This is a genomic window from Hydrogenophaga sp. YM1 (assembly GCF_016903055.1).
GTDB classification, from domain to species: domain Bacteria; phylum Pseudomonadota; class Gammaproteobacteria; order Burkholderiales; family Burkholderiaceae_C; genus Hydrogenophaga; species Hydrogenophaga borbori.
Window position 1 is genome coordinate 1158416 of sequence record NZ_CP070223.1, and the last position, 110078, is coordinate 1268493.

A 110078-nucleotide genomic window follows, 5' to 3' on the forward strand; every position below is an offset into this window, starting at 1 on the left:
AGGGCCTTGGTGCTCGCGTAGGTGGCGGGCACGTCGCCGGGCTGCATGGGCAGCAGCCGCTTGCTGGCCTCGCGGCCGGTGGCGCGCTCGATGCAGGCGATGAATTCCATCAGCTGCACCGGGTCGTGGTTGCCGATGTTGAACACGCGGTGCGGCGCGCCACCCTCGGTCTCGGGCGTGGCGGGCTTGTCGAGCACGCGCAGCAGGCCCTCGACGATGTCGTCGATCCAGGTGAAGTCGCGCTTCATGTCGCCGTGGTTGAAGACGTCGATGGTGCGGCCTTCGAGCACGGCCTTGGTGAAGGAGAAGTAGGCCATGTCGGGCCGGCCCCAGGGCCCGTACACCGTGAAGAAGCGCAGGCCGGTGGCGGGCAGCCGGTAGAGGTGGCTGTAGGTGTGCGCCATCAGCTCGTTGGCCTTCTTGGTGGCGGCGTACAGACTCACGGGGTGGTCGACCGGGTCGCTTTCCTCGAACGGCATCTTGGTGTTGCCGCCGTAGACGCTGGAGCTGGAGGCGTAGACCAGGTGGCCCAGGCCCTGCGCGCGGCAGCCTTCGAGCACGTGGCCGAAGCCGGTGAGGTTGCTCTCCAGGTAGGCGTGCGGATTCGTGATGGAGTAGCGCACGCCGGCCTGCGCGGCGAGGTGCACCACGGCGTCGAAGCGCTGGCGCGCGAACAGCGCCTCCATGCCGGCGCGGTCGGCCAGGTCCAGGCGCTCGAAGCGGAACGGGGCGTGCGGGCGCAGCCGCTCCAGCCGGGCCTGCTTGAGCGCCGGGTCGTAGTAGTCGTTCAGGTTGTCGATGCCGGTGACGGTGTCGCCGCGCGCGAGCAGCCGCAGCGCGGTGTGCATGCCGATGAAGCCGGCGGCGCCGGTGAGCAGGATGTGCATGGCCGGATGTTAGCGGGGCCGCAAGACGCGGCGCTGCCAGCCCGTGGGGCGCGCGGCGCGGCGGGGGTGTTCTTTCAGTCGGCCCAGATCACCGGCTTGCCGGTGACCTCCCACTTCTCGTAGTGGCGGGCGTACACGTCCTCGATGCGGTTGCGCTTGACCTTGAAGGTCGGCGTGATCATGTCGTTGTCCACCGTCCAGGGGGTGGACACCACCACCAGGCATTGCATCTGCTCGTGCGGGTCCAGGGTGGCGTTGATGGCCGCCCGGTGCTCGGCCAGTGAGCGCTCCAGCGCGGCGCGCTCGTCGGCGTTCCTCGTCTTCGCGGCGGCCTCGGGGCTGAGCATGCAGATGCCCAGGGGCTGTCCCAGGTTGGCGCCCGTCACCACGCAGGCCTCCACCGCCTCGTGCATCACCAGTTTGTCCTCGATGGGCGCGGGCGCCACGTACTTGCCCTTGCCCGTCTTGAACAGGTCCTTCACGCGGCCGGTGATGCTCAGCAGGCCGGCGGCGTCGATGCTGCCCTTGTCGCCTGTCCGCAGCCAGCCGTCCTCGGTGAAGGCCTCGCGGCTCTTCTCGGGTTCCTTGTAGTAGCCCTGCATCAGCGCCTGGCTGCGCATCTGGATTTCGCCGGTCTGCGGGTCCAGGCGCTGTTCCACGCCGGGGTAGGGGGGACCCACCGTGCCACGCTGGTTCTTGCCCGGCTCGGTGATGTGCGAGAGCGCGAGGTTCTCGGTCATGCCGTAGCCCTCGTTGATGGGGATGCCCAGCTGGGCGTACCACTGCAGCAGCGCGGGCGGCATGGGCGCGGCCCCGCCGGCGGCGAACTGGCACTGGTCCAGGCCCAGGGCCTTCTGGATCTTGCGGCGCACGATGCCACCCAGCAAGGGGATGCGCAGCAGCCGCTCCAGCTTGGCCGGCGGCATCTTGGCATGGATGCCCTGCTGGAACTTGACCCACAGGCGCGGGACCGAGAAGAACACCGTGGGCCGCGCGCGCTGCAGGTCGGCCGCGAAGGTGTCCAGCGATTCGGCGAAGAACACGTGCATGCCCGTGCGCAGCCAGCCGTGCTCGACCAGCATGCGCTCCACCACGTGGGCCAGCGGCAGGTAGCTCAGCATGCGGTCCTTGGCCGTGAGCGGGATGCGCTGCAGGCCGCGGTCGATGGCCCAGGCGAAGTTGCCGAAGCTGTGCATCACGCCCTTGGGCAGGCCGGTGGTGCCCGAGGTGTAGATCAGCGTGGCGAGATCGTCCTCGGCCCGCACGGGCTGGCCCTGGAGCGGCTCGGTGCGCGCGCAGATGGCGTCCCAGCCGTCGTAGTCCTGGATCGCGTCCACCGGCGACAGCGGGTAGCTGATGCAGGGCAGGCCGGCGGGCACGCCGGGCTTCATGCCGTCCCAGCCGTCGAGCTTGCCCACGAACAGGGCCTTGGACTCGCTGTGCGTGAGGATCTGGCGGATGGTCTCGGGCGCGAGCGTGGGGTACAGCGGCACCGATACGTGGCCGGCCATCCAGATCGCCAGGTCGCTCATCATCCACCAGGCGCAGTTCTTGGACAGGATGGCGACCTTGCTGCCGGGTTCCCAGCCCTGGGCCTGCAGGTGGGCGGCCATGCGGCGCACCTGGTCGGCCACCTGGGCCCAGGTGAAATCGTGCACCACGCCGCCGCCCATGGGCTGCGTGAGGGCCACGCGCGTGGGCGCCTTGGCCTCCCAGTCGTACAGGCGTTGCAGGGCCAGCAGCGCGGGCGCGATCTTCTCGCTCATGGACGGGTCTCCTTGATGTCTGAAACCCGGCCAGCCTAGCGATCGGTGCGTGATTTCCTCAGTGGGTTTTCCCCGTGTCCCCCTGGATTGGAGAGCTCACTCCAGCCGCAGGCTCAGCGGCGACAGCGGCGCGTCGAAGGCACCGTGCCAGGTCTGGCCCGGTGCCACGGGCCAGGCGTCGGTCCAGGTGCCGGTGGTGACGATGTCGCCCGCACGCAGCGCCGGCGCGCCGGGGCAGGCGCGCTGCGCCTGCACGAAATGCCACAGGGCCTGCACGGGGCCGTCGAGCACGGCCGCGCCCGTGCCCCGGTCCAGCGCCTGGCCGTCGCGCGCCAGCACCACGCCCGCGCCGGCCAGGGCGGCGTTCAGGCCGGCGGCGTCGGCCGCGATCTCGCGCACCGGCATCCGCCGGCCCACCAGCAGGCGCGCGTGCAGGCCGCCGTCGGCCACGGTGTCGGGGGCCTCGAACTTCCAGCCCGCCAGGTGCGACTGCACGATCTCGAAGCCCGGCGCAACCCAGTCCAGGGCGTCGAAAAGATCGCCGATGGAGGCCTCGGCGGCGGGCGCCGAGCGAAAGCCGAACACCGCCTCGGGCTCGATGCGCGGCTCGCAGGTGTGCGACAGGTCGAGCCGGCCCTCGCCGTCGCAGAACACCACGGTGCTGTCGTACACGCTGCCCCAGATGGGCGCGTAGACGTTGTAGACCGGCCAGATGCCGCGGTTGGTGAAGCCCACCTTGTAGCCCAGGGGGCGCTCGCCGCGTGCCACGCGCAGCGCGCGCACGGCCAGGGCGTCGGCGTAGGCGGTGTCCAGGCCGTAGCCGGGGCGGGTGCTCAGGCGCGCGGCCCAGGGCCGGCCGGTGTCGAAGTGGTGCAGCAGGGTGTCGGGGGTCATCCGGGGCATTGTGGTGGGCGCGCGGCTATGCTGCCATCCCATGAACGACACCCCCCTCGAACTCGAGCTGCTCGAAGGCCGCTCGGGCGCGCCCGACGCGCCCACCGCCGCCAGCCTCATCGTGCTGCACGGCCTCGGTGCCGATGGCAACGACTTCGTGCCGGTGGCGCAGATGCTGGACCTGTCGGCCGTCGGTCCGGTGCGCTTCGTCTTCCCCAGCGCACCGGTGCGGCCCGTCACGCTGAACGGCGGCTACGCCATGCGCGCCTGGTACGACATCTATCCGCCGCCGGCCGACCCCGGCCTGCCGCGCCGCGAGGACGAGGCCGGCCTGCGCGCCTCCCAGGCGCAGGTGCAGGCGCTCATCGACCGCGAGATCGGCAAGGGCGTGCCGGCCTCGCGCATCGTGCTGATGGGGTTCTCGCAGGGCTGCGCCATGGCGCTGCTCACCGGCCTGCGCGCGCCGCAGCGCCTGGCCGGGCTGGTGGCGCTCTCGGGCTACCTGCCGCTGCCCGATCGCACGGCGGCCGAGCGCAGCCCGGCCCACGCCGGCCTGCCCATCTTCATGGCGCACGGCGATGCGGACGAGATCGTGGCGCCCGCGCGCGGCGAGGCCTCGCGCGACGCCCTGCTGGCGCTGGGCTACCCGGTGCAATGGCACAGCTACCCCATGGGCCACAGCGTGTGCCCCGAGGAGGTGGGCGACCTCAACCGCTGGTTGCTTCAGGTCCTGGCCTGAGACGGCGCGAGCCGCCGCCACAGCGCGCCGGCGGCGTCCACCACCGGTCGGCCGTAGAGGATCAGCGCCAGCGCCGCGCCGATCAGGGGCAGGGCCACGAACACCCAGCCCGTGAGCCGCTCGCCGCCGAAGCCCACGCCCACCGCCAGGGCCACCACCGGGTTCACGAAGGAGTAGCTGCCCGCCAGCGCGGCGCTGGTGTTCTTCAGCAGCCACAGGTAGGCGTTGAGCGTGACCATGGTGCCCATCACCACCAGGTAGAGCCAGGCCAGGGCCGAGGCCAGCGACACCTGCGCCCATTGGAAGCCGCGCGCGCCGGGCTCGAACAGCAGCGCGGCCAGCGTGCACAGCAGACCGCCCAGCAGCCACTGCGCGGCCGAGGCCATGGCCGGCGGCGGCAGCGCGAGCTTGCGCGAGGCATAGGAGCCCAGGCTCCAGGCCAGTGGCGCACCGAAGGCGCACAGCGTGCCCAGCAGGGTGGTGGAGAAGTCGCCCTCCAGCGCCAGCAACGCGGCGCCCGCCGCGCCCAGCACCAGGCCCAGCCAGCTGGTCAGCGGCACGCGCTCGCCGCCCCAGCGCGTCCACAGCGCCAGCCACATGGGCATGGTGGTCACCACCGTGGCCATCAGGCCGGAGCCGATCCCGGCCTGCTGGGCCAGCACCACCAGGGCCATGGCGGCGAAGGCCATCAGCCCGCCGATGAGCGCGCTGGCGCGCCACTGCGCCGCCGTGGGCCAGGCCAGCCCCTGCCAGCGCGCGATGGCCAGCATGGCCAGACCGGCCGCGATGAAGCGGGCCCCGTTCATGAGCACCGGCGGCAGCGTCTGCATGGCCACCGCCAGCGCGAAATAGGTGGTGCCCCAGACGAGGTAGACGATCAGCAGCGCCAGGGCAAGGCGCCAGGAGGCGTTGTTCGCCCCGAATCGGTTGAAAATGGACGGCATGCGGCCACCTGTGTCGTAAGATTTCCGGCGATTGGCCGAGGGTCCGTATTTTTATCAGAACTGGGCGCGCATGCAAGCAAATATTCAGCTCGACGACATCGACGCCGGAATTCTTACGGCGCTGAGCGCTGACAGCCGCCGTTCCTATGCCGACGTGGCGGCCGAGGTGGGCCTGTCCACGGCGGCCGTGCACGAGCGGGTGAAGAAGATGGTCGAGCGCGGCGTGATCGAGCGCTTTTCGCTGCGCGTAGACCCGGAGCGCGTGGGACTGCACTTCACCGCCTTCGTCGCCATCCGCAACGACGGCGGCGTGCACTGCCGCGAGATCGCGCCGCGCCTGCGCGAGCTGCCCGAGGTGTTGGAGCTGCACAGCGTGGCGGGCGAGTACGACTTCATGGCCAAGCTGCGTACCACGCACGCGCGTGCGCTGGAAGACGTGCTCTACGCCATCAAGGCCATCCCGGGCGTGGCGCGCACCACCAGCACGGTGGTGCTGAGCACCGAGTTCGAAGAACGGCCGCTGCGCTGGCCCGGCGCGGCCTGAGGCGCGTCCCTGTCCAGGTCTTGTTGGGTAGCGGGTGTCAGGGCCGGGCCCCTGACGCACGCCGCTCTCCCGCGGCCCTCGCGGCCTTGTGGACAATGCCGGCTGGCCGCGATACCCCCACCCAGCCCCGCCCGACATGAACTTCGCCACCCAAGACCCCCGCGCCCTGCTGCGCCACCTGTACGACGCCGCTGTGCGCCGCGCGCTGCCGCTGCACAACACCGCCGCCTTCCTGCCGCCGCCGCCCAAGGGCCGCACGGTGGTCATCGGCGCGGGCAAGGCCGGCGGCGCCATGGCCCAGGCGGTGGAGGCGTTGTGGCCGGCCGAGGCGCCGCTGTCGGGCCTGGTGGTCACGCGCTACCACCACACGCCGCCGCGCCCCGAGGGGCTGCGCGAGCGCATCGAGGTGGTGGAGGCCTCGCACCCCGTGCCAGACACCGCCGGCCTGACGGCCGCGCAGCGCATCCTGCAACTCGTGCAAGGTCTCACGGCCGACGACCTGGTGCTGTGCCTCATCTCGGGCGGCGGCTCGGCCCTGCTCACGCTGCCCTGCGAAGGCCTTACCTTGCAGGACAAGCAGCGCATCAACCGTGAGCTGCTGGACAGCGGCGCGCACATCGGCGAAATGAACACCGTGCGCAAGCACCTCTCGCGCATCAAGGGCGGGCGGCTGGCGGCGGCCTGCGCGCCCGCGCAGGTGGTCACGCTCACCATCAGCGACGTGCCCGGCGACGACGTGAGCGTGATCGCCAGTGGCCCCACCGTGGCCGACGCCAGCACCTGCGCCGACGCGCTCGCCATCCTGGACCGCTACCGCATCGCCGTGCCGGCGCCCGTGCGCGCCGCGCTCGAATCGGGCGCGCTGGAAACGCCCAAGCCCGGCGATGCGCGCCTGGCTGGCCACGACACGCGCCTGATCGCCACGCCGCAGCAAAGCCTGGAGGCCGCGGCCGAGGCCGCGCGCGCGCTGGGGCTGGCCGCGCACATCCTCAGCGACGAGATCGAAGGCGAATCGCGCGAGGTGGGCAAGGTGCACGCGGCGCTGGCGCGCTCGGTGGCCCTGGGCCGCAGCGCGTTCCAGGCGCCCTGCGTGCTGCTCAGCGGTGGCGAGACCACGGTCACCGTGCGCCCGCGCGCCGAGGGCCAACCCAGAGGGCGCGGCGGGCGCGCGGGCGAGTTCTGCCTGGGCCTGGCCCAGGCCCTGGGCGGTCAGGCGAACGTGTGGGCCATCGCGGCCGACACCGACGGCATCGACGGCATCGAGGACAACGCGGGAGCGCTGGTCACGCCCGACACCCTGGCGCGCGCGGCGGCCCAAGGCCTGAAGGTGGGCCAGCACCTGGAGCGCAACGACGCCTACGGCTTCTTCGAGCCGCTGGGTGACCTGGTGATCACCGGGCCCACGCACACCAACGTGAACGATTTCCGGGCGCTGCTGGTGCTGCCGGCGGGCCAACACGCCTAGGGCGTGGCGCGGGCGAAGCGGACCAGCGTGGCGCCGGGCCGCGCGTGCAGCAGCGTGGGCATCACCAGCACGCAATCGTCGTATGGCGTGATGACCGGCAGCGCCGCGTTCCACCCGATCAGGGTGCCCGCCTTGGCGATCCGGTCGCCGCTTTTCCAGGGCTGTGTGAACGCCGGCACGGCGTGGGGCGCCACGGTCACGGCGTCGGTGACCACCAGCAATGGGCCGCTGCCATGGGCATGGGGCTGGCGCCAGTCGGCTGGTATGTCCGGCGCGTCCACCACGCCACTCAGATCGAGAAAGCGCGCCAGCGCGTCGCGGGCGACGGCCACCGATGCCCGCGCGCCGTGGTAGCCGCATTCCACCAGCAAGGCGAAGGCATCCGGCGCGTCGGCCCTGCCGAAGCGGCCATGGTCGCGCAGACGAACGCCCGCCTTGTGACCGGGATCGGCCACCCGCAGGGCGCCCAGTCCCAGGGCGGCCGCCTGGCTGGCGTGGTGCGCCAGCGGCCCGGTGAGTGCGAGCGGCGGGCCCGGTTCGTGCATGGAGTGCAGATCCAGCAGCCAATCGCTGGCCTCCACATGGGGTTGCAGTTCCAGCACCCGCCGGTGCTCGGACGCCAGCTCGGTGCCGTCGCGGCGCCAGGGCATGTCCCCCCACAGGCGGTTCATGTCGGTGTGCACGCAGCGCGAAACATGGGGCCTTTGCGGGTTGAAGCGCGCGAAGGCTTCCAGGTTGGCCAGTACCACGGTGAGCGTTCCGCGGCGCGGCCTCAAACCGCTGGCCAGCAGATCGCGCACCGCCCAGGCACCGCACAGCTCGTTACCGTGGACGAGCGCGCTCACCATCACGCGGCGACCGGGTTCGCTGGCCGTCCACTGCCACACGCCGGGCGTGCCGGTGTTGCCGGCCAGCCAGGGGCCCATGTCGGGCGGAGAAATCTCGAACGGCGGCGGCATCACACGCGGATGCCGGCGTGGTCGACGATGCGGCGGTACTTGGCGATTTCGGCCGCCTGGAAGTCGGCCAATACCGCGCTGGCCGGGGCAATGGTCGCCCCCGAAGCCGTCAGCTTTTCCACCAGGGAGGGCACCTTGAGCGACTCGGTCAGGGCGCCGCGCAGCCGCTGCGCGACGGGCGCCGGCAGGCCCGCGGGCCCCCACAGGCCGAACCAGGTGCCGATGTCCACATGGCGCAGGCTGGGCGTCTCGGCCAGCGCGGGAATGTCGGGCGCCACGGGCGAACGCTCGCGCTCGGTCACGCCCAGCGGCACCACCTTGCCCGCCTTGATCTGGGGCAGGCCGCTGGACAGCACGTACACGCCCAGCTCCACCTGGCCGCCGATCAGATCGGTCGTCAGCGGACCCACGCCGCGGTAAGGGATGTGAACGATGAACAGCCCGGCGGCCTGCTTGACCATTTCGCCCGCCAGGTTGAGGGCGGTGCCGACACCCGCGGAGCCGTAGCTGAACTTGCCCGGGTTCTGCTTCACGCGTTCGATGAAGCCGGCGATGTTGGGCATGCCGGCGCTGGGGCTGGCCACCAGCACCATGGGCTGCGAGGCGACCATGCCCACCGGCGTGAACTGCTTGACGGGGTCGTAGCGCAGCGCGGGATTGATCAACCCGGCGATGGCCATCTCGTTGTTGCTGCCCAGCAGCAGGGTGTGCCCGTCCGCCGTGGCCTGCGCCACCCGCTGGGCGCCCAATGCGCCACCGGCCCCGCCCACGTTTTCGACCACGACCGGCTGCCCCAGCGAGCGGGCCAGCTGTTCTGCCAGCACGCGCGCCGTGAGGTCGGTGCTGCCGCCTGGTGGGTAGCCCACCACCAGGGTGATCGGGCGGTTCGGGTAGTGGTTGCTCTGGGCCAACGCCGGCGCGCACCCGAGGGTGGCGGCGGCGCCCGTGAGAAGCAGAACCTCACGGCGGCGGATCAGTGGGGACTTCATCGGCGCTCCTGGTTGGCTGCGATGGCGCAGCGGTGAAGCGGACTCTAGGTGGCTCGCCGGTGGACAAGGTGCCGGATCGGCACCGATGCGTGCCGACTAGCGATTGCTGTGCTCCCAGGCCGCTTCGATCAGGTCCGATTGCCGGGCGCGGTGCCGGTACAGGCGGACCTCGAAGTGGATCTGGTCCCCACGGCCGCCCAGCACCTTCAGCAGTCCGGCGCGCACCGCGGACGCGGCCAGCGAATGGGGCAGCCAGGCCATGCCCAGGCCCTTGATGGCCAACTCCAGCACCGCGTCGGCGGAGTCGCACACGATGGTGGGTGGCGATTGCTGCCCGCTGCGGGTGGCCTCCAGGTGGTCCTCCAGCAGGCGGCCCAGGGTGAGGCTGGGCGCGTAGCCGATCCAGGTGGCATCGAACAGGTCGTGGCGCGGGCGACCTGAGGCGTCGACGCGCGCCACCGGCAGCAGGCGGTCCGTGGCCAGGGTGATGTGGCGAAAGCGCTGCCCCGTGAGGCCGTAGGACAGCGCCGGGTGTTCGTAGCAGATCAGCAGATCGACCTCGCCGCGCTCGAAGGTGGCGCAGATCTCTTCCATGGCTTGCGTGCGCAGTTGCACCCGGGCGCCGCGGATGGTGCCCCGCAGCCGGCCCAGCCAGTCGGCCACCAGGGTGCGCGCCAATGTGCGGCCGGTGCCCACGCGCAGCAGGCCGGTCCCTTGCCCGTCGGCGCGGTCGCGCGCGCCCCATTGCGTGCGCAGCTGCCGCAGGCCAGCGAGCAGCGGCGCGCTTTGCGTGAGCAGGGCCTGTCCCTCGGGGGTCAGGCGAACGGGGGCCCGCGTGCTGGCCACCAGGGGCACGCCCGCCCAGTCTTCCAGCGCGCGGATGCGCCGCCCGAACGCCGGGTGGGTGACGTGGCGGGCCTCGGCCGCCTTCACGAAGCTCGCGCAGCGTTCCAGCGCGGCCAGATCTTCGATGAGCTTGATGTCCATGCAAGCGCGGCCGGCCGGGCCGTGGCCGGTGCCGACCGGCTATTTGTTCTTCATCTTGCCCTTGGGCATCACCGCCGTGACGGGCGGGGTGGGGCGGGGGGACAGCGAGGCCCCGGCCGAGGCTTCCTGCGGCGGGCTGGTGTCCTTCTTCGGCTTCTTGACCATCTTGTTGCTGCGCTGTTCGCCTTTGGGCATGGTGGCCTCCTGGTGCTCGTGATGCGAGGGCGCCAATGTAACCCGGCGAACCCGCCCGCCAACGCCCGGCGGTGGCGTCGCCGGGCGCCCTGGCTTCAAGCGGGCATGAGCGCCGGCGCCGCGGCGAGGTACTCGGTGGCCCGCCGTTTGGCGCGGATGTCGTCGTAGACGCGCTGCGCCTGCGCGGGTGTCATGCCCAGGGCGCTGGCCAGCTCGTCGGCCGTGTGCCCATGCTCCAGCGCCCACAGCGCCAGGTCCATCTGTTCGTAGGGCAGGGCGAAGTAGAACTCGTCCTGGCCCTGCGGCAGGGTGTAGGTGTCGGTGGTGGGCACGGCGGCGCAGATCGCCTCGGGCAGGCCGAGGTGGCGCGCCATGGCGTAGACCTGGGTCTTGTAGAGGTGGGCAATGGGCTTGAGGTCGGCGGAGCCGTCGCCGTTCTTCACGAAGAAGCCCTGGTCGTATTCCAGCCGGTTGGGCGTGCCCACCACGGCGTAGTTCAGGCGGTCGGCGTGGAAGTACTCCATGGTCTTGCGCACGCGCTGCTTGAAGTTGGTGGCCGCCACGATCTGCAGGTACTCGCGCGGGGGCAGGCGCACGCTCTGCTGCTGGCCGTCGGGCGACTGCACCACCAGCTTGAAGAAGTTGATGCCGCCCTCCAGGCCGCCCGCGAGCACGATCTTGTTCTTCCAGCCCTCGCCGTAGGCCGGCACCACGCGGCGGATGGCCTCGTCGCGCTGCTGGTAGCAGCCCAGGGCCTCCAGCGCGGGCGCGATGTCGTGCACCTGGTACCGAATGCCCAGGTGCTCGGCCAGCAAGCGGCCGCGCTCGCTGCTGAAGCCGCTGGAGTCGCGCTCGGGCAGCAACAGGCCAAAGACCTTGTCCGCGCCCACGGCGCGCACGCTCAGCGCGGCGCAGACCGAGCTGTCGATGCCGCCACTGATGGCCACCACCAGGCCGCGGCGGCGCAGCTTCTGCGTCAGCACGCGTGGAATCCATTCGCCGATGCGCGCGAGTTCGGCCGCGCAGTCGAGTTGCAGGCTGTGCGGGCCCAGCGGTGCGGCGCTCATGCCGCGGTTTCCTGCTTGCTGCGCACGAAGGCCTCGATCGCGTTCAGCGAATCGAGGTTCTCCGGCACCATTTCCTCGTCGCCGATCGTGATGCCATAGGTCGCCTCCAGGTGCGCCACGAGTTCGAGGAAGCCCGTGGAGTCGAGCACCTGGTGCTCCAGGAAGGACTCGTCGTCGCCCGGCGAGACGGCGCCCGCGCCCAGCAGCAGGTTCTCTTCGATGTAGCGCCGGACCTCGGCTTTGATGGTGCTCATGGTGGTGTGCTCGTTGGGGAGTCAAGGAAAAGGGCTCAGGCCAGGTCGCGCCGGCGCAGCTTGCCGGACTCGGTCTGGGGCAGCTGGTCGACGAAGGCCACGGCCTTGGGCGCCATCCAGCTCTCCAGGCGGGCCTGGCAGTGGCGGATGACCTCGCGCTCGCTCAGCGTGGCGCCGGGTTGCAGCCGCACGTGGGCCTTCACGGCCAGGCCCAGGCGTTCGTCGGGCATGGGGGCGACGGCGGCCTCCAGCACGCCGGGCAGCTCGCAGATGGCGTGCTCCACTTCCAGCGGGTAGACCTTCTCGCCGCGCGACTTGAACATGTCGTCGGTGCGGCCCACGCAGTAGAGCCAGCCGTGCGCGTCGCAGCGGAAGACGTCGCCGGTGTGCAGGGTGTGTTCGCCGGGGCGTGGGCCCGGGGTGATGCGGCCGGTCTGGCCGGGCGGCGCGTTCCAGTAGCCGGGGCTCACGTGCGGGCCGCTCACCACCAGCTCGCCGGTGGCGCCGAGGCCGCCGTTGGGCAGGCGCTGGCCATGCTCGTCGATCAGCCAGTGGGCCTGGAAGGGCAGGCCGCGGCCCACGCTGTCGGGACGGATGTCCACCTCGTCGTGCGGCAGGTAGCTCGCGCGCATGCACTCGGTCAGCCCATACATGAGCAGCAGGCGCGCCCGGGGCAGGCGCTGGCGCAGCTGCGCGGTGTGCGCGGCCGGCAGGGCGGCGGCGGCGTTGGTGATGAGGCGCAGGGCGGACAGGTCGTGCGCGCCCAGGTCCAGCGCCAGCAGGCTGGCCCACAGCATGGGCACGCCAGGGAAAACGCTCACGCGCTCGGCCGCGAGGCGCTGCAGCAGCCTGGCGGGAAAGGCGGCGCTGTTTTCCAGCACCAGCGTGGCGCCCAGCCCCAGTCCCATCACCACGTGGTACAGGCCGTAGCTGAAGCTGGGCGGCAGCGCCAGGCCGATGACGTCGTCGGGCCGCAGCTGCAGGTAGGTTTGCACCGCGCGCCAGGCCGCGAGCATGTTGGCGTGGCTGAGCATCACGCCCTTGGGCTGCCCGGTGGTGCCGGAGGTGTAGATCAGGGTGGCCAGCTCGCCAGGGCTGGTGGGGCCGGCGAGGGGCGCGGGGATGGGGGCGGGCCGGGGCCAGGGCTGGGTGGCCGTGGCCGCGGGTACCGGGCCATGGGCCCACACCAGCGTGCCGGGCGCCTGCGCGAGCGCGGCGGTCCACACGGTGGCCAGCGTGGCCTGCGTGAGCAGGGCGCGCGCGCCGGTGTCGGCCAGCACGTGGGCGAGCTTGGCCGCCTTGGTCTGCGGGCCCAGCGGCACCGCCACCGCGCCCAGGCGCCACACCGCGTGCAGGGCGGCCACGTACTCGGCGCCGCTGTCCAGCAGCAGCACCACGCGATCACCGCGCCGCACGCCCTCCATCTGCAAGGCCTCGGCGATGCCCTGGGCCATGGCCGCGAGTTCGCCGTAGCTCAGGCGCCGCTCGCCCACCACCACGGCGGTCTTGCCCGGCTGTTCGCGGCCGCGCGCCTCGAAGGCGCTGTGCACAAACGGGCCCATGCTCATGACGGCTCCATCGCCGGTGCCTCGGCGCGCACGAACTGCCGGTGCAGCAGTTGGGTGGACAGCACACCCACGAAGGCCATGTTGTCGGCGAAGCCGATGGCGCGGCCGGCCGCGCACTTGGCGCTGAGCCGCGCGACGGCGGGGGCGTCGAACAGCCCGGCCTCGCGCAGGCTGTCCTCGCTCAGCAGCTCGCGCACCCAGGGCAGGGGCTGGCCGTTGTCGAAGAAGCTGGCGCTGTCGGGCGAGCGGTAGGGCTGCTTGGTGCGTTGGCCGATGGCGGGTGGCAGCTCGCGCGCGAAGGCCTGGCGCAGCAGCAGCTTCTCGCGCAGGCCGCGCATTTTCAGGCGCGGCGGCAGGGCGGCGGCGAAGGCGATCACGCGCGGGTCCAGGAAGGGGTAGCGGCCTTCGATGGACGCCGCCATGGCCATGCGGTCGCCCTGCGCGGCCAGCAGGTAGCCGCTCATGAGCGTGTGCGCCTCGGTGTACTGGTCGCGCGCCAGCGGCTGCCAGCGGGCGAAGGCCTCGGGCACGCGCGCGCGCCATTGCGCGGCGGGCTCGTGCGCGGCGAGCCTGTGCTGCCACTCGGGCGTGAAGAAGGCCCAGGCGCGGCGCGTGCTGGCCAGGCGCGTTTGGTGGGCGAAGCCGGGGTCGCCGTCGGGCACGCGGCTGTCGGTGAAGAAGCGCTGCGCGAGGACGTTGTTGGCGCCGCCGGGCGAGCGCGCCATCCAGGGGTAGAGCCGCTCCACCGCGCGCGCGCGCCGCGCCGAGCCGGGCAGTCGCGCAACGAAGCGGCGGATCTTGGCTTCCTTGAACAGGTCGTAGCCGCCGAACACCTCGTCCGCGCCTTCGCCGGTGAGCACCACCTTGTAGCCGGCCGCGCGCACGCTGTCGGCCAGGCGCAGCATGGGGGCGGGGGCGGTGCGCACCAGCGGGGTCTCGGCGTGCCACACGCTGCGCGCGAAAGCGGCGGCGATGTCCGCCCGGCCGCAGCCGATGGCGCTGTGCCGCGTGTCCAGGTGGCGCACCATCAGGCGCTGGTGCTCGCTCTCGTCGTACTCGGCCTCGTCGAAGGTGAGCGAGAAGCAACGCAGCGGCGTGTCGGTGTGGCGGCGGATGATGGTGGTGAGGATGGACGAGTCCAGCCCGCCGCTGAGGTAGGCGCCCACGGGCACGTCGGCGCGCAGCTGCAGTCGCACGGCGTCCACCAGCAGGGCGTGCAGCTGGTCGGCCAGCGCGTCCTCGTCCACGGGGGCGAAGGGGTCGCTGTCGGGGAAGTCCCAGTCCCACCAGCGGCTGAGGCGCTCACCGGCCGCGTCCACCACCAGGCGGTGGCCCGGCGGCAGGCAGTGGATGCCTTCGAATGCCGTGTGCGGCGCCAGTGGCGCCCACCAGCCCAGGCTGGCGGCCAGGCCGGCCGGGTCGAGCGCGCGCGGCACGGCGGGCAGGGCGAACAGGGCCTTGGCCTCGGAGGCGAAGGCCAGGCGTTCGCCCATCCGTGTCCAGAACAGCGGGCGGATGCCCACGCCGTCGCGCGCCAGCAGCAGGCGCTGGCGCGCCGCGTCCCACAGGCCGAGGGCGAACTGGCCGTTCAGGCGCGACAGGAAGCCATCGCCCCAGGCCTGGTAGGCCTGCAGCAGCACCTCGGTGTCGGAGTCGGTGCGGAAGTGCCGGCCCAAGGCGCGCAGCTCGGCGCGCAGTTCGATGTAGTTGAAGATTTCGCCGTTGAAGACCAGTTGCACCCGGCCGTCCGCGCTGGCCATGGGCTGGGCGCCGCCGTCAAGATCGATGATGGCCAGGCGCGCGTGCGCCAGACCGATCGGCCCGTCGTGCCACACGCCCTGGCCGTCGGGGCCGCGGTGGTGCAGGGCGCGCGCCATGGCGGCGAGTTCCTCGCGCCGGGGCGGCTGGCGGGGGCTGAAGAGACCGGCGATGCCGCACATGCTCAGACCTCGCTCGGCAAGGGGCGCTCAGGCTTCCTAGAAGCCATCGGCGTCGTCGCGCAGGTCGGTCAGGCGCCAGGGCGCGCGGGCCAGCCGGGCGGCCAGTTCGGGATCGCGCGACTGCACGCCGCAGGGGCGGCCCCCGTCGTCCTGGGACGGCAGGAAGCCGGCGCGCGCGGCCACGCGCCGCGAGGCCTCGTCCTGCAGCAGCAGGCGCACGCAGGTGCAGCGCTGCGCGGCGGCCTCGCGGATGGCCTCGTGCAGCAGCACCAGCAGGGTGTCGTCGCCGTCGTGGTGCCAATCGACCAGGTGCAGCTCGGGCCGGCCGCGGTCGTCGGTCTCCATCGACCAGGCGATGAGGCCGGCCACGGCGTCGCCGCGCCGCGCCACGCGCAGGCTCAGGGGCCGGCGCGGGTTGTCGAGCAGGCGGCGCTGCAGGTAGGCGCCGCCGTGGCGCAGGTGCACGCCGGCGGCCCCGCGCGCCACCGGCGCGCTGAGCGCGGGGTCGAGCCGCGGGGTGTTCTCCAGCGTGAAGCCGCGCGGGCGGTGGCGGCGCAGCGCCAGGCGCCGCAGGGCCAGGCCGGCGTTGGCCAGGCGCATGGCCAGTGGCGTGGCGGCCAGCGCGGGCCAGCGGCGCTGAACGAAGGGCTGCAGGTCCAGCGGGTGGGTGAAGGTCAGGCGCGGCGGCAGCGGCTCGAAGAGGCGGCGCACGATGCCGGCCGAGTTCTGGTTGGCGCCCACCGCGAGCGTGAAGCCGTGGCGCGCGAGCATGGCCTGGTTGAGCCAGATGCCCAGGCCCGACTCCTGCGCCTGCGGCCGCACCAGCAGGTCCATCACCTGTGCGCCGGCGAGTGCCTGGCCGTCCAGTTCGATGGGCAGGTCTTCCACGCCGATGGTGGCCAGGACCCGGCCGTGGGCGTGCAGGCACCACAGCTCGCCGAAGCCCGCACCCTCGCGCCCGAGGCGGTAGCGCCAGCGCAGGTAGGCGTCGTCGTCCCATTCGTGGCCGGGCAGCAGGTGCTCGCGGCGCAGGGCGATGAGCTCGGGCAGGTCGTCCAGCGTGGCCGGGCGCAAGCCCTCGCGCAGCGCGGCTTCGTCCAGGCCCAGGCTGCGCGCCACCAGGCGGCCGAGCTTGTCGTGCGCCGGCACGCGCGGCGCCGGTGCCGGCGCCACGGGGCGGCTCGGTTCAGTCGCCCGCACGCAGCGCTCCCTGCTCGCGCAGGAAGTCCAGCACGTGGCCGATGCGCGTCATCTCGCGCGAAACCTCGGCCGTGAGCTCGATGCCGAAGCGCTCGTCGAGTTCGGCGATCAGCATCAGCGCGCCCATGGAGTCCCAGTCTTCGATGGACTCGCGTTCCACGTCCGGGTGCAGGCTCTCGGGCGGCACGTTGAAGCACTCGGCCAGCATGGCCAGGGCCTCGGTCTGGGTGATGGTGGGGCGGGTGCTGGGCGTCATGCGGAGCGGTTGGGGTGGATCACAGGCCTTCGCCGTCGTCGTGCAGCAGCAGGGTGCGGTGATCGGCCCGCACCAGGGCGGCGCCCCAGGACAGGCCCACGCCGTAGCCCAGCAGCATCCACAGCCGGTGCTGCCCGGGCGGCGGCGGCGCGATCCGGCGCGTGAGCGCCACCGCCACCGACGGGCCGCCGCAGTTGCCGCTGTCCTCGATCGACATCGGCACGCGCTCGTCCGGCAGGCCGCTCTTCTTCATCAGGTGTTTCATGATGAAGCGGTTGGACTGGTGGAAGACGAAGGCGTCGACGTCGGCCACCGCCTTGCCGGCGAAGGTCAGGGTGTCGGCGATCAGCGCGGGCACGCGCTTGATGGTGAAGTTGAAGATGGCCGCGCCGTCCATTTCCAGGAAGCGGTGGCGCGGGTCGGCCGGCTCGCGGTCGCGGAAGGCGCCGCCGCGCAGGATCAGGCCTTCGGCGCCGCTGCCGTCGGTGTGCAGCACGAACTGGCCGCCAGCGGCCGGGTCGTCGTCGAGTTCCAGCGCGGTGGCCGAGCCGGCGTCGCTGAACAGCAGCACGGTGGCCTGGTCCTCGGGGCTGACGAAGCGGCTGGGCGTTTCGCCGTGCAGCATGAGCACGCGCCGGTGGCCGCCGCCGCGCAGCATGGCGGCCGCCAGGTACAGGCCATAGGGGTAGCCCGAGCAGCCCAGACCGACGTCGAAGGCGGCGCAGCTGTCGGGCAGGCCCAGCCGCTGCTGCAACAGGCAACTGGTGGAGGGCAGGAAGTGGTCGGGCGTCTGGGTGACGAAGATCAGCGCGCTCACGGTGTCGGGCGCCCAGCCCAGGCGCTCCATCAGCCGCGTGGCGGCGCGAAAACACAGATCGGCCGAGGTGAGGCCGGGCGTGACCACGCGGCGCTCGCGCACGCCGGCCATGGCCACCACCTTGCGCACGTCCTCGGGGGCGAAGCCCAGGGCCGGGTCGAGGTTGTCCACCACCGTCGGCGGCAGGCAGGTGCTCACGCCGGCCAGGCGAAAGCCGCCGATGTTCGATTGGCTCAACCGGGGTCCCTCTTGAAATCTGGAAGAACGGGCGATCTCAGCGCGAGGGCTGGACGTCTTTTGGCTTACCCTGGTCAGTATAAGGAGGGGCCGATGCGTGCCCCCACATTGGGCGACGGGCATAAGTCACACAAGTGGGGGGCGCGCGGGGAACCGGGCCGGTTCGTGGCCCTGGCGGCGACGACGGGCGGCCGTGCGCACCGGCTGGGTGCTTCATATACTGTGGTTTTGTACAGTATTTTGGAGGCCCTCATGACCGAGGTCCACATCCCCGTGGCGGCCCTCAAAGGGCGAGGCGTGTCCTTCCGACAGCCCCACCGTTTCGAGTCCGCCGCGCGCGCCGCTTTCGACGACGGCTGGAGCACGCTCGACGCCGCGCAGGCCGAAGAACACGCCGCGCCCGCCACCAGCGTGAGCTGGGAGGACGCCCGCAGCGCGATCACCACCAACGCCTCGCCCGACATCGGCTTCGTGCACGGCCTCAACCCCTACCGGGGCTGCGAGCACGGCTGCGTGTACTGCTACGCGCGGCCCAGCCACAGCTACCTCAACCTCTCGCCGGGGCTGGATTTCGAGACCCGCCTCATCGCCAAGCGTGGTTTCGCCGAGGTGCTGGTGCGCGAGCTGCAGCGCCCGTCCTACGAGCCCAGCATGGTGGCCCTGGGCACCGTGACCGACGCCTACCAGCCCATCGAACGCGAGCTGCGCTTGACGCGCGCCACGCTGGACGTGCTGGCCCGCGCGCGCCACCCGGTGGGCATCGTCACCAAGGGCAGCGGGGTGGAGCGCGACATCGACCTGCTCGCGCCGCTGGCCGAGCAGGGCCTGGCGGCGGTCTACGTCACCATCACCACGCTGGACCCCAAGCTGGCGCGCGCGCTGGAGCCGCGCGCCGCCGCGCCGCACCGGCGACTGCGCACCATCCGCACCCTGGCCGAGGCCGGCATCCCCGTGGGCGTGAGCGTGTCGCCGCAGATTCCCTTCCTGAACGAAGACATGGAGCAGGTGCTGGAGGCCGCGCGCGAGGCCGGCGCGCGGCGCGCCTTCTACCAGGTGATCCGCCTGCCCTGGGAGCTGGCGCCCATCTTCCGCCAGTGGCTGCTGCAGCACTGCCCGCAGCGCGCGGGGCGGGTGATGGCGCGCATCCAGGACATGCGCGGCGGTCGCGACTACGACAGCGATTTCGCCACCCGCATGAAGGGCAGCGGCCCCTGGGCCGAGCTGCTGCGCCAGCGCTTCCACAAGGCCTGCGCGCGGCTGGGCTACGCCACCGAGCGCGAGGCCATGGACCTGTCGCGCTTCCAGCCGGCGGCGCTGTCGGCGCAGCGGGAATTGTTCTGACGCGGCCGGCGGCCTCAGCCCAGCCGTTCCAGCGCGTCGTCGGCCCAGTAGCGCACGGCGTGGTAGTAGCCCTCCCACACGCAGCCGTGGCAGCCGCGGCCGCAGCAGGTGCCGGGCTCGGGCGGCGGGGCGCGCAGGGCGCTGTCCAGGTCGACGCCCTGGCGCTGCGCGCGGCCGCGCAGGTGCGCGATCAGCGCCTGCGCGCTGGCCCGGTCGGCGGGCATGAGCTCGGCCGCGCGGACGCGGCGGAAGCGCTTCTGCTCCCGGCCCTCGAAGACAGCGGTCTCATTGAACATGGCCGAAGGCCGCACCCACAGGCCCCCGCCTTTCAGGCCCGCGCCGTAGAGCGCGCGGTACAGCACCAGCGGCTGCAGCGTCTCGCTGCAGCGCACGGTGTCGATCACCTCGTACCAGCCGCCTTTGTAGTGGCGGTACAGGCCGGGCGGTGTGGGGGTCAGCGGGGGCAGGTCGTCGTCGTTCACGCGCACTCGGGCGACAGCGTGGGATGTGGCCACGCCGGGGCGGGGCGGCGCGGCGCGGCGTGTCCCGCTTCCCAAGCGCGCTGCCAGCGCGGCAGCGTGGCACGCGGGTCCTCGCCCAGGCCGCGCACCACGCACACCGTGGCCGCGCCGGTGGTGGCGCATTGTTCGAGCTGGTCGGGGTCCAGGATGCCGCCGATGGCGATCACCGGCCGTCCGGCCATGCGCACCCACCAGGCCAGGTTGTCCAGGCCCTGCGCGTGCCAGGGCATGTCCTTGGTGAGCGTGGGCCAGACCGGGCCGCAGGCGATCAGGTCGGCCCCGGCGCCGCGCGCGCGGCACAGCTCCCACAGGCTGTGCGAGCTCATGCCCAGCTGCAGGCCGCGCGCCTGAGCGGTGGCGATGGTGGTGCGCTCGGTGTGCCGCAACGCCAGCCAGTCTTCCTGCCCCAGGTGCAGGGCGGGCGCATTCAGCGACAGCGCCAGGCGCCAGTGGTCGTTCACCACCAGGGCGGCGCGGCCGGCGCCGCGCGCGGCGTCCAGCGCGGCGCGCAGTTCGGGCACCAGCGCGGGGTCGTCGCGCCGCGCCTTGATCCGCAGCTGGATCAGGCCGGCGCCGGCCTCGGCGCAGGCGCGCACGCGCTCGGCGCTGTCCACGATGGCGTAAACGCCCAGCGCGGGCACGTGCGAGAGCGGCGCCGTCCAGCGCGCCGGGGTCTCGTCGACGGAGAGCACCGGCAGATCGAGCGAGCTGGCGCGCTCGGGCAGGCGCGCGAGCACGGCCGCGTCGGCGGCGACCCAGCCTTGCGCCAGCGCGGCGCTGAAGCGCAGGGCGTGGTCCGTGGGGCCCGAGCGCGGGCGCGTCAGCCAGCCCTGCGCGTTCAGGGTGTCCAGCCAGTCGTGCGGGTCGCCGGTGATCACCACGTCGCTGGCGCCCTGGTCGCGCAGCGCGCGGGCGAGTTCGGGAACGGACAGGCGGCCGGCGGGCAGGCCCAGGCGCGCGGCCGCCTCGTGGGCGGTGAGGCGCAGTACGGCGTCGGTGGTCGCGTCGCTGGGCGATTCGGTGGGAGCGGGGGATTGCATGGTCGCGGGAGTGTCGCCGATCGGGGGCGGTGCTCAGCCGATCAGCATGGGCCGCCCGCTCACGGGCGTGCTCGCCACGGCCATGTCCTGCGGCGCCATGACGCCGGCCTCGAAGGCCAGGCGGCCCGCGCGCACCGCGTCGCCGAAGGCGCGCGCCATGGCCACGGGCTCGCGCGCGTGCGCCACGGCGGAGTTCAGCAGCACGGCGTCGAAGCCCAGCTCCAGCGCCTGCGCCGCATGCGAGGGCGCGCCGATGCCGGCGTCCACCACCAAGGGCACGCCCGGCAGGCGCGCGCGCAGCGTGCGCAAGGCCCAGGGGTTGAGCAGACCCTGGCCCGAGCCGATCGGCGCGCCCCAGGGCATCAGCACCTCGCAGCCGGCGTCCAGCAGGCGCTGGCAGGTGACGAGGTCATCGGTGCAGTACGGAAAGACCGCGAAGCCGGCCTTCACGAGTTCGGCGGCGGCCTCGACCGTGCCCCAGGGATCGGGCTGCAGGGTGTGCTCGTCGCCCACCACCTCCAGCTTGATCCAGTGCGTGTCGAGCAACTCGCGCGCCATGTGCGCCAGGGCCACGGCCTCGCGCGCGCTGCGGCAGCCGGCGGTGTTGGGCAGCAGGCGCACGCCGCGCGCGCGCAGCGGCGGCAGCAGCTCGGCCAGGAAGGCGTTGCCCTCGGCGCCACCGGCGGCCGCCATGCGGCGCAGGCCCAGCGTGACGACGGACGCGCCGCTGGCCTGCAGGGCCTGCTGGAGCACGGTGGGCGAGGGGTAGCCGGCGGTGCCCAGCATCAGTCGCGTGGCAAGGGTTTCGCCATAGGCGGCCCAGGGCGCAGGGTCCATGAGGGGTGTCGTCTGAAGGTCCACGCTCAGCCTCCGACGATGGCTTCGAAGGTGCTCACCTCGTCGCCAGCCTGCAGGGGGGTGTCGGCGCGCGCGGCGCGCGGCACAAAGCGCGCGTTGAGCGCGGTGGCCACGCGTTCGGGGCGCAGGCCTTCGCGCTCCAGGAGGCTGTGCAGAGTGGTGCCGGGCGGGCAGGGCAGTTCGCGACCGTTCAGGCGCACGGTGGGAAGGGGGGCTGTCATGGCGGGGATTGTCCCTCGCTCGCCAAGCCCGCGGCGGCAAGGGCGTCTTGCACCACCGCGGGCGCGACCATCCAGCCGTGGCGGAACAGGCCGTTGATGCGCAGCAGCCCGGGCCTGTGCTCGATGCTGGGCAGGTGGTCGGCGCGCGCGGGGCGCAGGTTGGTTTCCAGGTGGTCGATGCGGGCCTCGGCGAGCTCGGGCAGCACGCTGTGGGCGGCCGACATCAGCTCGACGGCGCTGCGCAGGCTGACGGGCGAGCGGTCCTCGCTCTCGATCTCGCTGGCGCCCACCACGATCCGGTCGCCCGGGCGCGGCACCAGGTAGACGCGGTGGCGCGGGTGCAGCAGGCGCACGGGCCGCCGCAGGCGCACGCCGGGGGCGTGCAGCCACAGCACCTCGCCGCGCACACCGCGCAGCGGCACCTCGGGCCGCGCACCCAGGCCACGCGTGTCGATGGCGAGATCGGCCGCGGCGGTGTCGCCGCCGATCAGGCGCAGGCGGCCCGCGTCCACGGTGTCGACCAGGGTGTTCCAGTGCCATTGCACGCCGCCGGCCTGCTCGGCCAGGGCCAGCAGGGTCTCGCGCGGCAGCAGCTGGCCTTCGCCGGGCAGCAGCCAGGCCAGCAGGCCGCTGGCCAGCGCGGGCTCCAGCGCGCGCAGCGCGGCGGCGTCCAGGGGCTGGGGCGCGGGCGCTTCGGGCACGCCGTTCAGGCGCGCCAGCGTGCGCTGCGCGTTGCCCCGGTCGCTGCCGTGCGCAAGCAGCAGGCTGCCCTCGGTGCGCACCAGCCCGGGCGCCCCGCCCTCGGCCAGCTGCCGGCCGATGGCCTGCCACAGCGGCAGCGAGCGCCAGCCCAGGCGCGCCACCGCGGGCTCGGCGCCGTCGAGTTCGGCCAAGGGGCTCAGCATGCCGGCGGCGGTGAAGCCCGCCGCGTGCGGCCGCGGGTTCACCGCCGCCACCTGGCCCGGCGTGGGCGGCTGGGGGCCGTCGGCCGGGTCGAACACGCTCACCGAATGGCCTTCGCTCGCCAGCCGCCAGGCCAGCAGGCGGCCCAGTACCCCGGCGCCCGCGATCGCGATGCGCGCCATGCTCAGCCCTTCTTCAGCGTGTCGAGCGGCACGTAGAACTCGCCGCCCGCGGCCTTGAACTGGGCCGACTTCTCGGCCATGCCCTGCTGCAACGCCTCGGCCTCGGCCAGGCCTTTCTGCTCGGCGTAGTCGCGCACGTCCTGCGTGATCTTCATCGAGCAGAACTTGGGGCCGCACATGGAACAGAAGTGCGCCTCCTTCGACGAGTCCTTGGGCAGGGTTTCGTCGTGGTAGGCCTCGGCGGTGTCCGGGTCCAGGCCGAGCGCGAACTGGTCGCGCCAGCGGAACTCGAAGCGCGCCTTGCTCATGGCGTCGTCGCGCGCGCGCGCGCCGGGGTGGCCCTTGGCGATGTCGGCCGCGTGCGCGGCGATCTTGTAGGCAATGATCCCCTGCTTCACGTCGTCGCGGTCGGGCAGGCCCAGGTGCTCCTTGGGCGTGACGTAGCACAGCATGGCCGTGCCCATCCAGCCGATCATGGCCGCGCCGATGGCCGAGGCGATGTGGTCGTAGCCCGGCGCGATGTCGATGGTCAGCGGGCCCAGGGTGTAGAAGGGCGCCTCGTGGCAGTGCTTGAGCTGCTCGTCCATGTTGGCCTGGATCAGGTGCATGGGCACGTGGCCGGGGCCTTCGATCATGGTCTGCACGTCGTGCTTCCAGGCGATCTGCGTGAGCTCGCCCAGCGTGCGCAGCTCAGCGAACTGGGCCTCGTCGTTGGCGTCGGCGCCGCTGCCAGGGCGCAGGCCGTCGCCGAGCGAGAAGCTCACGTCGTAGGCCTTCATGATTTCGCAGATTTCCTCGAAGTGCGTGTAGAGGAAGTTCTCCTTGTGGTGGGTGATGCACCACTTGGCCAGGATGGAGCCGCCGCGCGAGACGATGCCGGTGCGCCGCTTGGTCGTGAGGTGGATAAAGGGCAGGCGCACGCCCGCGTGGATGGTGAAGTAGTCGATGCCCTGCTCGGCCTGCTCGATCAGGGTGTCGCGGAAGATCTCCCAGCTGAGGTCCTCGGCCACGCCGCCCACCTTCTCCAGCGCCTGGTAGATGGGCACGGTGCCGATGGGCACGGGCGAGTTGCGCACGATCCAATCGCGCGTGGTGTGGATGTTCTTGCCGGTCGAGAGGTCCATCACCGTGTCGCCGCCCCAGCGGATGGACCACACGAGCTTCTCCACCTCTTCCTCGATGCTGGAGGTAACGGCCGAGTTGCCGATGTTGGCGTTGATCTTCACGCCGAAGTTGCGGCCGATGATCATCGGCTCGAGCTCGGGGTGGTTGATGTTGGCCGGGATGATGGCGCGCCCGCGCGCCACCTCTTCGCGCACGAACTCGGGCGTGATGATCTCGGGGATGCGCGCGCCCATGGGGTTGCCGCGCAGGCGCGCCTCGCGCTCGGGGTCGCCGAGGTACTCGCGCATCCAGTCGCGCTTGCCGTTCTCGCGGATGGCGATGTACTCCATCTCGGGGGTGACGATGCCTTGGCGCGCGTAGTGCATCTGGGTGACGTTGGCGCCGGCCTTGGCGCGGCGCGGCGTGCGCTGCAGCGCGGCGGCCTCGCTGCGCAGGGCGGCGATGCGCTCGGCCGCGTGCGCATCCGGTACCTCGTGCTTCACGCCGTCGTCCAGCGCCTGGCGCTCGCGCCCGCTGTAGGCCTCGGTGTCGCCGCGGGCCTCGATCCAGGCCGCGCGCACGGGGGCCAGGCCCTTCCTCACGTCGATGCTCACCGTCGGGTCGGTGTAGGGGCCCGAGGTGTCGTAGACCGTCACGCGCTCGCCGTTGGTGAGCGCGATCTCGCGCATGGGCACCTGCACGCCGGCCTGCGCGCCGGGCACGAAGACCTTGGTGGAGGCGGGGAAGGGCTCGCGCGTGAGCGTGAGCAGGGGGGCGAACTTGTCGGGGGCGTTCATGGGGCGGTCTCCTGGTGGCGAGCAACGGGGGCTGTGTGCTCCGGAGGACCGCCGGGCGGGAGTTCATGCCGGGCACCCGTGCCGCCATGGGGCGGTGGGCTGGCATGCCGCTCATCTCGGCTGCGCTCTTCTTTCGCCGGTACTAGCCGGATCAAGTTCACGGGTTCGGCCTTTCAGCCATCTCAGCGCCGGGCCTTCACAGGCCGGGGCACCCCGGAGCAGAGGGGAGTGTACGCCGGGGCCCGGTGTGGGCATAGTGAAAGCCCTTCCACCGATCGATTGCAAGGAGACCCGCATGAAGAACAACCCCGTGGGCTGGTTCGAGATCTATGTGCAGGACATGCCGCGCGCCAAGGCCTTCTACGAGGCGGTGTTTCAGGGCGCGCTGGAACCGCTGGGCAACCCCGCCCCCGGCGAACCCCTGGATATGTGGGCTTTTCCGTCCGTGAGGGACGGCTACGGCACGCCCGGCGCGCTGGTGAAGATGGCGGGCATGCCTTCCGGCGGCAACAGCACGCTGGTGTACTTCGTCTGCGACGACTGCGCCGTCGAGGCGGCGCGCGCCAAGGCCCACGGCGGCTCGGTCTTCAAGGACAAGATGTCCATCGGCGAGTACGGCTTCATCGCCCTGGTGAGCGACACCGAGGGCAACCTGATCGGCCTGCACTCGATGCGTTGAACACCCGCGCAAGCGCGGGTGGGGCCGGTCAGGAACGCGCGGCGGCCGGTGGCGTGGTGTCCACCTTGCCGTCCTTCACCGGCAGCGTGGCGCCGGGCTTGAACGAGGTGCGCACCGTGGCGTCCTGGCCGTCGAGGCGGTAGGTCACGTCGTAGCCGGAGAGCTTCTGCGACTTGTCGTTCACCGTTCGGCAGCGGCGTTCGGTGGTCGTCACCGTGTCGTTTTGCTGCATGCGCTTTTGCACCTGATTGCCCGCGTAGCCCCCGGCGGCGGCGCCGGCCACGGTGGCCACGGTCTTGCCGGAGCCCTTGCCGATGGTGCTGCCCAGCAGGCCACCGGCCAGACCGCCCACCACGGTGCCGGCGATGCGGTGTTCGTCTTTCACAGGCGCCTGGCGCTGCACGGCCACGTTCTCGCACACCTCGCGTGGCGTGTTGACGGTGGTCATCACTTCCTTGACCGACACCACCTCGGCCAGCTTGGGTCTGGCGAGGGTCTGGTAGCCGCCGACGGCACCGGCGCCCAGCACCACCATGGCGAGTCCGCCGATGGCGATGCCCTTGATCATTGATGTGTCCATGTGGCTCACTCCTTTGGCCGCGAGTCTGCGGCGCTGGCCAGGGGCGCCTGTAACCACCGGTTTCTGGCGCGCGGGAGTGGAAACAGATCGGTAACGGGCTTTACGAAGCGGCCGGCTGGCGGCTCAGTCCAGCAACGATCCGAGCACCGGCTGCTGGCTTTTGCGCAGGCGCGTGGTGCGCTGGAAGAACAGGCTGTTGGGAATGCGCAGGTGCGTGGGCTCCTTGCCGTCCACAGGGTCTTCCTTCAGGGTGGTGTAGACGAGGTTGATGTCCAGCACCTCGCCGGCCAGGCCGGGCTTGTCGCCGCCTTCCAGCAGCTCGATGTGGTCGTGCAGGCCGAACGGCCGCGTGGTGAAGATCAGCACCGAACAGAAGATGTTGGAGAGCACGCTCCAGGCCGCGAAGAAGGCGATGGCGCCGACGGTGACGAAGCCCGTGAAGCCGGCCCAGATGACGCCGGCCGACACGCCCAGGCGATCGAGGATCCACAGCAGGGCGGCGCCGCTCAGCAGCAGCGTGACCAGGCGCTTGCTGCCCACGGTGAAGTCCAGCGGCAGGTTCTTCTCGGCGGCCAGCCGGGTGATGAAGCGGTGCAGCAGGGAGCGCAGCAGCATCGCGACGAGGACGATCACGACGATCTGCAGGGCGATGGTGATGGCTTCGATCCAGGGGTGGGCCCAGTCGGGGAGGAAGGGTTTCATGTCTGTCGGGTCGCTTGCGGGAGGGGCGGGTCATCCGTTAGTGTCGGCGATCGATGACGCCCGACCAGGTCCACAGTTTCAACGACAGGGGCATCGTGCGACTGGACGGCTTTCACGCCCGGGGCGTGGCGCCCGTGCGGCAGCGCGTGCTCGACGAGCTCCGGCGCCTCACCGGCGGCAAGGGCCTGCCGCGCGCGGTGCAGGGGCTGCCGGTGTTTCAGCAGATCGGCAAGCTGTCGTCCCTGGTGAAGGTGCCCGGGGCGCACGGGGCGCTGGTGACGCCAGCCCTGATGGCGTGCATCGGCCAGCTGTCCGGGCGTGCTGCGCCTGTGCCGCAGCCGCTTCAGCTCTTGTTGTCGCCGCCGCAGCAAGGGGCCTGGCGCCTGGACGGCCTGAACTGGCACGTGGATGTGGTGGCCGATCCCCCCGGGCGCCTGCCGGGCATCCAGGCGTTTTTCCTGATCGACGATGTGGCGCCTCACGGCGGCGCGACGCTGGCGCTGGCGGGATCGCATCGGGCGGCGGCGCAGCGCGGCGCCGACGGGGTGTCGCTGCGCGAGGCGCTGCGTTCAACGGCGGATCGGGCGGCGCGGCTGCAGGCGCTCGGGGTCGACGTCGTCGAGATGTCCGGGCGCGCGGGCGATGTCTACCTGATGGACATGCGCCTCTTGCACACGCCGTCGATCAACGCCACCCGGCAGATGCGCCTGATGGCGACGACGCGCTGCCTGTTCGGCCCCTGAGGGCGCCGCCGCGTCAGCCGCCCAGGGCCTTCAGAACCTCTTCCGCCGTCCCCGGTGCGTTCATCGCCTCGGGGTCGCCGCCGGCCTGCGCCACCGCGTCCCGCAGCGCTTCGTAGACGCTGATCGCCAGCATGAACGGCGGTTCGCCCACGGCCTTGCTGCCGTGCACGTTGTCCTCGCGGTTGGCTTCGGGCCAGAGGTCGATGTTCCAGCGCGGCGGCAGGTCGCCCGCGGTGGGGATCTTGTACGTGCTGGGGGCGTGGGTCTGCAGGTAGCCCTTGTGGTTCCACACCAGCTGCTCGGTGGTGAGCCAGCCCATGCCCTGGATGAAGCCGCCCTCGATCTGGCCGATGTCGATGGCCGGGTTGATGCTGTGGCCCACGTCGTGCAGGATGTCCACGGCCAGCACGCGGCTCTCGCCGGTGAGGGTGTCGATGGCGACTTCGCTGCAGGCCGCGCCGTAGGCGAAGTAGTAGAAGGGCCGCCCCTTCATGGTCAGCTTGTCGTAGTGGATCTTGGGCGTGCGGTAGAAGCCGTCGCTCCAGAGCTGGATGCGGTTGGCGTAGGCCGCGTTCACCACGTCCTCGAAGCGGCGCGTGCTCTTGGGGGTGATCACCTCGCCGCCGAGGAAGCGCACCGCGCCCGCGCCGCAGCCGTCCTGGCCGGCCACGAAAGCCGCGAGGTTGTCGCGCACGTGGCGCGCGGCGAACTGCGCGGCGCGGCCGTTCAGGTCGGTGCCGCTGCTGGCGGCGGTGGCGCTGGCGTTGGGCACCTTGCTGGTGTCGGCCGCGGTGGCGATGACGCGCTCGAAGGGCACGCCCAGCTCATCGGCCACCACCTGCGCGACCTTGGTGTTCAGGCCCTGGCCCATCTCGGTGCCGCCGTGGTTCACCATCACGCTGCCGTCGGTGTAGACGTGCACCAGTGCGCCCGCCTGGTTGAACAGGGTGGCGGTGAAGCTGATGCCGAACTTCACCGGCGTGAGCGCGATGCCTTTCTTGATGACCGGGCTGCGGGCGTTGAAGGCCTCGATGGCGGCGCGGCGGCGTTCGTAGTCCGCGCTGCGCGCGAGCGCCGTCATGAGCGGTTCGAGGATGTTGTCCTCCACCTTCATGTCGTAGTGCGTCTGGTCGCGTTCGCCAATGCCGTAGAGGTTGCGCAGCCGCACCTGTAGCGGGTCGAGGCCGAGGTGGCGCGCGATGTCGCCCAGGATGCGCTCGATGGCGATGACGCCCTGCGGCCCGCCGAAGCCGCGGAAGGCGGTGTGGCTCTGCGTGTTCGTCTTGCAGCGGAAGGAGTGAATGGCGACGTCTTCCAGGAAGTACGCGTTGTCGCAGTGGAAGATGGCGCGGTCGGCGACCGGGCCCGAGAGGTCGGCGCTGAAGCCGCAGTTGGCCAGCATGACGATGTGCAGGCCGCTCAGGCGGCCGTCGCCGTCGAAGCCCACGCGGTAGCGGTAGGCGAAGGGGTGGCGCTTGCCGGTGACCATGAAGTCGTCGTCGCGGTCCAGCCGCAGCTTGACCGGGTGGCCGGTCTTGCGCGCGGCCAGCGCGGCCCACACGGCCAGGTGGCCGGCCTGGGTTTCCTTGCCACCGAAGCCGCCGCCCATGCGCCGGCACTCCACCGTCACCGCGTGGTTGGGGACACCCAGGGCGTGCGCCACCCAGTGCTGCACCTCGCCGGGGTGCTGGGTGCTGCTGTGGATCCACCACTGGTTCTGCTCCAGCGGCAGCGCATAGGCGATCTGGCCTTCCAGGTAGAAGTGCTCCTGGCCGCCAACCTCGAATTCGCCGTCCAGGGTGTGCGGCGCGCGCGCCAGCGCGGCGGCGGCGTCGCCGCGCGCCACGTGCACGGGCGGCAGCACATAGCTTTTGAGCTCGTGCGCCTCGTGCACGCTCAGCACGGGGTGCAGGGGCTCGATGCGGGGCTTGACCAGGCGGGCGGCGCGGCGTGCGGTCATGGCGTCGTCGGCCACGATCAGGCCCATCACCTGGCCCAGGAACTGCACCGAGTCTTGCGCGAACACGGGCTCGTCGTGGCCGAAGGCGGCGAGGATGGGGTCGCCGGGCACGTCGGCCGCGCCGACAAAGGCACGCACGCCGGGCAGGGCGAGGGCCTCGGCGGTGTCGAAGCCGCTCAGGCGGCCGTGGGCCACGGGCGAGCAGACGGGCGCGGCGTGCAGGGTGCCGCGCACCTCGGGGATGTCGTCGATGTAGGTGGCGGCGCCGGCCACCTGGGCGCGCGCACTTTCATGGAAGCGCGAGGCGCCAGCGGCGCTGGTGGTCTGGCGCTGCAGCAGGGCGGTGTCGGGGGCGTTCATGCCAGGGCCTCCAGGTCCAGGGTTTCCAGCCGCAGGCCGCGCTGGCCCTGCTGCGCCAACCAGTGGCGGCGCAGCAGGTTGCCCAGCACCGCGCGGCGGTAGTCGGCGCTGGCGCGCATGTCGCTGATGGGGCGGAACTCGTCGCGCAGCACGGCGCTGGCGGCCATCACGGTGTCTTCGTTCCAGGGCTGGCCGGTGAGCGCCGCCTCGGTCTGGGGCGCGCGCACCGGCGTGGCGGCCACGCCGCCGGCGCCGATGCGGGCTTCGCGCACCACGCCGCCGTCGATGCGCAGCTTCACGGCCAGGCAGACGGCCGAGATGTCGTCTTCGAAGCGCTTGCTCACTTTGTCGACCTGCAGGCACTCATCCGGCGAGGGGCGCGGCACCTTGATCCAGCAGAGCAGTTCGTCCGCCCGCATCACGTTCTGGCGGTAGCCGGTGTACAGGTCTTCCAGGCGCAGCTCGCGGTGGGCGATGGCGCGCCGCTTCGTGTCCCAGCGCATCAGCACGACGCTGGCGCCCAGGGCGATGAGCAGCGGCATGCTGTCGCCGATGGGCGAGCCGTTGGCCACGTTGCCGCCCAGGGTGCCGGCGTTGCGCACCGGCAGGCCGGCGAAGCGGTGGGCGAAGGCGGCGAGCGAGGGCCGCTCGGCCACCAGCGCGGCGTAGGCCTGCGTCAGGTTCACGGCGGCGCCGATGGCGATGTGGTGCGGGTAGGTCTCCACGCGGCGCAGCTCGGCGGCGCCGGTCACGTCGAGCAGTCGGGGGTAGCGCTGGTGTTGTTTGGTGATCCACAGGCCGACGTCGGTGGTGCCGGCCACCACCTGCGCCTCGGGGTGGGCGGCGCGCGCCTGCAGCAGGGCCTGCAGGCTGGCGGGGCGCTGGTAGGGCGCCTCGGGGTCGGGTTGGCCCAGGGTGCGCAGGCCGCGCAGCACGGCGGCCTCGTCGACGCGGGCGCCGGCCGGGCAGGGCAGCTGGCCCATGCGCGCGGCGGCGTCCAGGATGGGCCGGTAGCCCGTGCAGCGGCACAGGTTGCCCGACAGCGCGGCCTGGGCGGCGGCGTGGTCCACGCCCTGGCCACCGCCGGTGTGTTCGTACAGGGCGAACAGGCTCATGACGAAGCCCGGGGTGCAGAAGCCGCACTGGCTGGCGTGGCACTGCACCATGGCTTCCTGCACCGGGTGGGCCTGACCGTCGACGGCCAGGTCTTCCACGGTGAACACCGCCTGGCCCTGGACCGAGTGCGCCAGCTTGATGCAGGCATTGACGGCCTGCAGCTGGAGCCGCCCGTCCACCGCTTCGCCCAGCACCACGGTGCAGGCGCCGCAGTCGCCCTCGCCGCAGCCCTCCTTGGTGCCGGTGCAGTGCAGGTCCTCGCGCAGGACCTGCAGCAGGGTGCGGTCGGGCGGCACGGCGGGCAGGGTGACGGGCTGGCCGCGGCGCAGGAAGGTCAGGGGCTGGGCGGGCGAATTCTGGACGGACATTGACAATCTCCGCGCATGGCGCTACGAGGCGAGCGTCTTCGGGCGGCCGGGCGACGCTCATGCGGGCCAGCATACCCATACCGGCACGGCACGTCATATGCTTGGGCGTATGCCGCCAATGCCTTCCATCCGATGCCACTGAACCCGACTGCGCCATGAAATACGGCCCCATGTTCGAGCGCATCGACCTGCACCTGATCCGTGTGCTGCACACCGTGCTCACGGAGCGCAGCGTGTCGCGGGCGGCCATCAAGCTGGGCATGTACCAGCCGGCGGTGAGTGCCGCGCTCAAGCGCCTGCGCGAGCTGGCCGGCGACCCCCTGCTGGTGCGTTCGGGCGCCGGCATGGTGCCCACGGTGGCCGGACTGCGCATGATCGAGCCGGCCGCCGACATCCTGCGCAGCGCCGAGGTGCTGTTCTCCGACGCCCGCGCCTTCGACCCGGCCACCGCCTCCCACGTCTTCAGCCTGGCCGCCAGCGACTACCTGGACCCGCTGTTCCTGCCCCAGCTGGTCACCCAGATCAAGGCGCAGGCGCCCAACGCCAGCATCGACATCCACCCCTTGTCCAGCGACGCCGACTACCGCAACCACCTGGCCCAGGGCACGGTGGACGTGGTGATTGGGAACTGGATGCGCCCACCCGAGGACCTGCACCTGGGCCGCCTGTTCGGCGACGAGGTGGTGAGCCTGGTGGCCAAGCACCACCCGGCGGTGCGCCGTGGCTGGGACGCCGAGGCCTGGCTCAGCGCCGAGCACGTGGCGCCCACGCCCACGCACCCGGGCGCGCGCGGCGTCATCGACGAGCACCTGGCCGGCCTTGGCCTGACGCGGCACATCACGGCGCGCTGCCCGCATTTCGGACTGATCCCGGCCATGGTGGCGGGCAGCCTGCTGGTGCTTACCACCGGTCGGCAATACTGCGAACGTTTCACGGCGCAGTTGCCCGTGACCATCCTGACCCCGCCCGTGAGCTTCCCCCGCATGATGTATTACCAGCTCTGGCACGAGCGCACCCACGCGTCCAAGGCGGGGCGCTGGCTGCGTGACCAGGTCAAGTCCGTCGCCGCCTCGCTGCGCGCGAGCGAATCCACCCGCGCCGAGGCCGCATGAGCGAATTCCCCTCTCTACGACTCGAACTCAGCGGCATCACCAAGCGCTACCCCGGCGTGGTGGCCAACGACGGCGTCTCGCTGAGCGTGCGCCCCGGCGAAATCCACGCCGTGCTGGGCGAAAACGGCGCCGGCAAGTCCACGCTGATGAAGATCATCTACGGCGCCGCCAAGCCCGACGAAGGCGCGGTGCGCTTCAATGGCCAGGCCGTGCACGTGCGCGACCCGCGCGAGGCGCGCGCCCTGGGCATCAGCATGGTGTTCCAGCACTTCAGCCTGTTCGACACCATCACCGTGGCCGAGAACGTCTGGCTGGGACTGGACCGATCCTTCTCGCTCGCGCAGGTGCGCGCGGCCATCCGCGCCAAGGCGGGCGAGTACGGGCTGGACGTGGACCCCGAGCGCCCGGTGCACACCCTGTCCGTGGGTGAGATGCAGCGCGTGGAGATCATCCGCGCGCTGCTCACCAACCCGCAGCTGCTGATCCTGGACGAGCCCACCTCGGTGCTCACGCCGCAGGCGGTGGACAAGCTCTTCGTGGTGCTGCGCCAGCTGGCGGCCGAGGGTTGCAGCATCCTCTACATCAGCCACAAGCTGCACGAGATCCGCGAGCTGTGCACCGCCTGCACGGTGCTGCGCGGGGGCAAGGTCACCGGCGTGTGCGATCCGCGCGAGGAAAGCAACGCCTCGCTCTCGCGCCTGATGATCGGCGCCGAGCCGCCCGAGCTCACGCACCGGCCGCTGCACGCCGGCGAGCCGGTGCTGCGGGTCAACGCGCTCACCCTGGCCAGCGACGACCCCTTCGGCACCGCGCTGCAGGACGTGGCGCTGAGCGTGCGCGCGGGCGAGGTGGTGGGCATCGCCGGCGTGTCGGGCAATGGCCAGGGCGAGCTGCTGCGCGCGCTCTCGGGCGAAGACGTGCGCGCCCCGGCCGGCAGCGTGCGGCTGGGCGAGCGGGACGTGGCCGCGCTGGGCCCCGCGAGGCGGCGCGCCCTGGGCCTGCATTTCGTGCCGGAGGAGCGGCTGGGCCGCGGCGCGGTGCCCACGCTGTCGCTGGCGCAGAACCTGCTGCTGTCGCGGCGCGATGCGGTGGGCCGTGGTGGCTGGATCCGCGTGGGCGCGCTGCGGCGCCAGGCCGCGGACATCATCGAGCGCTACAGGGTCAAGGCCAACGGGCCGGACGCGGCGGCCAAGTCGCTGTCGGGCGGCAACCTGCAGAAATTCATCGTCGGGCGCGAGATCGAGGCCAGGCCCAAGCTGCTGATCGTCAGCCAGCCCACCTGGGGCGTGGACGTGGGGGCGGCGGCGCAGATCCGCGGCGAGATCCTGGCGCTGCGCGACGCCGGTTGCGCGGTGCTGGTGGTGAGCGAAGAACTGGAGGAGCTGTTCGAGATCAGCGACCGCCTGCACGTCATCGCCAAGGGGCGCCTGTCGCCCAGCCTGGACCGCGCGGACGCCACGGTGGAGCGCATCGGCGAATGGATGTCGGGCCTGTGGACCGGGCGCGAGCGGGACAACAACCAGAAGGAGACCGCGCATGCTGCGGCTTGAAGCCCGTCCTCAGCCGTCGACGATGTGGGGTTACGCCTCGCCGCTGCTGGCGCTGGCCATCACGGTGCTGATCGGCATCGCCCTGTTCGAGGTGCTGGGCAAGGACCCGGTGCGCGGCCTGCAGGTGTTCTTCTGGGAACCCATCAAGAGCGGCTACGCCCTCTCCGAGCTGCTGGTGAAGGCCACGCCGCTGCTGATCATCGCCCTGGGCCTGGCGGTGTGCTTCCGCTCCAACGTGTGGAACATCGGCGCCGAGGGGCAGTACATCATCGGCGCGGTGTTCGCGGGGGGCGTGGCGCTCACCGCGGACAAGGGCACCGGGCTGTGGATCGTGCCGGCCGTGATCCTGGCGGGCATGCTGGGCGGCATGTTGTGGGCCGGCATCACCGCGCTGCTGCGCGACCGCTTCAATGCCAACGAAATCCTGGTGAGCCTGATGCTGGTCTACGTGGCGGTGCAGGTGCTCAACTACCTGGTGTACGGCCCCTGGAAAGACCCGGCGGGCTACAACTTCCCGCAGACCAAGACCTTCGAGCGGGTGGCGCAGATGCCGCGCCTGATGGACGGCTCGCGCGTGAACATCGGCCTGCTGTTCGCGTTGCTGGGCGTGGCCGGCGTGTGGCTGTTCCTGTTCCGCACGGTCTCGGGCTATGCCCAGACCGTGGGCGGACTGGCGCCCATGGCCTCGCGCTACGCGGGCTTTTCCTCGCGCAAGGCGCTGTGGGTGGCGCTGCTCACCTCGGGTGGCGCGGCGGGCATGGCCGGGGCCTTCGAGGTCGCCGGCCCCATCGGCCAGCTCACGCCCTACGTGCCGGCGGGCTACGGCTTCGCGGCCATCATCGTGGCCTTCGTGGGGCGGCTGCACCCGGTGGGCATTGTTTTTTCGGCCGTGCTCATGAGCATGTTCTACATCGGCGGTGAACTGGCGCAGTCGCGCCTGGGCCTGCCCAAGTCCATCACCGGCGTGTTCCAGGGCCTGCTGCTGTTTTCGCTGCTGGCCTGCGACACGCTCATCGCGTACCGCGTGCGCTGGAAGCAATGACGACCCCCACGCTCCCCTTTGCGGGACGCTGCCCCCCAAGGGGGAGCGGCCGTGCCTTGGGGCGGCCCGGCGGCAGGCCATTCTTCAACAACTGATACCTATGGAATCGTACGCACTGCTCATCGCCGCCACGCTGAACGCGGGCACCGTGCTGGCCATCGCCTCGCTGGGCCTGCTGATCAACGAGAAGGCCGGCATCGTCAACCTGGGCGCCGAGGGCATGATGCTCTGCGCCGCGTTGGCCGGCTTCGCCACCGTGGTGCACACGGGCAGCAGCTGGCTGGGCTTCCTGGCGGGCATGGGCGCGGGCGCGCTGCTCGCGGCCGTCTTCGGCGTGCTGGTGATCTGGCTCAACACCAACCAGTACGCCACGGGCCTGGCGCTCAGCCTGTTCGGCGCGGGTTTCTCGGCCTTCGCGGGCACGGGCTACGTGCAGGCCACCCTGCCCGAGCAGGTGCGCTGGGCCATCCCCGGCCTGGCGGACATCCCCCTGCTGGGCGCGGCGCTGTTCCGCCACCACCCCATGGTCTATGCCTGCATGGCCATGGCGCTGGGGCTGATCTGGTTCCTGTACCGCACGCGCGCCGGCCTGGTGCTGCGCAGCGTCGGCGAAAGCCCCGAGTCGGCGCACGCCCTGGGCTACCCGGTGCGGCGCATCCGCCTGCTGGCGGTGATGGCCGGCGGCGCCCTGTGCGGCCTGGCGGGCGCCTACGTGTCCACTGTGTACACGCCGCTGTGGGTGGAGGGCATGATCGCCGGCAAGGGCTGGATCGCCCTCGCGCTGACCACCTTCGCCACCTGGCGACCCGCGCGCGTGCTGCTCGGCGCCTACCTGTTCGGCGGTGTCACCATGCTGCAGTTCCACCTGCAGGCCATCGGCCTGCAGATCCCCAGCCAGTTCCTGACCATGCTGCCTTACCTGGCCACCGTGGTGGTGCTGGTGCTGATTTCGCGCAACCCGACCTGGATCCGCGTGAACATGCCCTCGTCGATCGGGAAACCGTTCTACCCGGGGTCATAATTTGCGTGTCACTTTGAATACCCCACCGGGGTGGAGCTGCGGCGCCCGCACCGGTCCGATTCACCCAACCGTCGACACCCGAGGAAACCCATGACAGACCTCCACAAGCGTTCCCTGTTCAAGGTCGCCGCGATGAGCGCGCTGGCCGCCGCCGTGCTGATCGGCTGCGGCAAGAAGGAAGAGGCCGCCGCGCCCGCGCCCGCGCCCGCCCCGGCTGCGCCCGCCGCCGCCCCGGCCGCGCCCGAGCCGCTGAAGATCGCTTTCGCCTACGTCGGCCCGGTGGGCGACGGCGGCTGGACCTTCGCGCACGACAACGGCCGCAAGGCGCTGGAAGCCGAGTTCGGCGACAAGATCAAGACCACCTTCGTGGAGAGCGTGCCCGAGAGCGCCGACGCCGAGCGCGTGATCCGCGACATGGCGTCCAACGGCAACAAGCTCATCTTCGGCACCACCTTTGGCTACATGGAGCCCATGCTCAAGGTCGCCGCCGACTTCAAGGACGTGAAGTTCGAGCACGCCACCGGCTACAAGACGGCCGAGAACATGCGCACCTACGACAGCCGCACCTATGAGGGCGCCTACATGGCCGGCGTGATCGCGGGCTCCATGACCAAGACCAACACCCTGGGCGTGGTGGCCTCCATCCCCATCCCCGAGGTGATCCGCAACATCAACAGCTTCACGCTGGGCGCGCAGTCGGTGAACCCGAAGATCAAGACCAAGGTGGTTTGGGTGAACGGCTGGTTCGATCCGCCCAAGGAGACCGAGGCCGCGACCTCGCTGCTCAACGGCGGCGCCGACATCCTGTTCCAGAACACCGACTCGTCGGCCGTGCTGCAGACCGCCGAGAAGGCCGGCAAGCGCGCCTTCGGCTGGGACTCGGACATGACCGCCTACGGTCCCAAGGCCCACCTGGGCTCGGCCGTCATCAACTGGGGCCCGTACTACATCAAGGCCACCAAGGACGTGCTGGAAGGCACCTGGAGCACCGGCGGTGTGTGGTGGGGCCACAAGGAAGGCGCGATCGACATGGTCTCCATCGCCGACGACGTGCCGGCCGAGACCAAGGCCAAGATCGACACCATCAAGGCCGGCCTGAAGGACGGCAGCTTCCACCCCTGGACCGGTCCCATCCTGGACCAGGCCGGCAAGGAAGTGCTGGCCAAGGACCAGAAGGCGGACGACGCCTTCCTGGGGGGCATCAAGTTCTACGTCAAGGGCGTGGAAGGCAAGCTGCCGAACTGAGCGAAAGCCCCCTAAACCGAAAAGGGCTGCCCAAAGGCAGCCCTTTTTGTTTGAATGGCGGCCATGATCGAACGGCAACTCTGGCATCCCGTGGTGGCTTCGCTCACGCTGCGCGAGGCGCCGCTGGCCCGGGGCCTGCTGGGCGAAGCGCTGGTGCTGTGGCGCGAGCACGGCGCGGTGCACGCCTGGGCCGACCGCTGCCCGCACCGGGGCGCCCGCCTGTCGCTGGGGCGCGTGCTCACCACCGTGCAGGGGCCGCGCCTGGAATGCCCGTACCACGGCTGGCAGTTCGAGGCCGGCGGGCGCTGCCGCCACGTGCCGGCCTCGCCCGATTTCCAGCCGCCCCTGGGCCACGCGACCACGGCCTTCGAAGCGCGCGAAGCGCACGGTCTGGTGTGGGTGCGGCTGGACGCGCCGACGGCCGGCTTGCCCGACGCGCCGCCCGCTTTCGCCGAGGCCGGGGACGCCGGCTGGCGCCGAGTGGTCTGCGGACCGTACGCGGTGGCCACCAGTGCGCCGCGCCTGGTGGAGAACTTCCTGGACCTGAGCCACTTCGGCTTCGTGCACGAAGGCTGGCTGGGCGAACGCGGACACGCGCAGGTGCTCGGCGGCGTGGTCAGCGAAAGCCCGCAAGGCCTTCAGGTGCTCAAGGCCCGCGCCTGGCAGCCGCGCGGCTATGCCGAAGCCGGCGGCGGCGCCTGGGTGGACTACGCCTACGAGGTGCCGCACCCCTACGCCGCGCTGTTGCGCAAGGACGCCAGCGATGGCGACCCGGTGCGCAACGCCATCGCCCTGTTCATCCGGCCCGATGGCGACGAGGCCTGCACCGCCTGGTTCGTGATGGCCACGCAGAACGACCGCTCCAGCGACGAAGCGCTGGTCGACTTCCAGGACACGGTGTTCGCGCAGGACCGGCCGGTGGTGGAGTCCCAGACGCCCAAGGCGCTGCCGATCGGCCGCACCGCCCGCGTGGCCGAAGTGCACGGCCCCGCCGACCGCGTGAGCAGCGCCTACCGCCGCTACCTTCAACGACTGGGCATTGCCCTGGGAACCTGCTGACCATGTCGCCTGCCGAACTTGCCGCCCACCTGCCCAAGGCCGAACTGCACATCCACATCGAAGGCTCGCTCGAACCCGAACTGATCTTCGCGCTGGCGCAGCGCAACGGCGTGAAGCTGCCGTACCGCGGCGTGGAGGCCCTGCGCGAGGCCTACGCCTTCACCAACCTGCAGAGCTTCCTCGACATCTACTACGCGGGCGCCAGCGTGCTGCTGCACGAGGCCGATTTCTTCGACATGGCCTGGGCCTACTTCCAGCGCGCCTACGCCGACCGCGTGATCCACGCCGAGCTGTTCTTCGACCCGCAGACGCACACCGCGCGCGGCGTGGACATCGGCGTGGTCATCGGTGGGCTGCAGCGCGCCTGCGAATGGGCGCAGGCCGAGTTGGGCATCTCCAGCCGGCTCATCCTGTGCTTCCTGCGCCACCTCAGCGAAGAAGAGGCCTTCGCCACGCTGGACGCGGCCTTGCCGTACCGCCAGCACTTCGTCGGCGTCGGCCTGGACTCGAGCGAGCTGGGCCACCCGCCGGAGAAGTTCTCGCGCGTGTTCGCGCGCTGTCGCGAACTGGGCCTGCATGTCGTGGCGCACGCGGGCGAGGAGGGGCCGCCGGCCTACATCTGGGGCGCGCTGGACGACCTGAAGGCCGAGCGCATCGACCACGGCGTGCGTTGCCTGGACGACCCCGCGCTGGTCGCCGAGCTGGCGCGCCGGCGCACGCCGCTCACGGTCTGTCCGCTGTCCAACCTCAAGCTCTGCGTGGTGAACGACCTGCGCGAGCATCCGATGAAGCGCCTGCTGGACGCCGGCCTGTGCGCCACCGTCAACAGCGACGACCCGGCCTACTTCGGCGGCTACCTCAATGCCAACTTCGTGCAGACCGTCGAAGCCCTGGGCCTGTCGCGCGAGGAGGTCATCACCCTGGCGCGCAACAGCTTCGAGGCGAGCTTCATCGACGAGGACACGCGCCGGCGCTACCTGGCGCGGCTGGAGGCGGCCAGCGCGCCGCCTTGACGCGCGTCATCCTGCGGCCGGCCGGGTCGGCCTAGAGTGGCCCATCGCATCGCAAGGGGTGAGCCATGCGCGTTGGGCGTGCTCTGTTGTCCGTGGGTCTGTCGCTGGCTCAGTTGTCCTGTGGCGGCAGTGGGGGCTCGGTGCCGCCACCCCCACCGTCGGGCTGGGTCGTGATCGATGCCCCCGCGTCGACCGACACGGTGTGCAACGAGCTTGGCCTGAGCGGCGAGGCCTTCATCAGCCCGACCGATTGGCATTGCTGCGGCGGCTCGGCGGTCGAGATGACCGCGGTCACCGTGACCTGGCGCAATGAGACCTCGGGCGCCGCCGGCACGGCCAGCCAGTCGGTGAAGACGAGCCCCTTCTTGGGCCTGTACGGGCACACCTGGAGCGCCACCGTGCCGCTGGTGCCGGGCACCAACCGCATCGCCGTCACCGCCACCGACACGGCCGGGCTCACCGGCACGGCGCGCCTGGACATTCGCAAGACCGGGCCGTCGTTCGCGCTGTCCGGGCGTGTGCTGAGCGACGGCGGCCTCTGGGGCCTCGGCTACGCGGAGAGCGGGGTGAGCGTGGCGCTGGCCGGTCCCGCCAGCGCCACGGCCTTGCCCATGAGCGGCGCGGCGCGGGGCGACTACGCCCTGAGCTGCCTGCCGCCGGGGCGCTATGCGGTGACGCCGCGGTCCGGGCCGTTCGGCTTCGCCTTCCAGCCGGCCTCGCGCACCGTCGACATCGTGTCCGCCGACGTGGGGGACGTGGACTTCCAGGCGCCGGCCCACCGCCTCTCGGGTGGCGTGAGTTGGGCCGGCAGCGGCTTGCCGAGCACGGCCGATTGGATCACCGTGGGCGCCGGCGCGGCCTCCCTGGTGCGCGCCGTCGACGCTCTCGGGGCCTACGGTTTCGTGCTGCCGGATGGGGCTTACACCGTGACGCCGTCCGACCCGCTGTGCCTGGGGTGTTCGTACACGCCGAGCCAGCGCGACGTGCAACTGCAGGGCGCGGACCAGGCCGGCCTGGACTTCCTGCGCCAGTGAGACGAAGGCCCCGCGGTCGAGGGCCCGCCTACAATACGGCCCCGACGCGATCCGGTGCTTCCCCGGCTCGCGTTTTTTCATCACCGGAAGCCATGTAGAGGAACACCATGTACAAAAACCTCGCGGCCTGGCGCGCCTTCGCGCCGGCATTGGCCGCCGTGTTGGTATCCCCCCTTGTCGCTCAGGCCCAGCCGGTCAAACCGCCGGTGAAGGCCGCCTTCGTCTATGTGACGCCGCTCACCGAGGCCGGCTGGGTGCGCCAGCACGAGCTCGGCCGCCAGGCCGTGCAGGCGGCGCTGGGCGAGCGCGTCCAGACGAGCTACGTGGAGAACGTGGCCGAAGGCGCCGACGCCGAACGCGTGATCCGCGACCTCGCGCAGCAGGGCAACCACATCATCTTCACGCCCAGCTTCGGCTACATGGAGCCCACGCTGAAGGTGGCGCGCGATTTCCCGAACGTGAAGTTCGAGTCCATCACCGGCTACAAGGCCGCGCCCAACGTGGCCACGGCGAACGCGCGCTACTACGAGGGCCGCTACCTGGCGGGCGTGGCGGCGGGCCGGCTGGCCACGCAGGCCGGCTACCTGGCGGGCTTTCCCATTCCCGAGGTGATCCAGGGCATCAACGCCTTCACCCTGGGCATGCGCTCGGTGAACCCGCGCGCCACGGTGAAGGTGGTGTGGCTGGGCGAGTGGTTCAACCCGCCGCGCGAGCGCGACGCGGCCATGACGCTGATGAACCAGGGCGCCGAGGTGCTGGCCTTCCACACCGGCAGCACCGCCGTGATGGTGGCCGCGCAGGAGCGCGGCAAGCTCGCCGTGGCCTACCACTCCGACATGCGCGCGGTGGCGCCCGACGCGCAGGTGGTGGCCGTGACCCACCGCTGGGGCGACTACTACACGCGCCGCGTGAAGGCCGTGCTCGATGGCAGCTGGCGCAGCGAGCAGGTCTGGGGCGGGGTGGCGCAGGGGTTCATCCGCGTCGAGGGCTTCGGCAAGAAGGTGCCCGAGGCCGTGCAGAAAGAGGTGAACGCGCGCCAGGCCGACATGGCCGCCGGCCGCCTGGCGGTGTTTGCGGCGCCCGCCTCGGCCCCGGTGCGCGGCCAGAACGGCCAGACAGTCATCGCGGCCGGGCAGCGCCTGAGCGACGAGCAGATCCTGACGATGAACTGGTTCGTTGAGGGCGTGCAAGGCAGCTTGAACTGAAACCGCCTCCTGCGGCGGGCATAGGCCGCATCGGCGCGGCCGTATGACAGTGTGCGCCGGGCCGTGTAGGCTCCCGGCCATGAATGCCTACCGTGCCAGCCTGCTGCGCTTCGACGAGGACAGCGGCGCCCCCCAGTTCGACGACGACGGCCTGCTGGTGATCGGGCCGGACCACCAAGGCCGTGCCGTGGTGCGCGCGGCCGGTGCACATGGCGCGCTGATCGACCGTTACCCCGGCGTGGCCGTGCACGACCTGCGCGGCCATCTGATCGCGCCGGGCTTCATCGACATGCACGTGCACTACCCGCAGACCGATGTGATTGGCGCGCCCGCCGCCGGTCTGCTGCCCTGGCTGGAGCGCTACACCTTCCCCCACGAATCGCGCTTCCACGACCCCGTTCACGCGCGCGAGGTGGCGCGCTTCTTCTTCGACGAACTGGCGCGCAACGGCGTCACCACCGCGCTCACCTTCGCCACCTCGCACCCGGTCTCGGTGGACGCGGCTTTCGAGGAGGCCCGCGCGCGCGGCCTGCGCTTCATCACCGGCAAGGTGCTGCAGGACCGGCACAGCCCCGAGGGCGTGCGCGACGACACCGAACGAAGCCTGCTCGACACCGAGGCCTTGATCCGCCGCTGGCATGGCGTGGACCGGCTGGGTTACGCGATCACGCCGCGCTTTGCGCCCACCAGCACGCCCGCGCAGCTGCGCGGCGCGGGCGAACTGGCGGCGGTCCACCGCGAGGTCTGGATCCAGTCGCACGTGGCCGAGAACCTCGACGAGGTGCGCTGGGCCCTGGAGCTTTTCCCCAACAGCCGCAGCTACCTCGGCGTGTACGAGGACTTCGGCCTGCTGCGCGAGCGCGCCGTCTACGCGCATTGCATCCACCTGAGCCAGGCCGATCGCGAACGCATGGCGGCCACCGGGGCCGTGGCCGCCGTGAGCCCCACGAGCAACCTGTTCCTGGGCAGCGGCTTCTTCGACTACCGGGCCGCCGACGCGGCCGGCATGGGCTATGGCCTGGCCAGCGACGTGGGCGGCGGCACCAGCTTCTCGCCGTTTCGCACCATGCTGGCGGCCTACACGGTGGGCCGCGAGGGCCAGACCAAGCCGGGATTGAGCCTCTCGCCCGGGCAGCTCTGGTGGCAGCACACGGCGGGCGCGGCGCGCGCACTGGGCCTGCAAGGCGTGGTGGGCAACCTGCAGCCGGGTCATGAGGCCGACTTCGTGGTGCTGGACCCCAAGGCCACGCCACTGCTGGCGCGCAAGACCGCCCAGGCCGACAGCCTGGACGAGTTCCTGTTCGCCCTGATCGTGTTGGGCGACGACCGCGTGGTCGCGCGCACCGTGGTCAACGGCCGCTAGGGCCCGTCCGCGCGGGCGCGGCCCGGCACGGGCGGGCACCCGCCCACCCGCCCGCCGTCAACGCGCCACGATGGCCAGGCGGTCGTCGCGGTTCAGGCGGGCCCAGAAGGCGCCCCGGCCGGCGTCGAAACCCACCACGGTGGTGTTGCCGCAGCTGGCGTTCACGTCGGGGGGCAGGGCCGTGAGGTAGCCGGTCTGGTAGGCCTGCGCGCTCACGCAGCCGGCGTCGGCCAGCGGCACCCAGGCGCGTGCCGCGGTGTCGTAACGGGCGATCGCGCTGTTGGCCGCGGTGCGACCGGCGGGCGCGGTGAACTCGAGCACGTAGCTGTCGCCCACGGTGGCCTCGCTCAGCGCCCAGGCCTTGGTGGCGTGCGTGGGCAGCACCACCGGCGCCTTGCCCAGCTCGGTGCCGTTGCCGTAGCTGCCGGCCAGGCCGGTGTCGGTGGCGATGTCCTTGGCGACGCCGTACGGGTCGATGTAGGTGCCACCCTGCCCGCTGATGCCGCTGACGATCAGCTCGTCGCTCAGGGTGGCCGCGCCCTTCGCCTGCCAGTTCAGCAGTACCTGCTTCTTCAGGTCGATGGTGGTGCCGCGCACCTCCACTTCCTCGTCGGGCGCGCCGACGTTGATCACGCGCGCGCGCTGGCTGTTGTTGAGGTTGGGGCTGTAGCTCTGGTGGCGCTGGAAGAGGTAGCGGTACATCATGGACTCCATCTCCAGGTTGCTGTTCGCGAAGGAATAGCCTGGCGTGGCGCTCATGGTGCGGGTGCGCGTGTCGTGGCGGTTGAAGGTGTTGTTCACGCCATCGAGCAGGCGCGCGCGGCTGCCGCCGGCCGATGTGCAGGGGCTGGTGCGGTACGAGGGGTCGTAGGCGCCATTGCGCTGGATGTCGCTGGGCACGCTGGAGGGGTAGACGGTCTTGGCGCAGCGGTCGCGGGTGCGAACGAAGCGGTCCATCAGCGTCCAGCTCGGGTTGTCCAGCTGCTGCAGCGCGGCGGCGTTGCTGAGCACCGAATGGGTGACGAAGTAGGAGCGGTAGTCGATCGTCGGCCCCGTCACCTCGAACACCGAGGCGTTGACGTCGACGAAGCCGGTGCTGTCGCTCTGCACCTTCATCATCAGGTAGTCCTGGATGCGCTCGTGCTCGCTGAAGCGGGTTTCGTAGCCCTTGTAGGCGGCGTTGCCGGAGATGATCTGCAGGAAGGGGCGGTCGGTGTCGTCGCGGATCAGGCTGCGCGAGTAGTGGTGCTCATGGCCGCTCACATAGATCACGTCGTGCGCCGCGAGCAGCTGGCGGTACTTGTCGTAGGCGTCGCGGAACAGCACGTCGTTCACGATGGAGATGCTGCCGTCGACGATGTTCTCGCGCACCAGGCCGTAGCGGCTGCCGGCGAAGGAGTTGTGCGTCTGCAGGATGATGTGGTCGACCTTGGCCGCGTGCTTGTTGACCATGGCCTCGACGAAGCCGTAGGCGCGCTCGAACCAACCGTAGGAGATGTTGATCAGCAGCACGTTGTCGCGCACCAGCGCGTAGTTTTTGTTGCGGGAGCCGGGCATGTGCTCGGCGTCGGCCGGGATGAGGGACTCGACGGTGTCGTGCCAGTCCTGGTCCGTTCCCTTGGGCTCGTGGTTGCCCATCACGGGCAGGATGGTCAGCTTGTCCTTGTACTGGTCGGCCAGTCCGCGCCACATCGCGTATTCCTGCGGCGTGCCGTTCTCGACCAGGTCGCCGACGGCGAGCACGATCTTCACGCCTTGCTGCACATGGAAGTCGAGCACCGCCTTCATGGGGTGCAGGGCCACGCCGGAGTTGCTGCCCTGGGTGTCGGGCATCACGCCGATCTTGAGCGTGGTTGGTGTCGGGTGGGTGCTGGGTGGCGGGCTGGGCGGGGTGGCGCTGTCGGTGGCGCCGCCACCGCCACCCCCGCAGGCGGCGAGCGTGAGGCTGGCAGCCAGCGCGAGCGCGCTGGCACGGGGTCGGGCATTGTTGTTGGCGAGCATGGAGGTCTTCCGCGTTGTGGTGGTGCCAACGAAAAACTGTTGGCGCACCAATGATCGGGAAGCCCCATGGCATTCGCGTGAATGCGCGGCCGTTCGGAACCGGCGCGGCGCATTCGCCAGGGTGCAGGCCCACCGGCGGGTGGGCCGCCGGACTCAGTTGTAGGTGAGCGGGTGCGCCTTGCCCCAGAAGACGCGGTACAAATAAATCGTGTACACGACGATCACCGGCAGCGTGATCGCCACGCCGATGAAGATGACGGTCAGCGAGCCCGTGGCCGCCGCCGCGTCCCACAGCGTGAGCCGGCCGATCACGATGTCCGGGAAGATGCTGTAGGCCAGGCCGAAGAAGGCCAGCACGAAGATCAGCACGGTGTTCACGAACACCAGCCAGCCATAGCCGGCGTCGATGAGGTTCGGCCGCGTGACCACCCAATGCACGGCGAAGAAGGCCGCCGCGCAGATCAGCGGCACCGGCAGCAGGGCGAAGATCTGCGGCAGGCCGAACCACTTTTCGACCACCGCCGGGTTCACCAGCGGCGTGGCCGCCGAAATGGCCAGCAGCGCCACGCCCATGGGCCACAGGGCGCGGCGCGCCCAGCCCACGGCCCGGTGCCGCAGCTCGCCCTCGGTTTTCATGATGAGCCAGCCCGCGCCCAGCAGCAGGTAGGCCGCGGGCAGCGTGACGGCGATGCCCAGGCTGAACAGCGTGCCGATCGGGCCGGTGTCGAAACCGGTGATGTAGCTGCCCAGCATCCAGCCCTGGGCCATGCTGGCGGCCAGCGATCCGGCGAAGAAGGCGCGGTTCCAGAACGGCAGGTACCGGGTGGGCGCCTTGACGCGAAAGTCGAAGGCCACGCCGCGCAGGATCAGGCCCACCAGCATGACCGCCACCGGCAGGTACAGCGCCTGCAGCACGATGCCGTGCGCCTTGGGAAACGCCACCAGCAGCACGCCCACGCCCAGCACCAGCCAGGTTTCGTTGGCGTCCCAGAAGGGGCCGATGCTGGCGATCATGGTGTCCTTCTGGTCGCGCTCGCCCAGCGGCAGCAGCAGGCCCACGCCGAGGTCGTAGCCGTCGAGCACCACGTAGGCCAGCAGCGCCAGGCCCATCACGGCCATGAAGATCAGGGGGAGGAATTCGGCCCAGGTCATGTGGATCTCCGTCGAGGTTCAGGCGCCGGCCTTGCCCAGTTCGCCATGCGGCGCTTCGGGCGCGTGCTTCACGGGATGCTCGGCCATGTACTTGAGCACGCCCACGTAGGTGATCAGCAGCAGGCCGTAGACGGTGAGGTAGGCCGCGAGCGTGAGCGCCACGTGGCCCGAGGCGATGGTGGTGGCCACGTCGGCCGTGCGCAGCAGGCCATAGACGATGAAGGGCTGGCGGCCGATCTCGGTGACGTACCAGCCCGCCAGCGTGGCCAGCCAGCCCGAGAACGTCATGGCCGCCAGGGTCCACAGCAGCGGGCGCGGCAGCCGGGTGCGCGCGTCGCCGCGCTGCGGCCACAGCTTGTACACGCCCCACAGCGCGACGAGCAGCATCAGCGAGCCCACGCCCACCATGACGCGGAAGGCATAGAACACCGGGGCCACGGGCGGGTGCGCGTTCGGGAAGTCGGCGATGCCCCGCAGCTCGCCCTCCCACTCGTGCGTGAGGATGAGGCTGCCCAGCTTGGGCACCTTGACGGCGTAATGCGTGGTGCCGGCCTTTTCGTCGGGGATGCCGAACAGCGTGAGGGCGGCGCCCTTCTCGGTTTCCCAGACGGCTTCGATCGCGGCGACCTTGGCCGGCTGGTGTTTCAGTGTGTTGAGGCCGTGCAGGTCGCCCACGAAGATCTGCACCGGGGCGATGAGCGCGGCCGCGAACACGGCGGTGCGCAGCGCCTTGTGCGTGCCGCCGGTGGCGCTGCCTTTGAGGAGCTGCCAGGCGCACAGCCCCGCGATGAGGAAGGACGCGGTGAGCCCCGAGGCCAGCAGCTTGTGCGCCAGGCGGTAGGGGAAGGAGGGGTTGAAGACGATGGCGAACCAGTCCACCGCAATGAACTCGCCCTTGACGATCTCGGCGCCCGCCGGCGTCTGCATCCAGGAGTTGAGGCTGAGGATCCAGAAGGCCGAGAACGTGGTGCCCAGCGCGACGAGGAAGGTGGCGATGAGGTGCACGCGCTCGCTCACGCGGCCCCGGCCGAACAGCATGATGCCGAGGAAGCTGGCCTCCAGGAAGAAGGCGGTGAGCACCTCGTAGCCCAGCAGCGGGCCGGCGATGTTGCCGGCCTTTTCCATGAAGCCCGGCCAGTTGGTGCCGAACTGGAAGCTCATGGTGACGCCCGAGACCACGCCCAGCGCGAAGCTCAGCGCGAACACCTTGGTCCAGAAGTAATAGGCCTCCTCCCAGGCCTGTTCGCGCGTGCGCACGAAGCGCAGGCGGAAGAACAGCAGGAACCAGCCCAGGGCGATGGTGATGGTGGGAAAGAGGATGTGGAAACTGATGTTCGCGGCGAACTGCAGGCGCGAGAGCAGCAGGGTGTCGAATTCCATGGCGGGCGCTCCTTCGGGTTCTGGGTCAGGCCGCTTTGCCGGCCTTGTCGCCGCGCGCGGGGGCCTTGCCGGTCAGGCGGTCCTTGATCTCGAGCACACGCGTGACCGTAGCGCCCATGCCCATGAGTTGCAAGGCCGTCTCGGGCGCGAGCTTCTGCACGTCGTCGAACCAGGTCATGAGGCGGTCGATGAGGTCGTGCATCTCGCGCATGCGCTGCTGCGCGTGGCGCTCGGCCTCGGACTTGGGCGTCTCCAGCAGCGCGGTGCGCAGCATGGACAGGGTGGGCTCGATCTCGCGCCGGCGGCGCTCTTCGGCCAGCACGCGGAAGATCTCCCACACGTCCGCCGGCGCCTCGAAGTACTCGCGGCGGTCGCCCGGCTGGTGGCGCAGCCGCACCAGGCGCCAGGCCTGCAGCTCCTTCAGGCCCATGCTGACGTTGGAGCGCGAGAACTCCAGGGTTTCGGCGATCTCATCGGCGCACAGCGCCTGGTCCGAGAGGTAGAGCAGGGCGTAGATCTGCCCCACGGTGCGGTTGATGCCCCAGCGGCTGCCCATCTCCCCGAAGTGGGCGACGAACTCGCGGTTGAGGGGTGGGAGGTGGTCTTGCAGCGGCATGGCCGGCACTGTAGCCGGTTTGGCCTGAAGTTTCAGAAATTACTGAAATTCCAGAATTGGCCTGAGGGCCTTCGCTGAGGGCCGGCGGCCTGGACGGCCCGGCCGGCCGGGCCTCAGGGGGTCATGACGAACTGCGGCACGCCCGCCGGGTCGAGCACCGGGTGGGCCTTGACGCGCCAGACCGCACGCACCAGGTCGGCGGTGAGGGCGTCGGCGGTGGCGCCGTGGGCCACCACCTGGCCATGCGCCAGCACCCACGCGCGGTCGGCGTAGCGCAGCGCGAGGTTGAGGTCATGCAACACCATCAGCACACCGATGCCCTGCTCGCGCGACCAGTCGCGCAGCGCGCTTAGGCTCTGGTGCTGGTGCTGCAGGTCCAGCGCGGCGGTGGGTTCGTCCAGCAGCAGCCAGCGCGGCAGGCCGTCGGCGCAGGGCCGCCAGACCTGGGCCATGGCGCGCGCCAGCTGCACGCGCGCGCGCTCGCCGCCGCTGAGCTGGCGGATGCCGCGCCGCGCCAGCGCCTCGACCGAGGCGCGGCGCATGGCGGCGCGCACGATGGCGGCCTCATCGGGTTCGGGGTGCTGGCGGTGCGGGTAGCGGCCCAGTTCCACCACCGCTTGCGCGGTGAAGTCGAAGGCGGGTACCAGGTCCTGCGGCAGGTAAGCGCGGTGGCGGGCGAAGCCGGCCGCGCTGCCGGTGTGCAGTGGCTGCCCGTTGAGCCACACGCGGCCGGCGTCGGTGCGTTGCAGGCCGCCCAGCGTGCCCAGCAGCGTGGACTTGCCCGCGCCGTTGGGGCCCAGGATCACACCCACCTCGCCCGCGCGCAGCTGCAGGTCGACGCCCTTGAGCACCTCGCGCGCGCCATGGCGCACGCACAGGCCCTCGGCGTGCAGCCGCTTCGGGTCGCCGCCGCCGCTCACAGCGTCCTTGCGTGCGCACTGCGCAGCAGGGCCAGGAAGAAGGGCACACCCACCCCGGCGGTGATCACGCCCAGCGGCAGCTCGGCCGGCGCCAGCGCCGTGCGCGCCCAGGCGTCGGCCACCAGCACCAGGCAGGCGCCGAGCAGGGCCGAGCCCGGCAGCACCCAGCGGTGGTCGGCGCCGGCGAGCAGGCGCACGATGTGGGGCGCCACCAGGCCGATGAAACCGATGGTGCCGGTGGTGGCCGTGACCGCGCCCACCGCGAGCGCCGTGACCACGACGCACAGGCGCTTGAGGCCTTCCACGCGTACGCCCAGCATCACGGCCTGCGCCTCGCCCAGCGCCAGCGCGTTGAGCGCGCCCGCCAGGCGCAGGCCGATGGCCAGCGCGGCGGTGGTGATGCCTGCGACCAGCAGCACCGCGCTCCAGCGCGCGCCGCCGAGGCTGCCGAGCAGCCAGAACTGCAGGTTGCGCAGCTGTTCGTCGGTGGCCAGGAAGTTCAGCAGGCCCAGGCCCGCGCCCGCCAGCGCGTTGACCGCGATGCCGGCGAGCAGCATCAGGCCGACGCGGGTGCCGCCTTCGCTGCGCGAGAGCAGGTAGATCAGGCCCGTGACCGCCAGCCCGCCCGCGAAGGCCATCAGCACCAGCGGCCAGCTGCCCAGGGCGCGCGGCAGCTCGGGGAACCAGGTGGCGCCCAGCACGATGGTGGCGCCCGCCGCCAGCGCCGCGCCGCTGCTCACGCCGATGAGGCCGGGATCGGCCAGCGGGTTGCGGAACAGGCCCTGCATGAGCGCGCCGGCCATGCCCAGCCCGGCGCCCGCGGCCACGCCGAGCAGCAGGCGTGGCAGGCGGATGTTGAAGAAGACCAGTTCGGGCCCGCTGCGCGCGGCCTCGGCGCCACGGCCGAGCGCGCCCCACAGCAGCGGGGGCAGTTCGCGCAGCGGCAGGCCGTAGGCGCCCCGGCCGGCGGCCCACAGCGCGCACAGCGCGAGCAGCAGGCCCAACAGGGCCAGGGTCCAGGGGCCGCGCCGCTGCGCCGGTGGCCAGGGCGAGGCGCTCGCGCGCGCGAGCGTGCTCACGGCATCCTCTTGCGAACGGCGCTCACGCGGCCACCAGGCGCTGGTGCAACTCGCCCACCACGCGGGGCAGGCGCGGGCCGAAGCCCAGCAGTTCGAGCGCGTCCAGGTGCACGAGGGCGCGGCCGCTGTCGCGGCGCCGCCAGGCGGGCGTGAGCGGCAGTTCGGGGCGGCGCCAGAAGGCGGCCTCGCCACCGATGGCGTCCAGGCCCTGCGTGGTGGTGAGGATCGCGTGCGGCGCGGCGGCGGCCATGGCCTCGGCCGTCATCGGGCGGTAGCCCTTGAAACCCGAGAGGGCGTTGCGCGCGCCGGCGAAGCCGATCAGGGCGTGGGCCGCCGTGGCCTCGCCGGCCACCATGGGGCTGCCGCCGTGCGCGAGCACGAACAGCACGCGGGGCGCGGGGCCGGCGTGCGCGCGCACGCGCCGCAAGGCCTGGTCCCATTGCGCGTCCAGCGCGACCAGCAGGTCCTGTGCCGCGCGCGCCTTCGACGCGGCGCGGCCCACGGCCTGCACCTTGCGGCGCACCTCGCCCCAGTCGTGGCTGCTCTCGATCAGATCGACCGTCACGCCGGCCGAGCGCAGCTGGTCGAGCACCACGGGCGGCCCCGCGTCGCCTGGCGCGATGACGGTGTCGGGCCGCAGCGCGAGCAGGCCTTCGGCGGAGAGCTGGCGCAGGTAGCCGACTTTGGGCGTGGCCAGCGCGGCGGCGGGGTAGAGGCTGGTGGTGTCGGTGCCCACCAGCAGGTCCTGCGCGCCGAGCGCGTAGACCACCTCGGTGATGCCGCCGCCCACGGTGACCAGGCGTGGCGCGCGCGGTGGCGCCGCAGCGAAGGCGGGCAGGGCGGTGCCGGCGACCAGGGCGGCGGTGGCGCGCAGCAGCGCGCGGCGGCGCGGGGGGACGCGGGTGGGTGCCATGGCGCGCCTCAGGCCGGGGTGGGCGCGTCCAGCGTGGGCCGCTGCGCCAGCACGTCGCGCCAGGCGCCGCGCTCGGGCTGGCCGGGCTTGCGCGCGCCGAAGAACATGGCCATGAGCTCGCCTCGCGCGTCGAAGGCCTCCAGCGAGGTGACGACGCCGTCGCTGGTGGGCTTCTCCACCACCCAGGCCTCGTCGATCAGGTCCTCGCGCAGGTGCAGGTTGAAGCCGGGATCGAGCACGTTGAGCCAGGCCTGGCCGTTCATCTCCAGCGGCTCCACGCGCTTCACCGGCCCGGTGTGGATCTGGATGCAGCCCGGGCTGCCCACGAAGACCATGATGGGCGTGCCGTTGAAGGCGGCGTCGGTGAGCGTTTCGCGCACGGCGCCGCGCTCCACGCGGCGCGTGTAGCGGCCTTCGACCAGGCGGAAGCCCTGGCGCCGCTCGACCCCGAATTGGCGCAGCAGCGGGAAGAACTGGTGCGTGTCGGTCATGGCGCCCCAGGCCTCGGAGAAGGCCTTGGCGTCGACCCGCGCGGGGGTCTCGGTGGCGGGCGAGGCCGGGGCCTCGAAGGCGGGCGTGGCGGCCGGATCCTGCCACTGCTCGACCACGCGGCGCCAGGCCGCGCGGTCGCTGGTCTCGCGCAAGAAGATCTTGTGCACGGCGGTGCCGTGGCGGTCGAAGAACTGCAGGCTGGGCAGGGCTTCGCTGCCTGGGTTCTGCGTCCACTCGGTCACCGCCAGGCCCGCGTGCCATTGGTGGAAAAAAAGGCGCAGGTCGATGTCCTCGCCCAGCGCCAGGCCGATGGCGCCTTCGCCGGAGAGCTTGTCGTAGACGCCGGTCTTCTCGTGTACCGCGCCCTCGTTGCGCGTGAGCGCGAGCAGCGGCCCGCAGGGCTTGAGTGACCGCAGCAGCGCGAGCCAGTCGGCCCTGAGCGCGACGGCGCGCGTGGGACCTTCGTCGGCGCCGATGTGCGCGGCCAGCGCGGCGCCCTCGCTCACGCCGATGGATTCGGCGGCGTCGCGCGCGCGCCGACCCTGGGCGCGCGCGGCCTGGTAGGCGGTGCGGATGTCGTGGATCTCCATGCGGGTTCTCCTTGTGGGGCTCAGAAGTCGGTGACCAGCGCCAGCGACAGGCTGCGGCCGGGCGAGGTGTAGGCGTCCAGCGTGGCCAGGTTGCCGGCCACGCCTTGCACGCTGCTCCACAGCCAGTACTTACGGTCCGTCAGGTTGTGGATCGCCGCGCTCAGGCGCGTGCGGGGGGTGATGCGCCAGGTGGCGCGCAGGTCCAGCGTGGTCCAGGCGGGCGTGGCGAACTGCTGCGGCGTGCTGCTGCGGTCGATGTCCTCGCTGTCCTTGGCCAGCGCGTGCGTGAGCACGGCGCCCAGGGTCCAGTCGGCGATGCGGTGGTCCACGCCCAGCACCAGCTTGGCCGGGTTCACCGAGTTCAGCGGCTGGTTCAGCAAGGTGTCGCGGCCCTTGGTCCGGCCATAGGCCAGCTTGAGCGTGGTGGCCGGCGTCACGGTCCAGCGGCCTTCGAGTTCGACGCCGCTGAGCTTGACGCGGCCGCGGTTGACGGCCTGGAACAGGATGGGATTGCCCGGCGCGCCCGTGCCGCCGACCCGCACGTTGTCCTCGATGAAGTCTTTGTAGCGGCCGGTGAAGGCGGTGACCAACCAGTTCAGCCGGCCGTGCTCGCCGCGCGCGCCGAGCTCCAGGGTCTGGCTGGTCTCGGGCTTGAGGTCCGGGTTGGGCAGGGTGCGGTAGTTGGCGAGCGCGTTCTGGAAGAAGTTGTTGAGCTGCAGCGGGCTTGGCGCCTTGAAGCCGGCCGCCGCGTTGGCGAACACCTGCCAGTGCGGCTGGGGGCGCAGGATCAGGCCCAGCTTGGGCGAGAGCGCGCTGTCGGACAGCGCCGCCGGGGCGAGCTGGTACAGGGGGCTGCTCTGCGGCTTGAGCGAGAAGCGGTCGTAGCGCAGCGCGGGAATAACGCTCCAGCGCTCGCTCACGAACTCACTCTGCAGGAAGAACGCGCTGTTGGTCTCGCGCGTCTTGGGGAAGCGCTGCAGCGGGTAGGTTTCGTAGGCCGGGCCGGCCACGCCAGTGACCAGGTTGTCGAGTTCGGCCACCGACACGTCGGCGCCGTAGACCAGGGTATGGGCCCAGCCGTTGCCGAGCGGGCGCGTGCGCTCGGCCTGCAGCACGGCCTGCCAGAGGTCTTCCTCGTAGCGCACGTCGCGTTCGCGCACGGTGGGCAGGGCGGTGCGGACCTCGCGCGACCACTCGCGCGAGCGCGACTGCTGGTAGCCCAGGGTGGCGCGCAGCGTGTCGGCCCAGGCGGACTGGAGGAAGAAGCGGCCGTCCCAGCTGGCGCGCGTGCGCTGCATCTCGCTGGTGCCATCGAGGTCCTGCACGCCGGTGACCGTGGGCGAGCGGCCCGTGTAGCCCTCGACCGCGGTGTTCTTGTCGACGTGTTCGAGGGTGAAGGTGTGGGTCTGGCCCGCGCCGGGCGTGAGCACGATCTTGCCCAGCGCTGAGACGCTGCGGTCTTTCTGCGGGTTGGGGGCGGTGCGGTTGCTGTTGAGCGAGCGGTTGTCGCCCTTGTTGTCCAGTTCGCGGGCGCGGCCCACCTGCACGCTGCCCAGCCACTGCAGGCGGTCGCTGGCGATGCCGGCCAGCGTGAGCCCCGTGCCCGCGCTCTTGTCCTCGGTGTCGGCGCGCACGCCCGCGCGGCCGCCGAAGGTCTGGCCCTCCTTTAGCAGGTCCTTGGGCGCGGTGGTGGTCATGGCCACCATGCCGGCCAGGCCGTCGGAGCCGTGGAGCGCCGAGGCCGCGCCGCGCAGGATCTCCACGCGCGAGATCAGGCCGAGGTCGTAGTAGTCGCGGCCGAATGCGGCGGCGCCGAACACCTGGTTGTTGAGTTCGCGCGGCATGCGGATGCCGTCCACCGTGAGCAGCACGCGGTTGCCGTCCAGGCCGCGGATGTTGAAGCCCGCGTTGCCGTCGCGGCCGGTGGAGCCGCTGACCGCGCCGAAGCGCTGCGGCGCGCGCTTGACCTCCACGTTGGGCAGCTCGCGAACCAGCTCGCGGATGTCTTGGGCCCGGGTGGGGTCCAAGGCCTCGCCTTCGATCACGTCGATGCGCGCGGGCACTTCCTCTAGCTCACGCTCGCTGCGCGAGCCGGACACCACCACGGGCTTGAGCGAGCCGGGGGCGACCTGCGTGGCGGAGCCGGGGACGGTTTGCGCATGGACCGGCGCGGCCGCGAGCAGCGCGCAGGCCAGCGCGACGGGGTGGAGGGCGGAAGAAGGGAAAAGGCGAAGGCGTGGCACGAGGGCACCCGGTGTTTGTGGTGAAAGACACGGGCTGGCTCGCGCGCCGCGAAGCGGCAACTGGCTGGCTGGTAGCGAAAGGCGCGCGCCGCGGCGCGCCGGTGGAACCTATTTGGTGAGGATCAGTTTGTTCTGCGCGGTCAGGCTCAGCTTGTAGTGCTGGCCGTCGTGCTCGATGAACACGTCGCGCCGGCCGCCGCTCAGCTGGCCGAACTGCACCTGCGCCGCGGGCACCGGCGAGGGCGCGGGCGCGGGCGTCGATGGCGGGAGGGGGGTGGCGGGCTTCACGGACGGCATGCCTGCATCATAAACACAAATGCGAACGATTCGCAAATGGATGCAAAAAAATGGATGAAAAAGGTGGTGGGGGCGCTGCCTACAATCGCCGCCCATGAGCATCAAGAGCGACAAGTGGATCCGCCGCATGGCCGAGCAGCATGGCCTGATCGAACCCTTCGAGCCGGGGCAGGTCCGCCAGGTCGACGGCAAGCGCGTCATCAGCTACGGCACCAGCAGCTACGGCTACGACATCCGCTGCGCGCCCGAATTCAAGGTATTCACCAACATCCACAGCACGGTGGTGGACCCGAAGAACTTCGACGAAAACAGCTTCGTCGACGTCAACAAGGACGTCTGCGTCATCCCGCCCAACAGCTTCGCTCTGGCGCGCACGCTGGAGTACTTCCGCATCCCGCGCAACGTGCTCACCATCTGCCTGGGCAAGAGCACCTACGCGCGCTGCGGGATCATCGTCAACGTCACGCCCTTCGAGCCCGAGTGGGAGGGCTATGTGACGCTGGAGTTCAGCAACACCACGCCGCTGCCGGCCAAGATCTACGCGGGCGAAGGCTGCGCCCAGGTGCTGTTCTTCGAAAGCGACGAGGTCTGCGATGTGTCCTACAAGGACCGGGGCGGCAAGTACCAGGGCCAGGTGGGCGTGACCCTGCCCAAGGCCTGATCGGCGGCCGCTGGCCGTACCATCGCGAGCAGGCCCGCGCGGCGGGTGAAGGAGCTTGGCGATGAAATGGGAAAACAACCGGCAGTCGGACCAGATCGAGGACCGGCGCGACAGCCCGGGGGGCGGGGGGCGCCTGCCGCGCATCGGCGGCGGCCGAGGCATCGGCCTCGGCACCATCGCCATCGCGCTGGTGGCCGGCTGGATATTCGGCCTCAACCCGCTCACCATCCTGGGCGCCCTGGACGGCGGCGGCCTGCAGGCCCCCGCGCCCATGGAGGCGCCGCAGGGCCAGGCCGGCGCGCCGAGCGACGAGTCGGGCCGCTTCGTGGCCGCCGTGCTCGGCGGCACCGAGGACGCCTGGGGCGCGATCTTCCAGGCCGCCAACGCCCAGTACCAGAAGCCGCGCCTGGTGCTGTTCCGCGGCGCCACGCCCACCGCCTGCGGCACCGGCCAGTCGGCCATGGGGCCGTTCTACTGCCCGGCGGACCAGAAGGTGTACATCGACCTCAGCTTCTACGACACCCTGCGCCGCCAGCTCGGCGCACCCGGCGACTTCGCCCAGGCCTACGTCATCGCCCATGAGGTGGGCCACCACGTGCAGAACCTCATGGGCATCACCGATCAGATGGAGAAGGCCCGCGCGCGCATGAGCGAGCGCGAGTACAACGCGCTGTCGGTGCGCCTGGAGCTGCAGGCCGATTGCTTCGCGGGCATCTGGGCGAACCACAACCACCAGCAGGGCCAGATCCTCGAGCCCGGCGACGTCGAGGAGGCGCTCAACGCGGCGGCGGCCATCGGCGACGACGCGCTGCAGAAGAAAAGCCAGGGCCACGTGGTACCCGACAGCTTCACCCATGGCACCAGCGACCAGCGCCAGCGCTGGTTCCAGAAAGGCCTGCAGACGGGCGACGTGCGGGCCTGCGACACCTTCAAGGCGGCCTCGCTCTGAGTGCCCCGGCCGCGCGTCGTGCGGCTCCCTCGAGGGAGGCCGCGCCGGCGGCCCGGCGGAACCGGTTCCATGGCACTACTCGGGGCGTTTCCGGCGGGGTTGTAGCGCGGGTGCGACAATAGAGGGCTTACCGCCACCCCGGCGCTCCCGACATGACCCAAAGCTTCTCCGAACTCAACCTCGCGCCCGCGCTCGCGAAGGCCGTGGCCGAAATGGGCTACGAGACCATGACGCCCATCCAGGCGCAGGCCATCCCGCAGGTGCTCACCGGTCGCGACGTGATGGGCGCGGCCCAGACCGGCACCGGCAAGACCGCCGCCTTCTCCCTGCCGCTGCTGCAGCGCCTGCTCAAGCACGAGAACGCCTCCACCTCGCCCGCGCGCCACCCGGTGCGTGCCCTGGTGCTGCTGCCCACGCGCGAGCTGGCCGACCAGGTGGCCGAGCAGGTCAAGCTCTACGCCAAGTACACGCAGCTGCGCAGCACCGTGGTGTTCGGCGGCATGGACATGAAGCCCCAGACCCTGGAGCTGAAGAAGGGCGTGGAGGTGCTGGTGGCCACGCCGGGGCGCCTGCTGGACCACATCGAGGCCAAGAACTGCGTGCTCAACCAGGTCGAGTACGTGGTGCTCGATGAGGCCGACCGCATGCTCGACATCGGCTTCCTGCCCGATCTGCAGCGCATCCTGAGCTACCTGCCCAAGCAGCGCACCACGCTGCTGTTCTCGGCCACCTTCTCGCCCGAGATCAAGCGCCTGGCTGGCAGCTACCTGCAGGACCCCATCACGGTGGAGGTGGCGCGCTCCAACGCCACGGCCTCCACGGTCGAGCAACACTTCTACCGCGTCGACGACGACGACAAGCGCGGCACGCTGCGCCAGATCCTGCGCGAGCGCGGGCTCAAGCAGGCCTTCGTGTTCGTCAACAGCAAGCTCGGCTGCGCGCGCCTGGCGCGCTCGCTGGAGCGCGACGGCCTGAACACCGCCGCGCTGCACGGCGACAAGAGCCAGGACGAGCGCCTGAAGGCGCTCGACGCCTTCAAGCAGGGCAACGTCGACCTGCTGGTCTGCACCGACGTGGCCGCGCGCGGGCTGGACATCAAGGACGTGCCGGCGGTGTTCAACTTCGACATCCCGTTCAACGCCGAGGACTACGTGCACCGCATCGGCCGCACCGGCCGCGCGGGCGCCTCCGGCCTGGCGGTGTCCTTCGTCTCGGGGCGCGACGCGCGCCTGGTGGGCGAATTGGAAAAGCTGCTGGGCAAGAAGCTGGAGATCGAGGCGCTGGAGCTGGAGCAGGACCGCCGCCCCGCGGGCCGCTTCAACGACGGCCAGCGCGCCTGGCAGCGCGAGGGGTCGGGGCGCGAAGGCGCCGACAACCGCGAATCGCGTGAACCGCGTGGCGCCCGTGCGCCGGCCCCGCGCGCGGCGCGCGCGCCGGCCGACCCCTTCTTCGACCAGCCCTACGAGGCCAAGCCGGCCGGCGATGCGCCGCCGCAGTGGGAAACCGCGCAGCGTGCGAACGCGCCCAAGGGCCTGTCGCCCAACATCAAGCAGCGGCGCAAGGTGCCGGCGCTGTTCAAGTCCAGCGCGCCGCCGCCGGCCGCGTCCTGACCGGACCGGCCCTCACCGCCCCGGGCGCTGCGCCTGGGGACAGTTCACCTCGAAGCGCTCCAGATCGTCCGGCGAGGCGCCCAGCCGCGCGGCCGTGAGACAGCCGCCCCACACGCAGCCCGTGTCCAGCGCCAGCAGGCGCGGCCGGTGCACGCCGCGCAGGGTGGACCAGTGGCCGAAGGCCACGGGGGTGTCCGCGGTGCGGCGGCCAGGCACCTCGAACCAGGGCAGGTGGCCCTCGGGCGCGGCGCCCGCGCCGTCCTTGGTCTCGAACTCCATCTCGCCCTCGGGCGTGCAGAAGCGCAGCCGCGTGAAGGCGTTGACGATCACGCGCAGGCGGTCGCTGCCCTGCAGGGCCTCGTGCCAGCGAGCGGGCTGGTTGCCGTACATCTGGTGCAGGAAGCCGCCCCAGTCGGGGGACTGCAGCACGGTTTCCACCTCGTGCGCGAGCTGCAGGGCCTCGGCCGCGTCCCACTGCGGCAGAACGCCGGCGTGCACCAGCAGCCAGCCGCGCTCCATCAGGGCCAGGGGGCGCTGGCGCAGCCAGTCGAGCAGGGCTTCGCGGTCGGGCGCGGCCAGGATGTCGCCGATGGTGTCCACGCGGTGCGGCCGGCGCACGCCCTGCGAAACCGCGAGCAGGTGCAGGTCGTGGTTGCCCAGCAGGCACTGGCCGCTGCCACCGAGCGCGATCAGCCGGCGCAGCGCGGCGAGCGAGGCGGGGCCGCGGTTGATGAGGTCGCCCAGCACCACGAGGCGGTCGCGGCTGGGCGAGAAGTCCACGAGGTCCAGCAGGCGGCCCAGGGGCTCGTCACAGCCCTGCACGTCGCCGATGAGATAAATTGCCATCGCCCGATTATGGGTACCGCCCCTGCCATGGATACCGTCCTCATCGTTTTCCTGACGCTGCTCAACGGCGCTTTCGCGATGTCCGAGCTCGCGCTGGCGTCCAGCCGCAAGGCCCGCCTGGCGGCCATGGCCGAGGCCGGCGACAAGGGCGCGCGCACCGCGCTCGACCTGCTCGACAACCCCACGCAGTTCCTGTCCTCGGTGCAGGTGGGCATCACCTCCATCGGCATGCTCAACGGCATCGTGGGCGAGGCGGCGTTCAGCGACGACCTGGGCCTGTGGTTCCAGTCGCTGGGCCTCAAGGACAGCGTGGCCGGCGTGCTGGCCACGGCGCTGGTGGTCACGGTCATCACCTTCATCACCATCGTGTTCGGTGAGCTGGTGCCCAAGCGCATCGGCCAGCTCTACCCCGAGGCCGTGGCGCGCTGGGTCTCGCGGCCCATGGCGGCGGTGGCGCGCGGTGCCAAGCCCTTCGTGTGGTTGCTGACGCACACCACGCAGTGGGTGCTGAAGGCCCTGCGCGTGGACAACAGCGCCGCGCAGGTGGTCACGGAAGAAGAGATCCAGGCCAGCCTGGCCGAGGGCGTGGACGCCGGCATCATCGAAGCGCAGGAGCACCGCATGGTGCGCAACGTGTTCGGCCTGGACGAACGCCTGCTCACCTCCATCATGGTGCGGGCCTCGGACATCGAATGGCTGGACGCGGCGATCGGCGTGGACGACGCGGTGCGCCAGGCCGCGGCCTCGGGGCATTCGTGGTACCCGGTGTGCCGCGGCGGGCTGGAGGACGTGGTGGGCGTGATCCACGTGCCGCGCCTGCTGGCCCTGCAGGCCGGGGGCGAGCGGGGGCCGGTGGGCCCGCTCGCGCAGCCGGCGGTGTTCGTGCCCGAGACGCTCACCGGCATGGAATTGCTGGAGCAGTTCCGCGCGCGCGCCACGCGCATGGCCTTCGTGGTGGACGAGTACGGCGTGGTGCAGGGCCTGCTGACGCCGCTGGACATGCTGGAGGCGATCACGGGCGAGCTCTCGCCCGAGCGGCCGGTGGACGCCTGGGCGCACCCTTGCGAGGACGGCAGCTGGCAGGTGGACGGCGCGATGCCGGTGGCCGAGCTGAAGTCGAGGCTGGAGATCGACGCGCTGCCCGACGACGACAGGGGCCGCTACGCCACCGTGGCGGGGCTGATGCACTCCCTGGCCGGCGAGCTGCTGCACCAGGGGCAGCACGTGGACGGCGCGGGTTGGCGCTTCGAAGTGGAGGCGCTGGACGGCCGGCGCATCGCGCGCGTGCGGGTGACGCCGCTGCCGCCGGACGACGCCGAAGCGCCCGACGCGCGCCAGGACGGCTGATCCGCCACCGCTTCAGCCCACGCCCCACCAGGGCGGCAACAGCGCGCGCACTTCGGGGCTGGCGAAGCGCTCGTCGAGCAGCAGCAGCGTGCCGCGGTCCTCGGGCGTGCGGATCAGGCGGCCGGCGGCCTGCACCACCTTGTGCAGGCCGGGGTAGAGGTAGGCATCGGCCCAGCCCTGGGCGCCGGCCTGCTGCAGTCGCTCGCGCAGGGCCTCGCTCAAGGGGTCGGGCGGCGGCAGGCCCAGGGTGGCGATGCTCACGCCCACCAGGCGCGAGCCGGGCAGGTCGATGCCTTCGCCGAACACACCGCCCAGCACCGCGAAGCCCATGCCCCGCCCGCCTTCGGCGAAGCGCGCGATGAAGGCCTCGCGCGCGGCCTCGTCCATGCTGCGCGACTGCGACCACACGGGCACGTCGGGCAGGGCGGCGCGAAAGGCCTCCAGCGCCTGCGTGAGGTAGTCGAAGCTGCTGAAGAAAGCGAGGTGGTTGCCCGGGTGTGCGCGGTAGTGCGCGCCGAGCTCGTTCACCAGGCGCGGCAGGGTGCGCGCGCGGTCGGCCCAGCGCGTGGACAGGCCGCGCGCCACGCGCACCGACCACTGCGACGGGTCGAAGGGCGAGGCCACGTCGAGCCGCGCCACGGGATCGGGCAGGCCGAGCAGTCGCTGGGTGTGCGCCATGGGCGCCAGCGTGGCCGAGAACAGCGTGGCCGCGTGCGCGTCGGCCCAGCGCGGCGCGAGCAGCTCGGCCGGCAGCAGGCAGCGCAGCGCCAGGCGCGGGCGCGGCTTGCCGCGCCGCGCGGGCGGGCCGGGCGATCGCTCCACCACCGAATGCGCGCCGAAACGCTCGGCCACGCGCAGGAAGTGCAGGACCTCGAACAGCCAGGGCTGCAGCGCGGCGCCGGCCTGCGGGTGGCGCGCCATGAAGTCGCTGAGCGTGGCGGCGTGGCGGCCCAGGGTGGCCATGAAGGCGGCGGGCAGGGCGTCGTCGAGCGTGGTGGTGCCGGGCCCGTCCAGGGCCAGCGCGCCCCAGGCGCGGTGCACCGCGTCCAGGCTGGATTTCAAGGCCAGCGGCGCCTGCGCGCGCCAGGCGCCGAAGCGCTGCGGGTCCAGTTCGGCGCTGTACATGGCGCGCGCGCGTTCGGCGAGGTTGTGGGCTTCGTCGAGCAGCAGCTGCACGCGCCAGCCCTCGGCCTGGGCGAGCGACCAGGCCTGGGCGCTGAGGTCGAACCAGTGGTTGACGTCGCCCACCACCACGTCGGCCCAGCGCTGCATTTCCTGGGCGAGGTAGTAGGGGCAGACGCGGTGCGCCAGCGCGATGTCGCGCAGGGCCTCGCGGTCCAGCCAGGCGCGCTGCGCGGCGGCCTGGCGCGCGCCGTCCAGGCGGTCGTAGAAGCCCTGCGCGAGCGGGCAGGACTCGCCGTGGCAGGCCTTGTCGGGGTGCTCGCAGGCCTTTTCGCGCGCCAGGCGCTCCAGCACGCGCAGCGGCTGGACCTTCAGCCGACGCAGGCCATCGAGCGCGATGGCGCGGCCGGTGGTCTTGGGCGTGAGCACCAGCAGCTGGTCGCTGCGCACCAGCGGCATGGCGCGCAGCGCGCCGAACAGCGTGGCCACGGTCTTGCCGATGCCGGTGGGCGCCTGCGCCAGCAGGTGGCGGCCCGCGCGCTGGGCGCGGAACACCGCCTCGGTGAGTTCGCGCTGGCCGGCGCGGTAGTCGCTGAAAGGGAAGGGCGTGGCGGCCAGCGCGGCGTCGCGCGCACGGCGGTGCGCGGCTTCCTGCCGCGCCCAGTCGCGGTAGCGCGCGCACAGGCCTTGCGTGAAGACCAGCAGGGCCTCGCGCGTGGCCTGGCGCGTGTGCACCGTTTCATGGCCACTGTCGATGTCGTAGTAGACCAGCGCGAGTTCGATCGCTGCCAGGCCCTCGGCTTCGCATAGCAGCCAGCCATAGACCTGCGCCTGCGCCCAATGCAGGGTCTGGCGGTTGGGCGCGATGAGGGCCGGGTCGCCGCGGTGGGTCTTGGTTTCGTCGAGGCGGCGGGCCTGGGGGTCGTAGCCGTCGGCGCGGCCCTGCAGCAGCAGGCCCTCGCACAGGCCCGACAGCGTGCGCTCGCGCTGGTAGTGCGCGGGGCGGCGCGCGGCCACGCTGGCGTGGCCCACGATGCCCTCGAAGGCGCTGGGCGCGGGCGTGAAGCGGTGGTCGAGGTCGCCCGTGCGCGCCGCGAAGTCGCACAGGCGCCGCACGGCGACGCGCAGGGGCTCGGGGACGGGTTCGGCGGACACGGAGCGGGGATGATACGGAAGGACAGGAAGGACAATGGCGCGGTGAGCGAGCCTCCCCCGTTGCCACTGCCGCTTCCCCTGACCCGGCGCCACCACCAGCGCCTGCGCGAGATGCACCGCTCGGCGGGCTGGCCCTGCCACGATCCGATCGAGGTCGAGCTGATCGCGGCCGGCTGCCTGCAGCGCTGTTTCGACGGCGCCGGGCGCGAGCACCTGCGCGTGAGCGATGCGGGCATCGCGCTGCTGGCGCGCATCTACGCGCGCAACCGCGCGGCGCTGTCGGCGCACGAGGCGCTGGTGCAGCGCGTGGCGCTGGAGCAGGCGCGCGCGGGCCGGTTGGCCTGGTGTGGGCTGGCGCTGCGCGCGCCGCTGCCGCGCGAGGGCGAACCGCTGGCCCATCACTGGGTGGTGGCCTGCCCGGACGTGTACTCGATCCGCCGCAGCTCGCGCGCCGACTGGCTGGAGCCCGTGGTGCACGAGATCAAGGTGAGCCGCGCCGACCTGCTGTCCGACCGGCGCAAGCCGGACAAGCGCGCGGCCTACCTCGGCATGGCGGGCGCGGTCTGGTACGTGCTGGGCCGCGATGCCAAGGGCCGCCCCGTCGGCGACGAGCGCGACGTGCCCGAGGACTGTGGCGTGCTGGTGGACGCGGGCGCGGCCGGGGGCTGGGAGCTGCGCCGCGAGGCGCCGCGCCGCGCCGTGCCGCAGCTGCCCCTGGGCGTATGGCTCGCCCTGGCGCAGGCCACGCCCCTGCAGGCCGACGAGCCCGATCAGCAGCCCCTCTGACCTTTGACCATCGGGCCGTCGGCCGTCCAGCCGGGGCGGTCTCGGCCGGGCTGCGGATACCCGCGCGCGTGCCGTCTGGCTACCTTGTGGCTTGACCGGGTGGCGGGCCCGCCCGGTGGCGCTTGCGGGGGTTCCCAAGGGCGTGCGTGGGCCCGGCTTCCTGGGGAATACGGCATGCAGACGGTGCCTCGATCGATGGCGTGGTTCGCGGCGGCGATGGCGCTGGTCTCCGTGACCGCTTGCGGCGGTGGCGGGGGCGATGCCGCCAGTGGTGGTGGCGGATCGGGCGGCGCGGCGAGCCCCAGTGCGAGTCCCAGTCCCGCTCCGGGCGGCGGTACGGCGCCCTCGCCAGCCCCGGCACCCGTCCCCGCGCCGCCGCCCGCCGGCACACCGCCGGCCGCGCCGCCGCCGGGTTCGGGCTCGGCGCCGATTCCCGATCCCGGCGCGGGCACGGGAAGCACCCCATTCGCCCTCAGCATCACGGCCGTGCCCCAGCGCGGCCTGAAACTCGATTGGACCGCCGTGGCGGGTGCCGACTACTACCGGATCGACCGGGACGTGGATGCCAGCGACGGTGTCGACAACTTCGGCTCCGGCGCGCTCGGCTTCGTCCCGTCTTCGGCGCCGCCCACGCGCACATTCACCGACCTGCGCCTGACGGAGGCGATGAACCACAAGTACCGCGTCAGTGCCATGACGCCCAGCGGCGCCGTCCTGAGCACGGCGGTCGCCACGGTGAGCGGCGACCTGGCCGCCGCGGTCGACAGCCTGTCCAACCCGGTGGACGACTCCGGCGGCAACCGGGCGCGCGCGATGGCCACGGCCCTGCGCGACCAGGACGTCGTGCGGCACGTGCTGGCCGTGGGCCTGCCGGGGGCGAACCAGGGCATGGGCCTGGTCAAGGTCTATGAGCGCGCGCCGTTTGGCGGGGTCTGGACCGAGGTCCAGACCCTGTCGCTGCCGCAGGCGGCCCTGGGCGACTTCTTCGGCGCCAGCGTGGCCCTGTCGCCCAATGGCCTGTACCTGGCGGTGGGCGTGCCGGGCGACGACCACGCCACCGCCGGCACGGGCGTCAATCCCCAGCCCTCGGCGCTGGCGCGCGACGTGCAGGACTCGGGCGCGGTGCAGGTCTACCAGTACGTGGCGGGCCAGGGCTGGACGCCTGACGCCCGCTTCAAGGCCATCAACGCGGGGGCGGGCGACGCCTTCGGCACCGCCGTGGCCATCAGCAACGACGGCAACCTGCTCGTGGGAGCGCCCAACGAGGACAGCGCGGCCGACCCCGGCGTGTACCAACCGTCCTCCGCCGACGCGCCCGAGCTGGGCGATGGCCCCTCCAACAGGCAGGACCGGGGCGCCGTGTACGCCTACGCGAACACCGCGCAGGGCTATGCCTTCGACGCTTACGTGAAGCCATACGTCATGGACGCGTCCCAGTCGTCGATGTACTTCGGTGCCGCCCTCGCCATGGACGCGGCCGGGCAGCGGGTGGCCGTGGGCGCGCCCCGCGCGTCGTACGACGGCGCGCTCGCCGGGGGCGTGTCGTTCTACAGGGTGTCGTGGGGCCCGCAGGGCGATCCTCCCTGGACCCGGTGGAAGCTGCTGCAAACCTTCGGCCCCGGGGGCGATCGCAGCGTGGACGCCAGCACCAGCCCGTTGTCCCCCGCCTACCGTGGCCTGGGCGGCGCCCTGTTCATGAGCACCGATGGCAACTGGCTGGCCGCCGGCTACGCCGAGAAGGGCGGCCTGGTGCCGCAGACCGGGCAGACCCTGCCCGCGAACGCGGGCCAGGTGGCCGTGTACCGCTACCAGAACAACACCTGGGCCTGGCATTCCTCGCCCGTGGCGCCGGCCCCGCGCGCCAACGACCGCTTCGGCACCAGCCTGGCCCTGGTCAATGGCGCCAACGGGCCCCAGTTGCTCGTCGGTGCGCCCGAGGACGGTGCCCCGCACAAGGGCGTGATGCGAGCGGCGGACATCGTGCCCGTGAACCTGCCGTCGCCAGCGGAGGCCGGCGCGGCCTATTGCTTCGTCGGGAACGCCAGCGACCCCAGCCGGCCCCTGACCCTGAAGGCGCGCCTGAAGTCGCCCGATCCGCAGAACCAGCAGTGGCTGGGCCAGGCCACGGCCCTGACCCAGGACGGCAACGAGTTCCTGCTGAGCGGCATGTACGACGGCGACCCACGCGCGCTCTTCCCGAACGTGATCTTTTTTGGCTACTGAGCCTTCTCGACTACTCAACCAAAAAAAAAGGAATGCAGATGGCGCGTCGTTCGATGCGGTGGTTCGCGGCCGCGATGGCGGTGGCGTATCTGAGTGCTTGTGGTGGTGGGGTGGACGACCCCAACCACCGCGACGGATCGGGCGGCGGTTCGTCGGCCACGCCGAGCCCCAGCCCGAGCCCGAGCCCCGCTCCGGGCACCCCGACGCCGCCGCCACCGCCCGCGCCGCCGCCCCCCTCGGGCTCGCCACCGGCGTCGCCGCCCCCGGGCTCGGGCACGGGGGCGATTCCCGATCCGGGCACCGGCGGCCCCACCGCCTTCAACCTCAGCATCACCGCCGTGCCACAACGCGGCCTGAAGCTCGACTGGCCCGCCGTCGCCGGCGCCTCCAGCTACCGCATCGAGCGCGACGCCGATGCGCTCGACGGCACCGACCGCTTCGCCGAAGTGGCGCAGTCGCAGGGGCCATCGATCACCTTCACCAACCTGAGCCTGGTGGAGGCGGTGAACCACCGGTACCGCGTCACCGCCTGCGGTGCCAGCGGCTGCGACCTGGGCCGGGGCACCGCCGTGGTGAGTGGGGACCTCGCCAGCGCCGTCGTCTCGGCGACCGCGGACGTCGACGACGGCACCCAGGTGGCGCGCGCCATGGCCAGCGGCCAGCGCGGCAATACCCAGGTGCTGGCGGTGGGCCTGCCGGGCGCCAACGGTGAGCGCGGCATGGTGCTGCTGTACGAGCGCGCGGTGGACAGCGCCGCCTGGTCGCCGCTGCCGCTCACGCTGGCGCGGGCGAACGGCGCAGCGCTCGACCATTTCGGCGCCAGCGTGGCCTTGTCGGCCAATGGGCAATGGCTCGCGGTGGGCGTACCGGGCGACGACGCGCCGAGCGCCCTGGATGGCGTCAACCCCAACCCGCCCGTGGGCACCGCGCCGGTGAACGATTCGGGCGCGGTGCAGGTGTACCGCCACGCCAGCGGCGGTGGCTGGAACCTGGTGGCGCGCATCAAGGCCCCCAACGCCGGGGCGAAGGACGCCTTCGGCACCGCGGTCGCCATCGGCAACGAGGGGCAGTTGATCGTCGGCGCGCCCAACGAGGACGGCGGCGCGGACGGCGACGCCTACCGCTACGGCACGGCCGAGGCGGACGCCCTGAACGACCGCAGCGCCGAAGACCGCGGCGCGTTGTACGCGTACGCGGCCAGCGGCGATCTGTACAGCTTCAAGGCCTATGTGAAGCCGCCGGTGCAGCCGGGATCGACCGGCGTGTTCTTCGGTGCGGCCCTCGCGGCGGACCCGTCGGCCCAGTGGATCGCCGTGGGCGCGCCGCGCGCGTCCTTCAACGGGCAACTGGCCGGCGGCGTGCTGATCTACGACTTGGCCTGGCTCTGGTCCGGCGCGGCCAAGCCGGCCCCGCTGGCCGCGGGTTTTGCGCCGCAGGCCAACCGGTCCTCGCCGGTGACGCCCAACCCCGCTCCTTCATCGCCCGCCTACCGGGGCTTCGGTGGCGCCGTGTCCATGGGCGCGGGCGGCGACTGGCTGGCGGTGGGTTACGCCGAGAAGGGCTACGACCCGCAGGACGGCGGCCCGATCCGTTCAGCCGCGGGTCAGGTGACCGTGTACCGGCGCCAGGGCGCGGTCTGGAGCGAGCACTCGGTCCTGCTGGCGCACACGCCGCGCGCGAACGACCGCTTCGGCATCAGCGTGTCCCTGGTGAGCGCCAACGGGCCGCAGTTGCTCGTGGGGGCCAGCGAGGACGGCGCCCGGCACAAGGGCCTGCAGCGGGCGGCGGAGGTCGTGCTGGACGACGCGCAAGGGCTCGAATCGCCGGTCGACGCCGGTGCGGCGTACTGCTTCGTGGCGAACCCCGACGCCAGCCAGCCCCTGGTGCTCAAGGCGCGGCTGAAGGCGCCCACGCCCTTGAGCAACCAGTGGCTCGGCCTGGCCACCGCGATGACGCGGGACGGCAGTGAGCTGCTGCTGAGCGGCCACCACGTCGACACCTCCAGCGCCGTGTTTTTCGGCTACTGAGCCTTGGCCCGCAGCAGCCGCAGGCCGTTGAACACCACCAGCAGGCTGGCGCCCATGTCGGCGAACACCGCCATCCACATGGTGGCGTCGTCGAACAGCGCGAGCAGCAGGAAGACGAACTTGATGCCCAGCGCCAGCGCGATGTTCTGCCACAGCACCGTGTGCGTGCGCCGGGACAGGCGCACCGTCTCCGGCAGCTTGCGCAGGTCGTCGTTCATGACGATGACGTCGGCGGCCTCCATGGCGGTGTCGCTGCCCGCGCCGCCCATGCCGAAGCCGATGGTGGCGGCGCTCAGCGCGGGGCCGTCGTTGATGCCATCGCCCACCATGCCCACGGCGCCCTGGGCGCGCAGGGCCTCGATGGCCTCCAGCTTGTCCTGCGGCAGCAGGTTGGCGCGCACCTCGCGAATGCCCACCTGGGCCGCGATGGCCTGGGCCGTGGCCGGGTTGTCGCCGGTGAGCATGACCGTGCCGATGCCCAGCGCGTTCAGCGCCTGGATGGCCTCGCGGCTGCTGGCCTTGGTGGTGTCGGCCACCGCGAACAGCGCCAGCACGCCCTGGGCGCCCGCGAGCAGGGTGACGGTGCGGCCCTGGGCCTCGTGCTCGCGCATCAGCGCCTCCAGCTCGGGCGAGCACTGCCGGCGCTCTTCCATCCAGCGGTGGTTGCCCAGCGCGTAGGCCTGGCCCTCGACCTGGCCGCGCACGCCGCGGCCGGGCTCGGCGGCGAAGCCGTCGACGGGCGCGGCGGGGCCGTCGAGGCCGGCCGCGATGGCCTTGGACACCGGGTGGTCCGAGCGCGCCGCCAGGCCGCGCGCGATGGTCAGCACCCGCTCGGGCGCCAGCGCGCCGGGCAGCAGGGCCTGCGCCACCAGGCGCGGCTTGCCTTCGGTGAGGGTGCCGGTCTTGTCCACGGCCAGCACGCGCAGGCGGCGCGCCTCCTCCAGGTACACGCCGCCCTTGATGAGGATGCCGCGGCGCGCCGCCGCCGCCAGGCCGCTCACCACCGTCACCGGGGTGGAGATCACCAGCGCGCAGGGGCAGGCGATGACCAGCAGCACCAGCGCCTTGTAGACGGCGGTCAGCCAGGGCCAGCCGAACAGCAGCGGACCGGTCAGCGCCACGGCGAGCGCGATGGCGAACACCGCCGGCGTGTAGACGGATGCGAAGCGGTCGACGAAGCGCTGCGTGGGCGCGCGCTTGGACTGGGCCTGCTCGACGGCGTCGATGATGCGCGCCAGCACGGTGTCGCCCGCGGGCTTGCTCACCTCGAACTCCAGCGCGCCGTGCTGGTTGATGGTGCCGGCGAAGACCTCGTCGCCCGGGCCCTTGTCCACGGGGATGCTCTCGCCGGTGATGGGCGACTGGTCGGCCGCGCTGTGGCCGGCGCTGACCCGGCCGTCGAGCGCGAAACGTTCACCGGGCTTGATGCGCACAGTGGCGCCCACGGCCACCGCTTTCGCGTCCACCAGGGCCCACTGGCCGTCGGCCTGGCGCACCTCCGCCTGGGGCGGCGACAGCGCCAGCAGGCCGGCGATGGCGTTGCGCGCGCGCTCCACCGAGCGCGCTTCGATCAGCTCGGCCAGCGAGTACAGCGCCATCACCATGGCCGCCTCGGGCCATTGGCCGATCAGGAAGGCGCCGGTGACGGCCACCGCCATCAGCGCGTTGATGTTGAGCTGGCCGCGCCGCAGCGAGGACCAGCCCTTGCGGTAGACCGAGGTGCCGGCCAGCGCGATGGCGCCCGCCGCGACGCCCATGCCCAGCACGTCCCAGGGCAGGGTGCCGGGGGCGAAGAATTCGATGAGTTCGGACAGCAGGGCCACCACCAGGGCGGCGACCAGCCGCCACAGCTCGCGCTGCTGCGATTGCGCGGTGGCCTGCGCCGAGGGCGGCGCGGCGACCCGTTCGGTTTGGAAGCCGGCCGAACGGATGGCCGCGTCCAGCGGTTCCCAGGACGCCTCGGGCGCCTCGATGCCCAGGGTGCGTCCGGGCAGGTCGAAGCGCAGGCGGCGGACCTCGCCGAAGCGCTCCAGCGCGCGGCGGATCTCGCCTTCTTCGGTCGGGCAGTCCATGGCGGGAATGCGCAGCAGCAGCTCGCCGGGCGCGGCGGCGCGCGCGGGGCGGGTGAGCGACACCGGCGCGGCGCAGGCGCCGCCGTCGCAGCAGGCCTGCGCCTGACCGTGGTCGTGGCGCTCGTTGTGGTCGTGCCGACCGTGGCCGTGATCGTGGCCGTGGTGGTCGTGCGCGTGTTCGTGGCGGGTGGTGGACATCGTGGTTTCTCTCCGGTCCACCGATTGAAAGCCCTGTAGCGGGTACAGGGTCAAGCCCGCGCCGCCAGAAAGGACAAACCCCGCCGAAGCGGGGTTGGTTCCTGGGGGCGGCCGGCGGATCAGGCCAGCATGTCGGCCCAGATGTTGCGCGCCCAGCCGAGGGCGTAGGCGCCTTCGATCTCGCTCGCCGCGCTGGACAGGCCACCCGAGCCCGGCACCGTCAGCATGGTCTTCTGCGCGGCGTCGTAGCGGTGCACGCTGGCCACGTGCACGACGTCCTTGGCGGTGACGAAGCTGTAGCAGGTGTTGGCGTACAGCGGGTTCTGCGGCGGTTGCTGGCCCATCAGCAGCGAGACCACCGCGGCCGCGCAGGTCTTGCCGTGCTGGTTGGCCATGTGGCCCGACTTGGGCATGGCCGGCGCGATCTGGATCGCGTCGCCCAGCACGTGGATGTTCTTGGCCGCCTTCGATTCGAAGGTGAGGAAGTCCACCTCGCACCAGCGCGCGTTGGCCGTGGCCAGGCCGCTTTTGACGGCGATGGCGCCGGCGCGCATGTCGGGCAGCACGTTGGCCACGCCAGCCTTGAAGTCGTCGTTGAACTCGAACTTCAGGGTGTTGGTGGCGGCGTCCACGTCGACCACCTTGTGCTTGGGGCGGTACTCGATGAGGCCCTTGTAGTGCTCGTCCCAGGCCTTGAGGAACAGGCCCTTCTTGGAGGTGATGTCGTCGTTGGCGTCGAAGATGATGACCTTGCTCTTGGGCTTGGCCACCTTGAAGTAGCTCGCCACCATGCAGGCGCGCTCGTAGGGGCCGGGGGGGCAGCGGTAGGGTGCCAGCGGGATCGACAGCGCGTAGGTGCCGCCGTCCGGCAGGGCCTTGAGCTGGTCGTGCAGCGCGGCCGTTTGCGGGCCGGCCTTCCAGGCGTGCAGGATCTTGTCGGCCGCGCCGGGCTTGGCCAGGCCGGGGATGGTGGGCATGAAGTCCACCCCGGGCGAGAGGATCAGGCGGTCGTAGGGCAGGGTGGCGCCGCTGGCCAGCTTCACGGTGCGCTTGTCGGCGTCGATGCTCTCGACCGTGTCGCGCACCAGCTTCACGCCGTGCTTGCGCTGCAGCTGGTCGTAGGACACGGTGATGTCGGCCAGGGTCTTGTGGCCACCCACCACCAGGTTGCTCAGCGGGCAGGACACGAAGTTGGCGTTGGGCTCCACCAGCGTGACATCGACGCGGCCTTCGGAGAACAGGCGCAGGTACTTGGCGGCCGTGGCGCCGCCGTAGCCGCCGCCCACCACCACCACCTTGGGGCCGGCACCGCCGCCGGTGGCGCATCCCGCCAGCAGTCCCAGGCCGGCCACCGCCGAGCCGGCGCCCAATGTCTGTACGAATTGACGACGTTTCATGGCGGGGCTCCTCACTTCTTCTGGGCCGCGAAGTACGCGGCGATCTGGGCCAGCTGCTCGTCGCTGTAGCCCTTGGACAGCTGGTGCATGATGGTCGCGGGCCGCTGGCCGTTCTTGAAGGCCATCAGCTGTTGCAGCAGCTCGTTCTTGTCCCGGCCGGCCAGGGCGATCATGCCGGGCTCGGCCCGGCCGTCGGTGCCATGGCAGTTGGCGCAGGCCGCCGCCCAGACCTTGATCTGGTTGACCTGGGCGTGGGCCCCGGCGGCGGCGGCGAGCAGGGTCGCCGCCGCCAGCCATTTTGTTGTCCTTTGCATCGTCGTCTCCGATTGCGGGTTGGGATGGAAGCGCACCCAAAACTGTAGCAGCGGGCCTCCCTCGAAAAACAGATACCGGTATGCGCGGGTCGCACAGGGGCATTGAAGACCAGCCGGTCGGGAATTGCATCAAGGGTTTACTCGCATCCAAATATCAGCAATTAACGATATAGTCGCGGCCCTGAGATCTCTCCCTGAACGGACGCATCGTGTCGGACGCACTGCAACACACCATCGGACGGGTGCTGCCCGCCCCTGAAAACCACCTCGACGCCAACCAGCTCGACGCCGCGCGCAAGGCGCGCCGCAGCTTCATGGGCAAGGCGCTGGCCATGGGCGCGGGCGCCGTGGCCGTGGGCCATGCCCCTCGCGCGCGCGCGAGCGAAGGCGAGGGCGACCCCGCCATCCTGAAGATGCCCGAGCACACCCGCGGCCTGGGCCGGCCGGTGGCGGACAACCCCTATGGCCAGCCCAGCAAGTGGGAAGCCAACCTGCAGCGCCGCCAGAGCCCGGGCCTCACGCGCGTGCCGCAGGCCTCGGTGAGCTTCACGCCGCTGCAGGGCCTGTTCGGGATCATCACGCCGAGCGGCCTGCATTTCGAGCGCCACCACCAGGGCTGGTGGGACATCGACCCCAGCCAGCACCGCCTCATGGTGCACGGCCTGGTCAAGCGCTCGCGCGTCTTCACCATGGACGACCTGATGCGCCTGCCCAGCGTCTCGCGCATCCACTTCATCGAATGCGGCGCGAACTCGGCGCCCGAGTGGGGCAACGTCGCCCTGCCGTCCGTGCAGTACACGCACGGCATGGTGAGCTGCTCGGAATTCACCGGCGTGCGCCTGTCCACCCTGCTGGAGATGTGCGGCGTGGACAAGAAGCTCGGCAAATACGTGCTGGCCGAGGGCGCCGACGGCTCGTCGATGACGCGCACCATCGACATGGAGCGCGCCATGGAGGACTGCATCGTCGCCTGGGCCATGAATGGCGAGATGCTGCGCCCCGAGAACGGCTACCCGCTGCGGCTGGTGGTGCCGGGCATCCAGGGCGTGAGCTGGGTGAAGTACCTGCGCCGCCTGGAGGTGGGCGACCAGAAGTGGGCCACCAAGGACGAGACCATCCACTACATCGACCTGATGCCGGACGGCACGCACCGCCAGTACACCGGCATCCAGGAGTGCAAGAGCGTGATCACCACGCCCTCGGGCGGGCAGATGCTGCTCGACAAAGGCTACTACAACGTCAGCGGCCTGGCCTGGTCGGGCCGCGGCTCGATCAAGCGGGTGGACGTGAGCGTGGACGGCGGGCGCAACTGGCGCACCGCGCGCCTGGAAGGCCCGGTGCTGGACAAGGCGCTCACGCGCTTCAACATCGACTGGGTCTGGGACGGCCAGCCCGCCGTGCTGCAAAGCCGGGCCATCGACAGCACCGGCTACGTGCAACCGAAGATCAACCAGCTGCGGGCGGTGCGCGGCTCGCGCTCGATCTACCACCAGAACGCGATCCAGTCGTGGCGGGTGGCGGAGAACGGCGAAGTGTCGAACGTACAGGTGTATTGATATGAATATGAGCCACCCCCGCCGCGCGGCGCGCGACCCCCTCAAGGGGGCCACACCTGCGGCCCGGCCAAGCCGGTTCCGCGGTGTTTCTGGGTTGTTCGCGCTTCTGGCATTTGTGACGGTCCCGGCCCTGGCCCAGGCGCAGGCCCAGGCGCAGCCCTGGCACGGGCTCGGCCGCGAGGCCACCCCGGCCGAGATCAAGGCCTGGGACATCGATGTGCGGCCCGATTTCAAAGGCCTGCCCAAGGGCGCGGGCAGCGTCTCGCTGGGCGAGCAGGTGTGGGAGGCGAAGTGCGCGTCCTGCCACGGCGTGTTCGGCGAGTCGAACGAGGTGTTCACGCCCCTCGTCGGCGGCACCACCAAGGCCGACATCGAGCGCGGCCGGGTGAAGAACCTTGAGCTGGGCAGCGTCTTCCCGCAGCGCACCACGATGATGAAGGCGTCCACGGTGTCCACGCTGTGGGACTACATCAACCGCGCCATGCCCTGGAACGCGCCCAAGTCGCTCAAGACCGACGAGGTTTACGGCGTGCTGGCCTACATGCTGAGCCTGGCCGATGTGGTGCCGGCCGACTACACGCTGTCGGACGAGAACATCGCCGACGTGCAGAAGCGCCTGCCCAACCGCAACGGACTGGTGTTCTACGAGCCGCTGTGGAAGGTCTCCGGCAAGGGCGACGTGAAGAACGTGGCCTGCATGAAGGACTGCCCGACCGAGGCCAAGGTGCGCTCGGCGCTGCCCGACTTCGCGCGCGACGCGCACGGCAACATCCAGGAGCAGAACCGCGTGGTGGGCCCGGTGCGCGGCGCCGACACCACCAAGCCGGCGCCGACCGCTCCCGTGGGCAGCGCGCCGCCGCCCGCGCCGGTGGTGGTCGCCGCCGCGCCCGCCGCGTCCGGCGGCGTGGACGTCAAGGCGCTGCTGAGCAGCAACGGCTGCACGGCCTGCCACGGCGTGAGCAACAAGATCGTGGGGCCCGGCTTCACCGACATCCTGGCCAGGCACAAGGGCAAGGCCGATCTGGAGGCCTACCTGGCCGCCAAGATCAAGGCCGGGGGCAGCGGCGTGTTCGGCGCCGTCCCCATGCCGCCCCAGCCCCAGCTCAAGGACGCCGAGGCCCAGGCGATCGCGCGCTGGATCGCCGCGGGTCCGCGCTGAACCGGGCCCGCGCCCTACGCGTTTTCCCCCTGTCCGTTCCCACGAGGAAACATTAGTCTATGAGCATGAAGATGTTGATTGCCGCCGCGACCGCGGTCGCGGCCGTGTCGGCGCTGCCGGCGCACGCGATGGACGCGGCGGCCGCCAAGGCCCTGGCGACCAAGAGCGCCTGCATGGCCTGCCACGCGGTCGACCGCAAGCTGGTCGGCCCGGCCTTCAAGGATGTGGCCGCCAAGCACAAGGGCCAGGCCGATGCGCCCGAGAAGGTGGCCGCGCGCATCAAGTCGGGCGGCTCGGGCCTGTATGGCCCGGTGCCCATGCCGCCCCAGCCCGGTCTCAAAGACGACGAATTGAGGCTATTGGCCGCCTGGGTGCTGGCCGGTGCCCCCGATAAGTAAACTCCCACCCCCTCACGCCCCGAATTTGTACAGGAGTTCAACCATGAACCAGACCCGTCGAGACGCTCTCAAGACCACCGGCGCCTTCGCCACCCTGGTCTCTCTGGGCATCGTCACCCAGAGCCAGGCGCAGGCCGCGCTGGAGCGCGCCAGCTTCGAGGGCAAGACCCTGGCCGACGCCCTCAAGGCCGTCGGCGGCACGCCGGCCAACAGCGACCAGGTGAGCGTGGTGGCCCCGGACATCGCCGAGAACGGCGCCGTGGTGCCCATCGGCGCCGCGAGCAAGCTGCCCAATACCACCGAGATCTTCCTCATCGTCGAGAAGAACCCGATGCCCCTGGCTGCGGCCTTCACCATCCCGGCCGGCACGCTGCCCGAGATCTCCACGCGCCTGAAGATGGGCCAGAGCTCCAACGTGATCGCCGTGGTCAAGGCCGACGGCAAGCTCTACTCGGCCACCAAAGAAACCAAGGTCACGCTGGGCGGCTGCGGCGGCTGACCGCCGCGCACCCCTTCCGAGATTCAACGTACACAGGAGTCCCCCATGGCTGATCCGATGCGCATCCGCGCCGCCGTTGCCGACGGCGAAACCACCGTCCGCGTGCTCATGTCGCACATCATGGAGCCTGGCACGCGCCGCGACGCGTCCGGCAACCTCATCCCCGGCCACTTCATCACGAGCGTCGACTGCACCCACAACGGCAAGACCGTGCTGCAGGCGCAGTTCACCGGTGCCGTGGCCCAGAACCCCTTCCTGTCCTTCAAGTTCAAGGGCGGTGCCAAGGGCGACAAGATCGTCGTGAAGTGGAGCGACAACAAGGGCGACTCGCGCACCGACGAAGCGGCGATCGCCTGAGTACCCCCTACGCGGCCATCCGTCCAGGGCGGGACGGGTGGCCGCCGGTTTTCCGACAACGCCTGAGAAGAGGAGATCTCCCCATGAAGCGACCTGTTTCCCGCGCCATCGCCTTTGCGGCGTTGGTGCTTGGCGCCGCTGCCGCGCACGCGCAATCGTCCACGGCCGACGGCATCGCCAAGTACCGCGAGATGCTGCAGGACGGCAACCCCGCCGAACTGTTCGAAATGAAGGGCGAGGAGCTCTGGAAGCAAAAGCGCGGGCCGAAGAAGGCCTCGCTGGAGCAGTGCGACCTGGGCAAGGGCCCGGGCGTGATCAAGGGCGCCTTCGTGGAGCTGCCGCGCTACTTCAAGGACACCAACCGGGTGGAAGACCTGGAGGGCCGCATCATCACCTGCATGGAAACCCTGCAGGGCTTCAACGGCGACGAGGTTCGCAAGACGCCGTTTCGCCGCGGGGAAATGGCCAACGTGACGGCGATCGCCACCTATGTGGCCACCGCGTCCAAGGGCATGAAGATGGACCTGCCTCAGTCGCATCCGCAGGAAAAGATGATGTACGAGACGGGCAAGCGCCTGTTCTTCACGCGCGGCGGCACGCACGACTTCTCCTGCGCTTCCTGCCACGGTGCGGACGACAAGCGCATCCGCCTGCAGGACCTGCCCAACCTCACCAAGAACCCGGGCGACGGCGTCGGCTTCGCCGCCTGGCCGGCCTACCGCGTGTCCAACGCGCAGATGTGGGGCATGCAGCTGCGCCTGAACGACTGCTTCCGCCAGATGCGCTGGCCCGAGCCCAAGTTCGGCAGCGACGCCACGCTGGCGCTGAGCGTCTACATGGGCGTCAACGCCAAGGGCGCCGAGTCCGCCGTGCCCGCGATCAAGCGCTGAAGAGGAGACCCACGATGAACAAGAAGACCATCCTCGCCATCCTGCCGCTGGCCGCGCTGCTCGCCGCCTGCTCGATGCCGCCCTCGCAGGCCGACGTCGAGAAGGCCACGGCCGACATGATGAAGAACTCCTTCCAGGCCAAGGGCATCGCCACCCTGGATCGCCTGGAGCAGGACCAGGCCAACGCCACCTGCCTGCAAGCCGATCTCTCGGGCAAGCCCCTGGACGAGAAGCTCGCCAAGGCGGTCGAGGAGGCCAACATGAAGACCATCAAATGGCCTTCCGATGGCAAGTTCCTGGGCGACTGGAAAGAGGGCGAGAAGATCGCCCAGAGCGGCCGTGGCCTGACCTGGACCGACGACGCGAAGCAGGCCAACGGGGGCAACTGCTACAACTGCCACCAGATCAGCAAGGAAGAGATCTCCTTCGGCACCCTGGGCCCCAGCCTCTACAACTACGGCAAGCTGCGCGGCGTGAGCGACCCGAACGCCGCGGGTTCCAAGGCCATCGTCGAGTACACCTGGGGCAAGCTCTACAACGCGCGGGCCTACAACGCCTGCTCGCAGATGCCGCGCGCCGGCCACAAGGGCATCCTCAACGAGACGCAGCTCAAGCACGTGATGGCGCTGCTGCTCGACCCGAACTCGCCCGTCAACAAGTGATCCCTGCAGCCCGGCGGCCCCTGTGCCGCCGGGCTTTTTTGTGCGTTTGAATATCAGTATTTGCTTCTAGAGAGAGTGCCCCATGAGCCTGAGCCGTCGTGAATTCATGCAACTGCTGGCCGCCGCGAGCGCCGCCGGCATGGCGCTCGACCACCGCGACGCCCTCGCCGCCAGCGCCGGCGCCGGCGAGCGCCTGTACGACGTGCCCAGCTTCGGCAACGTCAGCTTCCTGCACTTCACCGACTGCCACGCGCAGCTCACGCCGGTGTATTTCCGCGAGCCCAGCATGAACCTGGGCGTGGGCGGCGCCACCGGCAAGGCCCCGCACCTGGTGGGCGAGGCCCTGCTCAAGCATTTCAAGATCCGCCCCGGCACCGCCCAGGCGCACGCCTTCAGCTACCTCGACTTCGCCCAGGCCGCCAAGACCTACGGCAAGGTGGGGGGCTTCGCGCACCTGGCCACGCTGGTCAAGCGGCTGCGCTCGGGCCGCCCGCACGCCTGGCTGCTGGACGGCGGCGACACCTGGCAGGGCTCGGCCACCTCGCTGTGGACCAACGCGCAGGACATGGTCGACGCCTGCAAGAAGCTCGGCGTGGACATCATGACCTCGCACTGGGAGCACACCTTCGGCGCCAAGCGCGTGCAGGAGATCGTCGAGAAGGACCTGAAGGGCCACATGGAATTCCTGGCCCATAACATCAAGACCACCGACTTCGAGGACCTGGTGTTCAAGCCCTACACCATCCGCGAAATGAACGGCGTGCCGGTCGCCGTCATCGGCCAGGCTTTTCCGTACACGCCCATCGCCAACCCGCGCTACATGGTGCCCGACTGGACCTTCGGCATCCAGGAGGACCACCTGCAGAAGATGGTGGACGAGGTGCGCGGCAAGGGCGCTCAGGTGGTGGTGCTGCTCTCGCACAACGGCATGGACGTGGACCTGAAGCTGGCCTCGCGCGTCAGCGGCATCGACGCCATCCTGGGCGGCCACACGCACGACGGCATGCCCGCGCCCACCGTGGTGAAGAACCCCGGCGGCCAGACCCTGGTCACCAACGCCGGCTCCAACACCAAGTTCCTCGGCGTGCTCGACTTCGACGTGCGCGGCGGCAAGGTTCAGGGCTACCAGTACAAGCTCATGCCCATCTTCGCCAACCTGTTGCCGGCCGACGCCGACATGCAGGCCTTCATCGACGGCGTGCGCGCGCCCTACAAGGCCAAGTTGGAAGAGAAACTGGCCGTCACCGAGGACCTGCTCTACCGCCGCGGCAACTTCAACGGTTCCTGGGACCAGGTCATCTGCGACGCGCTGATCGACGTGAAGGGCGCGGACCTGTGCTTCTCGCCGGGCGTGCGCTGGGGCACCTCGCTGCTGCCGGGTGACACCATCACCATGGAAGCGCTGATGGACCAGACGGCCATCACCTACCCCTCGACCACGCTCAACGAATTCACCGGCGCCCAGATCAAGGACATCCTGGAAGACGTGGCCGACAACATCTTCAACCCCGACCCCTACTACCAGCAGGGCGGCGACATGGTGCGCGTGGGCGGCATGCAGTACGCCATCGCGCCGAACGAGCGCATGGGCCAGCGCATCCAGAACATGCGGCTCAAGGGCAAGCCCGTGGAGGCCGACAAGACCTACAAGGTGGCCGGCTGGGCCTCGGTGCAGGAGGGCGTCAAGGGCGAGCCGGTGTGGGACGTCGTGGCCGGCCACCTGCGCGCCAGGAAGGTGGTCAAGGGCGTGAAGATCAACACCCCGACGCTGGTGGGCATGAAGGGCAACCCGGGCATGGCGGCCTGACTGAGGCCGGGCCCATGAAAAAAGCCACCGCCCGCGGGGGCGATGGCTGTCAAAACCAAACCTTGGAAAGGAAGGGGCCCGAAGGCCCCGGGGCGGGGCCGCGAGGCCCCGCTGTCACGATCAGAAGTCGTGACGGATGCCAGCGGCGTACAGGCGGCGCTCGGCGACCTCGGTGCCGGCGCCGTTCTCGGCGTCGCCATTGAGGTAGGCGGCGTACACGCGGGTGCGCTTGGACAGCGAGTAGGTCACGCCGAAAGCCAGGCCCTTGGACTTGGCGGTGTCGACACCGGCGTTCTCGGACTTGTTGTAGGCGTAGCCCACCGAGAAGTCCCAGGGACCCATCGGCATGTTGGCGCCGACCACGAAGCCGTTGGACTCCAGGGTGCCCTGCTCGGCCATGTTGTAGCCGGCGGAGACGCGCACGGCGCCGAAGTCGTAGGCGCCGGCCAGGGTGGTGTACTCACGCTTGGTGGCCGACACCTCGTGGTTCTGCTCCTGGTAGCCCAGGCCCACGTCCAGGGGGCCGCTGCGGTAGCGCAGGTTGAAGGCGGTCACGTCGCGCTTGACCGGCGAGGCCTGCTCGTCCAGGCCGTAGCTGATGCCGCCGGTGAAGCCGCCGAAGTTCGGCGACTCATAGCGGATCTGGTTGCTGCTGCGCGAGGAGTAGTCGGCCACGTGGCCCACGGCGACGCCACCCACGCTGTTGACGTAGGCGATCTTGGTCGGCGAGAACTCCGAATCCCACAGCGCGCTGCCGACGCTGATGTCGCGGATGTCGTCGAAGGCGGTCTCGGTGCGGCCGAGCTTGACCGCGCCGAAGCCACCCGTCAGGCCGACGATGGACTGGCGATCGAAACCGGCGCCGAAGGCGGCGCCGGTGTCCACGCCCAGCGTGGTCTCGAGCTGGAAGATGGCCTTGAGGCCGCCACCGAGGTCTTCGGTGCCGCGAAAGCCCAGGCGGCTGGTGCTCAGCAGGCCGCTGGACAGCTGCGACTGGCTTTGGGCGGCGCCCGACGCGCCGGCCTTCTCGGAGCCGAGGGAGGCGTCGAGGCGGCCGTAGACGCTGACGCTGGACTGCGCCATGGCGGCGCCGCTGATGGTGGCCAGGGCGGCCAGAGCAATCAGGCTCTTTTTCATGGAATGGTTTCTCCGTTGGGGGGTCTCGGGCCCTGAGAGGACCCGTGCCTCCCGCACCGTGCGGGACGACGGGCCTATTCCACGTGGCGAAGATAACCGTCCGATTACATTTGTAATGGTTTGCCCTATTTACAACGAGCATCCTTAGGTGTTGGAAGGGCTTTCGCGCCGTTGGCATGAAGTTGTGCGCACGGGCGTCTGAGGGTTATCACGGATTAATGTTGGGCTAAGAGGGGCGCCCGAGCATGCGGCGCATGAACTCCCGAACCCCTCCCTCTCACCCGCGCCTTGGCGCAGGCCGCTCGCCCCGCGCGCCGGACGCCGCGCCACGCGGGCCCTTGTCGCTGCGGCCCCTGGTGGGCGCGGCCCGCGAAGGCGGCCTGGACCTGATCCGGCGCCGCTTCGAGCGGGAACACCAGGCGCGGCTTACGCACTTCATGCCCGGCCTGCTGGGCCTCATGGACGCCGACAACGCGATCGTGGGCGCGGCGGGCTGCCGGCCCGCCGCCGGTGGCGCGCTGTTCCTGGAGCGCTACATCGATGTGCCGATCGAGGCCGCGATCGCGGCCGAGACGGGCGAGCCCGTGGCGCGACACGAGGTGGTGGAGGTGGGCAACCTCGCGGCCGAGGGCCCGGGCAGCGCCCGCCTGCTCATCGTCGCGTTGACCGATTGGCTGGCCACGCAGGGCTACCGGTGGGTCGCCTTCACCGGCACGCGCGGCCTGCTGAACAGTTTTCGCCGCCTAGGCCTGGCGCCGCGCGTGCTGGCCCCCGCCGACCCCGCGCGCATGGGCGATGCCTTGCCGCAGTGGGGCCGCTATTACACCCAGCAGCCCCAGGTGGTGTTCGGCGAGATCCCGCCCGCGCAGCGCCAGCTGTCGCGCCACCCCGGCACGCCGGGCTGGTGGCTGGACGGGGAGTGAGCCATGCCGTCCAAGCTTTCCACCGAACATTTCTGGCAGACGCTGCTCGCGCACGGCGATCGACCGGCGCTCAGCGATGGCACGCAGCGCCTGGACTACGCCGAGCTGGTCCGGCAGGTGCAGCGGCGCCGCGCCCAGCTCGCCGGCTTCGGCGCGCGCCGCGTGGCCCTGTGCCTGGACAACGGCATCGACTGGGTGCTCTGGGACCTCGCCCTGCTGAGCGAGGGCCTGGTCTGCGTGCCCGTGCCGGCCTTCTTCTCGCCCGCGCAGCAGCGCCACGTGGTCGACAGCTCGGGGGTGGACACGCTCATCGGTCCGCTGGCCCCCTGGTCTCAGGAGGCGGGCTTTCGCCCCGTGGCGCCGGGCCTGAGCCAGCGCCCGGTGGCCGACGCGCCGCCGGTGTTCCCCGGCACGGTGAAGATCACCTACACCTCGGGCACCACGGGCCTGCCCAAGGGCGTGTGCCTCGACGCGCCGGCCATGCTCGCCGTGGCGGCCAGCCTCTGGGACGTGGTGGGGGCCAGCGGCGCGCGCCAGCACCTGGCCGTGCTGCCCTTGGCCACGCTGCTGGAGAACGTGGCCGGCGTGTACGCGCCGCTGCTGGGCGGCGCCAGCACCGAGCTGCGGCCCATGGCCGAGATCGGCCTGCTGGGCGCGAGCGGGCTTGACCTGCCGCGCCTGCTCGGGCGCCTGGGCGAGAGCCAGCCGCACAGCCTGATCCTGCTGCCGCAGTTGCTGCAGGCCCTGGTGGGCGCGGTCGAGCACGGCTGGACGCCGCCGCCCAGCCTGCGGTTCATCGCCGTGGGCGGCGCGCACGTGGCGCCTTCGCTGCTGCGCCGCGCCGTGGCCGCGCGCCTGCCGGTGTTCGAAGGCTACGGCCTGTCCGAGTGCGCCTCGGTGGTGTGCCTGAACGCGCCGAACGACAACCGCATCGGCACCGTGGGCCGACCGCTGCCGCACGCGCGCGTGCGGCTGGCCGACGACGGCGAGGTGCTCGTGCAGGGCGCGCGCGCCCTGGGCTACCTGGGTGAAGCGCCCGAGACCGGCGAATGGCTGGCCACCGGCGACCTCGGTCGCTTCGACGAAGCAGGCCATCTGCTGCTGAGCGGGCGCAAAAAGCACCAGTTCATCACCGCCTACGGCCGCAACGTCAACCCCGAATGGGTGGAGTCGGAGCTGGTCCAGCAGGCGCCGATCGCGCAGGCCTGGCTGTACGGCGAGGCCCTGCCCGAGAACCTGGCCGTGCTGGTGCCCCGCCACGCCGGCGTGAGCGACGGCGAACTGGCCGCCGCCGTGGCCGCCGTCAACCAGACCCTGCCCGACTACGCGCGCGCGCACCACTGGCGGCGCGCCGCGCAACCCTTCAGCGCGGACAACGGCCTGGCCACCAGCAATGGCCGCCTGCGGCGCGACGCGCTGCGTGCGCACTACCACGCGGCCCTGGCCGCGATCGATCCCACCTCCCGACCCAAGGACATCGCATGAACTTCTTCGACCAATTGCAGGCGCAGACCGCCAGCGAACGGGCCTACCTGCTGGGCGCGCCCATCATCGGCCAGGCCATGGAAGGCCGTGTGTCGACGGCCGACTACATCGCCTTCCTGACCCAGGCCTACCACCACGTCAAGCACACGGTGCCGCTGCTCATGGCCTGTGGCGCGCGCCTGCCCGATCGCCTGGAATGGCTGCGCCAGGCCGTGGCCGAGTACATCGAGGAGGAGTACGGCCACCAGGAGTGGATCCTCAACGACATCGCGGCCTGCGGCGGCGACCCCGACGCGGTGCGCCGCGGCGAGCCCTCGCTGCCCACCGAGCTCATGGTCGGCTACGTGTACGACCGCATCGCCCGCCACAACCCGGTGAGCTTCTTCGGCATGGTCAACGTGCTCGAAGGCACCAGCATCCAGCTCGCCTCGCGCGCGGCCGGGCGCATCCAGGAAACGCTGGGCCTGCCGGGCAAGGCCTTCAGCTACCTCAGCTCGCACGGCGCGCTGGACCTCGACCACATCCAGCTGTTCGCCGGCCTGGTCAACCGCCTCGACGACGAGGGCGACCGCCAGGCCGTGCTGCACACGGCCCGCGTCGTCTACCGCCTCTATGGCGACCTGTTCCGCGCGCTGCGCCCGCACGAGCAGCCGGCCGCGCTCGCCGCCTGAAAGGAAGGCCCCCCATGAATCTGGCATCGAGCCGCTGGGTCGTCACCGGCGCCAGCGGCGGCATCGGGCAGGCGCTGGTCGAGGAGCTGTGCCGGCGCGGCGCGCGGGTGCTCGTCGCGGGCCGGCAGGCCGACACCCTGCACGCCCTGGCCGAGAGCCACCCGCAGCGCGTGCGCGTGGTGGTGGCCGACCTGCGCACGCCCGCCGGCCGCCAGGCCGTGGTGGACGCCGCGCGCGACATCGGCCACGTCGACGGCCTCATCAACGCCGCCGGCGTCAACCACTTCGGCCTCTTCGACGGCATGGACGACGCGGCCATCGAGCAGATGGTCGCGCTCAACCTCACGGCCACCCTGCAGCTCACGCACGCGATGCTGCCGCTGCTGCGCGAGCGCCCGCGCGCCACGGTGGCGTTCCTCGGTTCCATCTTCGGCTCCATCGGTTACCCGGGCCAGGCGGTCTACAGCGCCACCAAGTTCGCGCTGCGCGGCTTCGCCGAGGCGCTGCGCCGCGAACTGGCCGACGGCCCGGTGCGCGTGCTGTACGCCGCCCCGCGCTCCACCCGCACGGCGATGAACGCCGACGCCATGGTGCAGATGAACAGGCAGCTGCAGGTGGCCATGGACCCGCCCGAGACCGTGGCACGCCGCATCGCCGACGCGCTGCGCGACGAGCGCAAGGAAATCTACCTGGGCAGCCCCGAGAAGTTTTTCGTCCGCCTCAACGGCTTGCTGCCGCGCCTGGTGGACCGTGCGCTGCGCAAGCAGCTGCCCGTCATCCAGCGCTTCGCGCGCCAACCCACCCAAGGAACCGCCTCGCCATGAAAACCCGACACCACCTTCTCGCCATCACCCTCGCCGCTGCCTTGGGCGCGGGCCTGAGCCTGCCGGCCCTGGCCCTGGGCGACGCCGCCCGCCAGCAGCTCGAGGGCATCCAGGCCCGCTGGGCCGAGGTGAACTACAAGCTGCCCGACAAGCAGCGCGAAGCCGCCTTCGCCGATCTCGCGCAGCAGGCCGCGCAGGCCGTGACCGCCGAGCCCGCGGCGGCCGAACTGCGCATCTGGCACGGCATCGTGCTCAGCACCTACGCGGGCGCCAAGGGCGGTTTGGGCGCGCTCGATCTGGTGAAGAAGGCCAAGGCCGAACTGGAAGAGGCGCTCAAGCTCGATCCCAAGGCGCTCGACGGCTCGGCCTACACCAGCCTGGGCAGCCTGTACTACCAGGTGCCGGGCTGGCCGCTGGGCTTTGGCGACGACGCCAAGGCCGAGGCCCTGCTCAAGCAGGCGCTGGCGATCAACCCCGACGGCATCGACCCCAACTTCTTCTATGGCGACTTCCTGCTGCGCAAGAAGCGCTACCCGCAGGCCAAGGCCGCGCTGGAGAAAGCCCTCGCGGCGCCCGACCGAGCGGGCCGCACGGCCGCCGACGAAGGCCGCCGCAGCGAAATCCGCCAGCGGCTGAAGGACATCGAAAGCCGCCTGTGACGCGGCACCGCCGCGCTTCTTGACGGGCATCAAGCCGGCGCGCGCGGGCGCGCCGCAAGCTGCGGGCGGCTTCAAGGAGTTGCCATGCCCCTCAAACAGATCCTCGTCCACATGGACGCGGACGAACGCAGCCTGGAGCGCCTGCGCATCGCCCGCCAGCTGGCCCACGCGCACGGCGCCGTGCTGGACGCGCTCTACGCCGCGAGCCTGGTGCCGCTGGCGATGCCATACCCCGAACTTGGCGAGAACGCGGCCAGCCTGCTGCAGCGCGAGCTGCAGCGCTGCGCGCAGGCGCGCGCGGCCTTCGAGCGCGACATGCGCCGCCCCGATGGCACCGCCACCTGGAGCGAGCTGACGGTGTTTCCGCTGATCGAGGGCTTCGCCGAGCAGGCGCTGTTCGCCGACCTGTTGGTACTGGGCCAGCACGACCCGGGCAGGCAGCACGCGCCCGACGTGCCGCCCGACTTCGTCGAAGGGGTGCTGGCCGCCAGCGGGCGGCCCGCGCTGGTGGTGCCTTACACCGGCCAGTTCGAGGCCTTGCCGCGGTGCATCGCCATTGCCTGGAAGCCCGGCCGCGAGGCGATGCGCGCGGTGATCGCCGCGCTGCCACTGCTGCAGCGCGCCGAGCGGGTGCACGTGCTGGGCTGGGGCGCCGAACCGGGGCCGCTGGTGCAAGGCCCCCGGCTGGACCTGCGCGGCTGGCTGAGGCTGCACGGCGTCTCGGTGCAATGGCACCGGGAAGACCAGGAACCCGCGGACCTGGGCGAGGTGCTGTTGTCGCGCGTCTGCGACCTGTCGGCCGACCTGCTGGTGATGGGCTGCTACGGCCACGCGCGCGTGCGCGAATGGGTCCTGGGCGGGGTCAGCCGCACCGTACTTGGGTCCATGACGCTGCCGGTGCTGATGTCGCACTGAGGCGGCGCCCCGGGCGCGGCCTCAGGCCAGGTCCGTGGGCCGGATGACCATCACCGGCGACGGCGCGAGCCGGATGATCTGCTCGGCGCCGCTGCCCAGCAGCAGGCGGTTGACGCCGCGTCGGCCGTGCGTGCCCAGCACGATCAGGTCGGCCCGCCAGTCGCGCGCCGCCTGCGCCACCGATTCGCCCAGCCGCGGGCCGAGTTCATCAATGAGCAGCGAATCGCAGGCCACCCCGGCGGCCTTGACGGTCGCCATCGCCTCGTCCAAGGCCTCGCGGGCCCAGGTGCGCGCGGTGCCGAGCAAATCCACCGTGGCCTCGTAGCCGCTCACGTACATCATCTGATCGATGGCGTGCATCACGCGGATCTGCCCGTCCATGGCGCGGGCCAGCTGGATGGCGGCCTCGAGCGCCCTCTTGGAGGTCTCGCTGCCATCCACGGGCACGAGGATTCGCTTGAACGGGTTCATGGAGGTCTCCGCATGGAACGTTGAACGATGGCCCCACTGTGCCTGGGCGCGCGCGGAACCGCTTTGCGATGGATCAACAACGCCCGCGGGCGGCGGGCCTATCGTCACCGGCAGTACCACTTTTCCCCGAAAGGACCGCGCCATGCCCCGCATCGAATGGATTCTGGTGGCCAGTGCCACGCACGCGCGCCTGCTGCAGCGCGAACCCGGTTTGCCCCTGGTGCTGATCGCCACCTTCTCGCATCCCGAAGGCCGGCTCAAGGCCAGCGAACTCGGTGACGACCGCGCGGGCCATGAGCGCGCCGACCGCCGCGGTCAAGGCGGCGTGGCCCTGGAGCCCCGCCTGGACGCGCACCGCAAGGAGCATCAGCGCTTCGCGCGCGAACTCGCCGAGCACCTGGAGGCCGGCGCGCGGTCCCAGGCCTATCGCGCGCTGGTGGTGTTCGCGGGCAAGCCCTTTCTCGGCGAGCTTCGCGACGCGCTGGGCGATGGCGCGCGCCGCCTGCTCAAGGCCAGCCTGCCCGTGGACCTGAGCCAGGTGAGCGCGCTCGAACTGGACCAGCGCGTGCGCGATGAGCTGGCGTCCGCCTGAGGCGCGCGCATGGCCCCCGTCGCCGCCTTCCTGGAAGAGCTCGCGCGGCGTGCCGGTGTTGCCTTCGAGGTGGTGCTGCCCGGCGGCGGCCGCCTGAAGGCGGGTGAGGGCGCCCCCGCCTTCGGCCTGCACTTTCGCAGCGAGGGCGCGCTCGCGGCCACGCTGCTGCGTGGCCACATGGGCCTGCTCGAGGCCTACTTCGATGGCCAGGTCGATCTGGTCGGGCCCCTGAACCGGGCCCTGGCCGCGGGCCTGAGCGCCGGCTTCGACCTACAGGCCTCGGTGGTGAACAGCGTGGAGAACCGCCTGCTCGAGCGGGGACAGAGCAACCGCGACCGCGCCCAGGCCAAACGCAACGCCTGCGCGCACTACGACCTGGGCGAGGCCTTCTATCGGCTCTGGCTCGACGAGCCGCTCAAGATGTACACCTGCGCCTACTGGCGCGAGGGTTGCACCTCGCTGGAGCAGGCGCAGCGCGACAAGATCGACCACGTCTGCCGCAAGCTGCGCCTGGCGCGTGGCGAGCGCTACGTGGACCTGGGCTGCGGCTTTGGCGGCTTTCTGCTGCGCGCCTGGGAGACCACGGGGGCGATCGGCACCGGCATCAACACCGCCACCGGCCAGGTGCAGTGGCTGCGCGAAGCGCTGGAGCGCCAGGGCCTGGCGCCTACGCTGTCGGTGCGCGAGGCCGATTTCCGCGACGTGGGCGAGTGCTTCGACAAGCTGGTGTCCATCGGCGTGCTGGAACACGCCGGCCGCGACCAGCTGGCCGAGGTGATCCAGGCCCACGCCGACTGCCTGCGCCCGGGAGGCATCGGCATGCTGCACTTCATCGGCCACGTGGGACCGCGCGACACCGAGCCCTTCATCCGCAAGCACGTCTTCCCCGGCGGCTGGATTCCCGCGCTCAGCGAGGTGATGCAGGAGATGGAGCGCTGCGGGCTCGAGGTGCTCGACGTGGAGAACCTGCGCCGCCACTACGCGCTCACGCTCGATGAGTGGGCGCGGCGCTTCGCGCAGCGCTGGCCCGAAATCCAGGCGCTGGACCCCGCGCGGTTCGACGAACGCTTCCGCCGCATCTGGACTGTCTACCTCGTGGGCTGCGCCGAACTGTTCCGTTCACCCGTCGGTTGCACCCACCTGTTCCAGGTGCTGTTCAGCAAAGGCAACGCGGGCCGCACCGCCTACCCCATGACGCGGGACCATGTCTACGCCGTCGATGCCCCAGGCGCGCGCGGCGCGTGAAGCGCAGCGCGCGCACGCGGCCCGCGTCCGCGCGGTCGCCGAGCGGCTGCGCCAGGACCCATCGCGCAAGCCCCTGGCCCTGGACAAGCGCACCTCCAACCTGTTCCGCCATCGCCAGCGCGCGGCGCGCCAGCGGCTGGACCTGAGTGGCCTGAACCAGGTGCTGGGCGCCGACACACAGGCGGGCTGGGTGGACGCCGAGGGCATGCTCAGCTATGAGGACCTGGTGGCCTGGACCCTGCCGCGCGGGGCCATGCCCGCGGTGGTGCCGCAGCTCAAGACCATCACCGTGGGCGGAGCGCTCGCGGGCGTGGGCATCGAGGCCACCTCGTTCCGTCACGGCCTGGTGCACGAGACCATGAGCGCGCTGGAGGTGCTGCTGCCCGGTGGCGAGGTGGTGCACTGCACGGCCGACAACGAGCACGCCGATCTCTTCCACGGCTTTCCGAACGCCTACGGCACCCTGGGCTATGCGCTGAGCGCTCGGCTTCGCACCCTGCCCACACAGCCCTTCGTGCACGTGCACCACCAGCGCTTCGACGACCCGCGGGCGTTCTTCGACGCCCTGGCCGCGGCCTGCGCGCCCCTGCCGGCGGGTGTCGGCCCCGACTTCGTCGATGGCGTGCTGTTCGGTCCGCGCGAGCAGGTGCTCAGCCTGGCGCGCTTCGTGCCCGAGGCCGCGCGCGCCAGCGACTACACCTGGCTCGACATTTACCACGAGTCGCTGCGGCGGCGCGAGGAGGACACGCTGACCACCGCCGGCTACCTGTGGCGCTGGGACACCGACTGGTTCTGGTGCTCGCGCCGCTTCGGCCTGCAGCACCGCTGGCTGCGCCATCTGCTGGGGCGGCGGTACCTGAATTCGCGCACCTACACGCGCTGGATGCGCTGGAACGCGCGCTGGCGTGCCACGCAGCGCCTGGACCGCCTGCTCGGCCAGCGGCACGAGAGCGTGGTGCAGGACGTGGACATTCCCCTGGCCGGGGCGGTGGCCTTCTCGGAGTTCCTGCGCAGCGAGGTCGGCATCTGGCCGGTGTGGGTCTGCCCGGTGCGCGGCAGCGCGCCGCCGCGCTTTCCGCTGTACCCCCTGCCGGCCGGGCTGTGCGTCAACTTCGGCTTCTGGGACGTGGTGCCGGTGCGCGCGGGGCAATCGCCCGACCACGTCAATCGCCGCGTCGAAGACGCGGTGCTGCGCCTGGGGGGCATCAAGTCCCTGTACTCCGACGCCTTCTTCACGCGCGAGGTCTTCGACCGCACGTACGGCATGGACAGCTACGAGCGCCTGAAGGCGCGCTACGACCCGCAAGGCCGGGCGCCGCACCTGTTCGACAAATGCGTGCGGGGCGCCTGAGCGCGTCGCACGCGCAACTTGATGGCCATCAAGCCGCGGCGACCGGCGCGCTCCTACGCTGGGCATCTCCCCACTTCAAGGACCATTGCCATGCGGACCTCCACCCTTCGAACGATCACCCTGTCGGCCGTGCTGGCCTGCGCCGCTGCGGCGGCCTTTGCTCAGAGCGCACCCCGGCCCGGCGAGGACAACTACCCGCCCGGCGCACCCAATGCGGCCACGCCGAACGCCCCGCCCAGCGGTGCTCGCGTCGGGCCGCGCTACACCCCGGGCTGGTCGATGATGAGCAAGGAAGAGCGCGCGCAGCACCGGGCGCAGATGCGGGCCACCAAAACGCCTGAGGAATGCCGTCACGTGATGGAGGAGCACCACCGCCTCATGGAACGCCGCGCGGCCGACCGCGGCGCGCCCCTGCGCACGCCCCCGCGCGCCGCCTGTCCCGCGCGCTGAGCCGCGCGCTGGCGGCGTCGCGCTCAAGTGTCCACGGGCGTCGCGCAGCGGCCCACCGATTGCGCCAGCGCGATGCGCTCGGTGGGCTGGAGGCCCAGCGCCTGGGCCAGCCGGCGCCGGTCGATCAGGGCGCGCACCACCGTGCCCAGGCCATGGGCCGCGCAGTGCAGGTACACGTTCTGCGCGATGCAGCCCGCGTCGGCGCCGGCAAGAAAAGGGCGTTCGTCCGCACGCGCGTCGTGCATGGCCGCGAAGTCGGCCACGTAGACCAGGTCCAGCGGGGCCGAGGCGGCGAAGGCCTGCAGGCCGGTGAAGCCGCGCAGGTCCTCGGCCTTGACCAGGCTCAGCCGATGGGCCTGAGGGTCGTAGCGGAAGGCCCCTTCCGGCAGCACGGCGAACACAGTGACTTCCTGCCAATCGTGGGCCGAGGGCGCGGTGCGCCCATGCTGGGGCGGGCGGTTCACGCCGAACGCGGCCCATAACAGGTCGGACACCTCCTGCAGGCTCAAGGCGTCGGGCAGGAACTCGCGCGTGCTGCGGCGCAGCCGCAGTGCGCTGGCCAGCGTGGCGCCGCCTTCCGTGCGCGCGGGCGGCAGGACGACATCGTCGGTTTCAAGATTGAGCTGGACGGTGGACATGGTCTTTGCTCCATCGGGGACAGGGATGGACACACCATGACGCCGGGCGCGGCGCCTGTGCTTGACGCAGGTCATGTCCGCGGGCCGGAACGTCGCGCGGGGCACCGGGTGGGCAGCTTGATGGCCGTCAACATGGGCGTCTGCTGCCTGGGCCACAGTGGTCGCCATGGGTCCCCGACCCCTTGGAGCCACCATGAAGATCGCCCACCTCTGCCGGCGCGCGCCGGTCACCATTCCCGCCAATGCCTCGGTGCGCGAGGCGGCCCGCGCCATGCAGGCCGAGCGCGTGGGCGCGCTCGGCCTGACCGACCCGTTCGAGCCCGGGCGCATCGTCGGCGTCGTCACCGACCGCGACCTGGTGCTGCAGGTGCTGGCAGGCGAGCGACCCGTCGACGGCCAGGTGGTGGCCGGCGTGTGCTCGTCCAACCTGCATGGCGTGTCGGCCCAGGCCTCGGTGCACGAGGCCGTGGAAGCCATGCGCCGGCACGGCGTGCGGCGCTTGCTGGTGATCGGCGACGACGGCCAGGCGGTGGTGGGGGTGCTGTCGATGGACGACGTGTTGGGCGTGCTGGCCGACGAACTGGCGGCGCTGGCCGGCACCCTCAAGTCGGGTCTGGCGCGCGAGGGCGAGCCCGGCGGCGAGGCGCGCGCCAGCCATTGAGCCTGCGGCGCCGAGGGCGCCGGCCCAATGAAAAACCCCCGCGGGCCGGATGGACCGCGGGGGCTGGGAAGGTGGTGCCGGAGAGAGGAGTCGAACCCCCGACCTTCTCATTACGAATGAGCTGCTCTACCAACTGAGCTACACCGGCGAAGCCCGACATTATAGCCAAGCGGGCGAGGGCCTGGTCCGTGGCCGGCGGCTCAGGCCTCGCGGTGGTATTGGGTGACGCGCTCCACCTCGTTCTTGCTGCCCAGGATCACGCTGACGCGCTCGTGCAGCTTGCCGGGCTGGATATCCAGGATGCGCTCGCGCCCGTTGGTGGCGGCGCCGCCGGCCTGTTCCACCAGCCAGCTCATGGGGTTGGCCTCGTACATCAGGCGCAGCTTGCCGGGCTTGTCGGGCTCGCGCTTGTCCCAGGGGTACATGAAGATGCCGCCGCGCGTGAGGATGCGGTGCACATCGGCCACCATGCTGGCGATCCAGCGCATGTTGAAGTCTTTGCCGCGCGGTCCTTCCTTGCCCTGCAGGCACTCGTCCACGTAGCGCTTCACCGGGGCGTCCCAGTGGCGCATGTTGCTCATGTTGATGGCGAATTCCTTGGTGTCGGCGGGAATGCGCACGTCCTCCTGCGTGAGCACGAAGGAGCCCTGCTCGCGGTCCAGCGTGAACATGGCCACGCCGTCGCCCACCGTCAGCACCAGCGTGGTCTGCGGACCGTAGACGCAGTAGCCGGCCGCCACCTGCTTGTGGCCGGGCTGCAGGAAGTCGCCCTCGTCGACGCCGCGGTCGCCCTCGGGCATCTTGAGCACGCTGAAGATGGTGCCGATGCTGACGTTGACGTCGATGTTCGAGGAGCCGTCGAGCGGATCGAAGAGCAGCAGGTACTCGCCTTGCGGGTAGCGGTTGGGCACCACGTAGATGCTGTCCATTTCCTCGCTGGCCATGGCCGCGAGGTGGCCGCCCCATTCGTTGGCCTCGATCAGGACCTCGTTGGCGATGATGTCCAGCTTCTTCTGGACCTCGCCCTGCACGTTCTCGCTGCCGGCCGTGCCCAGCACGCCGCCCAGCGCGCCCTTGTTCACCGCGTGGCTGATGCCCTTGCAGGCGCGCGCCACGATCTCGATGAGCAGGCGCAGCTGCGAGGGGATGTGGCCGTCGACGCGCTGCTTTTCGACGAGGTAACGGGTGAGGGAGATGCGTTGGCTCATGGTCGGGTGTTCTCAGTCGTCGGACAGGGCGCGGGTCACGACCTCGCGCACGTCGTTGCTCAGCTCGGTCTGCGCGGCCACGCGGGCGATGGCCTCGCGCGCGGCGCCGCGGTAGGGCTCGGCCAGCTTCTTCCAGCGGTCCAGCGCGCGCGCCAGGCGCGCGGCCACCTGCGGGTTGAAGCGGTCGATCTCGATGACGCGCTCGCTCCAGAACACGTAGCCGGCCGCGTCGGCGCGGTGGAAGGCGCCTGGGTTGGCGTTGCAGTAGCTGAAGATCACGCTGCGCGCGCGGTTGGGGTTGCGCAGGTTGAAGTCGCGGTGCGCCATGAGCTGCTTCACCGCCGGCAGCACGTTGCCGCCGCGGTCGGGCGCGCCGGCCTGCAGGGCGAACCATTTGTCCAGCACCAGGGCCTCGTCGCGGAACATGGCGTGGAAGCGGGTGAGCGCCTCGCGCGCCAGCGGGTGGTCGGCCACCACCAGGGCCGACAGCGCGTTGAAGCGGTCGGTCATGTTGCCGGCGTCCTTGAATCGCTGGTAGGCCTTGCCGGGCCAGACGGCGTCGCCCGAGCGGCGCGCCTGCAGGCACAGCATGGCGAGCGCCAGCCCGGCCAGGGCGCGGCGGCCCGCGCTCAGCGGGTCGGGCCGGTAGGCGCCGTTCTCTTTGTGCGCTTCGTAGGCCCAGGCCCAGTCGGCCTGCAGGGCCTGGGCGAGCTGTTCGCGCATGGCCTCGCGCACCGCGTGCACGCGCTGCGGGTCCACCACCTCGAGCTGTTCGGCGATGTAGGTCTCGCTGGGCAGGGTGAGGGCCAGTTCCTTGAAGGCCGCGTCCAGGCGCTCGTGGCGCAGCACCGCGCGCATGGCCTCGATGAAGGCGGCGTCCAGCGGGGCGTCCACCGCGCCGGGGGCGGCGATGGCCGCCAGCGCGCGGCGCAGCGCCAGGCGCTGGCCGGCTTCCCAGCGGTTGAAGGGGTCGCTGTCGTTGGCGAGCAGGGTCAGCAGCTGCGCGTCGCTGTAGTCGCATTCCAGCACCACGGGCGCCGAGAAGCCGCGCAGCAGCGAGGGCACGGGTTCGCTGTCCACGCCCTCGAACACCAGCGACTGGCTGACCTCGGTGAGCACGAAGAGGCGCTGCTCGGGCGTCAGCGGCAGTTCGCGGCCCTCGGCGTCCAGCAGGCCCAGCGCCACCGGGATCACGAAGGGCTGCTTGAGGGCCTGGCCCGGCGTGGGCGCGCAGCGCTGCGTGAGCGACAGCGTGTAGCGGCGGGCGGCGGCGTCGTAGTGGCCCTCGGCGCGCACGCGCGGCGTGCCGGCCTGGCTGTACCAGCGCTTGAAGGGCTCCAGCAGGCGCGCCAGCGCACTGTCGGGGTTGGCGTCGGCGATGGCCTGGGCGAAGTGGTCGCAGGTGACGGCCTGGCCGTCGTGGCGCTCGAAGTAGAGCTTCATGCCGCGCGCGAAGCCCTCGCGGCCGACCAGGGTCTGCATCATGCGCACGACCTCGGCGCCCTTTTCGTAGACCGTGACGGTGTAGAAGTTGTTGATCTCGACGTAGCTGTCGGGGCGCACCGGGTGGGCCATGGGGCCCGCATCCTCGGGGAACTGGGCGGTGCGCAGCACGCGCACGTCCTCGATGCGCTTGACCGCGCGCGCCGAGGCTTCGGCGCACAGGTCCATGCTGAACTCCTGGTCGCGAAAGACCGTGAGGCCTTCCTTGAGCGAGAGCTGGAACCAGTCACGGCAGGTGACGCGGTTGCCGGTCCAGTTGTGGAAGTACTCGTGGCCCACCACCGATTCGATGTTGGCGAAGTCGGTGTCGGTGGCGGTGGCGCTGTTGGCCAGCACGTACTTGGTGTTGAAGATGTTGAGGCCCTTGTTCTCCATCGCCCCCATGTTGAAGTCGCTGGTGGCCACGATCATGAAGCGCTCGAGGTCCAGCGGCAGGCCGAAGCGGGCCTCGTCCCAGGCCACGCTGGCCATGAGCGAGTGCATGGCGTGTTCGGTCTTGTCCATGTCGCCGGGGCGCACGTAGACCTGCAGCAGGTGCTCCTGGCCGCCGCGCGAGACGATGCGCTGCTCGCGCGCCACGAGCTGGCCCGCCACCAGGGCGAACAGGTAGCAGGGCTTGCGGTGCGGGTCGACCCACTTGGCGAAGTGGCGGCCATCGGCCAGTTCACCCGACTCGACCAGGTTGCCGTTGGACAGCAGCACCGGGTAGCGCTGCTTGTCGGCGCGCAGCGTGACGGTGTAGCTGGCCATCACGTCGGGCCGGTCGAGGAAGTAGGTGATGCGGCGGAAGCCCTCGGCCTCGCACTGCGTGAAGAAGGTGCCCTGGCTCACGTACAGGCCCATGAGCTGGCTGTTCTTCTCGGGCGCGCAGGTGGTGAAGATCTCCAGCGTGAAGGGCGCGTCGCCCTCGGGCAGGTTGTCCAGCACCAGCTGGCCGCCGTCCATCTTGAAGGAGCAGCCGGCGCCGTTGACCAGCACGCGCGCGAGGTTGAGCTCCTCGCCATCCAGGCGCAGCGGCTGCGCGGGCACGGCCGGATTGCGGCGCAGCGCCATGCGGTTCAGCACGCGGGTCTTGGCCGGGTCGAGGTCGAAGGTGAGTTCGACCGTGTCGATCCAGTAGGCGGGCGGGGCGTAGTCTTCGCGGCGCACCACCGTGGTGGGGCCTTCACGCAGGGAACTCATGGGTCACACCCCTTGTTTGAGCGAGGCTTCGATGAAAGGATCGAGGTCGCCGTCCAGCACCTTCTGGGTGGCGGAGATCTCGACGTTGGTGCGCAGGTCCTTGATGCGGCTGTTGTCCAGCACGTAGCTGCGGATCTGGTGGCCCCAGCCGACGTCGGTCTTGGTGTCCTCCAGCTTCTGCTGCTCTTCCATGCGCTTGCGCATCTCGTGGTCGTACAGGCGCGAGCGCAGCCGCTGCCAGGCCAGGTCGCGGTTGCTGTGCTGGCTGCGGCTGTCCTGGCACTGCACCACGATGCCCGTGGGCATGTGCGTCAGGCGCACGGCCGAGTCGGTCTTGTTGATGTGCTGGCCGCCCGCGCCGCTGGCGCGGTAGGTGTCCACGCGCACGTCGGCGGGGTTGATGTCGATCTGGATCGAATCGTCGATCTCGGGGTAGACGAACACCGAGGCGAACGAGGTGTGGCGCCCGCCCGAGCTGTCGAAGGGGCTCTTGCGCACCAGGCGGTGCACGCCGGTTTCGGTGCGCAGCAGTCCGAAGGCGTATTCGCCCTCGATCTTGATGGTGGCGCTCTTGATGCCGGCGGTGTCGCCCGGGGTCTCGTCTTCTACCGTGGTGCTGAAGCCCTTGCGTTCGGCGTAGCGCAGGTACTGGCGCAGCAGCATGCTGGCCCAGTCGCAGGCCTCGGTGCCGCCGGCGCCGGCCTGGATGTCGAGGAAGCAGTTCAGTGGGTCCGCCGGCTTGTTGAACATGCGGCGGAATTCGAGCTTCTCCACCTCGGCCTGGATCTTGGCGGCCTCGTTGGCGATGGTCTGCAGGCCGGCGTGGTCGTCATCGGCGGCCGACATCTCATGCAGCTCGGTGTTGTCGGCGAGCTCGACGCTCAGCCGGTCGAGCACCAGCACCACGTCTTCCAGGGCCTTCTTTTCCTTGCCCAGGTCCTGGGCGCGCTTGGGGTTGTCCCAGACGGTGGGGTCTTCCAGCGCGGATTCGACTTCTTTCAGCTTCGATGCCTTGGCATCGTAGTCAAAGATACCTCCGCAACTCGACCACGCGGGTGGTCAGGTCATCGAGTTGCGTGCGGATGGCGTTGATCTGTTCGGCGTCCATGGCGGTTCCTGCGTGTGTTCGGCAAAAACCTTGATTTTCTCATGCAGGGGCGGTCCTGGCGATGGTCGCCGCCCGTGGCCCCGCGGGCGCGTCAATAGCGCCAGGTGAAGCCGAACATCAGGGCCGCGGTGCCCAGGATCTGCACTTCCAGGCCAGCCTTGTCGCTGAGGCGGTAGCCGATGGCCGGGACGATGGCGGGCGAGAAGCCACCGACGTTGGCGGGCACCTTGTTCTTGTACTGGCCCACGTAGCCGTAGATGACGCCGGCGCTCACCTGCGCGTAGACCTGGGGCCAGCCGTCGATGAGGTCGTCCCAGCGCTTGCCCGCGTATAGATAGCCCGAGGGTTGGCCGAAGGAGTTGCGGAACAGGGACAGGCCGCAGAAGCGGTCGTCGGGCAGTTGGCGGTTCAGCGCCAGGGCGAACACCGGGCGGTGTTCCGGGTCGTGGGACCAGTGGTGGGTGTACGGCGAGGCGAAGAGCTCGTAGCGTGACTGGCCCTCGGGCAAAGGGTCGTCCCAGCCGGGGCAGGCGTTGAAGGCGAAGGCGGGGGCGCAGAGCAGGGCGGCCGTGGCGGCAAAACAATGGAGCGGTCGCATCGGCCAAGTATGCCTTCCCGCCTGTTTCGAGAAGCTCGCGGGATGCAAGAAAACGTGACTCAGCCGCCGCGCAGAAAGTCCTCGATCAGCGCCGCCAGGGCCTCGGGCCGGTCGTGGTGCATCATGTGTCCCGCGTCTTCGATCAGGGCGTGGCGCAGGTTCGGCACGTGCGCGATGCGCTCGCGGAATTCGTCCAGCGTGTAGCGGCCCTTCCACCACAGGCCCAGGCTGTCGTCACTGGCCACCACGCACAGCGTGGGTGCGCCGATGCGGCGGTAAACCTCGATGGCTTCCTCGGGCCGGAACAGCACGGCGTTGGTGACCTTGTGCGCCGGGTCGCCCAGGATGGCCCAACGGCCCTCGGCATTCGGCCGCGCCCACTGGCGCGCCAGCCAGTCGGCCTTGTCCTGCGGCAGGCGCGGGTTGGTTTTCATCAGGCGGCGCGCCACGCCCTCGGCGTCGGCGTAGTCGCTCAGGTCCATGTCGCCCCGGCGCAGGGCGCGGATCTCGTCCAGCCACTGGGCGTAGCGCTTGGGCGCCTGCTCGGGCGGCGAGGCCGGCATGCCGAAGCCTTCCAGGTTGACCAGGCGGCGGATGCGCTGCGGCCGCGCGCCCGCGTACAACGTGGCCACATGGCCGCCCATGCTGTGGCCCACCAGGTCCACGGGCTGGTCGCCGGCCAGGGCGTCGAGCAGGGCGTCGAGGTCGCCCAGGTAGTCGGGGAACCAGTAGCTGTCGGGGGCGGCGCCGTTCCATGTGGTGTCGCCGTAGCCGCGCCAGTCGGGGGCGATGATGTGGCGGTCCTCGCGCATCGCGTCCACCACGAACTGCCACGACGCGGCCACGTCCATCCAGCCGTGCACCAGCACCAACGGCGGGCGGGCGGCATCGGGCGTGCCCCAGTGGCGCAGGTGGTAGCGCCAGCCGCGGATGGGGAGAAACTCGCTGCGTGAGGGGCGTCGTGCTTGGTACATTCGCCCGATCATAGAGAGCCCCCGGTCGCGGGGCTTGGAGACAAAGGCATGCCCCACGCCGCCCGCCGCCCAGGCCGTGACACCGCGATCGACCACTACCCCGCGCTGCACGCGGACTTCCGTTGGCAGGTGCCGGCCGAATTCAACATGGCCGAGGTCTGCATGCGCCGTTGGGCCACGGGCGCGGCCAGCGGCCGCCGCACGGCGGTGATCGCCACCGCTCCCAGCCAGGCCGACCGCGAGCACAGCTACGCCGAGCTTTTCGCCCAGGCCAACCGCCTGTCCAATGCGCTCGACGCCCTGGGCGTGCAGCGCGGCGACCGCGTCGCCATCGTGCTGCCGCAGCGCTTCGAAACCGCCGTGGCCTACATGGCCGTGCTGCAGATGGGCGCGGTGGCCATGCCGCTGTCGCAGCTCTTCGGTCCCGAGGCGCTGGAGTTCCGCCTGCGCGACAGCGAGGCCGTGCTCGCCATCTGCGACGCCAGTACCCTGGCCGCGGTGCAGGGCGTGAGCGCCGCCTGCCCGCTGCTGAACGAGCTGGTGGCCGTCGACGCGCCCGCCGGGCCCGCGCGTGGCGGCGCGCTCGACTGGGCCCAACTGCTGGCGCAGGAAGAGGAGGCCTTCGAACCCGCGCACACGCGCGCCGACGAAGCCGCCGTGCTGATCTACACCAGCGGCACCACCGGCAACCCCAAGGGCGCGCTCATTCCGCACCGCGCGCTCATCGGCAACCTCACCGGCTTCGTGTGCAGCCAGAACTGGTTCGGCTTCGACCCCTTCGACACCAGCCGCCCCAGCGAGGCCGTGTTCTGGTCCCCCGCCGACTGGGCCTGGACCGGCGGCCTGATGGACGCGCTGCTGCCCACGCTCTACTTCGGCCGGCCCATCGTGGCGCACAACGGCCGCTTCAGCCCGCAGACGGCCTTCGAACTCATCGAGCGCCACGGGGTGACGCACAGCTTCCTGTTCCCCACCGCGCTCAAGGCCATGATGAAGGCCTACCCGCGCCCCAAGCGGCAGTTCCGCTTCGTGCTGCAGGGGCTGATGAGCGCCGGCGAGGCCGTGGGCGACGCCGTGTTCAACTGGTGCCGAGACGAGCTGGGCATCACGGTGAATGAAATGTTCGGCCAGACCGAGATCAACTACATCGTGGGCAACTGCGCGCGCCTGTGGCCGGCGCGGCCGGGCAGCATGGGCAAGGGCTACCCGGGCCATCGGGTGGCGGTGATCGACGACGACGGCAAGGAATGCCCCGTGGGCGTGCCCGGCGACGTGGCCGTGCACCGGCTGGACGTGCATGGCGAGCCCGACCCGATCTTCTTCCTGGGCTACTGGAAAAACGAGGCGGCCACGCGCGGCAAGTTCACCGGCGATCCCGCCAACAGCTGGTGCCGCACGGGCGACCTGGCCGTGCGCGACACCGACGGCTACCTCTGGTACCAGGGCCGCGCCGACGACGTGTTCAAGGCCGCGGGCTACCGCATCGGGCCGAGCGAGATCGAAAACTGCCTGGTCAAGCACCCGGCGGTGGCGAACGCGGCGGTGGTGCCCAAGCCGGACCGGGAGCGGGGGGCGGTGGTGAAGGCCTACGTGGTGCTGTCGCCGGGACACGTCGGCGATGCCTCGCTGGTCGCCGAACTGCAGTCGCACGTGAAAGGGCGGCTGGCGCCCTATGAGTACCCGAAGGAGATCGAGTTCATCGACGCGCTGCCCATGACCACCACGGGGAAGGTGCAGCGCCGGGTGCTGCGCCTGCGGGAAGAGGAACGCGCACGCGCCGCGTGACGCGCCGGGCGCAAAAAAAGCCCGGCGCTTGCCGGGCTTGAGAGAGCGGTGACAGCAGTGATGGGTCAGCGCTGCGCGGTGCTGGCCGGCTCGGCCACATAAATCTCCACGCGGCGGTTCATGGCGCGGCCCTGGGCCGTGCCGTTGTCGGCGATGGGCTCGCGCGAGCCGCGGCCGTCGGTGCTGATGCGCGTGGCCGCGACGCCCCGGCCCACCAGGTAGTCGCGCGTGGCATTGGCGCGGTCGAAGGACAGCGGGTTGTTGATGGCGTCGCTGCCCGAGCTGTCGGTGTGGCCGATGATGGTCACCTGCGTGGCCTGGTTCTGCTGCAGCGTGGTGGCGAACTGGCCCAGCACGCGCACCAGCGTGGGGCTCAGCGTGGAGCGGCCCGACGCGAAGCCCGCATCGGCTGGCACGTCCAGCTTCAGGCGGTTGTCGGCCGTCTGGCTCACGCCGATGCCGGTGCCCGCCGTGGCCGCTTCCATCTGCTTCTTCTGCTCCTGCATGCGCGTGGACCAGATGTAGCCGCCCAGCGCGCCCGCGCCGGCGCCCAGCACGGCGCCCTGGGCCGCGCCCTTGGAGCCACCGGTGAGGCCGCCCAGTACGAGGCCCGCCGCCGCGCCGATGCCAGCGCCCTTGGCGCTGTCGCTCTGCGTTTCGCTCATGTTCGCGCAGCCGCTGATGGCCAGGGCCGCCGCCACGGTGAGCACGGTCAGGCCGCGCGTGGTGTGGGAAACGGTGTGGGACATGGTGGAACTCCTCGTTGTTGATGGGAAAACAGGCCCCGCCGGCCAGGCGCCGCCAGCGGTGGATGACTCAGCGCCTAAACTTATACCCCTCCGGGGTTACCGGCCCCGTAGGAATTCTCTGACGTTACAAATCCTTGCATGAACCCCGTCGCACTGGGCCAGAGCCCCCTTCACGTCACCCCCATCTGCCTCGGCACCATGACCTTCGGCGAGCAGGTCGATGAGCCGACCGCGCACCGCATCCTGGACCGCGCCGTCGAGCGCGGCGTGGATTTTCTCGACACCGCCGAGATGTACTCGGTGCCCGCGCGCGCCGAAACGTTCAGTGCCACCGAGACCATCATCGGCAACTGGTTCGCGCGTCACCCTGGCCAGCGCCAGAAGCTGGTGCTCGCTACCAAGGTGGCGGGACCTTCGCGCGGCATGCCCTGGATCCGCGGCGACAACGCGGGACTGAGCAAGGCCGAGATCGTGAAAGCCTGCGAGGGCAGTCTGCGCCGCCTGCAGACCGAGGTGATTGACCTCTATCAAATTCACTGGCCGGCGCGCAACCTGCCGGCCTTCGGCGCGCTCAGCTTCGACCCGAGCAAGGACAAGCCCTGCGCCTCGATCCTCGAACAGCTCGAGGCCATGGCCGAGCTGGTGAAAGCGGGCAAGGTGCGCGCCATCGGCCTGTCCAACGAAACGTCCTACGGCGTGCACGAGTTCGTGCGCCTGGCCGAGCAGCACGGCCTGCCGCGCGTGGCCACGGTGCAGAATCCCTACTGCCTGATCAACCGCAGCCACGAGAACGGGCTGGACGAGACCTGCCATCGCCTGGGCGTGTCGCTGCTGGCCTATTCGCCGCTGGGCTTTGGCCTGCTCACCGGCAAGTACGACGGCACCGGCCTGGTGGGCGGGCACGGCCGCCTGGCGATCTTTGAGAGCATGCGCAAGCAGCGCTGGGGCCGGCCCGAGGCGCTGGCCACCGCCCAGCGCTACAACGCGCTGGCCCGCGAGCACGGCCTCACGCCGACGCAACTGGCGCTGGCTTTTTGCTACAACAACTGGCGCGTGGCCTCCACCATCCTCGGCGTGACCACCGTGGCCCAGCTGGACGAGTGCCTGGACGCCTGGGGCACGCCGTTCACGCCCGAGCTGCAGGCGGCGGTGGACAAGATCCGCTGGGACAGCCGCGACCCCGCGCAGTAAAAGGACCGCCCCTGCCGCGCCTCGCGCGACCCCCTCAAGGGGGCGATGCCTGCGGCCCCGGCAGAGCCGGTTCCGCGGCCTCTCTGGACAAAGCCTGGTATGCCCAAGCCTCGACATGTTTCCGAGACACCCGCCACGGCCTGGCTCAAGGCGAATGGCGTCGTGTACACCGAGCATCCCTACGAATACCTGGAGCACGGCGGAGCGCAGCACAGCGCGCAGGTGCTGGGCCTGGACCCGTTCGCGGTGGTCAAGACATTGATCATGCAGGACGAGGCCGCCAGGCCGCTGGCGGTGCTCATGCACGGCAACCGCACGGTGTCCACCAAGAACCTGGCGCGCCAGATCGGCGCGAAATCGGTGGAGCCCTGCAAGCCCGAAGTGGCCAACCGCCACAGCGGCTACCTGGTGGGTGGCACCTCGCCCTTTGGACTCAAGCGCGCCATGCCGGTGTTCGTGGAATCGACGGTGCTGGAACTGCCGCGCCTGTGGATCAACGGCGGGCGGCGTGGTTTCCTGGTCGGCATCGATCCGGCCGTGCTGAGCACTCCCCTGGGCGCGAAGCCGGTGCAGTGCGCGCTGGCAGAATGACGCGCGCCCCCCATTCCAACCACAAGAACCGTTGACCGAGGAGATGCCCTTGCAAGCGCTCTATCCCGCGCTGGCCACCGTGGCCGCCTACCTGATCGGGTCCCTGTCCTTCGCGGTGATCGTCAGCCGCCTGATGGGCCTGTCCGACCCGCGCACCTACGGCAGCAAGAACCCCGGCGCCACCAACGTGCTGCGCTCGGGCAGCAAGGCGGCGGCCATCGTCACGCTGCTGCTCGATGCGGTGAAGGGCTGGCTGCCGGTGTTCGTGGTGGCGCACTGGGGCGAGCCTTTCGGCCTGGGCGCGGGCACGGTGGCGCTGGTGGGGCTGGCGGCTTTCCTCGGGCACCTGTATCCCGTGTTCTTCAAGTTCCAGGGGGGCAAGGGCGTGGCCACGGCGGCCGGCGTCATCCTGGGTTTCAACCCCTGGCTGGGCCTGGCCTCGCTGTTCACCTGGCTCATCATCGCCATCTTCTTCCGTTATTCCTCGCTGGCGTCCATCGTCACGGCGGTGTTCGCGCCGGCCTACTACCTGCTGGGCGGCGGCGTGGCCTGGGAGGCCCCGGGCGTGATGGTGCTGGGCCTGGCCGTGATGGCGGTGCTGCTGGTCTGGCGCCACGCCGAGAACATCAACCGCTTGCTGGCCGGCAAGGAAAGCCAGCTCGGAGCCAAGAAGAAATGAGCCAACAAGGCATCCAGCGCGTGGGCATGGCCGCGCGCTACAGCGAAGCCGCCGTGTTCAAGGGCATCGTGTTCCTGGCGGGCATGGTGCCCGAGCGCGGCGACACCGATATCCGCGGCCAGACCGAGGACGTGCTGCAGCAGGTGGAGCAGCGCCTGAAGGAATGCGGCAGCGACAAGTCGCGCATCCTGCGCACCGAGATCTTCCTCACCGACATCCGCGACATCGCGGCGATGAACGAGGTCTGGGACGCCTGGGTGGTGCCCGGCGCCGCGCCGCCACGCGCCACCGTGCAGGCCGCCCTGGCCAACCCGGCGTACCGCATCGAGATCGTGGTGACGGCCGCGCAGGCCTGAGTCAGTAGCGCCGCTCCAGCGTGAGCTGGTCGTTGTTGCGCTGCATCTGGAAGCGCGTGAGGAAGCTGTTGCCCAGCAGCACGAAGGGCATGGGCTGTGGCAGCACGATGGCGGCCACGGCGTGCACCTGGGCGTCGCCCACGCGCACCGAGTCGAGCGTGACGCGGTAGCCCGGCGCGGTGCCGTTGGCCGTCTGCACGCTCACGCGCTGGCCGCGCTGGTAGTCCAGGTTGATGCGCTTGGCTTCCGACTCGCCGATGACGACCTGCGTGGCGCCCGTGTCCACCATGAACTGCACCGCGCGACCGTTGATCTGGCCTTGGGGCATGAAGTGGCCGCTGCCGTCGGCCGTGAGCACCACGCGCTGGGCCCCGTTCGCGCCGGCCCCGGTGGCGCCGCCCAGGCTCACGGGCGCTTCGCCCAGGCGCAGGGCCTGGCGCTGGCCGCCGATCTCGACCACGGCCGAGTCGCCCTGCACCGACACCAGGCGCACGCCCTGGTGGGCCTGACCGGCCGCCATGAAGCGCGGCGCGGCGCCGTCGATGACCACCAGGGCCTTGCTGCCCGAGACGCCCGAGAGCGACACCGACTGCGCGACGACGAGGCCGGCCGACCCCAACAGGAAACAGATCAGCAGCGCGCGAAGGGACCGAAACCCAGAGGTGCCGCGGAACCGGCTTTGCCGGGCCGCAGGCGCCGCCCCCGCAAGGGGGGGAGCGCCGAAGGCGCTGCGGGGGGGATTCAATTAGTCGCGGAAGTTGTTGAAGGACAAGGGCAGGTCCTTCATCTCGTTCTTGATGATGGCCATGGTGGCCTGCAGGTCGTCGCGCTTGGCGCCGGTCACGCGCACGGCGTCGCCCTGGATGGCGGCCTGCACCTTGAGCTTGCTGGCCTTGATGGCCTGCTGGATCTTCTTGCCGTCTTCGGTGGCGATGCCGTTGCGCACCTTGGCCACCTGCTTGACCTTGTCGCCGCCCATCTTCTCGACCTTGCCCATGTCGAGGAAGCGCACGTCCACGTTGCGCTTGGCCAGCTTGTTGCGCAGCACGTCCTCGATCTGCTGGAGCTGGAAGTCGGCGTCACCGGTGAGGGTGATCTCCTTGTCCTTCAACTCGATCGCGGCGCTCGTGCCCTTGAAATCGAAGCGCGTGCCGATCTCGCGCGCGACCTGATCGACGGCATTCTTGACTTCAACGAGATCGGCTTCTAGGACGGTGTCGAACGAGGGCATGGCGAGGCGGCGGTGGGTGAGAAAATCGCGGCCATGATAGTCGAGAAGCAGGTGCCTCTACAGGCCTACAACAGCTTTGGCATCGTGGCCAAGGCGCACCGCCTCGCGCGCATCCGCGCCGAGGCCGACCTGGCCGCGCTGCGGGCCTCGGACGACTGGCAGCAACTCACCCGCGAGACCCCCCCTTTCGTGCTCGGCGGTGGCAGCAACCTGGTGATCACGGGCGATGTGAGGCCTTTGGTGCTCAAGGTGGAGATCGCGGGCCGGCGCCTGGTGGAGGAAACGCCCAAGGGCTGGCTGGTGGAGGCTGGCGCGGGCGAGAACTGGCACGCCTTCGTGCAGTGGACGCTGGAGCGGGGCTGGCCCGGGCTGGAGAATCTGGCGCTGATCCCCGGTACCGTGGGCGCCTCGCCGGTGCAGAACATCGGCGCCTACGGCGTGGAACTGCAGGACCGTTTCCATTCGCTGGACGCCATCGACCTGCGCTCGGGCGAGGGGTTCACGCTGGACGCCGCCCAGTGTGGCTTCGGCTACCGCGACTCGGTGTTCAAGCACCAGCCCACGGATGCGCGCGACTTCGGCCTGGCGGGCCGCGCGCTCATCGCGCGGGTGCGCTTCTGGCTGCCCAAGGCCTGGAAGCCGGTGCTGGGCTATGCCGATCTGGAGCGCAAGATCGCCGAAACCGGCAATACCACGCCGGATGCGCGCACGATCTTCGACTGGATCTGTGGCATCCGGCGCGCCAAGCTGCCGGACCCGGCGGTGATCGGCAACGCGGGCAGCTTCTTCAAAAACCCCACGGTGACGCTGGACCAATGCGCGGACATCATTGCGCGCGAGCCCAAGGTGGTGCACTACCCCATGCCCGATGGCACGGTGAAGCTGGCCGCGGGCTGGCTGATCGACGCCTGCGGCTGGAAAGGGCGCGGCGTGGGCAACGCGGGCGTGTACGACAAGCAGGCCCTGGTGCTGGTGAACCGCGGCGGGGCCACCGGGGGCGAGGTGGTCACGCTGGCGAAGGCGATCCAGACCAGCGTCTATGAGCGCTTCGGCATCCGGCTGGAGCCGGAGCCGGTGGTGATCTGAGTGTTTTCATCCGGAGGAATGACGATGGCTGGCCACCCCGTTTTCTCGATGAAGTTCGCCCGGCTCTACCCGCTGTACGTGCAGAAGGCCGAGCGCAAGCAGCGCACCCGTGAGGAGGTGGACCAGGTCATCGGCTGGCTGACGGGCTACGACGCGGCGGGCCTGCGCCGCCAGATCGAGCAGGGCAGCGACGTCGAGACCTTCTTTGCCCAGGCGCCCGCGTTTCACCCCAACAGCGCGCGGATCCAGGGCCTGGTGTGCGGCGTGCGCGTCGAAGCGGTGGACGACCCGCTGATGCGCAAGATCCGCCAGCTGGACAAGCTGATCGACGAGCTCGCCAAGGGCAAGGCGATGGACAAGATCCTGAGGAATTGAGCGAGGCACACATGAAACTCACCGAACGCGACCCGCTGCTGCAGACCCTGAAGACCCGGTTCGAGAAGCACCACAAGCGCCACAAGGGCATCGCCTGGGACGAGGTGCTGGCGCGGCTGGAGGCGAACCCCGGCGCTCTGTCGTCCCTGCACCGGATGGAGGCATCGGGCGGCGAGCCCGATGTGATCGGGCGCGACAAGGCCTCGGGCGTGTTCCTTTTCTGCGATTGCTCGGCCGAGACGCCCACGGGCCGCCGCAGCCTGTGCTTCGATCGCGAGGCGCTGGACGCGCGCAAGGAGAACAAGCCGCAAGGCAGCGCCATGGAGATGGCCGCCGAGATAGGTATCGAGATGCTCGATGAGGCGATGTACCGCCGGCTGCAGGAGTTGGGCGAGTTCGACCTGAAGACCTCCAGCTGGATCGCCACCCCGAAAGCCGTGCGCGCGCTCGGCGGGGCCCTGTTCTGCGACCGCCGCTACGGCCAGGTGTTCACGTACCACAACGGCGTGCAGTCCTACTATGCGTCGCGCGGCTTTCGGGGGCTGCTGCGGGCCTGATCGCGGCGCGGGCCGGACGGTGGCGCCAAAAGAAAGGCCCGCCAGCTGGCGGGCCTTTCGAGTGGAAGCGGTGGCCCCGCTTCAGTCCTTGCCGAGCTTGAGCATGTCGGTGCCGTCACCGCCGGTCAGCAGGCCGGTGCGGCTGTAGACGCCCAGCTTGCCGCGCGTGTCGGTGATGTCGAGGTTGCGCATGGTCAGCTGGCCGATGCGGTCCAGCGGCGTGAAGGGCGCGTCCTCCACCTTCTCCATCGACAGCCGCTCGGGTGCGTAGGTGAGGTTGGGGCTCTCGGTGTTGAGGATGGAATAGTCGTTGCCGCGGCGCAGCTCGACCGTCACCTCGCCCGTGACCGCGCGCGCCACCCAGCGCTGGGCCGACTCGCGCAGCATGATGGCCTGCGGGTCGAACCAGCGGCCCTGGTAGAGCAGGCGGCCGAGCTTGAGTCCGTTGATGCGGTACTGCTCGATGGTGTCTTCGTTGTGGATGCCGGTGACCAAGCGCTCGTAGGCGATGAACAGCAGCGCCAGGCCGGGGGCCTCGTAGATGCCGCGGCTCTTGGCCTCGATGATGCGGTTCTCGATCTGGTCGCTCATGCCCAGGCCGTGGCGCCCGCCGATCTCATTGGCCTTCATGATGAGGTCGACCGGGCTGGCGAAGCTCTGGCCATTGAGGGCCACGGGCTGGCCGTCCTCGAAACGCACCGTCACCTCTTCGGGCTTGACCGCGCAGTCCTCGCGCCAGAAGGGCACGCCCATGATGGGGTTGACGATGCGGATGCCCGAGTTCAGGTGCTCCAGGTCCTTGGCCTCGTGCGTGGCGCCGAGCATGTTGCTGTCGGTGCTGTAGGCCTTCTCCACGCTCATCTTGTAGTCGAAGCCGTTGGCGATGAGGAATTCGCTCATCTCCTTGCGGCCACCGAGTTCGTCGATGAAGCGCTGGTCCAGCCAGGGCTTGTAGATCTTGAGGCTGGGGTTGGTGAGCAGGCCGTAGCGGTAGAAGCGCTCGATGTCGTTGCCCTTGAAGGTGGATCCATCGCCCCAGATGTGGACGTCGTCTTCCTTCATGGCGGCCACCAGCATGGTGCCGGTGACGGCGCGGCCCAGCGGGGTGGTGTTGAAGTAGGTGATGCCGGCCGTGCTGATGTGGAAGGCACCGCACTGCAGCGCGGCGATGCCCTCGTGCGCCAGCTGCAGGCGGCAGTCGATCAGGCGGGCCTTCTCGGCACCATAGGCCATGGCCTTGCGCGGGATGGCCTCGTAGTCGTCCTCGTCGGGCTGGCCCAGGTTGGCCGTGTAGGCATAGGGCAGGGCGCCCTTCTTCTTCATCCACAGCAGGGCGGCGCTGGTGTCCAGGCCGCCGGAGAAGGCGATGCCGACTTTCTGTTGCGTGGGCAGGTGTTGCAGGATGGTGGCCATGTCGGTGTCCTGTGGTGGCTCAGCCGAAACGGCAGATGTAGTGGTAGGCCTCGCTCACGCGGATCTGGAAGCTGCTGTTGCCGGGCACGCTGAACTGCTCGCCCGGGCCGTTTTTCACCCAGGTGCTGCTGCCGGCCAGCAGGTATTCGCAGCCACCGGCCACGCATTCCATGACCTCGGGCGCGCCGGTGTTGAAGGTCAGCGTGGCGGGCAGGATCACGCCCACCGATTGTTTCGTGCCGTCGGCCAGGGTGAGGCTGTGGCTCACGCATTTGCCGTCGAAGTAGACGTTGGCCTGGGTGGCGACGGTGACGCCGCTGATCTGGGTGGTGGTCATGGTGCTGGGGGGCGTGATGAAGGCAAAGCCGCGATTTTAGGTCGCGGCCCCGGGAGGGCGGTCGGGGGGGCCGGCCGCGGCTCAGCGCCGGGCGGCCCAGTCAGTCGGGTCGAAGCCCACGGTGATGGCGCCGTCGCTCCACCGCACCACGGGCCGCTTGATCAGGCTGGGCTGCTCGAGCAGCAGGCGGCGCGCGCTGGCGCTGTCCACCACGGCGGCGCGCGTGGCCTCGTCGAGCCGGCGCCAGGTGGTGCCCTTGCGGTTCACCAGGGTTTCCCAGCCCGCGCTGGCCAGCCAGGCGTCCAGCCCGGCCTCGGGCACGCCCTGCTTCTTGAAATCGTGGAAATGGTGTTCGCGGCCGTTGGCGTCCAGCCAGGCGCGCGCCTTCTTCACCGTGTCGCAGTTCGGAATGCCATGCAGCGTGATCATGGGCGGGATTGTCCGTCAGCCATGTCGGGCCAGGGGGCGGGTGGGACAATCGCGAGATGCTTGAGATCCCCGTTCCCGACCACCCCGTGACGCTGGCCGACTGGCTGGCCCACGCCGAGCGCCTGCACCCGCAGGCCATAGACATGGGCCTGGAGCGCGTGACGACCGTGGCGCGGCGCATGGGCCTGCAACTGAGCTGCCCGGTGATCACCGTGGCCGGCACCAACGGCAAGGGCAGCACCTGCGCCATGCTGGAGTCCATCTACACCCAGTCGGGCTATCGCACGGGCGTCTACAGCTCGCCGCACCTGGTGCATTTCGAGGAGCGCTGCCGCATCGCGGGCGAGGTGGTGTCGGCCGACACGCTGGTGCCCGCCATGGCCGAGGTGGACGTGGCGCGGCGCGGGCAGGGCGGCGAGCCCGAGGTGAGCCTGACCTATTTCGAGTTCACCACCCTGGCCATCCTGCGCACCATCGCGCGCGAGGCGGTGGACGTGGCCATCCTGGAGGTCGGCCTGGGCGGCCGGCTCGACGCGGTCAACATCCTCGACGCCGACTGCGCGGTCATCACCAGCATCGACCTCGACCACATGGCCCTGCTCGGCCCCGACCGCGAGAGCATCGGCCGCGAGAAGGCCGGCATCATGCGCACCGGCCGCCCCGCGGTGGTCAGCGACCCGGCGCCGCCGCAGAGCCTGATCGACCACGCGCGCGAGATCGACGCCGAGCTCTGGCGCGTGGGCGTCGACTTCCACGTCGCGGGCGACCAGCAGCAGTGGGGCTGGGCCATGCACCCCTCGCGCGGCGGGCGCCGCTACAGCGGCCTGGCCTACCCGGCGCTGCGCGGCGCCAACCAGCTGCTCAACGCGGCCGGCGCGCTGGCCGCCATCGAGGCCCTGCGCGCTCGCCTGCCGGTCACGGCCCAGGCCGTGCGCACCGGCTTCGTGCTGGTCGAGCTGCCGGGGCGCTTCCAGATCGTGCCCGGTCGGCCCGCGCTGGTGCTGGACGTGGCGCACAACCCGCATTCGGTGGCCGCGCTGGCCGCCAACCTCGACGCCATGGGCTTCTACCCGCGCACGCACGCCGTGTTCGGCGCCATGGCCGACAAGGACCTCGGCACCATGCTGGCGCGCATCGCGCCGCTGATCGACCGCTGGTACCTGACCGACCTGCCCCTGCCACGCGCCAGCCGGGCCGCCGACCTCAAGCCCCTGGTGGAGGGACTGAAAGGACCCGGGGGACGCGACGCCAGCCTGCACCGCGACCCGCGCGAGGCATTGGCCGCGGCCCTGGGCGCGGCGGACCCCGCTGATAGAATCCTCGTCTTTGGCTCGTTCTACACCGTCGGTGGTGTGCTGCAGGACGGATTGCCGAAGCTCGCGGCGCCGCACCTCGCCGCCTGAACCGTGCCGACCAAGGCCCTCGCGACCCCATGATCAGCTCACGCTCCGGCTCCCAGGGCGGCGCCAACGCATCGCCTCCCACCATCGAAGCGGTGCGTCGCCGGGCGCGCCATCGGCTCATCGGCGCCAGCATCCTTGTGGCCGCCGGCGTCATCGGTTTTCCGCTGCTGTTCGACAGCCAGCCGCGTCCGATCGCGGTGGACATCCCGATCGACATCCCCGGCCGCGACGCCGCGCCGCCCCTGGCCAGCACGGCCCGGCCCGCCCCCGCGCCCAACCCTTCGCCGGCCCCGGCGCCCTCGCCGGCGCCCGCTCCTTCGCCAGCCCCTGCGCCCAGTCCGGCCCCGGCATCCAGTCCGGCCCCGGCACCCAGCCCGGCGCCCGCGCCCGCCCCCAGTCCTGCGCCGGCTCCGGCGCCCGAGCCGCCGAAACGCGATGCCGCCGACGCCGCGCGCGCCCAGGCCATCTTGCGCGGCCAGACCCCGCCCGCCACCGCCGCCGCGACCGAGCGCGTGGTGGTGCAGGTGGGCGCTTTCGCCGACGAGGCCCGCGCCCGCGAAACACGCCAGAAGCTCGAGCGCGCCGGCCTCAAGACCTACGTGAACGTGGCCCAGACGGCGGATGGCAAGCGCGTGCGCGTGCGGGTGGGCCCCTTCGACAGCCGCGCCGAGGCCGAGAAGGCCGCCGCCCGCGTCAAGTCCCTGGGCCTGCCGGCCGCCATCCTGACCCTCTGAACGGAGGGGCGCCATGCTGCTG

At 71.0% G+C, this 110078-nt stretch carries 107 protein-coding genes, 1 tRNA gene, 1 pseudogene and 1 riboswitch (2 of these 110 running past the window's edge); of the genes and pseudogenes, 53 read left to right on the plus strand and 56 right to left on the minus strand.

Annotated elements, in window-relative coordinates; all coding sequences use genetic code 11:
• From JNX00_RS05675 to JNX00_RS05685, 3 genes are all read right to left on the minus strand, one after another.
• Positions 1-887: the 5' portion of an NAD-dependent epimerase gene (locus JNX00_RS05675; protein ID WP_070399004.1), read on the minus strand. 91 nt of this gene lie to the left of the window's left edge; 887 of the gene's 978 nt are visible here — the first part of the coding sequence; the start codon lies at positions 885-887; its stop codon lies beyond the left edge, outside the window.
• Between the two features lie 74 nt (positions 888-961).
• Positions 962-2653: an AMP-binding protein gene (locus JNX00_RS05680; protein ID WP_070399003.1), complete on the minus strand. Its 1692-nt coding sequence runs from the start codon at positions 2651-2653 to the stop codon at positions 962-964.
• Positions 2654-2749: 96 nt separating this feature from the next.
• Positions 2750-3547 (minus strand): hydratase, encoded by a 798-nt coding sequence (locus tag JNX00_RS05685; RefSeq protein ID WP_204744349.1) that lies wholly within the window; start codon positions 3545-3547, stop codon positions 2750-2752.
• A gap of 40 nt (positions 3548-3587) precedes the next feature.
• Between JNX00_RS05685 and JNX00_RS05690 the strand changes: the two genes are divergently transcribed.
• Positions 3588-4286, plus strand: a complete 699-nt coding sequence (locus JNX00_RS05690) for an alpha/beta hydrolase (RefSeq protein ID WP_204744350.1) — start codon at positions 3588-3590, stop codon at positions 4284-4286.
• Here JNX00_RS05690 and JNX00_RS05695 read toward each other — a convergent pair.
• Entirely contained in the window at positions 4271-5230 is a 960-nt protein-coding gene (locus tag JNX00_RS05695; RefSeq protein ID WP_070399000.1) for an EamA family transporter, read from the minus strand. The genes JNX00_RS05690 and JNX00_RS05695 overlap by 16 nt on opposite strands.
• A 70-nt stretch (positions 5231-5300) precedes the next feature.
• Here JNX00_RS05695 and JNX00_RS05700 point away from each other — a divergent pair, with 70 nt between their 5' ends.
• On the plus strand, positions 5301-5774 hold the full coding sequence (locus tag JNX00_RS05700) for an Lrp/AsnC family transcriptional regulator (protein ID WP_175442832.1): 474 nt from the start codon (positions 5301-5303) through the stop codon (positions 5772-5774).
• A gap of 136 nt (positions 5775-5910) precedes the next feature.
• Positions 5911-7239 (plus strand): glycerate kinase, encoded by a 1329-nt coding sequence (locus JNX00_RS05705; RefSeq protein WP_204744351.1) that lies wholly within the window; start codon positions 5911-5913, stop codon positions 7237-7239.
• Here the strand turns inward: JNX00_RS05705 and JNX00_RS05710 are convergent.
• The 11 genes from JNX00_RS05710 to JNX00_RS05760 form a co-directional block, all read right to left on the minus strand.
• Complete coding sequence (locus JNX00_RS05710) at positions 7236-8198, minus strand: succinylglutamate desuccinylase/aspartoacylase family protein (protein ID WP_070398998.1); 963 nt, start codon at positions 8196-8198, stop codon at positions 7236-7238. The two genes, JNX00_RS05705 and JNX00_RS05710, sit on opposite strands and share 4 nt — an antisense overlap.
• Positions 8198-9187: a tripartite tricarboxylate transporter substrate-binding protein gene (locus tag JNX00_RS05715; RefSeq protein ID WP_070398997.1), complete on the minus strand. Its 990-nt coding sequence runs from the start codon at positions 9185-9187 to the stop codon at positions 8198-8200. Before JNX00_RS05715 ends, JNX00_RS05710 begins: the two co-directional genes overlap by 1 nt.
• 96 nt (positions 9188-9283) lie before the next feature.
• Positions 9284-10174, minus strand: coding sequence for a LysR family transcriptional regulator (locus JNX00_RS05720; RefSeq protein ID WP_070398996.1), 891 nt, complete (start codon positions 10172-10174; stop codon positions 9284-9286).
• A 39-nt stretch (positions 10175-10213) separates the two neighbouring features.
• The gene (locus tag JNX00_RS05725) at positions 10214-10369 is read right to left on the minus strand and encodes a hypothetical protein (RefSeq protein WP_175442831.1); all 156 of its coding nucleotides are present in this window, start codon (positions 10367-10369) and stop codon (positions 10214-10216) included.
• A gap of 95 nt (positions 10370-10464) precedes the next feature.
• Entirely contained in the window at positions 10465-11436 is a 972-nt protein-coding gene (gene nadE, locus JNX00_RS05730; RefSeq protein WP_204744352.1) for an NAD(+) synthase, read from the minus strand.
• Positions 11433-11690 carry an acyl carrier protein gene (locus JNX00_RS05735; protein WP_204744353.1) on the minus strand — a complete coding sequence of 86 codons (258 nt, stop codon included), beginning with the start codon at positions 11688-11690 and terminating at the stop codon, positions 11433-11435. Before JNX00_RS05735 ends, nadE begins: the two co-directional genes overlap by 4 nt.
• Positions 11691-11725: 35 nt before the next feature.
• Positions 11726-13258 (minus strand): class I adenylate-forming enzyme family protein, encoded by a 1533-nt coding sequence (locus JNX00_RS05740; protein WP_239478263.1) that lies wholly within the window; start codon positions 13256-13258, stop codon positions 11726-11728.
• A complete protein-coding gene (asnB, locus tag JNX00_RS05745) occupies positions 13255-15198 on the minus strand; it encodes an asparagine synthase (glutamine-hydrolyzing) (protein ID WP_204744354.1) in 1944 nt (647 codons plus the stop codon). Before asnB ends, JNX00_RS05740 begins: the two co-directional genes overlap by 4 nt.
• A 36-nt stretch (positions 15199-15234) precedes the next feature.
• Positions 15235-16371 (minus strand): hypothetical protein, encoded by a 1137-nt coding sequence (locus tag JNX00_RS05750; protein ID WP_204744355.1) that lies wholly within the window; start codon positions 16369-16371, stop codon positions 15235-15237.
• Positions 16372-16384: 13 nt separating this feature from the next.
• Positions 16385-16654, minus strand: a complete 270-nt coding sequence (locus tag JNX00_RS05755) for an acyl carrier protein (protein WP_070398991.1) — start codon at positions 16652-16654, stop codon at positions 16385-16387.
• 19 nt (positions 16655-16673) lie between these two features.
• Positions 16674-17708 (minus strand): ketoacyl-ACP synthase III, encoded by a 1035-nt coding sequence (locus JNX00_RS05760; protein ID WP_204744356.1) that lies wholly within the window; start codon positions 17706-17708, stop codon positions 16674-16676.
• A gap of 252 nt (positions 17709-17960) precedes the next feature.
• Here JNX00_RS05760 and JNX00_RS05765 point away from each other — a divergent pair, with 252 nt between their 5' ends.
• A complete protein-coding gene (locus tag JNX00_RS05765) occupies positions 17961-19049 on the plus strand; it encodes a PA0069 family radical SAM protein (RefSeq protein ID WP_204744357.1) in 1089 nt (362 codons plus the stop codon).
• Between the two features lie 14 nt (positions 19050-19063).
• On the opposite strand, the gene JNX00_RS22330 is transcribed toward JNX00_RS05765, so the two are convergent.
• The 7 genes and pseudogenes from JNX00_RS22330 to thiC all read right to left on the minus strand — a co-directional run bounded on the left by JNX00_RS22330 (position 19064) and on the right by thiC (position 24675).
• On the minus strand, positions 19064-19273 hold the full coding sequence (locus JNX00_RS22330) for an oxidoreductase-like domain-containing protein (protein ID WP_239478321.1): 210 nt from the start codon (positions 19271-19273) through the stop codon (positions 19064-19066).
• Positions 19274-19291: 18 nt separating this feature from the next.
• A pseudogene (locus JNX00_RS22335) lies at positions 19292-19531 on the minus strand (DUF1653 domain-containing protein); the annotation flags it as partial.
• Positions 19528-20610 (minus strand): thiamine phosphate synthase, encoded by a 1083-nt coding sequence (locus tag JNX00_RS05775; RefSeq protein ID WP_204744358.1) that lies wholly within the window; start codon positions 20608-20610, stop codon positions 19528-19530. The gene JNX00_RS05775 and the pseudogene JNX00_RS22335, both read right to left, overlap by 4 nt.
• 33 nt (positions 20611-20643) lie before the next feature.
• A complete protein-coding gene (locus JNX00_RS05780; RefSeq protein ID WP_204744359.1) occupies positions 20644-21447 on the minus strand; it encodes a thiazole synthase in 804 nt (267 codons plus the stop codon).
• 26 nt (positions 21448-21473) lie between these two features.
• On the minus strand, positions 21474-21689 hold the full coding sequence (gene thiS / locus JNX00_RS05785) for a sulfur carrier protein ThiS (RefSeq protein WP_070398985.1): 216 nt from the start codon (positions 21687-21689) through the stop codon (positions 21474-21476).
• Entirely contained in the window at positions 21686-22774 is a 1089-nt protein-coding gene (locus JNX00_RS05790; protein ID WP_204744360.1) for an FAD-dependent oxidoreductase, read from the minus strand. Before JNX00_RS05790 ends, thiS begins: the two co-directional genes overlap by 4 nt.
• Before the next feature lie 2 nt (positions 22775-22776).
• Complete coding sequence (gene thiC / locus JNX00_RS05795; protein WP_070398983.1) at positions 22777-24675, minus strand: phosphomethylpyrimidine synthase ThiC; 1899 nt, start codon at positions 24673-24675, stop codon at positions 22777-22779.
• Positions 24676-24786: 111 nt separating this feature from the next.
• Positions 24787-24901, minus strand: a riboswitch (TPP riboswitch).
• A gap of 69 nt (positions 24902-24970) precedes the next feature.
• On the opposite strand from thiC, the gene JNX00_RS05800 reads away from it, so the two are divergent.
• Positions 24971-25354: a VOC family protein gene (locus JNX00_RS05800; protein WP_204744361.1), complete on the plus strand. Its 384-nt coding sequence runs from the start codon at positions 24971-24973 to the stop codon at positions 25352-25354.
• Positions 25355-25382: 28 nt separating this feature from the next.
• Here JNX00_RS05800 and JNX00_RS05805 read toward each other — a convergent pair whose 3' ends face one another.
• Positions 25383-25934 (minus strand): glycine zipper 2TM domain-containing protein, encoded by a 552-nt coding sequence (locus tag JNX00_RS05805; protein WP_070398981.1) that lies wholly within the window; start codon positions 25932-25934, stop codon positions 25383-25385.
• 123 nt (positions 25935-26057) lie between these two features.
• Positions 26058-26636: a mechanosensitive ion channel family protein gene (locus tag JNX00_RS05810; protein ID WP_070398980.1), complete on the minus strand. Its 579-nt coding sequence runs from the start codon at positions 26634-26636 to the stop codon at positions 26058-26060.
• A 53-nt stretch (positions 26637-26689) separates the two neighbouring features.
• Between JNX00_RS05810 and JNX00_RS05815 the strand changes: the two genes are divergently transcribed.
• Complete coding sequence (locus JNX00_RS05815) at positions 26690-27379, plus strand: phytanoyl-CoA dioxygenase family protein (RefSeq protein ID WP_204744362.1); 690 nt, start codon at positions 26690-26692, stop codon at positions 27377-27379.
• Between the two features lie 13 nt (positions 27380-27392).
• Here the strand turns inward: JNX00_RS05815 and xdhB are convergent, their stop codons facing one another.
• A complete protein-coding gene (xdhB, locus tag JNX00_RS05820; protein WP_204744363.1) occupies positions 27393-29699 on the minus strand; it encodes a xanthine dehydrogenase molybdopterin binding subunit in 2307 nt (768 codons plus the stop codon).
• Positions 29696-31183: a xanthine dehydrogenase small subunit gene (xdhA, locus tag JNX00_RS05825; RefSeq protein WP_204744364.1), complete on the minus strand. Its 1488-nt coding sequence runs from the start codon at positions 31181-31183 to the stop codon at positions 29696-29698. The genes xdhB and xdhA overlap by 4 nt, the downstream gene beginning before the upstream one ends.
• A gap of 155 nt (positions 31184-31338) precedes the next feature.
• Here xdhA and JNX00_RS05830 point away from each other — a divergent pair, with 155 nt between their 5' ends.
• The 10 genes from JNX00_RS05830 to guaD all read left to right on the plus strand — a co-directional run bounded on the left by JNX00_RS05830 (position 31339) and on the right by guaD (position 42827).
• Positions 31339-32295 (plus strand): LysR family transcriptional regulator, encoded by a 957-nt coding sequence (locus JNX00_RS05830; RefSeq protein ID WP_070398976.1) that lies wholly within the window; start codon positions 31339-31341, stop codon positions 32293-32295.
• Positions 32292-33845 carry an ABC transporter ATP-binding protein gene (locus JNX00_RS05835; RefSeq protein ID WP_204744365.1) on the plus strand — a complete coding sequence of 518 codons (1554 nt, stop codon included), beginning with the start codon at positions 32292-32294 and terminating at the stop codon, positions 33843-33845. The genes JNX00_RS05830 and JNX00_RS05835 overlap by 4 nt, the downstream gene beginning before the upstream one ends.
• Positions 33832-34887, plus strand: coding sequence for an ABC transporter permease (locus JNX00_RS05840; protein WP_204744366.1), 1056 nt, complete (start codon positions 33832-33834; stop codon positions 34885-34887). The genes JNX00_RS05835 and JNX00_RS05840 overlap by 14 nt, the downstream gene beginning before the upstream one ends.
• 100 nt (positions 34888-34987) lie before the next feature.
• Positions 34988-35908, plus strand: coding sequence for an ABC transporter permease (locus tag JNX00_RS05845; RefSeq protein WP_204744367.1), 921 nt, complete (start codon positions 34988-34990; stop codon positions 35906-35908).
• A 90-nt stretch (positions 35909-35998) separates the two neighbouring features.
• Positions 35999-37153: a BMP family ABC transporter substrate-binding protein gene (locus tag JNX00_RS05850; RefSeq protein ID WP_204744368.1), complete on the plus strand. Its 1155-nt coding sequence runs from the start codon at positions 35999-36001 to the stop codon at positions 37151-37153.
• A 63-nt stretch (positions 37154-37216) separates the two neighbouring features.
• A complete protein-coding gene (locus tag JNX00_RS05855) occupies positions 37217-38212 on the plus strand; it encodes an aromatic ring-hydroxylating dioxygenase subunit alpha (RefSeq protein WP_204744369.1) in 996 nt (331 codons plus the stop codon).
• A gap of 2 nt (positions 38213-38214) precedes the next feature.
• Positions 38215-39225: an adenosine deaminase gene (locus JNX00_RS05860; RefSeq protein ID WP_204744370.1), complete on the plus strand. Its 1011-nt coding sequence runs from the start codon at positions 38215-38217 to the stop codon at positions 39223-39225.
• A 170-nt stretch (positions 39226-39395) separates the two neighbouring features.
• Positions 39396-40259 (plus strand): hypothetical protein, encoded by an 864-nt coding sequence (locus JNX00_RS05865; RefSeq protein WP_204744371.1) that lies wholly within the window; start codon positions 39396-39398, stop codon positions 40257-40259.
• A gap of 107 nt (positions 40260-40366) precedes the next feature.
• Complete coding sequence (locus JNX00_RS05870) at positions 40367-41464, plus strand: BMP family ABC transporter substrate-binding protein (protein ID WP_204744372.1); 1098 nt, start codon at positions 40367-40369, stop codon at positions 41462-41464.
• A gap of 79 nt (positions 41465-41543) precedes the next feature.
• Positions 41544-42827 carry a guanine deaminase gene (gene guaD / locus JNX00_RS05875; RefSeq protein WP_204744373.1) on the plus strand — a complete coding sequence of 428 codons (1284 nt, stop codon included), beginning with the start codon at positions 41544-41546 and terminating at the stop codon, positions 42825-42827.
• Positions 42828-42884: 57 nt separating this feature from the next.
• On the opposite strand, the gene JNX00_RS05880 is transcribed toward guaD, so the two are convergent.
• From JNX00_RS05880 to JNX00_RS05925, 10 genes are all read right to left on the minus strand, one after another.
• A complete protein-coding gene (locus JNX00_RS05880) occupies positions 42885-44828 on the minus strand; it encodes a metallophosphoesterase (RefSeq protein WP_204744374.1) in 1944 nt (647 codons plus the stop codon).
• A gap of 153 nt (positions 44829-44981) precedes the next feature.
• A complete protein-coding gene (locus tag JNX00_RS05885) occupies positions 44982-45980 on the minus strand; it encodes a cytochrome d ubiquinol oxidase subunit II (protein ID WP_204744375.1) in 999 nt (332 codons plus the stop codon).
• An 18-nt stretch (positions 45981-45998) separates the two neighbouring features.
• Entirely contained in the window at positions 45999-47360 is a 1362-nt protein-coding gene (locus JNX00_RS05890) for a cytochrome ubiquinol oxidase subunit I (protein ID WP_070398965.1), read from the minus strand.
• A gap of 25 nt (positions 47361-47385) precedes the next feature.
• A complete protein-coding gene (locus JNX00_RS05895; RefSeq protein WP_070398964.1) occupies positions 47386-47976 on the minus strand; it encodes a GbsR/MarR family transcriptional regulator in 591 nt (196 codons plus the stop codon).
• 113 nt (positions 47977-48089) lie between these two features.
• Positions 48090-48896, minus strand: a complete 807-nt coding sequence (locus JNX00_RS05900; protein WP_083293144.1) for a heme ABC transporter ATP-binding protein — start codon at positions 48894-48896, stop codon at positions 48090-48092.
• Entirely contained in the window at positions 48893-49909 is a 1017-nt protein-coding gene (locus JNX00_RS05905) for an iron ABC transporter permease (RefSeq protein WP_239478322.1), read from the minus strand. Before JNX00_RS05905 ends, JNX00_RS05900 begins: the two co-directional genes overlap by 4 nt.
• An 88-nt stretch (positions 49910-49997) precedes the next feature.
• On the minus strand, positions 49998-50888 hold the full coding sequence (locus tag JNX00_RS05910; protein ID WP_070398962.1) for an ABC transporter substrate-binding protein: 891 nt from the start codon (positions 50886-50888) through the stop codon (positions 49998-50000).
• 8 nt (positions 50889-50896) lie between these two features.
• Entirely contained in the window at positions 50897-51970 is a 1074-nt protein-coding gene (locus JNX00_RS05915) for a ChuX/HutX family heme-like substrate-binding protein (protein ID WP_204744377.1), read from the minus strand.
• Between the two features lie 20 nt (positions 51971-51990).
• A complete protein-coding gene (locus tag JNX00_RS05920; protein WP_204744378.1) occupies positions 51991-54213 on the minus strand; it encodes a TonB-dependent hemoglobin/transferrin/lactoferrin family receptor in 2223 nt (740 codons plus the stop codon).
• Between the two features lie 108 nt (positions 54214-54321).
• Positions 54322-54510, minus strand: a complete 189-nt coding sequence (locus JNX00_RS05925; RefSeq protein WP_070398959.1) for a hemin uptake protein HemP — start codon at positions 54508-54510, stop codon at positions 54322-54324.
• A 94-nt stretch (positions 54511-54604) separates the two neighbouring features.
• Between JNX00_RS05925 and dcd the strand changes: the two genes are divergently transcribed.
• The 3 genes from dcd (at position 54605) to JNX00_RS05940 (ending at position 57730) form a co-directional block, all read left to right on the plus strand.
• A complete protein-coding gene (gene dcd, locus JNX00_RS05930) occupies positions 54605-55171 on the plus strand; it encodes a dCTP deaminase (protein WP_070398958.1) in 567 nt (188 codons plus the stop codon).
• A 61-nt stretch (positions 55172-55232) separates the two neighbouring features.
• Positions 55233-56120, plus strand: coding sequence for a neutral zinc metallopeptidase (locus JNX00_RS05935; RefSeq protein WP_204744379.1), 888 nt, complete (start codon positions 55233-55235; stop codon positions 56118-56120).
• Between the two features lie 152 nt (positions 56121-56272).
• Positions 56273-57730, plus strand: coding sequence for a DEAD/DEAH box helicase (locus JNX00_RS05940; protein WP_204744380.1), 1458 nt, complete (start codon positions 56273-56275; stop codon positions 57728-57730).
• A 12-nt stretch (positions 57731-57742) separates the two neighbouring features.
• Here JNX00_RS05940 and JNX00_RS05945 read toward each other — a convergent pair whose 3' ends face one another.
• On the minus strand, positions 57743-58576 hold the full coding sequence (locus tag JNX00_RS05945; RefSeq protein ID WP_204744381.1) for a symmetrical bis(5'-nucleosyl)-tetraphosphatase: 834 nt from the start codon (positions 58574-58576) through the stop codon (positions 57743-57745).
• Between the two features lie 27 nt (positions 58577-58603).
• Between JNX00_RS05945 and JNX00_RS05950 the strand changes: the two genes are divergently transcribed.
• Complete coding sequence (locus JNX00_RS05950; protein WP_204744382.1) at positions 58604-59923, plus strand: hemolysin family protein; 1320 nt, start codon at positions 58604-58606, stop codon at positions 59921-59923.
• A 12-nt stretch (positions 59924-59935) separates the two neighbouring features.
• On the opposite strand, the gene JNX00_RS05955 is transcribed toward JNX00_RS05950, so the two are convergent.
• Positions 59936-62200, minus strand: a complete 2265-nt coding sequence (locus tag JNX00_RS05955) for an ATP-dependent DNA helicase (protein WP_204744383.1) — start codon at positions 62198-62200, stop codon at positions 59936-59938.
• A 60-nt stretch (positions 62201-62260) separates the two neighbouring features.
• Here JNX00_RS05955 and JNX00_RS05960 point away from each other — a divergent pair, with 60 nt between their 5' ends.
• From JNX00_RS05960 to JNX00_RS05970, 3 genes are all read left to right on the plus strand, one after another.
• Positions 62261-62986, plus strand: coding sequence for a hypothetical protein (locus JNX00_RS05960; RefSeq protein WP_239478264.1), 726 nt, complete (start codon positions 62261-62263; stop codon positions 62984-62986).
• 486 nt (positions 62987-63472) lie between these two features.
• Positions 63473-65209 carry an FG-GAP repeat protein gene (locus tag JNX00_RS05965; RefSeq protein WP_204744384.1) on the plus strand — a complete coding sequence of 579 codons (1737 nt, stop codon included), beginning with the start codon at positions 63473-63475 and terminating at the stop codon, positions 65207-65209.
• 110 nt (positions 65210-65319) lie between these two features.
• The gene (locus tag JNX00_RS05970; protein WP_204744385.1) at positions 65320-67236 is read left to right on the plus strand and encodes a hypothetical protein; all 1917 of its coding nucleotides are present in this window, start codon (positions 65320-65322) and stop codon (positions 67234-67236) included.
• On the opposite strand, the gene JNX00_RS05975 is transcribed toward JNX00_RS05970, so the two are convergent.
• The 3 genes from JNX00_RS05975 to JNX00_RS05985 form a co-directional block, all read right to left on the minus strand.
• A complete protein-coding gene (locus JNX00_RS05975) occupies positions 67230-69506 on the minus strand; it encodes a heavy metal translocating P-type ATPase (protein WP_204744386.1) in 2277 nt (758 codons plus the stop codon). The genes JNX00_RS05970 and JNX00_RS05975 overlap by 7 nt on opposite strands.
• A gap of 119 nt (positions 69507-69625) precedes the next feature.
• Positions 69626-70903 carry an NAD(P)/FAD-dependent oxidoreductase gene (locus JNX00_RS05980; RefSeq protein WP_070398950.1) on the minus strand — a complete coding sequence of 426 codons (1278 nt, stop codon included), beginning with the start codon at positions 70901-70903 and terminating at the stop codon, positions 69626-69628.
• A gap of 11 nt (positions 70904-70914) precedes the next feature.
• Positions 70915-71217, minus strand: coding sequence for a c-type cytochrome (locus JNX00_RS05985; protein WP_070398949.1), 303 nt, complete (start codon positions 71215-71217; stop codon positions 70915-70917).
• A gap of 209 nt (positions 71218-71426) precedes the next feature.
• Between JNX00_RS05985 and soxC the strand changes: the two genes are divergently transcribed.
• The 8 genes from soxC (at position 71427) to soxB (ending at position 78545) form a co-directional block, all read left to right on the plus strand.
• A complete protein-coding gene (gene soxC / locus JNX00_RS05990; RefSeq protein ID WP_070398948.1) occupies positions 71427-72773 on the plus strand; it encodes a sulfite dehydrogenase in 1347 nt (448 codons plus the stop codon).
• A 7-nt stretch (positions 72774-72780) separates the two neighbouring features.
• Complete coding sequence (locus tag JNX00_RS05995) at positions 72781-73932, plus strand: c-type cytochrome (protein WP_204744387.1); 1152 nt, start codon at positions 72781-72783, stop codon at positions 73930-73932.
• Between the two features lie 65 nt (positions 73933-73997).
• Positions 73998-74330 (plus strand): c-type cytochrome, encoded by a 333-nt coding sequence (locus tag JNX00_RS06000; protein WP_070399214.1) that lies wholly within the window; start codon positions 73998-74000, stop codon positions 74328-74330.
• A gap of 43 nt (positions 74331-74373) precedes the next feature.
• Positions 74374-74829, plus strand: a complete 456-nt coding sequence (gene soxY / locus JNX00_RS06005; RefSeq protein WP_070398946.1) for a thiosulfate oxidation carrier protein SoxY — start codon at positions 74374-74376, stop codon at positions 74827-74829.
• Positions 74830-74874: 45 nt separating this feature from the next.
• Entirely contained in the window at positions 74875-75186 is a 312-nt protein-coding gene (soxZ, locus tag JNX00_RS06010) for a thiosulfate oxidation carrier complex protein SoxZ (protein WP_083293140.1), read from the plus strand.
• 83 nt (positions 75187-75269) lie between these two features.
• Entirely contained in the window at positions 75270-76076 is an 807-nt protein-coding gene (gene soxA / locus JNX00_RS06015) for a sulfur oxidation c-type cytochrome SoxA (protein WP_070398944.1), read from the plus strand.
• A gap of 14 nt (positions 76077-76090) precedes the next feature.
• Positions 76091-76738, plus strand: a complete 648-nt coding sequence (gene soxX / locus JNX00_RS06020) for a sulfur oxidation c-type cytochrome SoxX (protein WP_070398943.1) — start codon at positions 76091-76093, stop codon at positions 76736-76738.
• 82 nt (positions 76739-76820) lie between these two features.
• Positions 76821-78545, plus strand: a complete 1725-nt coding sequence (gene soxB, locus JNX00_RS06025) for a thiosulfohydrolase SoxB (protein WP_204744388.1) — start codon at positions 76821-76823, stop codon at positions 78543-78545.
• Between the two features lie 120 nt (positions 78546-78665).
• Here soxB and JNX00_RS06030 read toward each other — a convergent pair whose 3' ends face one another.
• Positions 78666-79682, minus strand: coding sequence for a porin (locus JNX00_RS06030; RefSeq protein WP_070398941.1), 1017 nt, complete (start codon positions 79680-79682; stop codon positions 78666-78668).
• Between the two features lie 254 nt (positions 79683-79936).
• On the opposite strand from JNX00_RS06030, the gene JNX00_RS06035 reads away from it, so the two are divergent.
• The 6 genes from JNX00_RS06035 (at position 79937) to JNX00_RS06060 (ending at position 85159) form a co-directional block, all read left to right on the plus strand.
• Positions 79937-80605: a thermostable hemolysin gene (locus tag JNX00_RS06035; protein ID WP_175442829.1), complete on the plus strand. Its 669-nt coding sequence runs from the start codon at positions 79937-79939 to the stop codon at positions 80603-80605.
• 3 nt (positions 80606-80608) lie between these two features.
• Positions 80609-82090: an AMP-binding protein gene (locus JNX00_RS06040; RefSeq protein WP_204744389.1), complete on the plus strand. Its 1482-nt coding sequence runs from the start codon at positions 80609-80611 to the stop codon at positions 82088-82090.
• Positions 82087-82761: an iron-containing redox enzyme family protein gene (locus JNX00_RS06045; RefSeq protein ID WP_070398938.1), complete on the plus strand. Its 675-nt coding sequence runs from the start codon at positions 82087-82089 to the stop codon at positions 82759-82761. Before JNX00_RS06040 ends, JNX00_RS06045 begins: the two co-directional genes overlap by 4 nt.
• 14 nt (positions 82762-82775) lie before the next feature.
• Complete coding sequence (locus tag JNX00_RS06050; protein WP_070398937.1) at positions 82776-83585, plus strand: SDR family oxidoreductase; 810 nt, start codon at positions 82776-82778, stop codon at positions 83583-83585.
• Positions 83582-84244, plus strand: a complete 663-nt coding sequence (locus JNX00_RS06055) for a tetratricopeptide repeat protein (protein WP_070398936.1) — start codon at positions 83582-83584, stop codon at positions 84242-84244. The genes JNX00_RS06050 and JNX00_RS06055 overlap by 4 nt, the downstream gene beginning before the upstream one ends.
• 84 nt (positions 84245-84328) lie before the next feature.
• Positions 84329-85159, plus strand: a complete 831-nt coding sequence (locus JNX00_RS06060) for a universal stress protein (protein WP_070398935.1) — start codon at positions 84329-84331, stop codon at positions 85157-85159.
• Positions 85160-85180: 21 nt separating this feature from the next.
• Here JNX00_RS06060 and JNX00_RS06065 read toward each other — a convergent pair whose 3' ends face one another.
• Complete coding sequence (locus tag JNX00_RS06065) at positions 85181-85630, minus strand: universal stress protein (protein WP_070398934.1); 450 nt, start codon at positions 85628-85630, stop codon at positions 85181-85183.
• 142 nt (positions 85631-85772) lie between these two features.
• Here JNX00_RS06065 and JNX00_RS06070 point away from each other — a divergent pair, with 142 nt between their 5' ends.
• The 4 genes from JNX00_RS06070 to JNX00_RS06085 all read left to right on the plus strand — a co-directional run bounded on the left by JNX00_RS06070 (position 85773) and on the right by JNX00_RS06085 (position 89268).
• Positions 85773-86222 (plus strand): host attachment protein, encoded by a 450-nt coding sequence (locus JNX00_RS06070; protein WP_070398933.1) that lies wholly within the window; start codon positions 85773-85775, stop codon positions 86220-86222.
• A gap of 9 nt (positions 86223-86231) precedes the next feature.
• Complete coding sequence (locus JNX00_RS06075) at positions 86232-87467, plus strand: cyclopropane-fatty-acyl-phospholipid synthase family protein (RefSeq protein ID WP_204744390.1); 1236 nt, start codon at positions 86232-86234, stop codon at positions 87465-87467.
• Positions 87427-88818: an FAD-binding oxidoreductase gene (locus JNX00_RS06080; RefSeq protein ID WP_239478265.1), complete on the plus strand. Its 1392-nt coding sequence runs from the start codon at positions 87427-87429 to the stop codon at positions 88816-88818. Before JNX00_RS06075 ends, JNX00_RS06080 begins: the two co-directional genes overlap by 41 nt.
• A gap of 90 nt (positions 88819-88908) precedes the next feature.
• Complete coding sequence (locus JNX00_RS06085; RefSeq protein ID WP_139147029.1) at positions 88909-89268, plus strand: hypothetical protein; 360 nt, start codon at positions 88909-88911, stop codon at positions 89266-89268.
• Positions 89269-89291: 23 nt separating this feature from the next.
• On the opposite strand, the gene JNX00_RS06090 is transcribed toward JNX00_RS06085, so the two are convergent.
• Positions 89292-89906 (minus strand): nitroreductase family protein, encoded by a 615-nt coding sequence (locus JNX00_RS06090; protein ID WP_204744391.1) that lies wholly within the window; start codon positions 89904-89906, stop codon positions 89292-89294.
• 193 nt (positions 89907-90099) lie between these two features.
• On the opposite strand from JNX00_RS06090, the gene JNX00_RS06095 reads away from it, so the two are divergent.
• Positions 90100-90567, plus strand: a complete 468-nt coding sequence (locus tag JNX00_RS06095) for a CBS domain-containing protein (protein ID WP_070398929.1) — start codon at positions 90100-90102, stop codon at positions 90565-90567.
• A 72-nt stretch (positions 90568-90639) separates the two neighbouring features.
• Here JNX00_RS06095 and JNX00_RS06100 read toward each other — a convergent pair.
• From JNX00_RS06100 to JNX00_RS06125, 6 genes are all read right to left on the minus strand, one after another.
• Positions 90640-90715, minus strand: a tRNA-Thr gene (locus JNX00_RS06100).
• A 52-nt stretch (positions 90716-90767) separates the two neighbouring features.
• On the minus strand, positions 90768-91775 hold the full coding sequence (locus JNX00_RS06105; protein ID WP_070398928.1) for a class 1 fructose-bisphosphatase: 1008 nt from the start codon (positions 91773-91775) through the stop codon (positions 90768-90770).
• A gap of 12 nt (positions 91776-91787) precedes the next feature.
• Complete coding sequence (gene pepN / locus JNX00_RS06110; protein ID WP_070398927.1) at positions 91788-94460, minus strand: aminopeptidase N; 2673 nt, start codon at positions 94458-94460, stop codon at positions 91788-91790.
• Between the two features lie 3 nt (positions 94461-94463).
• A protein-coding gene (prfB, locus tag JNX00_RS06115) for a peptide chain release factor 2 (protein WP_116958158.1) occupies positions 94464-95568 on the minus strand; the annotation gives its coding sequence in 2 pieces (ribosomal slippage) (positions 94464-95486 and positions 95488-95568; 1104 coding nt in all).
• 91 nt (positions 95569-95659) lie between these two features.
• On the minus strand, positions 95660-96166 hold the full coding sequence (locus tag JNX00_RS06120) for a hypothetical protein (protein ID WP_070398925.1): 507 nt from the start codon (positions 96164-96166) through the stop codon (positions 95660-95662).
• 59 nt (positions 96167-96225) lie between these two features.
• On the minus strand, positions 96226-97140 hold the full coding sequence (locus tag JNX00_RS06125; RefSeq protein WP_070398924.1) for an alpha/beta hydrolase: 915 nt from the start codon (positions 97138-97140) through the stop codon (positions 96226-96228).
• A gap of 48 nt (positions 97141-97188) precedes the next feature.
• Between JNX00_RS06125 and JNX00_RS06130 the strand changes: the two genes are divergently transcribed.
• Positions 97189-98925, plus strand: a complete 1737-nt coding sequence (locus JNX00_RS06130) for an AMP-binding protein (RefSeq protein ID WP_204744392.1) — start codon at positions 97189-97191, stop codon at positions 98923-98925.
• Positions 98926-98990: 65 nt separating this feature from the next.
• Here the strand turns inward: JNX00_RS06130 and JNX00_RS06135 are convergent, their stop codons facing one another.
• Positions 98991-99674, minus strand: coding sequence for an OmpA family protein (locus JNX00_RS06135; protein ID WP_070398922.1), 684 nt, complete (start codon positions 99672-99674; stop codon positions 98991-98993).
• 138 nt (positions 99675-99812) lie between these two features.
• Between JNX00_RS06135 and JNX00_RS06140 the strand changes: the two genes are divergently transcribed.
• The 4 genes from JNX00_RS06140 to JNX00_RS06155 all read left to right on the plus strand — a co-directional run bounded on the left by JNX00_RS06140 (position 99813) and on the right by JNX00_RS06155 (position 102491).
• Positions 99813-100865, plus strand: a complete 1053-nt coding sequence (locus JNX00_RS06140) for an aldo/keto reductase (protein ID WP_070398921.1) — start codon at positions 99813-99815, stop codon at positions 100863-100865.
• A gap of 99 nt (positions 100866-100964) precedes the next feature.
• On the plus strand, positions 100965-101456 hold the full coding sequence (locus JNX00_RS06145; protein ID WP_204744393.1) for an aminoacyl-tRNA deacylase: 492 nt from the start codon (positions 100965-100967) through the stop codon (positions 101454-101456).
• Between the two features lie 49 nt (positions 101457-101505).
• A complete protein-coding gene (gene plsY, locus JNX00_RS06150; RefSeq protein WP_204744394.1) occupies positions 101506-102135 on the plus strand; it encodes a glycerol-3-phosphate 1-O-acyltransferase PlsY in 630 nt (209 codons plus the stop codon).
• Positions 102132-102491, plus strand: coding sequence for a RidA family protein (locus JNX00_RS06155; protein ID WP_070398918.1), 360 nt, complete (start codon positions 102132-102134; stop codon positions 102489-102491). The genes plsY and JNX00_RS06155 overlap by 4 nt, the downstream gene beginning before the upstream one ends.
• 1 nt (position 102492) lies before the next feature.
• Here JNX00_RS06155 and JNX00_RS06160 read toward each other — a convergent pair whose 3' ends face one another.
• Complete coding sequence (locus tag JNX00_RS06160; RefSeq protein ID WP_070398917.1) at positions 102493-103110, minus strand: retropepsin-like aspartic protease; 618 nt, start codon at positions 103108-103110, stop codon at positions 102493-102495.
• Positions 103111-103236: 126 nt separating this feature from the next.
• Positions 103237-103722, minus strand: coding sequence for a YajQ family cyclic di-GMP-binding protein (locus tag JNX00_RS06165; protein WP_070398916.1), 486 nt, complete (start codon positions 103720-103722; stop codon positions 103237-103239).
• Between the two features lie 33 nt (positions 103723-103755).
• Here JNX00_RS06165 and murB point away from each other — a divergent pair, with 33 nt between their 5' ends.
• From murB to JNX00_RS06180, 3 genes are read left to right on the plus strand one after another with little or no spacing between them, the layout of a single operon-like run.
• Complete coding sequence (gene murB / locus JNX00_RS06170) at positions 103756-104808, plus strand: UDP-N-acetylmuramate dehydrogenase (protein WP_204744395.1); 1053 nt, start codon at positions 103756-103758, stop codon at positions 104806-104808.
• Between the two features lie 24 nt (positions 104809-104832).
• Positions 104833-105183 carry a DUF2200 domain-containing protein gene (locus tag JNX00_RS06175; RefSeq protein ID WP_070398914.1) on the plus strand — a complete coding sequence of 117 codons (351 nt, stop codon included), beginning with the start codon at positions 104833-104835 and terminating at the stop codon, positions 105181-105183.
• Positions 105184-105194: 11 nt separating this feature from the next.
• Positions 105195-105740 carry a DUF4256 domain-containing protein gene (locus JNX00_RS06180; RefSeq protein ID WP_204744396.1) on the plus strand — a complete coding sequence of 182 codons (546 nt, stop codon included), beginning with the start codon at positions 105195-105197 and terminating at the stop codon, positions 105738-105740.
• A gap of 81 nt (positions 105741-105821) precedes the next feature.
• Here JNX00_RS06180 and argG read toward each other — a convergent pair whose 3' ends face one another.
• From argG to JNX00_RS06195, 3 genes are all read right to left on the minus strand, one after another.
• Positions 105822-107153, minus strand: coding sequence for an argininosuccinate synthase (argG, locus tag JNX00_RS06185; protein ID WP_204744397.1), 1332 nt, complete (start codon positions 107151-107153; stop codon positions 105822-105824).
• A 19-nt stretch (positions 107154-107172) separates the two neighbouring features.
• Positions 107173-107490 carry a pyrimidine/purine nucleoside phosphorylase gene (locus JNX00_RS06190; protein ID WP_070398911.1) on the minus strand — a complete coding sequence of 106 codons (318 nt, stop codon included), beginning with the start codon at positions 107488-107490 and terminating at the stop codon, positions 107173-107175.
• 81 nt (positions 107491-107571) lie between these two features.
• The gene (locus JNX00_RS06195) at positions 107572-107919 is read right to left on the minus strand and encodes an ArsC family reductase (RefSeq protein ID WP_204744398.1); all 348 of its coding nucleotides are present in this window, start codon (positions 107917-107919) and stop codon (positions 107572-107574) included.
• A 56-nt stretch (positions 107920-107975) separates the two neighbouring features.
• Here JNX00_RS06195 and folC point away from each other — a divergent pair, with 56 nt between their 5' ends.
• The 3 genes in view from folC to JNX00_RS06210 are tightly spaced (at most 29 nt apart) and all read left to right on the plus strand, a layout consistent with a single transcriptional unit that may run on beyond the window.
• Complete coding sequence (gene folC, locus JNX00_RS06200; protein WP_070398909.1) at positions 107976-109322, plus strand: bifunctional tetrahydrofolate synthase/dihydrofolate synthase; 1347 nt, start codon at positions 107976-107978, stop codon at positions 109320-109322.
• Between the two features lie 29 nt (positions 109323-109351).
• Positions 109352-110056, plus strand: a complete 705-nt coding sequence (locus JNX00_RS06205) for an SPOR domain-containing protein (RefSeq protein ID WP_204744399.1) — start codon at positions 109352-109354, stop codon at positions 110054-110056.
• Positions 110057-110069: 13 nt separating this feature from the next.
• Positions 110070-110078, plus strand: partial view of a CvpA family protein gene (locus JNX00_RS06210; RefSeq protein ID WP_070398907.1) — the start only. Its footprint extends 477 nt past the window's final position; only the first 9 of its 486 coding nucleotides appear in the window; the start codon lies at positions 110070-110072; the stop codon falls past the right edge of the window.

Excerpts from the sequence above, each read along its gene's own strand:
- JNX00_RS05680 (WP_070399003.1), bottom strand. The coding sequence starts at position 2,653 with ATGAGCGAGAAGATCGCGCCCGCGCTGCTGGCCCTGCAACGCCTGTAC.
- JNX00_RS05685 (WP_204744349.1), bottom strand. The coding sequence starts at position 3,547 with ATGACCCCCGACACCCTGCTGCACCACTTCGACACCGGCCGGCCCTGG.
- JNX00_RS05690 (WP_204744350.1), top strand. The coding sequence starts at position 3,588 with ATGAACGACACCCCCCTCGAACTCGAGCTGCTCGAAGGCCGCTCGGGC.
- JNX00_RS05695 (WP_070399000.1), bottom strand. The coding sequence starts at position 5,230 with ATGCCGTCCATTTTCAACCGATTCGGGGCGAACAACGCCTCCTGGCGC.
- JNX00_RS05700 (WP_175442832.1), top strand. The coding sequence starts at position 5,301 with ATGCAAGCAAATATTCAGCTCGACGACATCGACGCCGGAATTCTTACG.
- JNX00_RS05705 (WP_204744351.1), top strand. The coding sequence starts at position 5,911 with ATGAACTTCGCCACCCAAGACCCCCGCGCCCTGCTGCGCCACCTGTAC.
- JNX00_RS05710 (WP_070398998.1), bottom strand. The coding sequence starts at position 8,198 with ATGCCGCCGCCGTTCGAGATTTCTCCGCCCGACATGGGCCCCTGGCTG.
- JNX00_RS05715 (WP_070398997.1), bottom strand. The coding sequence starts at position 9,187 with ATGAAGTCCCCACTGATCCGCCGCCGTGAGGTTCTGCTTCTCACGGGC.
- JNX00_RS05720 (WP_070398996.1), bottom strand. The coding sequence starts at position 10,174 with ATGGACATCAAGCTCATCGAAGATCTGGCCGCGCTGGAACGCTGCGCG.
- JNX00_RS05725 (WP_175442831.1), bottom strand. The coding sequence starts at position 10,369 with ATGCCCAAAGGCGAACAGCGCAGCAACAAGATGGTCAAGAAGCCGAAG.
- nadE (WP_204744352.1), bottom strand. The coding sequence starts at position 11,436 with ATGAGCGCCGCACCGCTGGGCCCGCACAGCCTGCAACTCGACTGCGCG.
- JNX00_RS05735 (WP_204744353.1), bottom strand. The coding sequence starts at position 11,690 with ATGAGCACCATCAAAGCCGAGGTCCGGCGCTACATCGAAGAGAACCTG.
- JNX00_RS05740 (WP_239478263.1), bottom strand. The coding sequence starts at position 13,258 with ATGAGCATGGGCCCGTTTGTGCACAGCGCCTTCGAGGCGCGCGGCCGC.
- asnB (WP_204744354.1), bottom strand. The coding sequence starts at position 15,198 with ATGTGCGGCATCGCCGGTCTCTTCAGCCCCCGCCAGCCGCCCCGGCGC.
- JNX00_RS05755 (WP_070398991.1), bottom strand. The coding sequence starts at position 16,654 with ATGACGCCCAGCACCCGCCCCACCATCACCCAGACCGAGGCCCTGGCC.
- JNX00_RS05765 (WP_204744357.1), top strand. The coding sequence starts at position 17,961 with ATGACCGAGGTCCACATCCCCGTGGCGGCCCTCAAAGGGCGAGGCGTG.
- JNX00_RS22330 (WP_239478321.1), bottom strand. The coding sequence starts at position 19,273 with ATGCCCGCCGACCGGGCCAGCGCGCAGGCGCTGATCGCGCACCTGCGC.
- JNX00_RS05775 (WP_204744358.1), bottom strand. The coding sequence starts at position 20,610 with ATGCAATCCCCCGCTCCCACCGAATCGCCCAGCGACGCGACCACCGAC.
- JNX00_RS05780 (WP_204744359.1), bottom strand. The coding sequence starts at position 21,447 with ATGGACCCTGCGCCCTGGGCCGCCTATGGCGAAACCCTTGCCACGCGA.
- thiS (WP_070398985.1), bottom strand. The coding sequence starts at position 21,689 with ATGACAGCCCCCCTTCCCACCGTGCGCCTGAACGGTCGCGAACTGCCC.
- JNX00_RS05790 (WP_204744360.1), bottom strand. The coding sequence starts at position 22,774 with ATGGCGCGCATCGCGATCGCGGGCGCCGGGGTACTGGGCCGCCTGCTG.
- thiC (WP_070398983.1), bottom strand. The coding sequence starts at position 24,675 with ATGAACGCCCCCGACAAGTTCGCCCCCCTGCTCACGCTCACGCGCGAG.
- JNX00_RS05800 (WP_204744361.1), top strand. The coding sequence starts at position 24,971 with ATGAAGAACAACCCCGTGGGCTGGTTCGAGATCTATGTGCAGGACATG.
- JNX00_RS05805 (WP_070398981.1), bottom strand. The coding sequence starts at position 25,934 with ATGGACACATCAATGATCAAGGGCATCGCCATCGGCGGACTCGCCATG.
- JNX00_RS05810 (WP_070398980.1), bottom strand. The coding sequence starts at position 26,636 with ATGAAACCCTTCCTCCCCGACTGGGCCCACCCCTGGATCGAAGCCATC.
- JNX00_RS05815 (WP_204744362.1), top strand. The coding sequence starts at position 26,690 with ATGACGCCCGACCAGGTCCACAGTTTCAACGACAGGGGCATCGTGCGA.
- xdhB (WP_204744363.1), bottom strand. The coding sequence starts at position 29,699 with ATGAACGCCCCCGACACCGCCCTGCTGCAGCGCCAGACCACCAGCGCC.
- xdhA (WP_204744364.1), bottom strand. The coding sequence starts at position 31,183 with ATGTCCGTCCAGAATTCGCCCGCCCAGCCCCTGACCTTCCTGCGCCGC.
- JNX00_RS05830 (WP_070398976.1), top strand. The coding sequence starts at position 31,339 with ATGAAATACGGCCCCATGTTCGAGCGCATCGACCTGCACCTGATCCGT.
- JNX00_RS05835 (WP_204744365.1), top strand. The coding sequence starts at position 32,292 with ATGAGCGAATTCCCCTCTCTACGACTCGAACTCAGCGGCATCACCAAG.
- JNX00_RS05840 (WP_204744366.1), top strand. The coding sequence starts at position 33,832 with ATGCTGCGGCTTGAAGCCCGTCCTCAGCCGTCGACGATGTGGGGTTAC.
- JNX00_RS05845 (WP_204744367.1), top strand. The coding sequence starts at position 34,988 with ATGGAATCGTACGCACTGCTCATCGCCGCCACGCTGAACGCGGGCACC.
- JNX00_RS05850 (WP_204744368.1), top strand. The coding sequence starts at position 35,999 with ATGACAGACCTCCACAAGCGTTCCCTGTTCAAGGTCGCCGCGATGAGC.
- JNX00_RS05855 (WP_204744369.1), top strand. The coding sequence starts at position 37,217 with ATGATCGAACGGCAACTCTGGCATCCCGTGGTGGCTTCGCTCACGCTG.
- JNX00_RS05860 (WP_204744370.1), top strand. The coding sequence starts at position 38,215 with ATGTCGCCTGCCGAACTTGCCGCCCACCTGCCCAAGGCCGAACTGCAC.
- JNX00_RS05870 (WP_204744372.1), top strand. The coding sequence starts at position 40,367 with ATGTACAAAAACCTCGCGGCCTGGCGCGCCTTCGCGCCGGCATTGGCC.
- guaD (WP_204744373.1), top strand. The coding sequence starts at position 41,544 with ATGAATGCCTACCGTGCCAGCCTGCTGCGCTTCGACGAGGACAGCGGC.
- JNX00_RS05880 (WP_204744374.1), bottom strand. The coding sequence starts at position 44,828 with ATGCTCGCCAACAACAATGCCCGACCCCGTGCCAGCGCGCTCGCGCTG.
- JNX00_RS05885 (WP_204744375.1), bottom strand. The coding sequence starts at position 45,980 with ATGACCTGGGCCGAATTCCTCCCCCTGATCTTCATGGCCGTGATGGGC.
- JNX00_RS05890 (WP_070398965.1), bottom strand. The coding sequence starts at position 47,360 with ATGGAATTCGACACCCTGCTGCTCTCGCGCCTGCAGTTCGCCGCGAAC.
- JNX00_RS05895 (WP_070398964.1), bottom strand. The coding sequence starts at position 47,976 with ATGCCGCTGCAAGACCACCTCCCACCCCTCAACCGCGAGTTCGTCGCC.
- JNX00_RS05910 (WP_070398962.1), bottom strand. The coding sequence starts at position 50,888 with ATGGCACCCACCCGCGTCCCCCCGCGCCGCCGCGCGCTGCTGCGCGCC.
- JNX00_RS05915 (WP_204744377.1), bottom strand. The coding sequence starts at position 51,970 with ATGGAGATCCACGACATCCGCACCGCCTACCAGGCCGCGCGCGCCCAG.
- JNX00_RS05925 (WP_070398959.1), bottom strand. The coding sequence starts at position 54,510 with ATGCCGTCCGTGAAGCCCGCCACCCCCCTCCCGCCATCGACGCCCGCG.
- dcd (WP_070398958.1), top strand. The coding sequence starts at position 54,605 with ATGAGCATCAAGAGCGACAAGTGGATCCGCCGCATGGCCGAGCAGCAT.
- JNX00_RS05935 (WP_204744379.1), top strand. The coding sequence starts at position 55,233 with ATGAAATGGGAAAACAACCGGCAGTCGGACCAGATCGAGGACCGGCGC.
- JNX00_RS05940 (WP_204744380.1), top strand. The coding sequence starts at position 56,273 with ATGACCCAAAGCTTCTCCGAACTCAACCTCGCGCCCGCGCTCGCGAAG.
- JNX00_RS05945 (WP_204744381.1), bottom strand. The coding sequence starts at position 58,576 with ATGGCAATTTATCTCATCGGCGACGTGCAGGGCTGTGACGAGCCCCTG.
- JNX00_RS05950 (WP_204744382.1), top strand. The coding sequence starts at position 58,604 with ATGGATACCGTCCTCATCGTTTTCCTGACGCTGCTCAACGGCGCTTTC.
- JNX00_RS05975 (WP_204744386.1), bottom strand. The coding sequence starts at position 69,506 with ATGTCCACCACCCGCCACGAACACGCGCACGACCACCACGGCCACGAT.
- JNX00_RS05980 (WP_070398950.1), bottom strand. The coding sequence starts at position 70,903 with ATGAAACGTCGTCAATTCGTACAGACATTGGGCGCCGGCTCGGCGGTG.
- JNX00_RS05985 (WP_070398949.1), bottom strand. The coding sequence starts at position 71,217 with ATGCAAAGGACAACAAAATGGCTGGCGGCGGCGACCCTGCTCGCCGCC.
- JNX00_RS05995 (WP_204744387.1), top strand. The coding sequence starts at position 72,781 with ATGAGCCACCCCCGCCGCGCGGCGCGCGACCCCCTCAAGGGGGCCACA.
- JNX00_RS06000 (WP_070399214.1), top strand. The coding sequence starts at position 73,998 with ATGAAGATGTTGATTGCCGCCGCGACCGCGGTCGCGGCCGTGTCGGCG.
- soxY (WP_070398946.1), top strand. The coding sequence starts at position 74,374 with ATGAACCAGACCCGTCGAGACGCTCTCAAGACCACCGGCGCCTTCGCC.
- soxZ (WP_083293140.1), top strand. The coding sequence starts at position 74,875 with ATGGCTGATCCGATGCGCATCCGCGCCGCCGTTGCCGACGGCGAAACC.
- soxA (WP_070398944.1), top strand. The coding sequence starts at position 75,270 with ATGAAGCGACCTGTTTCCCGCGCCATCGCCTTTGCGGCGTTGGTGCTT.
- soxX (WP_070398943.1), top strand. The coding sequence starts at position 76,091 with ATGAACAAGAAGACCATCCTCGCCATCCTGCCGCTGGCCGCGCTGCTC.
- soxB (WP_204744388.1), top strand. The coding sequence starts at position 76,821 with ATGAGCCTGAGCCGTCGTGAATTCATGCAACTGCTGGCCGCCGCGAGC.
- JNX00_RS06030 (WP_070398941.1), bottom strand. The coding sequence starts at position 79,682 with ATGAAAAAGAGCCTGATTGCTCTGGCCGCCCTGGCCACCATCAGCGGC.
- JNX00_RS06035 (WP_175442829.1), top strand. The coding sequence starts at position 79,937 with ATGAACTCCCGAACCCCTCCCTCTCACCCGCGCCTTGGCGCAGGCCGC.
- JNX00_RS06040 (WP_204744389.1), top strand. The coding sequence starts at position 80,609 with ATGCCGTCCAAGCTTTCCACCGAACATTTCTGGCAGACGCTGCTCGCG.
- JNX00_RS06045 (WP_070398938.1), top strand. The coding sequence starts at position 82,087 with ATGAACTTCTTCGACCAATTGCAGGCGCAGACCGCCAGCGAACGGGCC.
- JNX00_RS06050 (WP_070398937.1), top strand. The coding sequence starts at position 82,776 with ATGAATCTGGCATCGAGCCGCTGGGTCGTCACCGGCGCCAGCGGCGGC.
- JNX00_RS06055 (WP_070398936.1), top strand. The coding sequence starts at position 83,582 with ATGAAAACCCGACACCACCTTCTCGCCATCACCCTCGCCGCTGCCTTG.
- JNX00_RS06060 (WP_070398935.1), top strand. The coding sequence starts at position 84,329 with ATGCCCCTCAAACAGATCCTCGTCCACATGGACGCGGACGAACGCAGC.
- JNX00_RS06065 (WP_070398934.1), bottom strand. The coding sequence starts at position 85,630 with ATGAACCCGTTCAAGCGAATCCTCGTGCCCGTGGATGGCAGCGAGACC.
- JNX00_RS06070 (WP_070398933.1), top strand. The coding sequence starts at position 85,773 with ATGCCCCGCATCGAATGGATTCTGGTGGCCAGTGCCACGCACGCGCGC.
- JNX00_RS06075 (WP_204744390.1), top strand. The coding sequence starts at position 86,232 with ATGGCCCCCGTCGCCGCCTTCCTGGAAGAGCTCGCGCGGCGTGCCGGT.
- JNX00_RS06080 (WP_239478265.1), top strand. The coding sequence starts at position 87,427 with ATGTCTACGCCGTCGATGCCCCAGGCGCGCGCGGCGCGTGAAGCGCAG.
- JNX00_RS06085 (WP_139147029.1), top strand. The coding sequence starts at position 88,909 with ATGCGGACCTCCACCCTTCGAACGATCACCCTGTCGGCCGTGCTGGCC.
- JNX00_RS06090 (WP_204744391.1), bottom strand. The coding sequence starts at position 89,906 with ATGTCCACCGTCCAGCTCAATCTTGAAACCGACGATGTCGTCCTGCCG.
- JNX00_RS06095 (WP_070398929.1), top strand. The coding sequence starts at position 90,100 with ATGAAGATCGCCCACCTCTGCCGGCGCGCGCCGGTCACCATTCCCGCC.
- JNX00_RS06105 (WP_070398928.1), bottom strand. The coding sequence starts at position 91,775 with ATGAGCCAACGCATCTCCCTCACCCGTTACCTCGTCGAAAAGCAGCGC.
- pepN (WP_070398927.1), bottom strand. The coding sequence starts at position 94,460 with ATGAGTTCCCTGCGTGAAGGCCCCACCACGGTGGTGCGCCGCGAAGAC.
- JNX00_RS06120 (WP_070398925.1), bottom strand. The coding sequence starts at position 96,166 with ATGCGACCGCTCCATTGTTTTGCCGCCACGGCCGCCCTGCTCTGCGCC.
- JNX00_RS06125 (WP_070398924.1), bottom strand. The coding sequence starts at position 97,140 with ATGTACCAAGCACGACGCCCCTCACGCAGCGAGTTTCTCCCCATCCGC.
- JNX00_RS06130 (WP_204744392.1), top strand. The coding sequence starts at position 97,189 with ATGCCCCACGCCGCCCGCCGCCCAGGCCGTGACACCGCGATCGACCAC.
- JNX00_RS06135 (WP_070398922.1), bottom strand. The coding sequence starts at position 99,674 with ATGTCCCACACCGTTTCCCACACCACGCGCGGCCTGACCGTGCTCACC.
- JNX00_RS06140 (WP_070398921.1), top strand. The coding sequence starts at position 99,813 with ATGAACCCCGTCGCACTGGGCCAGAGCCCCCTTCACGTCACCCCCATC.
- JNX00_RS06145 (WP_204744393.1), top strand. The coding sequence starts at position 100,965 with ATGCCCAAGCCTCGACATGTTTCCGAGACACCCGCCACGGCCTGGCTC.
- JNX00_RS06155 (WP_070398918.1), top strand. The coding sequence starts at position 102,132 with ATGAGCCAACAAGGCATCCAGCGCGTGGGCATGGCCGCGCGCTACAGC.
- JNX00_RS06165 (WP_070398916.1), bottom strand. The coding sequence starts at position 103,722 with ATGCCCTCGTTCGACACCGTCCTAGAAGCCGATCTCGTTGAAGTCAAG.
- murB (WP_204744395.1), top strand. The coding sequence starts at position 103,756 with ATGATAGTCGAGAAGCAGGTGCCTCTACAGGCCTACAACAGCTTTGGC.
- JNX00_RS06175 (WP_070398914.1), top strand. The coding sequence starts at position 104,833 with ATGGCTGGCCACCCCGTTTTCTCGATGAAGTTCGCCCGGCTCTACCCG.
- JNX00_RS06180 (WP_204744396.1), top strand. The coding sequence starts at position 105,195 with ATGAAACTCACCGAACGCGACCCGCTGCTGCAGACCCTGAAGACCCGG.
- argG (WP_204744397.1), bottom strand. The coding sequence starts at position 107,153 with ATGGCCACCATCCTGCAACACCTGCCCACGCAACAGAAAGTCGGCATC.
- JNX00_RS06190 (WP_070398911.1), bottom strand. The coding sequence starts at position 107,490 with ATGACCACCACCCAGATCAGCGGCGTCACCGTCGCCACCCAGGCCAAC.
- JNX00_RS06195 (WP_204744398.1), bottom strand. The coding sequence starts at position 107,919 with ATGATCACGCTGCATGGCATTCCGAACTGCGACACGGTGAAGAAGGCG.
- folC (WP_070398909.1), top strand. The coding sequence starts at position 107,976 with ATGCTTGAGATCCCCGTTCCCGACCACCCCGTGACGCTGGCCGACTGG.
- JNX00_RS06205 (WP_204744399.1), top strand. The coding sequence starts at position 109,352 with ATGATCAGCTCACGCTCCGGCTCCCAGGGCGGCGCCAACGCATCGCCT.